Source organism: Noviherbaspirillum sp. FW303-A3 (assembly GCF_058788695.1).
This window is the reverse complement of the sequence record NZ_JBYTAZ010000001.1, coordinates 3,221,399-3,336,741: the sequence shown is the minus strand read 5'-3', so window position 1 is coordinate 3,336,741 and position 115,343 is coordinate 3,221,399. Positions and strand designations below refer to the sequence as shown.

Genomic DNA, 115,343 nt, shown 5'->3' with positions numbered 1-115,343 from the left:
GTAATACAGCTCGAACTGGTGGTTCTTCAGCGCGCTGCGCAGCGCCGTTTCGCGGTCGCGCTTCCATGCCTGCTCCATGTACAGGTCGGAGGTGTAGAACTGGTAATTGTGGCGGCCGGAATTCTTGGCGCGATACAGGGCGAGATCGGCGCGCTTGAGCAGTTCGACGGAATTGCGTCCGTCCTTCGGATAGATGCACAGACCGATACTGGTGCCGCTGACAATCTCGGCAGAGTCGATCTGGTAAGGCCTGCCGAGTTCCAGCACAAGCTTGCGTGCAAGCGTTTCGGCGGCTTCCGGCTGGGACACGTCGGTCTGGATGATGACAAACTCGTCGCCGCCCAGGCGCGCCACGAAGTCGGTCGCGCGGATCGACGACACGATGCGCAGCGCCACTTCCTTGAGCAGCAAGTCGCCGGTGTGATGGCCGTAGGTATCGTTGACCTGCTTGAACCGGTCGAGGTCGAGCAGCAACAGCGCCAGCGGCATGTTATTGCGCTGCGACAGCGCAAGCGATTGATGCAACTGGTTGCTGAAGTTGATCCGGTTGGGCAGGCCGGTCAAGCCATCGTGATTGGCGAGAAAACGGGTCTGCTCTTCCGCCAGGCGGTGCGCGGTCTGGTCGCGCATGATTTTTACGAAGCCGCGCAGGCTGCCGTCGGGATTCCATAGCGGCGTGACGACGCCGGTGGCCCAGAATCGCGTCCCGTCCTGGCGCAGGTGCCAGCGATCGTCCTCGGAACGCCCCGCAAGCCGCGCCTCCTCCAGTTCGCGCATCGGTTCGCCGAAGCCGCGATCCTCGGAGGTAAAGATGCTCGACACCGGACGTCCGATGGCCAGCTCCGCGGGCAGCCCCAGGATGCGTTCGGCGCCGCTGTTCCAGCTCAGGATCACGCCCTTGGTATCGAGCATCATGATGGCGTGGTCGGTGGACGCTTCGACGAGCAACCGGAAATCCTCCTGCGACTGCCGCAGGGCGCGTTCGGTCTCGACCTCGTGCGTGATGTCGGTATTGGTTTCCAGGTAGCGGGCCGGCTTTCCATTGTGCAGCTCGAGCGCCCATTTGCTGAACACGATGACTTCCCGTCCGTCGCGCGTGCGCTGGACCAGCTCGCCCTCCCAGTGATGATGCTCGCGCAGGATGGCAACGATCTCCTCGAGCGGCACCGGGAAGCGGGTTTGCAGCAGGGTGTGGCTGTGCTGTCCCGTCGCCTCGCTCCGGGAATAGCCGTACAGCTTCTCGGCGCTGAGATTCCAGTAGGTGATGATGTCTTCCGTTGTGCGCGCGAAGATGGCATCGCGCGCGAGGTCGAGCAGGCTGGCCTGCTCCTGCAACTGGCTGGCCAGGCTTGCCAGCGCCTCTTCCCGCCGCCGCAGTTCGTTGATGTCATGGAACACGGTAACGGCGCCCACCAGCACGCCATGGCTGTTGAGCAGGGGACGGGCATTGACGCTGACCCAGACGCCATCCGGGATACGCTCGTGACGCACCATGGCGACCAGGCCGTCCACATGTTCCCCTTGCAGGGCCCGCACGGTCGGGCGCTCATCCTGCGGATAATGCGTGAAACCGTCCGGCTTCAGGAGTTTGTAGCTCTGGATGAAAGGCCCTTTGTCGGCATCCATTGGACGCAGGTTGAGCAATTGCTGGCCTGCGGGGTTGACCATGATGAGACGTTCCGACAGGTCCGCGACGATAACGGCGCCGGCCATGCTGTTGAGGATGGATGAGGTGATGCTGACCTGGCGATGCAGCGCATCCTCGAGGTGCTTGCGCTGCGAGATGTCGCGGATCGAGGCAAAGAAGATCGTTCTGTCCCCGGTGACGAGCGGCCTGACCGTCAGTTCGACCGGGATCTCCTCGCCGTTCCTGCAGCGCGCCGGCATTTCGACGCGCGAGTTGATGATGGTGCCGGCGCCTGTCTGCAGGTAGCGCCGCATCCCCGCCATGTGCTTCAACCGGTAACGCTCCGGAATGACGGTATCGGTGATCGGCTTGCCGATCACCTCCTCCCGCGCCCAGCCGAACGTCTCCTCGGCCTGTTGGCTCCATTCAAGGATAATGCTGTTGCGGTCGATGGCAATAAAGGCATCGAGCGCATTGTCGATGATCTGTCGATACAGTTGCCCGGCCTGACTTGCCTCTTGGAACAGGGAATTCATCAATGATCCGGCGAAAAATGCGTCTTCGGTCAGACACCGGAACAAGGATCGGGTTTCTGCCGGAAAGGGAGCAGTCCAAAAAACGCAAACCGGTTGCATTGGCGACTCTTTAGAGCCTGCTCGGGCACGTTTGATGCACATCAAACAATATTTCGCCACCCATTCCTACTATGGGAGAAGCGAACAAAGGGAGGATGAGATGGACAGGCCCCGATCGACACTGGAACCGTTATCCCAAATGGCGCATGGCAAGGCCGAACATCTTCCGCCCCCCTCCTGGGCCGTCACCGATGTGGAGCCGCCGGCCACCATCGACCGGTTGCTGCATGCGGCAATGGGCCGCGTCACCGGCAGCATTTCTCCCGCCAGCCTGGCGCTGGCCTATATCGACTGGGCCCTGCACCTGGCGGAATCTCCCGGCAAATGGCAACGGGTCGCGGAGAAAGCCGTACGCAAGAGCGCGCGCTTCAGCATCTACGCCGCGCGCGCATGCACCGACCGCAAAGTCGAGCCCTGCATCACGCCGTTGCCGCAGGACCGCCGTTTCCGCAGCGATGCCTGGCAGCACTGGCCGTTCAACCTGATCCACCAGGCCTTCCTGCTCAACCAGCAGTGGTGGCACAACATCACGACCGGGATCGGCGGCGTGTCGCCGCACCATGAGCAAGTCGTGTCCTTCGTTGCACGCCAATTGCTCGACATGATGTCGCCAGTCAATTACATCGCGACCAATCCGGAAGTCCTCAATGCAACCGTCCGCGAAAACGGCATGAATCTGCTGCGCGGGGCAATGAATCTCGTCGAGGACTGGGAGCGTCATATCGCAGGCAAGCCGCCGCTCGGCACCGATGATTTCCAGGCGGGCGTGCAGGTCGCCATTACTCCGGGTCAGGTCGTCTACCGCAATCGCCTGATCGAACTCATCCAGTACGCGCCCGCGACCGAACAGGTGCATGCCGAACCCATCCTCATCGTACCGGCGTGGATCATGAAGTACTACATCCTCGACCTCTCGCCGCACAACTCGCTGGTGAAATACCTGGTGAGCCGCGGCCACACGGTATTCATGATTTCCTGGCACAACCCGACGGAACAGGACCGTGACCTTGACATGGAAGCCTACCTGCGGCTCGGCGTGCTGGAAGCGCTCAACGCGGTGCATGCCATCGTGCCCGGGCAGAAGATCAACACGGCCGGCTATTGTCTCGGCGGCACGCTGCTGTCCATGGCGGCAGCGTATCTCGCCCAGGTCGAGGACGAGCGCGTCAATTCCATGACGCTGCTGGCGGCGCAAACCGATTTCACCGAAGCCGGCGAACTGACCCTGTTCATCGACGACAGCCAGCTGAACTACCTCGAAGACATCATGTGGAACCAGGGCTTCCTGGACAATCGCCAGATGGCGGGCGCCTTCCAGCTGCTGCGCTCGCACGACCTGGTCTGGTCGCTGATCGTGCAGGAATACCTGTTGGGCGGCCGCCAGGCGTACACCGACCTGATGGCGTGGAACACCGATGCCACACGCATGCCCTACCGCATGCACAGCGAATACCTGCACCGCCTGTTCCTCAAGAACGATCTGTTCGCAGGGCGCTACAAACTGAACGGCAGGCCGATCTCGCTGGGCGATATCCGCACACCGATCTTCGCAGTGGCAACCGAGACCGACCATGTCGCACCATGGAAGTCCGTCTACAAGATCAACCTGACCGCCGACCCCGACGTTACCTTCCTTCTGACCAACGGCGGCCATAATGCCGGCATCGTCAGCGAACCCGGACACAAGGGACGGCACTACCGCGTGGCGCACAGAAAGTCCGGGACGAACTACATGGACCCCGACCACTGGTATGTCTCCAATCCGAGCATGGAAGGATCATGGTGGCCGGAGTGGGAAACCTGGCTGGCAGAGCACGACAGCGGCATGACGGCGCCCCCGCAAATGGGCGCGGCGAAGAAAGGCTATCCCCCGCTCGAGCCGGCGCCGGGCCGGTATGTGCTAGAGCGTTGAGGACAGCGAGTTCTTTCCATGACATAAATGCGACATCGCTCAACATGGCAAGCGATTCGGGATAGAATAGGCCCGACGCTGCATACACAATAATGACAATCGGGGACAATCCTGCTGCGCGCAGTGTGCAGCGCAGCAATGGGTTCGACGTCTTCGCCAAGCACAGAGATTTCAAACACGCCCGCTTTCATGCCGACACCATTTCGCACACATACCCGGTTGCGCCTGGTCTGCATCACTGCAGGGAGCCGACCAGGATTCTGATGATGGAAGCACTGCTCAAGCACCTGGTGGACATTACCTGCCAGCGCGACCACACGCTGCTCGACAGCTCGGTGGTGACGGCGCTGCATGAGCTGGTCGGCGCGCGGCAGGTCCGCGTGCATGAGCTGTTCCGCTACCGCGATGAGCTGTTCGTCCGTCCGCGTGTCTGGATCAAGGATGGCAAAGTGGTATCGGTCGAGGAAAACCTGGCCAGCGAAAGCACCGGCGATGCGCTCGACAAGTATCCCGCCCTGGTCGACAGCATCAAGCAGCGCAAGTCCTGCGTCGAAGAAATCACCGCCTCCGGCGACCGCGTCCTCTGGCTGCCTGTCTGGCTGAACGACAAGGTCAGCAGTTGCCTGGAAGTCACCAATCCCACGCCATACAACAGCAATACGCTGCACATGATGGAGGGGATCCTGAGCGTCTATCGCAACTACCAGAACATCCTCGACTACAGCGAGCGCGACTCGCTCACCGGCCTGCTCAACCGCAAGACCTTCGACGAAAAGTTTTCCCGCCTGCTGTCCACCGCCATCCCGGAAGGGCACCCGCAAGACCAGGTCGAGCGCCGCCATGCGCACGGCAACGTCGGCCATTGGCTGGCCGTCGTGGACATCGATCATTTCAAGAAGGTCAACGACCAGTTTGGCCACCTGTACGGCGACGAAGTGCTGATCCTGGTCGCCAACCTGCTGCGCTCATCCTTCCGCGCGCAAGACCGCGTGTTCCGCTTCGGCGGCGAAGAATTCGTCGTGCTGCTGCGCTCGACCACGCTGGAAGACGCGCGCAAGATCTTCGAACGCTTCCGCGCCAACGTCGAGAAGCATGAATTCCCCCAGGTCGGCCGCGTGACGGTCAGCCTCGGCTTCGCCAGCATCTCCACCGAATCGCCGGTGATGATCCTCGGCCACGCAGACCAGGCGTTGTACTACGCCAAGGCCAACGGCCGCAACCGCGTGTGCTACTACGACGAACTGGTGCAGAGCGGGGAACTGCATTCCGAGGTGTCGAACGACACCGTCGAATTCTTCTGATTTAAATCGCGCGCTTGACCGTCGCCATCATGGCGCCGGCGACCATCAGCAGGCCGCCAGCAGTGCGGTTGCTTGCCTTCACGAAGCCGGCATTGGCCGTGAAACGCTGCGTCTTGCTGCCCAGCCAGGCGTAGATGCTGTAAGCGGCGGCGTCGAGCGCCACGGTGGTCACGCCGAAGACCAGCATCTGCATGCCGACCGGCTTGGCCGGGTCGATGAACTGCGGCAGCAACGCGACAAAGTACAGCAATGCCTTCGGATTGGACAGTTCCACCACGACGGCCTGCCAGAATGCGCGCAATCCGCTGACTGCTTCGCCGGGATCGCTGGTCACTGTCAGGGCGCTCGCCTTGCTGCGGATGGCAGATATGCCAAGGTAGAACAGATAGGCCACCCCCACCCACTTGATGATCGAGAACAGCGTGCCGCTGGCCACAATGAGCGCCGCCACACCGGTTGCAGACAGGGCAAAATAAATCGCATTGGCCACCGCAATGCCCGCAATCGCCCACCACGAGCGGCGGAAACCGTTCGAGATGCCTTGGGCAACGATCAGCAAGGCCGCCGGGCCAGGTGTGAGGCAGATCACCGCGGTGGTGACCAGGAAAATGAAATAGGTGTCGAGGCTCATGAGGTTCTCCGCTTGTTCTTGCCCGGTTATCGGTCAAAACAGTGTATGCGGCACGAAAGGCGTTTTGAATGGATAATCCAAGGCAAAACCATCCTTGCACTTTCACTTTCATCAAAATTCAAGGGATTTGCCATGAAAATCGAATTCGACACGATGGACGCCAGAATCCTGGAGATTCTGCAGGCGGATGCGCGCACGACGCTGGCCGAAATCGGGCGTCGTATCCACATGAGCCAGCCTGCGGTGGCCGAGCGCGTGCGCCGCATGGAAGCAGCAGGCGTGATCACCGGCTACCACGCGAAGGTGAATCCGGCGGCGCTCGGCTACGGCATCACCGCCTTCATCCGCGTGTCCAAGCGCAGCCATGAAACCCCGGTGGAAGTGGTCGCCGCGCAGGTGCCCCAGATCGTCGAATGCCATTCGATCACGGGGGACGACTGCAGCATCGTGAAAGTCGTCGCCTCCTCGGTGACCGAGCTGGAGAAGGTCATTGTCGAGCTCACACGCTGCGGCGTGACATCCACTTCGCTGATCCTCTCGTCTTATATACAGCACAAGGCCATCAAGCCGGTCGGCTAGAATCCTTCTCATGGAACTGCGCCAACTCCGCTACTTCGTCGCCATCGTCGACCACGGCTCGCTCTCGCGTGCGGCGCGCGTGCTGCACATCGCGCAGCCGGCGCTGACGCAGCAGATCCGGCAGCTGGAAGAGGAACTGGGCGCGCAGTTGCTGCACCGCTCGGCGCAGGGCGTGATGTCGACCGACGCCGGCAAGACCTTTTACGAACACGCACAGGCCATCCTCAAACAGGTCGAGGATGCCAAATGGGCCGTCGCGCAATCCACCGACAAGCCTTCGGGTACGGTGGCCCTCGGCGTGCCGCAAAGCGTCTCCAGCGCGCTGGCCCTGCCGCTGCTGACCGCGGTGCGTGCGCACTATCCGGAGATTTCGCTGCAGTTGACGGAAGAACTGTCCGGAAACCTGATCGAGCAGCTGAAATCCGGCCGCATCAATCTCGCCGTGCTGTTCGACGACGGCCAGCTCGGCGCGTTTTCCGTGACGCCGCTGGTGGAAGAAGAGCTGATGTTCATCACCCGCGCCGAATCGCGCTTTGCGGTCGGGCGCAAGAGCATTCCGCTGGCCAAGGCCGTCCACGCGCCATTGATCCTGCCCGGGCTGCAGCATGGCGTCCGGCCGCGCATCGAGCGCGTGGTGCAGGCAGCCGGCCTGTCGATCGGCCAGGTCATCGACATCAATTCGGTGGCTATCCTGAAATCCGCGCTGCAGGCTGACATCGGCGCGACCATCCTGCCGGTGGCGCCGGTGCTGTCCGAAATCGAACGCGGCGAATTCGTCGCGTATCCAATCACCGGCCACAGCATTTCCCGGACCGTGGTGCTGTGCTCTTCCCGCAACATTCCCCTGACCAACGCCGCTGCCGCAGTGGCGCGGCTGGTGCTGGACGTCACGAGCGAACTCTGCCTCAGCGGGCGTTGGCTGGGTGCAAGTGTCCTGCATCACTGATGCAATAAGTTTTTCTTATACCCCTATCCGCATTCCGTATTTGCGCCGGACAGCCTGCCGCCCTAAACTTCTCTTCGTAGCGCATTTGCATGCAAAATCGCTCATGACCGGCACCCCGGTCTTGCAATCTGGCATTACCTCGCCTTACCCGGCGACTCCTGCCAGCTGCTATCTGAAATAACCTTTTGGAGAAGACAAACCATGCCCGACACAGCAGTGGCCACTGCTGGGCAGGCCAACGCCGCGCAAGCCGGCAAACCTGCCCTCGCGTCCGTCAAACTGGACGACAAATACACTTCCACCACCGGCAAGATCTTTATCTCTGGCATCCAGGCGCTCGTGCGCTTGCCGATGATGCAGCGCCAGCGCGATTTGGCTGCCGGCGTGCATACCGCCGGCTTCATTTCCGGCTATCGCGGCTCGCCGCTCGGCGGCCTCGACGAAAACCTGTGGAAGGCCCAGAAACTCCTCGAAGAAAACCACATCAAGTTCGTTCCCGGCGTGAATGAAGACCTGGCGGCGACTGCCGTCTGGGGCACGCAGACCGTGGACCTGATCGGACCGGTCAAATACGACGGCGTGTTCGCGATGTGGTACGGCAAGGGTCCCGGCGTGGACCGCTGCGGCGACGTCTTCAAGCACATGAACCATGCCGGCACGTCGAAATACGGCGGCGTGCTGCTGGTCGCCGGCGACGACCACGGCGCGTATTCCTCCACGTTGCCGCACCAGTCCGACCATATCTTCGCCGCCTGCATGATCCCGGTGCTGTATCCCTGCAACGTGCAGGAATACCTCGACCTCGGCCTGCACGCCTGGGCGATGTCGCGCTATTCCGGCTGCGCGGTGGGATTCAAGGCACTGGCGGATACCGTCGAATCCACCGCTTCGGTCGACGCCGATCCCTTCCGCCTGAAGATCGAATACCCGACCGACTTCATCATGCCGGAAGGCGGCCTCAATACCCGGCTGTCCACCGACACCCTCGGCATCCAGGCGCGCAAGCAGGAAGCGCTGATGCAGGATTACAAGATCTACGCCGCCCTCGCCTACGCGCGCGCCAACAAGCTCAACCACACGACCATCGACAGCCCGAAGGCGAAGCTGGGCATCATCGCCTCCGGCAAGTCCTACCTCGATGTGCTGGAAGCGATGGAGGAGCTCGGCATCGACGAGAAGATGGCGGCCGACATCGGCATCCGTGTGTACAAGGTGTCCATGCCCTGGCCGCTGGAGCCGGACGGCGTGCGCGAATTCGCGCAGGGCCTGGATGAAATCCTCGTGGTCGAGGAGAAGCGCCAGATCGTCGAATACCAGCTCAAGGAGCAGCTCTACAACTGGCGCGACGACGTGCGCCCGCGCGTGATCGGCAAGTTCGACGAAAAAGGCGAATGGGTGCATCCGCGCGGCGAATGGCTGCTGTCGTCGAAGGCCGACTTCTCGATTGCACAGATCGCGCGCGTGATCTCGCAGCGCATCGCGCGCTTCCACACCAGCGACCTGATCAAGGCACGCCTGGCATTCCTGGAAGCGAAGGACAAGGTGTTGTGCAAGGCGGTGAACACGCCGCCGCGCCCCGCTTATTACTGCTCCGGTTGTCCGCACAACACTTCCACCAAGGTACCGGACGGCAGCCTTGCCTTGGCAGGTATCGGCTGCCATGTGATGGCGACCGCGATCTATCCGGAACACAACAAGCTGACCACGCACATGGGTGGCGAAGGCGCGCCGTGGATCGGCCAGGCGGCCTTCTCCAAACTGCCGCACGTGTTCCAGAACCTCGGCGACGGCACCTATTTCCACTCCGGCTATCTCGCGATCCGCGCGGCGGTCGCGGCCAACGTCAACATCACCTACAAGATCCTCTACAACGATGCGGTCGCCATGACCGGCGGCCAGCCGGTGGACGGCATCACTTCGGTGCCGATGATCGCGCAGCAGATGGTGGCAGAAGGCGTGAAGCGCATCGCGCTGGTGACCGAAGACCTGGGCCGCTATGAAGACCGTTCTTCCCTGCCTGCCATCGTCACCCTGCACGACCGCAAGGACATGGACGCCGTGCAGCGCGAACTGCGCGAGGTCCCCGGCGTCACCGTCCTGATCTACGACCAGACCTGCGCCGCCGAAAAACGCCGCCGCCGCAAGAAGAACGAATACCCGGACCCGAACAAGCGCCTGTTCATCAACGATGCCGTCTGCGAAGGCTGCGGCGACTGCGGCGTGCAATCGAACTGCACCTCGATCATGCCGCTGGAAACCGAATTCGGCCGCAAGCGCACCATCGACCAGTCGTCCTGCAACAAGGATTATTCCTGCGTGAAGGGATTCTGCCCGAGCTTCGTCACGGTCGAGGGCGGCACGCTGAAGAAGTCGAAGACCGGTGTGGCGAAGGAAGACGACTTCGGTCCGTTACCGGAACCTGTCATCCCCGGTTGCGACGCCCCGTACAACATCCTGTTGAACGGCATCGGCGGCACCGGTGTGATCACCATCGGCGCGCTGATCGGCATGGCCGCCCACCTTGAGGGCAAGGGCGTGTCGGTGCTCGACATGACCGGCATGTCGCAGAAGAACGGCTCGGTCACCTCGCACATCCGCATCTCGCAAGTGCCCGGCATGATCCGTGCGCAGCGCATCGCGACGGGCGAGGCCGACCTCGTGCTGGGCTGCGACATGCTGACCGCCGGTGCGCAGGACGCGATCTCCAAGATGCGCCCCGGCCGCACCCGCGCCGTCCTCAACACCCACCAGCAACCGACCGGCCACTTCACCAAGAACCCGGACTGGCAATTCCCGCTGCAGGAAGTGCAGGCGCTCATCAATGAATCCGTCGCCGACCGCGCAGACTACATCGACGCCACCCGCCTTGCCACCGCGCTGATGGGCGACTCCATTGCGACCAACCTGTTCATGCTCGGCTTTGCTTACCAGAAAGGCGCCCTGCCGGTTTCCGAAGCCGCCCTGCTGCGCGCCATCGAGCTCAACGGCGTGGCCATCGAGTCCAACAAGAAGAGCTTCCTCTGGGGCCGCCGCGCCGCCGTGGATCTCGCCCGCGTCGAACGCATCGCCATCCCCGGCCAGCCGGTCCTGCTGCAGATGCCGCAGACCCTGAACGGCCTCGTCAAGCGCCGTGTCGCCTTCCTGACCGAATACCAGGATACGGCCTATGCCGGCCGTTACGAAGCGCTGATCAACACCGTCCGCGCTGCCGAAAGCAAACTTGGCGAAGGTGACAAGATCTCCCGTGCAGTAGCGACTGCTTACTTCAAGCTCATGGCCTACAAGGACGAGTACGAAGTCGCGCGCCTGTATACCAACGGCCAGTTCGTCGACAAGCTCAAGCAGCAATTCGAAGGCGACTTCAGCATCAGGTTCAACCTCGCCCCGCCGCTGCTGGCAAAGAAGGACGCCAAGGGCCATCTGGTCAAGGCGGAATACGGCTCCTGGATGTGGAAAGCCTTCGGCGTGCTGGCGAAGCTGAAGAAGCTGCGCGGAACCAGGCTCGATATCTTCGGCTACTCCGCCGAGCGCCGGATGGAGCGTGCGCTGATCGACGAGTACCGCAGCACGATCCTTTCCCTGCTCGACAAGCTCGACAAGGACAACCTGGCACTGGCGGTGCAGATTGCCGCACTGCCGGAGAAGATCCGCGGTTTCGGGCACGTGAAGGAGAAGGCGGTGCAGCAGTATCGGGAAGAGCGGAAGGTTCTTCTGGAGAAATTCGAGGCATCGCTGCATGGAATGCCGCATGCCGCGTAAGCCTTCGTCTTTTCACCTATAAAGGAAGTAGGGTGCGCCGCGCACCGCCGGCGCCCGCGTCTTAACGGCGCGCAAGGCGCACCCTACCCGTCCGATACCTGGCAGAAACACTGTCATCCCAACGACGGCAAGCCGATTGACGTTGTGCTAGATTTGACGTTAACGTAAACGTCATTCCCAGCATAGGCCGCCCGCAAAGCCGCCTCAATATTTATAAAGAGACAAGCCAATGACCGACCTCTCCGTAGCCAAGAAGATCACCGAATACAAACCGGCCAACAAGGTCCGTTTCGTGACCGCGGCCTCGCTGTTCGACGGGCACGACGCCTCGATCAACATCATGCGCCGCATCCTGATGTCCAACGGCGCGGAAGTCATCCACCTCGGCCACAACCGCTCGGTCGACGAGATCGTCACCGCGGCGCTGCAGGAAGACGCGCAGGGCATCGCCGTTTCCAGCTACCAGGGCGGGCATGTCGAATACTTCAAGTACATGATCGACCTGCTCAAGCAGCGCGGCGGCGCACACATCAAGGTGTTCGGCGGCGGCGGCGGCGTGATCGTGCCGTCCGAGATCGAAGACCTGCATGCCTACGGCGTGACCCGCATCTTCAGCCCGGAAGATGGCCAGCGGCTCGGCCTCGCCGGCATGATCGTGTCGATGATCGAACAGTGCGACGTCGACCTGTCCTCCTACGCACCGACTTCGCTTGACGCGCTGACCAAGGGGGAGATGGTCGAGCGCCAGCGCCCGCTCGCACAACTGATTACCGCGCTCGAAAACGACAAGGCCGACGGCAAGCTCAAGACCGAACTGCACAAGGCCGCCGACACCATCAAGACCCCGGTCCTCGGCATCACCGGCACCGGCGGCGCAGGCAAGTCCTCGCTGACCGACGAACTGATCCGCCGCATCCGGCTCGACCAGGACGATGCGCTCAACATCGCCGTCGTCTCCATCGACCCGTCGCGCCGCAAGTCGGGCGGCGCGCTGCTCGGCGACCGCATCCGCATGAATGCGATCAATCCGTGGAACGGCCAATCGCGTGTCTTCATGCGCTCGCTCGCCACGCGCGAAGCCGGCTCGGAAATCTCGCAGGCGCTGCCCGATGTCATCGCCGCGTGCAAGGTCGCAGGCTTTGATCTTGTGATCGTCGAGACCTCCGGTATCGGCCAGGGCGACGCCGCCATCGTCCCGCATGTGGATGTATCGATGTACGTGATGACGCCGGAATTCGGCGCCGCCTCGCAGCTCGAAAAGATCGACATGCTCGACTTCGCCGATTTTGTTGCGATCAACAAGTTCGATCGCAAGGGGGCGCAGGATGCGCTGCGCGACGTCGCCAAGCAGTACCAGCGCAACCGAGAACTGTTCATGAAGAAGCCGGACGAGATGCCGGTCTACGGCACGCAAGCCTCCCGCTTCAACGACGACGGCGTCACCGCGCTCTACCAGGGCCTGCTGCCGAAGCTGACCGAACTCGGGCTGAAGGCCCAGGCGGGCAAGCTCGCGCCGGTCAACGTCCGCTTCTCCTCCGGCAAGAACGCGATCGTGCCGCCCGCGCGCACCCGCTACCTTGCCGAAATTTCCGATACCGTGCGCGGCTATCACAGGAACACCGCGAAGCAGGTCAAGCTGGCCCGCGAACGCCAGCAACTGCAGGAAGCCAAACGCATGGCGGCCGCCTGCAGCAAGACGGCCGACCTCGACGACCTGATCGTCGAGCGCGACAACGCGATGGACCCGAGCGCGAAGAAACTGCTCGCCATGTGGCCGGACATGAAGGCCGCCTATTCCGGCGAAGACTACGTGGTCAAGATCCGCGACAAGGAAATCCGCACCCGCCTCGTGCAGAAGACCCTGTCCGGCACCACCATCCGCAAGGTGCAACTGCCGAAGTTCGAAGACCACGGCGAAATCCTGCGCTTCCTGATGGCCGAGAATGTGCCCGGCTCCTTCCCGTACACCGCCGGCGTATTCGCCTTCAAGCGCGAGAACGAAGACCCGACCCGCATGTTCGCCGGCGAAGGCGACGCCTTCCGCACCAACCGCCGCTTCAAGCTGGTGTCCGAAGGCATGGACGCCAAGCGCCTGTCCACCGCCTTCGACTCGGTCACGCTGTATGGCGCCGACCCGGCCCCGCGTCCCGACATCTACGGCAAGATCGGCAACTCCGGCGTATCGATCGCGACACTGGACGACATGAAAGTGCTGTACGACGGCTTCGACCTGTGCAACCCGGCGACTTCCGTGTCGATGACGATCAACGGTCCGGCGCCGTCCATCCTTGCGATGTTCATGAACACCGCGATCGACCAGCAGATGACCAAATTCCGCGCCGACAACAAGCGCGAACCGACGGACGACGAAGCCGCCAAGATCAAGGAATGGGTGCTGGAGAACGTGCGCGGCACCGTGCAGGCCGACATCCTGAAGGAAGACCAGGGCCAGAACACCTGCATCTTTTCGACCGAGTTCTCGCTCAAGGTGATGGGCGACATCCAGGAGTACTTCGTGCACAACCGCGTGCGCAACTTCTACTCGGTGTCGATTTCCGGTTACCACATTGCCGAAGCCGGTGCGAACCCGATCTCGCAGCTTGCCTTCACGCTGTCGAACGGCTTCACCTTCGTCGAAGCTTATCTCGCACGCGGTATGCACATCGATGACTTCGCGCCCAACCTGTCGTTCTTCTTCTCCAACGGCATGGACCCGGAATACACCGTGCTCGGCCGTGTCGCCCGCCGCATCTGGGCAGTGGCGATGCGCGACAAGTACGGCGCCAACGAGCGCAGCCAGAAGCTGAAGTACCACATCCAGACCTCCGGCCGCTCGCTGCACGCGCAGGAGATCGATTTCAACGATATCCGCACCACGCTGCAGGCGCTGATCGCGATCTACGACAACTGCAACTCGCTGCACACCAATGCCTACGACGAAGCGATCACCACGCCGACCGACGAATCGGTGCGCCGCGCACTCGCGATCCAGCTCATCATCAACCGCGAGTGGGGCCTGGCGAAGAACGAAAACCCGAACCAGGGCAGCTTCATCATCGACGAGCTGACCGACCTGGTGGAAGAAGCTGTGCTGCAGGAATTCGAGCGCATCGCCGAACGCGGCGGCGTGCTGGGCGCGATGGAAACCGGCTACCAGCGCGGCAAGATCCAGGAAGAGTCGATGTACTACGAGCAGCTCAAGCACGACGGCACGCTGCCCATCATCGGCGTCAACACCTTCCGCAATCCGAAGGGCGAAGCGATCCCGCAATCGCTCGAACTGGCGCGCTCCACGGAGGACGAGAAGCAGTCGCAGTTGAAGCGCCTCGCCGACTTCCAGACGCGCAATGCGGCCCAGGCGCCGGTCTTGCTGCAGCGCCTGCAGCGGGCGGTGATCAACAACGAGAACGTGTTCGCGGTACTGATGGATGCGGTGCGCGTGTGCTCGCTGGGCCAGATCAGCAATGCGTTGTTCGAAGTCGGCGGCCAGTATCGCCGCAACATGTAAGAAGCCGTAACGCGTTTAATCCTCATCAACCATTCGCACTGCGATGCACGTCATCGCAGTGCGCAATGCGTCGCCCGCGCCGATTCAATCAACTACTTCCTGCTCACCGCGAACGCAGCGACCGCCTCGTCGTCGGCCGAGTCATGATTGCAGGCATCAGTTCTTCCACTGCAAGAAATTCCTTGCGTTCGACGCCGGCAACGGATGCCGGCAATCGCATCGATCCTTTCTATTCACGCCCAGCGACTCGACAACACGCATAGGTCCATGCGTATCCGTGATGAACCGACCGCTGTCCCGCAGCAACGGACGCTCCATTCTCTGACTAACAGCAAGTACTCTCGGCCGCTGCGAGGAAATCGTAGTGCATGTGCACTATTAACATCGCAGCGTCCAAAACGTAATCTGTGATCACTGCGCCGCTAAACGAAAAAGCCTTGAACCAGCAGGGAGAGGCGGAAGCAAGCAGGCCAGTATATGCAGTTCTCTTCACTAACCGACATAGGAGTAGCCCATGAATGCAGTGATGAAGTTTTTGAAGGATGAGGAAGGGGTAACGGCAATTGAATATGCCTTGCTTGCAGCATTGATTGCGCTTTCTATGGCAGCGGGCGCAGTAATTCTGGGGGATGGGCTGGAAACACTGTTCACCAATATCGGCAATGAATTGAGCACCGCTACTGTTCCTGCAATTCCTTAATCAAGTCAAAAATGGAGCGGAGTAATCCGCTCCACTCCAACAATAAAAAGTTGACATCGCAAGTCAAGCCAATTCGACAGTTCCTGGCGCGAAGCGAGAGGTAGAAAAATGTATCCGGAAATTATCCTCGTATTGATGGTATGCGCCGCAGCAGCATCCGATTTTTCTTCCCGTCGGATTCCCAATGCGCTCATCGCAGCCGGACTTGCTGCAGCCCTGATGCTCCATGTATTTAGCCCTGACGGCGCTGGATGGAAAGCATGGTTGACCGGGATGTTGACCGGACTTGTACTGTTCTTGCCGTTTTACGTGCTGCGCGGGATGGCCGCCGGTGACGTGAAGCTGATGGCCGCTGTCGGGTCCTTTGTCGGTGCGTCGATGGCATTCAAGGTGGCGTTGGCGACCTTCCTGATCGGCGGGGCATGGGCGCTGGCAGCCATTGTCTTGAAGGGCAAGATCAAACAGGCATCGCTAAACATTTCGGAAATTGTGCTGTCGCGCGGGGCTCGTTCATCTGTCATGGCGCAAGAGGAAAACGACATGCCCGCCCGGAGCGTGGGGAGGCTTCCGTACGGTGTTGCCATAGCATTGGGCACCGTGACCATGCTGCTTGTAGAGCATGGATTTTTGTTTGGTGAGGCGTCATGACGACTACTTTTCATGCGCCACCGGCTGAAAGCACACCGGGTCACCAGGACACAAACTCTTCAACGGGGTTTCTGCTGCCAGCAATTCCTCGCAGCCTTGAGGAGACCGGGCTGTCGGAATCGCTGCTGATCGAACTGATCGCCAAGACGATTGGCGCCTCCGGAAAAATCCAGCTTCCTGTGCTGTCGCACAAACTCAAGCTGTCAATTAACGTCCTCAACAAGGTGCTTCACTTCATGGTGACCGAGCACCTTGCCGAAGTCACACGCCGCGGCGAAACGGATGTGGACGTCCAGTACCAGCTTACCGGCGCCGGAAAGGAGCGGACGGCAGAGTTTTTGTCCCGCTGCCGCTACGTCGGTCCGGCCCCGGTGTCGCTGGATGCCTACCGCGCCATGTTCAGCCGCCAGTCCGTGCAGCAGAACCGCGTGACACAGGAGGAGATGGCGCAAGCCTTTGCCGACATCACACTGAATCCCGTCGTGCGCGAGCAGGTCGGCGCGGCGATGAACTCTGGGCGGCCAATCTTCCTTTACGGGCCTGCAGGCAGCGGCAAGACCTACCTCGCCGAGCGCCTCAGCCGTGTGATGCATGGGCTGGTGGCGATTCCTTATGCGATCACTGTTGAAAATGAAATCATCCAGGTGTTCGATCCGCTTGTGCACGAACCGGTGGAGGAGGCTGCGGATCCCACCTCGTTCGAACGTCGCAACATCGACGAGCGCTGGCTGTCCTGCAAGAAGCCCATCGTGCTGACCGGGGGAGAACTGACCCTTGAAATGCTGGAGCTCCGCTATGACAGGAACAATGGGTTTTATCAGGCGCCGCCGCATTTCAAGGCCAATGGAGGGATTTTCATTGTCGATGATCTCGGCCGCCAGCGGGTCGCGCCGAAGGATCTGATGAACCGCTGGATCGTGCCGCTCGACCGAGGCCGCGACCATCTCACCCTGCATACCGGTTACAAGTTCGACGCGCCGTTTGATGTGTCCGTCGTGTTTTCGACCAACATGCTACCGGATACCCTGGCCGACGAATCGTTCCTGCGGCGCCTCGGCTACAAGATTCATGTAGGCCCACTAAGCGAGGACGAATATCGCGCGGTCTTTCGCCATCATGCCGACGTACTCGACATTCCCTACGAAGAGAGTGCCTTTCGCTATCTGATCGATGAACTCCATGCGGCAAGCGGGCGGCCATTGCTTGCCTGCTATCCGCGAGATCTCCTGGGCCAGGTGGTCGACTATGCACGCTTCAGGAGCGAGACACCCGTCATGACCGTTCTTGCCTTGTCACGGGCGTGGCGCACTTACTTTGCCAAGCACTATGACGGAGCGGTATCGACAACGAAATGAAGCAGACGGTACAGGGGAATAAGCAGGATGAGGGTGCATGTTCTTGAATGGGGAATGAAATGAGGAATACACGTGCCGTATTAATGATCCTGGTTGCATTGGTCGCCGGTTTAGGTGCAGTGTTCTTCGCGTCCAGGTGGCTGGTGGAGAAATCGGCTTCGGGCGTGGGAAAAATCGCTGTCGTGGCGACAGATGTCAACCTGGGCCAACGCCTGGCACCTGAAATGATCAGGCTGGTGGACTGGCCCGCAGGCAGCATGCCGCCGGGATCCTTTACCGATCCGAAAAAGCTCGACGGCCGCGTTCTGAAAACGACCCTGATGCGCGGCGAGCCGGTAATGGAGAGCAAGCTCGCGCCCGTAGGAACAAAGGGCGGACTGTCGGCAGTGATCGCCGAGGGCAAGCGTGCAATTACGGTACGCGTGAACGATGTCATCGGCGTAGCCGGCTTTGCCTTGCCGGGAAATTATGTGGACATCATTGTCAGCACGCAGAAGGAGGGCATGCGCAACGACAAGGACCACACCATTTCGAAAATCGTGCTTGAGCGCATCCTGGTGCTGGCAGTCGCACAGGAAGTGAGCCGCGATGACACCAAACCCCGCGTCGTCAATGCCGTCACGCTCGAGGTGGCGCCGGACGAGGCCGAGAAACTCGACCTTGCGCGCAGTGTGGGCACGCTGTCGCTCGTGCTGCGCAATCAGATCGACCCCAAACCGGGCGCCACCGACGGTGCGACGAAAGCCGCGCTGCTGAATGACAAGGAGCCGGTGACCGCTCCGCAGAAAAAGCCATTCGTGAAAAAAGTCGTCATGCGCACGTCCACGCCTGCGCCGCAGACGTGCGTCGGCGTCGTCAACGGACTGCGCGGCTCACAGGAGTGCTACTGAGAATAAAAAAGTGGCATCCCAAAAACACAAGGGAGTAATTCGATGAATCATCAAAAAGGCATGCGAAACTGCGGCGTCCCTGCATTCCTTGTGGCGTCACGGAGCAGGATCGGCGCCGCCGTCCTGGCCCTCGCTGCAGGGAGCGCGCAAGCGCAGCCGGCAGTGGAAGCCGGCGTTCTGACAGCGCAAACCGGCGAAAACGCCAAACCGGTCAAGGTAGCGCAGTCCGGCGGAACGGCGCGCAGCCAGACGAAGACAAATGCCGCGGGAAGCGCAACCCAAGGACAGGCGATGGCGGGGCCAAAGTGCACCGGCGACGTGCCGTCTCCCGGAAGACTCTCGGTTCCGCTCGGCAAATCCACGCTGCTGCGGCTGCCGGAACCCGTAGTCAACCGCACCATCGGCAACCCTGAAGTCGTGCAGGCCATGATGGTGTCGCCGCAGACGCTTTACGTGCTGGGCGTCGATCTCGGCACGACCAACATGATTATCCAGGGACGAAGCGGCACATGCACAACCATCGATGTGGTAGTGGGCATGGACCCCGCGGGACTGCAGTCAGCCTTATCCGAGTTCCTGCCCGACGAAAAGAACATCCGAGTCTCCTCGGCCGCGGATACCCTAGTGATGAGCGGCACAGTCGCCGATGCGACGGCAGTCAGCCGCGCGGTCGAGCTTGCCAACGCATTCGTACGCCGGCCTGCCGCCGAAGTGCAGAGCGGCGTCCAGTCCGCCGGCAAGGACGGCGGTGGCGCGGGCATGCAAGGTGCCGGACAGCGCGGCCAGCAAAGCCGCATCGTTAACTTGCTGAACGTCGCGGCACCGCAGCAGGTCATGCTGGAAGTGAAAGTCGCCGAAGTATCGAAATCACTGCTCGACAAACTGGGCGTCGGCAGCGCGCTGCAGACAAGCAGCGGAAGCTGGACTTATACGCTGCTTTCCAACTTCCTGACGGGCACGGCGAACGGCCTTCTAGATGCAACGAAGACCAACGGCAATTCAGTAACGCTGGAAGCGGAAAGGCGTGACGGCCTGGTCAAGATCCTTGCGGAGCCGACAGTCATGGCGATCAGCGGGCAGGAGGGAAATTTCCTTGCCGGCGGCAAGATCCTGATTCCGGTCGCGCAGGATAGTGTGACCGGCGGAACGCGAATCACCCTGGAGGAAAAGGAATTCGGCGTGGGCCTGCGCTTTACACCCACGGTGCTGGCAGGTGGGCGAATCAACCTGAAGGTCGCGCCGGAAGTATCGGAACTGTCGCGCGAAGGCGTGGGTATTACGGCAATTGGTGTGACCGGTCGGGCAATCCTGCCGCTCATCACGACACGGCGTGCGTCTACCACGGTGCAGCTATTCGACGGCCAGAGCTTTGCGATCGGCGGACTTATCAAGAATAACGTTGTCTCCAACATCAAGGCGCTTCCCATACTTGGAGAAGTGCCTGTCCTCGGCGCGCTGTTCCGCAGCACCGACTTCCAGCAGGACAAGTCCGAATTGCTGTTCGTCGTCACGCCGCGCCTGGTCAAGCCGCTGCCGCCGAACTATGCGCTGCCGACTGACAAGGCTCCCGACCCGACGCGGCCCGAGCTTTTCCTTGAAGGCCGCCTGGAGGGAAAAGCGGCAGAGCCGAAAGCTTCTCCGCAAACCGGTACCCCGCCCGCCGGCGAACCGGTGCAGCAGGGAAGTCTCAGCGGATTCGAATTGAAATAGGAGAAAGCCATGAGCATTCATGAGACACGGTGTCGGCGAAAAGGCTTGCTGAAAGACGTATTACCGGCCGCCTTTTCCTTACTGCTTGCCGGCTGTGCACCGACGACGCCGGGCTGGGATGCTGCGTTCGGCGAGTCGGTAAGGATAGCGACGGCGCGACAAATCATCGATCCGGATGCATCGCGCAACGCCGATCCGGTCAGCGGTATCGACGGACGTGCGGCGAAAGAGGCCATGACGCGCTATCAGAAATCCTTTGCCGAAAAGGAACCGCAGCAGAATGTCTTCACGATTAATGTCGGCGGCAACCGATAGAGTTCATACATGATCGATATTGGATGAGCAGCATGACAATGCCCCGATCTTTCAATGCATCTTTGTATATGCCCCCCGTCCGGCAGCAGCGCGGAGCCGTTGCAGTCATCGTTGCAGTATCGATCGTAGTGCTCGTCAGCTTCGTCGGCCTGGCACTCGATCTCGGAAGGCTTTACGTTGCAAAGTCGGAATTGCAAAACGGCGCCGACGCCTGCGCCCTAGCGGCGGCGCAGGCGTTGACCGGCGTAAGCGCAAATCAGCTTGCCATCGCCGAGTCGGCAGGGATGACGACCGGAGGGCGTGGCAGGGTAATGTTTCAAGACGAGAACATTGCGCTGGCAGTGGATGACAGTGTCGAATTCAGTCGCACTCTCGACGGCGACTACGCGACAAAAGCGGCAATCAGCGCCGCCGATGCGCTCGACATGCGATTCGTCCGTTGCACCGTCGGCAGGGAAAGCATCGAGACTTGGTTCATGCAAGTGTTGAACATGCTCCCCGGCGTCGATATCGGTGCACAAGCCGTACGTGCGAGAGCTGTGGCGACGCGTGTCGCCGCGCAGACAAATTGTGCGTTGCCGGTCGCGATCTGTCATACCGCGGTGCCGGAAGATACCGCAGCAGGGACGTGGGTACAAGGGGCGATCGGTCCTTCCGGTGATCAGAATGCCGGTGGAGGAGGCTTGACCGGCAATTTCAAATGGATCGACTTTACTCCGCCGGGTGGCGGCGCGAGTGAATTGGGAGCAGTTCTTAAAGGGCCAGGTACGTGCAATCTTCCTTCGATTGGATCAGAGGTAGGACAGCCGGGAAATATCTCCTCCGCAGCCGACGAGTGGAACAGCCGGTTCGGCATATATTTCGGCGGGACACCGTTGGGCAGTGCAGTCCCCGACTTTACCGGCTATGCGTATACGGAGGTGAACTGGCCTTCGCGAGCCAATGCGTATTCCGACTTCCGGGTAAAACGCTCGACCAACGAGGCCTACCAGGGAAATGACAGCACGGGCCTGAATGCCAAGGGCACTCCGCAAGGTAGCGGGTACCTGGCCGCAAACGCGGCCGATCGCCGGCTTGCCATCGCCCCTATCGTCGACTGTGCTGGCTTCACCAGCGGCTCCACTACGCCGGTTCTGGAGTGGGCGTGCGTATTAATGCTACATCCCATCAACAACAGTGCAGGCGGAACCGGGACCGGAGCAGACAGGATGTATCTGGAATATCGCGGAAGATCGACCGATCTGAACAGCCCATGCGCTTCGCTTGGCATGCCCGGCCAAGGCGGCGTCAGTCAAGGTCCGCTCGTACCTACCCTGGTTCAGTGAGCAAATATGCGGACGAAGATGAACAAACTGCAGAAAGGATTTCCCGGAAAGCGGGCGGCAATGCGAGGTGTTGCCGCAGTAGAGTACGCGATACTGTTGTTACCGATGATGCTCCTTGCTTTCGGCGTCGTCGAATACGGCCGCGCACTCTACCAGTACAACACGCTCGTCAAGAATGTGCGTGACGGCGTCAGAATCCTGAGCCAGAACAATCCGACCGACGAGGCCTACGCGGACATACAAACGGACGCGAGATGCCTGGTTGTGCATGGAAACACAGCGTGCAGCGGCTCGCCGTTGGTGCCCGGGCTCACGACCGTCCATGTGCAGATTTGTGACCGTATACATTTCGCCAACTGCACGGACGCGGCCCAGGGGGATTACCTGAATGTCGAGACCGGTCTGGGCGTCGTCAATCTTGTCGAGGTGCGTATCACCGGATATCAGTTTGAATTTCTCGGGCTGCCGTTCGTCACAAATTCGGCCTCCCTGGATTTCAACGATATCCGGGCCGTCATGAGGCAAATCGTATGAAGCCATCTCGACCTGCATTCAAATCCAGACAACGCGGCGTGGCGGCATTGGAGTTTGCGCTCGTGGCCAGCATTGGCGGTTTTCTCCTTCTTCTAATCGGGATCATGGAGTTGAGTCGCGTGCTTTTTTATATGAATACGGCCAGCGAGGCGACGCGCCTGGGCGCGCGCGTGGCGGTTGTCTGCGATATCAACTCCCCGGCAATCCGAAACCGGATGCGAGGAATGCTGAACATTCTTGAGCCGGACGATATTTCCGTCGTCTACTCGCCTGCCGGCTGCGGGCCCGGAAACTGCCAGACGGTCACCGTCAGCATTGCGTCCAACACAGTCGTCGAAACCTTCATTCCGTTCATGGAATTTTCTGTCAATTTGCCGGCATTTTCCACGACGCTGCCGCGCGAGAGTCTCAACAGCACCAGCAATTCCTTATGCAGCTGAATGCAGTCATTGTGCCGTCACCCATTTGCAGCAATGTCAACCGGAATGAAATATCGCTATGAAATCGCTCTGCATTACAAATGACGAATATCTTCAGCAGCAGATCGCAGCTATTTGTGCCGCGCGTACCCCGCTGCTTGCCGTCTCGATGACGAAAGGGCGATTTCAACATGCCGCAAAACTTCTGATGTCCGACTTGCCGCAACTCGTCATGCTGGATGCAACGGATATCGACAGCGCCGACTTCTTATCGCTCGAGAAATTCAACGCGCAGTACCCGCAAGTCGCCGTCATGCTGCTGACGCCTGACCAGTCGCCGGAGTTTTTGATGCGCGCGTTGCGTGCCGGCGTGCGCGAAGTCGTTACGCTCCCGCTCGAACACGCGAGCATTTCGGACGCGCTGGACCGGATCGCCAACAAGGCTCAATTCGTATTCAGGCAAGGCAGGATCCTGTCTTTCATCTCTTGCAAAGGCGGGAGCGGCGCGACCTATCTTGCAACAAATTTCGGCCATGCCCTGGCAACCATGGCCAAGAAGAAGGTCTTGCTGATCGATTTGAACCAGCAGTTCGGCGATGCGTTGTTGTATGTGTCGGACAAGAAGCCGGCAATGACACTTTCCGATGTATGCGTTCAAATCGACCGCCTCGATGCGGCATTCCTCGAGTCTTGCCTGGTCGAGGTAGCTCCCAATTTCGGAATCCTGGCAGCGTCCGACGATCCTGCACGCTCGACGGATATCACACCGGAGCATATCGATACGATCCTGCGACTGGCGCGCAACTGCTACGACTATATTTTGCTCGACGTGGGACGGCAGATCGACGCGGTCACCATCCGGGCGCTCGACAATGCCGACGTTATCCAACCCGTCCTGCAGCTCGCACTACCTTACATTCGCGACGGGCGCCGGTTGCTGGACATCTTCCGCTCGCTTGGCTATTCCCGCGAAAAAATCCGCCTGATCGTCAACCGCTACGACGCCGGAGGCAATCTTCGCCTGGCGGACCTCGAGGCGGTACTCGGCAAGGTGGAGTACACGGTACCGAACAGCTATGCCCCGGTGAGCGATTCGATCAACCAAGGTGTGCCGATCCTGCGACTGGCGCGACATGGCGCCGTGGCGAAAAGCTTGCTTGGCATGGTGGGAAAAACGACAGGCGTGAGGGAAACGGAAGGCAAGGGATTCATTGTCCGTCTGTTCAATCGCGGCTTGCAGCTAGGCGACATGAAGGCATAAGGCGCAATCACAGAACAGGCATCAGGGCCGTTGCGGCAAGGAGAAAGCAAGTGACACTACGTGAGACATTTTCCGTTGTTGATGGCAGGAGCAGGCTGAACGGACACGAAGCCTCCATGGCAGGAGCGGCATACCAGGCCTTGAAGCGGGAAATGCACCAGGCGATCCTCGACCGCATCGACCTGGAACGGTTGCAGAACCTGACCACGGCCCAGTTCAAGCAAGAGCTCGGATTGCTGGTGGAGCGCATCATTGACGAAGACAACATCGTCATCAATCATGCCGAGCGCCGCAGCCTGGTCCTCGACATCCAGCACGAGATGCTGGGTTTCGGACCGCTGGAGCCGCTTCTGCAAGACCCAACCATCTCCGACATCCTGGTCAACACCTTCAATAAGGTGTACGTGGAGCGCGCCGGAAAGCTGGAATTGACGAGTGTGGTGTTCCACGACAATACGCACCTCATGAAGATCATCGAGAAAATCGTCTCGCGCGTCGGACGCCGCGTCGACGAAGCCAGTCCCATGGTCGACGCGCGCCTCCCGGACGGGTCGCGGGTGAACGCCATCATTCCGCCGCTGGCAGTGGACGGACCTATCTTGTCGATCCGCCGGTTTGCCGTCAATCCGCTGACAGTCAGCGATTTGCTGTCGTTCAAGAGCTTGATGCCACCCATGGTGCAATTGCTGGAGTCGTTGGCGAAGGCGAAGATCAACATCCTGATTTCGGGCGGTACGGGCAGCGGCAAGACGACGTTGCTGAACGTAATGTCAGGCTTTATCCCGTCGGGCGAACGAATTGTGACCATCGAGGATGCGGCGGAGCTGCAACTGCGGCAGCCGCATGTCGTCAGGCTGGAAACGAGGCCCCCTAATATCGAAGGGAGGGGCGAGGTGTCGCAGCGGGCGCTGGTGCGCAACGCCCTGCGCATGCGTCCTGACCGCATCATCCTCGGTGAGGTACGCGGCCCGGAAGCGCTCGACATGCTGCAGGCCATGAATACCGGCCATGAAGGGTCGCTTGCAACAATCCACTCCAATAGCCCGCGCGACGCCCTCGCGCGCCTTGAAAACATGGTGGGCATGGCCGGCGTGAACCTGACGCAGCGGGCGACCCGGCAGCAGATATGTTCTGCCATTACGGTAGTGATCCAGGTCACCCGAATGACTGACGGCGGACGCAAGCTGGTGAGCATTCAGGAAGTGACCGGCATGGAAGGCGAGGTCATCACCATGCACGAGATTTTTGCGTTCAAGCATACCGGCACGAGTCCGGACGGAAAAGTGCTCGGGCACTTCGCGGCGACAGGCATCAGGCCCCGCTTTGTCGATCGCCTGCGCACGTTCGGCGTGCCGGTGCCCGACACGCTGTTCGATCCGCAGAGGACATTCGAATAATCCGCATGCGTGAACATGGCATCAAAAAAAGGGGAGTCAGGTGGATACAATTTTTTATATCTTCGCAGCCCTGTTGTTCGCTGCCGTGATCTTTGCCGTGGAGGGCGCCTACATATGGTGGTCCTCCACCCGAGGTCGGGAAGCAAAGCGCATGGAGCAGCGCCTGCGCATGTTGTCCGCGGGCGCGCATGGCGGCAGCGAACAGATGTCAATACTGAAGAATCGGCATCTCAGCGAATCGCAAGCCGTGGAACGCTTGCTGCTGAACGTGCCGCGCGTCCATATGCTGGATCGATACCTGACGCAATCCGGCCTGCAGTGGTCCGTGTCGAAGTTCTTGACCTACTCGGTATTCGCGTTCATCGCAGGCTCGATAGGCGCGATGTTGCTCCGTCTCCCGGTCGCACTGTCATTCCTGGCCGGTGTCACGGCCATGTTCATTCCTCTTGCAGTGATGCAGCGCGCGCGCAGAAAGCGCCTTGCCCAGCTTGAAGTGCAGTTGCCGGAGGCCGCTGATCTTATCAGCCGCGCCCTGCGGGCAGGCCACGCATTTCCCAGCGCATTGCAGATGGTCGGCGACGAAATGCAGGATCCGATCGCCGGCGAGTTTCGCATCGCATTCGACGAAATTAACTATGGCGTTCCGATGAATGAGGCACTCATGAATCTCGCCGTTCGCGTTCCCTTGACAGATTTGCGCTATTTCGTGATTGCCGTGCTGATTCAGCGCGAATCCGGCGGCAATCTTGCCGAAATACTCCGCAACATCAGCCAGATCATCCGGGACCGACTGAAGCTTCTCGGGCGCATCCGGGTGCTCTCGGCGGAAGGCAGGTTGTCAGCCTGGATCCTCGCGCTTCTGCCGTTTTGCGTCGGCGGCTTGCTGACCATCATTAATCCAAAATACATGAAGGTCTTGTTCGTGGATCCCATCGGTCCTGTCCTGATGGGCGGCGCGGCAGTATTCATGACGCTTGGCGTGCTATGGATGCGCAGCGTCATCCGCATTCATATCTGACGCCGTGATCGGGGAGATGGCAATGAACAATCCGCAACTTTTATTTCTTGTCGTGGTTTTTGGCATCGTGTTCGGTCTGGCTTTAGTTGTCATGGTGACGTTGGTGCCGAGCAAAGCCAGGCAGCGCCTCACGAATCTGACAGGGGCAACGGACAGGGTAGCATCCGACGACGGGTGGATCGAGCAGCTGGCGAAGCTGGCGAAGCCAGTTGCGAAGCTGTCGGTGCCTGAAGAGGGATGGGAAAGTTCGCCGTTACGGATGCGCTTCATGAATGCCGGCTGGCGGAATCCTTCCGCACCGACCATCTATTTCGCAGCAAAGACTGTTCTCGCGATCGGAGTGCCGCTGCTTGCTACCTTGCTCGCCGCACCACGGTTTGGCTCCACAAACGGTAACTTGTTTCTATTTTTGCTGCTGCTCTGTGCAGCAATCGGCTATTACCTACCAAACGGAATCCTGGCGCATACCGTCGAAAAACGGCAGCTCGAAATCTTCGAAAGTTTTCCCGATGCGCTTGATTTGCTGACTGTGTGCGTGGAAGCAGGGTTGAGCCTCGACAGTGCGTTGACAAAAGTGGCCGAGGAGATCCACATCAAGAGTGAAGTGCTCAGCAGCGAGCTGCAGCTTGTGCTGATGGAAATGCGCGCCGGATTTTCGAAAGAGAAGGCATTGCGAAACCTGGCATTGCGTACCGGGGTTGAAGATGTGGATACGCTGGTCGCCATGCTGATCCAGGCGGAGCGCTTCGGGACAAGTATGGCGGATTCGCTGCGCGTCCACTCCGACACCCTACGCACCAAACGGAAGTTCCGTGCCGAAGAGGCAGCGGCAAAGATCGCGCTCAAGCTGCTTTTCCCACTGATTTTTTTCATCTTTCCTTCGCTGTTTGTCGTGCTGCTCGGCCCTGCGGTCATTCAGATCTATCGCGTGCTTTTACCGACGTTTGCGGCAGTCCATTGAACGAATGGGAACAATCACTGCGTCTGGCAGTGCAACAGGATGGAAATTGGAGGGTGAATGAAATCTTCGATCAAGCTGATGGGCTCGATGTGCGGTGCCGCCGCCTTGCTTGGCTGTACGGTGAATCAAAAGGTGTCCGACACAACAATTGTGCCGACAATGAATGTCAGGCATTCCTTCGAATCGGCCGATGGCTACTATGCCTTGGGACGTTATCACCACGGCGGCAGCCGGCTCGACGATGCCCGCAAGGCTTATGAGGAAGCGCTGCGGCTGGACGCCGCCCATGTGCCCACGTCCAATGCACTGGCGGTCCTGTATGCAGAGTCCGGGAAGTTTCAGCAGGCATCGGAAATCTTGCAAAAGCTCATTGAGAACAATCCAGGATCGGATCATTTATTCAGCAACCTGGGATATGTCCACATCCTTAACGGCGATTACGGCGCTGCCGTGACTTTCCTGGAAAAGGCAGTTTCGCTTGATCCGAACAATGCCCGCGCATGGCGAAACCTCGGCAGCGCCATGGAAAAGCTGGGCAATGCCGAACGAGCGCAACGGGCGTTCTCCAATGCACGCGCGGCGGCACTGGGCAAGATGGAGCGACCGAAAGAAGGCCCAATACCTGTAACGCCATCCGGTCGGGGTAAGCCCGCTCTATTGCAGCACGTGTTGACTGACAAAGCACCAGGCGCCGAAGACATGGTGGTGCAGACTGCGGAAGGCGAAGGGGCTGTCCGTACAGAAGTCACGAAAATTGGTCCCGCCGTCTATGAAGTGAGACAGGTGGAAAAAAGGGAAACGATCAACCTTGTCACAAGGGAGAGAGCCGATAGGCAGCGCGATAGCGGATCGATCACCGGCAAGCCCGCACACACGAGTGCCGTTACTTACGCGGCTGATGGCAGAACATCTCCGACACGCCTCGAAATCAGCAATGGGAATGGCATTAACGGCATGGCCAGGTTGCTTGGAAAGGCTATTGATGGCGAGGCATTCAAGGTCGTGCGCCTGACCAACCAGAAGCATTTCAGGGTGCAGTCGACACGCATTGAGTACCGACATGGCTACGAACATGCCGCGCGCATTCTCGCGAACGATTTGGGACCGATGGTTGAAATAAGCGCAGGCCGTACTGGGCCCGCAGACGTGCGCCTGGTGTTGGGTCGCGATGTCGCAGGCAGTGAGGCAATGCGGAATCCCGACCGGAATCATTGGCGGACAGCAAGCTATGTCGATTCCCGTTGACGGCGGTGAAGTCGTCCGCCGCAGATGGTGATTCAGGACACTTGCATGAAACTCCCCCTGGCTTCGTCGACTGCTGACGTCGACAGCGTCATCGGTTGAGGTAACGAATAGTGCTTGTTTATTACAACTCAAATTTGGATGCGATCGTGAAAACAAAAGCAATCACACTGCGCAGGGCCTTCGTTGGTTTGGCTGGATTGATTCTCGCCGCATGCGGAGGGGGGGGAGATGGCAGCAGCCAGTTGCAAGTACCGACAGCGTGCCTGACAACGGCATTGAGCGCATGCGGCGCGCTGCCGGCAAATAGTATCGGCTCGGCTACGCCCGTGACAAAGGCAAGCCTGACGCTTGTGCTGCAGGATGCAAACGGCAATCCAGCAAATCTGCTGGGCAGCACCGGACCATTGACGGCAAGAGCTCGACTTGTTGATGCGTCCGGCACTCCCGTTGCAGGGTCTGTGGTGCGATTCACTACGGATGCCGCATTGGCGACTATCGGCAGTGCATCCTCCATGAGCGACGCAAACGGAATCGCGACTACCCAGGTGTATTCAGCCTCACCTTCGGCTGCGGGTGCCGGAACCGTCAGCGCTACGTCGAGCTTTACGCCCGCAGGGGCAAGCACTGCCGTCTCCGTCTCCGGCAGTGCCAACTTCAAAGTGGGCGCAGCCGTGCAAGACACAGCTGCAAGTGTTCTGCTCGTCTCTATCGATCCGGCTGACAAATCGATCCTTATGAAGAACACGATCGGAACTGGGAGGGTGCAAACTGCGCAGGTCAAGTTCAGGGTTGTCGGCCGTAACGGTCAGCCGATCGTGAATCAGAAAGTCAGGTTCAGTTTTCAGCCCGCGAATGCAGATCTCACGTTTGCCAGAAACACCGGTGTGACGGGACAGAATGGCGAAGTGACTGCTGTCGTCAACGCTGGCAATACCGTCACCGTTGCGGCGGTAAGAATTACCGTTGTCGACGAGGCGGACAATCCTTTACTTGATGGCAACCGCCGCCCTATCACAGCAATCTCCGATCAGATCACTGTGACGAACACGTTGCTTAATCCGGAAGGAATCAGCCTTACGACGAGCAAGTTCCTCCTCGAAAGCATCAACGTGGTCGGCGAGCCGGCAGTTCTGACGGTTCGTCTTGCAGACCTGCAGGGCGGCGGCATTACCGATGGCGTTGCAATCGCTTTTACGAGCAATGGCGGTTACATCGTCGGCAGCGATACGAAAGGCCAGGCGACTGATAGTGCGAGATGCACGACGATCAATGGCTCCTGTTCAGTCAGAGTGGTTCCTGCCAACCCGATGCCGCCAGGGGGCATCGCCACGATAAACGCCATGTTGCAGCTCAACGGCCAAGTGATCACGAAAGACATTCAACTCGGGTTCAGTGGAGCAGTCGCTCGTTTCACGGGCGCTTTCGATATTGACGCGACCACCAGTTGCGACACGCGCTCCATCACGTTTAATATCGCCGACGTCAATGGCAATGTGATGCCTGAAGGATCGAAATTGACCATTCTCGGCCCGCTCAACGTGTCTGGGACGATCGTCAACGACACCGTCAAGTATCCGTTCAGCCTCACAGGCGGAACGGTGCACCAGGTGCGGGTGACGCCGACCTCGAATTGCAGTACGACCGGCACGCGGATTGTGGAAGGCAGCCTTGCACTTGTGCTAACGACGCCGTCCGGAATCGAATCGTCGCAGGTCGTCACCATCCGTTACCGGACTGCGTCCTGATCTGTTGCACGCTGGAGGTCGCCGGTTTCCGGCGACCGGCCATATGCGATACACAAGCGTCAGGCTCAGGTTGACCGGCGCATGCGCACATCGTTTTCTGTCAGGCCTTCCGAAAATTTATTTACAGGTGGTAAGTCTCCGCGCGGAGACTTGCCCGGTCGACAGCTGACCCATCCAATTCCGGCGGTTCGATCCGGCCGTGTCGATATCCGACAACACCACTCCTCTTCATTCAATGGTTTGACCTCTTGGTTCTGTGGAAAATCAATGCCTGGAGGGCACCGTAGAAGATACGATTAGTTACAAGTGATTGTTGTTGAACGGTTTGAGTAATTTACCCTTCACTGAATAAGAAAAGCAGGTAAAAACATGCCGTTGGAAGCCTTCTCTAATGCACTCATTGGCCTGTACGAGATAGCCGAACATACAACTCCAGACGATTTTCCTGCCGAAGCGCTCAGAATGATCCAGAAGCTGATCGAATTTGACGGTGCGATGTTCGGAAACGTTGCAATTGCTGCCGATGCCTCTCAGGGACTAGTCATCGAACAGGCTTACATCTACAACCGCGACAAAAATCTACTGCAGGAATACTCCGAAGTGCTGGGAGCCGACCCCATCGCAAGAGCCTTCTTGGACGGTATAGAGCAACCGCTCGCATGCGACTGCGCCGAGGTGTATGCACTGGAGGGACTGGAGCAGCTCGCCGCCCTGGCGCAACGGCACGACATACGCAATCTGCTGTTGAAAGGCCAGAAGCCAACCGCAGAGACCAGTGCGCTCGGTCTTGCGTTGTACCGTTCCACCGGGCCGCAGTTCGACAACGCCGACGTGATGCTGATGCACGTTCTGTGGCCCCATGTGCTGCAGGCCACGCGAGTCAATTTGCAGAGGGCGCTGAGATTGATCGACCCGCATGGACAGACAAGGGCGCTCGCCCTCGTCAATTCACGTGGAATGATCGACGTCATGAATGATGCAATGGCCGAGTTGTTGCGACTCGAATGGCCCAGCTTCAATGGCCGCGGTCTTCCTTCCGATGCCTTGGGAATTCTCGTTGCCCAAGGCGTTTTTCGCGGGAAGAGAATCGAGATATCGGTCACCGCAAAGTATGGATATCTCGCATGCGTCGCGCGGCGCACGCCGCTGGTCGATATGCTGTCCCCGTCCGAACGCGCGGTGGCCGATCATTTTTCGAAAGGATTGCAGCACAAAGAAATCGCTTTACGTCTGAACGTGTCGCCCAACACGGTTCGAAATCAGATTGCCCAGATCTACCAGAAGCTCGGCGTGCATAGCAAGGCGGAGCTGGTGCGCACGCTCTCGAGCCGGGTGGCGCGCTAGCTGACAGCGACGGGCAAGTGGAGGACCAGTACGTGAAGATGCTGGCTGCAAACTTGTCGCCTCTCTCGATTTTCTGATCAATCAACCATGTTCCTGTCGTGAAGCAGTTGAATGAACTGCTCCGCAGCCGGTGACAGGTGCCCCACAACATCGTGACTGCGTTCCACAAGCTTTGCAACGGCATACTAAGTAACTCGGCAGTTCCGCCACTGTCAGGTAGTGCGCAGAGCACTAGTCGAAGCGTGCAAGAACCGCAACATGTAAGAAACCGTAACGCGTTTAATCCTCATCAATCATTGGCACTGCGATGCACACCACAGCATCGCAGTGTGCAATACCTCTCTGCTTCGCTGCCTGAATTTTCCGACACGCTGCAGCAAGTCCGTTTTCCCTCTGAAAGCATGCAGCGGCGCATTACTTTTCGCTATCAACTTTCTACTCATCAATAGGAATAATCCGAGATTTTGTATCGATTGACTTACACGTTTTTTCATCCGCTGTCCGATACTGTCAAAGGTTCCACATATTGATAATTGTTCTCGACAAGATTGATGCACCGATTCACCCGCCGCGATTCGCATAATCAAATCTCAGAGGAGCAAGACAATATGTTAATCACCAACAAAACCTCCCAAGCCGCCTATGGCCAAACGATCTCTGCGGCCCAGCACGGAAGCAGCCTGCCCGGACGCCACGCCAAACTCTGGTCCAGCCTGACCGAAGTCGCCAGGCTGCTCGGCATCCCCGCCTTCGTGAAAGACGGCGACTGCCAGTTCCAGCACGTCCAGTACAAGGCAGGCCAGCGCATCTACACGATCGGCCAGCCCTTCGACACGCTGTATGTCGTGTACTCCGGCTTCCTCAAGTCCGTGCTGATCGATGATGCCGGCCACGAACAGGTCGTTGCCTTTCCGATGAAGGGCGACCTGCTCGGTGTCGACGCCATCCATGGCGGTGTCCACCAGACGGAAGCCGTGGCCTTGTCCCCCTGCGAAGTCATCCTGATTCCGTTCAAGACCCTGACCACGCTCGGCCGCAGCCAGCCCGACCTCGAAGTCGCGTTCTACGGCGTCATGGGCCGTGAACTCGCGCGCGAACAATCCCTGATCAGCGCCCTCGGCTCGCTCGGCGCGGAAGCCCGCGTCGCCCGCTTCCTCGCCTTCATGTCCAGCCGCTTCGAAGAGATGGGCTATTCCGGCAAGCAATTCAACCTGCGCATGACCCGCGAAGAAATCGGCAACTATCTCGGCCTCACGCTGGAAACCATCAGCCGTACCTTGTCCGCCTTCGCGACGGCCGGACTGATCTCGGTCGAACTGCGCAATGTGATCCTGCATGATGTCGCCGCACTGCGCTCACTGCGCCGCCTGCCCGCGCGGACCCGCCGCAAGGTAGCGTCCGTCGCCGCCAACGAGGAAGTCCGCGCAGCCGCCTGACGCGCCTCCTGTCCCTGTCCGCGATCCGCCATCCCGGGCAGGGACACTACTTCGCCGTCCACGAGTCTGAGATAATCCCGTCGCCGCATCGCACGCGGCGCCATTCAATCTCAACTCGGACGGCACCATGAACCAATACGACCAAACCCCGGCCCTCGTCTCCTGGAGCGGCGGCAAGGATTCCTGCCTCGCCATGTGGCGCGCCCGCCAATCCGGCATGCAGATCCGCCGCCTGATCACGGCGATGGATGAGAGCGGCGAGAGTTCGCGCTCGCACGGCGTTCCTCCGGAGCTGATCCAGGCGCAAGCCGATGCGCTTGGCGCGGAGCTGCGCTTTTACAAGACTTCCTGGGGTAATTACGAAGAGCGTTTCATCGCCACATTGCGCGACGCGCTCGCGGCCGGCATCCGTCATGCGGTCTTCGGCGACATCGACCTCATGCCGCACCGTGAATGGGAAGAGAAGGTGTGCGCAAAGGCGGAGATCACGCCCGTCCTTCCCCTATGGGACGAACCGCGGCGCAAGCTGGTGGATGAATTCCTGGCCCTCGGTTTCAAGGCAGTGGTGGTATGCGTGAACGGGAAATACCTGGGACAGGAGTTCGCTGGGCGCGAGTTTGACGAAGCCTTCCTGGCCGACCTCCCTGCCGGCGTGGATGCCTGCGGAGAAAACGGGGAGTTTCATACGTTCGTGTACGACGGCCCCGCCTTTACCCAGCCGGTAAGCTTCCGGAAAACCGACGTCCTGGAATACCGGGCTCCGGAAAAATTCGGCGCCGGCACGTACTACTTCCAGAAGCTGGCGAAGTAGCACACGGACACGGACGGCGGGGAAACCCATCCGCCGTCTGCATTCTTCTATTCGACCACTGCCGTCAGCCTGTCCTTCTTGACCTTTAGCGAAACAGACTGCACGGCCTTGCCTGCCGCCATTCTTGCCAGGACCTCTCCCGATATTTCCGCAAGCACGGCACGTGAAATGATGGCATCCGCATCGCGTGCCCCGCTGTCGACTTCGATGCAGCGGGAAACGATCAGATCCAGCAAGGATTTGTCGTAACGCAGTGTTGCACCATGATTGCGCAGAAGACGCTGTCCCACCTTATTCAGCTTGAGATCGACAATCGAGCGCATCACCTCGTCGGAAATCGGATAGTAAGGCACTACCGACAGCCGACCAAGGAAGGCTGGCTTGAACGTTTCCTGCAGATCCTTCCGCAACAGCTCATGCAAATCCTCGGGGGTGGGCTGCCGCGTCTTTCCATCCACGCGCACGCCATGCTCGACGGCTTTCATGATGAGGTCGGTACCGACGTTGGAGGTCAATATGATGATCGTGTTGCGGAAATCGACCTCCCGGCCCTCGGCGTCTTCGAGCACACCCTTGTCGAATACCTGGAAAAAGAGCTCCAGCACATCCGGATGCGCCTTCTCGACTTCATCCAGCAGCACGACGGAATACGGTTTCCTGCGAACCGCTTCCGTCAGCACGCCACCCTCGCCGTAGCCCACATAACCGGGAGGCGATCCTTTCAGACCCGATACGGAATGCGCTTCCTGGTACTCGGACATATTGATCGTCACCAGGTTCTTCTCGCCGCCATAGAGCGTATCGGCCAGTGCAAGGGCGGTTTCCGTCTTGCCGACACCCGACGGGCCGACCAGCAGGAACACGGCCTTCGGCTTGCCCGGGTCTTCCAGGCTGGCTTTCGCAATCTGCACACGCTGCGCAATCAGCTCCAGCGCATGGCCCTGGCCGACCACGCGCTCTTCCAGCAGCGCCTTCAGATGGCGTACAACATCGATCTCATTCGCGACCATGCGGCCGAGCGGAATTCCGGTCCAGCCGGAGATGATCTCGGCGACGGCGGCGCTGTCGACGCAGTCGTAGATCAAAGGCTGCGCTTGGTGCAGGTCGTGCAGTTTCTGCCGAGCCTCCCGGAGCTGTTGATGCAGCGCATCCGCTGCGGAGACACCGGGATTGCTTTTCTTCCGTCCACCGCTCTTCGATGACGGGATAGGTACGCCAGAATCCCCTGCGCTTGCTTCTTCGACCTGCTTGCGCAAGTCTCCGATGTTTCGTACGAGGTCCAACTGCACATCAAACGCCGCCTGCTGTTTCGCCAGGTCCGCGTCGAGCTCCAGGCGACGCAGACGGATTTCCTCAAGCCGCTTGGCATGCAACGGATCCTGCTCTTTCCTCAGTGCCGCATCCTCGCGCTCGAGGTTTTCGATCATCCTCACGAGATCCGTGATCGCCGACGGTTTGCTGGCACGCGAGAGCGCAACGCGGGCACATGCCGTGTCGAGAACGCTGATGGCTTTGTCGGGAAGCTGGCGGCCGGCCAGATAACGGCTCGACATCCGGACCGCATCGACAACCGCCTCGTCCAGGATGCACACGTTGTGATGCTTTTCCATCGCGGCCGCAATGCCGCGCACCATCTGGATCGCAGCCTCTTCCGGTGGTTCCTCCACCTTCACAACCTGGAAGCGACGGGCAAGCGCCGCATCCTTCTCGAAGTATTTCTTGTATTCCGCCCAGGTGGTGGCAGCGATAGTCCGCAGTTCGCCGCGCGCGAGCGCCGGCTTCAACAGATTCGCAGCGTCATTCTGCCCCGCCTGTCCGCCAGCGCCGATGATCGTATGCGCCTCGTCAATGAAGAGAATGACCGGCGTCAGGCTGGCCTTGACCTCATCAATGACAGAACGCAAGCGGCTTTCGAATTCGCCCTTCACGCTGGCGCCGGCCTGCAGCAGCCCGAGGTCGAGCGTCCGTATCCTGACGTTCTTCAGCACCGGCGGCACATCCTCCTCCACAATCCGCAGTGCAAGCCCCTCGACAACTGCCGTCTTTCCAACGCCCGGCTCGCCTGTCAGGATGGGGTTGTTCTGGCGGCGGCGCAGGAGGATATCGATCATCTGGCGCACTTCCGGATCCCGACCCAGCACGGGATCGATCTTGCCTGCTTTCGCCTGGGCAGTCAGATCGATGGTGTACTTTTCGAGGGCGGGGAAGCCGGAAGCACGCGCAGCCTCCGCAGAGAGGCTTTGTCCGTCACCGGCGGTCCGGACGCTCGCCGCGCCCGCCGTGTCTCCCGCTTCCCTCGACACTCTCAGAATCTGAGGAAGGTTTTCCCGGAGGTCGGCGGGTGGAATGCATAGCAGCGCACGGCATGCGCCGTTAACGATCCGTGCTATCCGCTCATCCGCAACGAGCGCCAGCAACAGGTAGCCGCTCCGGATATGCTGCGCGCCGAAACTGACGCTGGCGCTCATCCACGCCGATTCCAGCCATTGCGGAATGTTTTGCGACAACACGGGATTGCGCGTATTCCCCGTCCTGAACTGCGAAAGACTGGCTTGCAGGTCGGCTTGCAGATTGCCCTTGTCGACCCCGTACGCATGCAGAATCGCCGCCATGTCCGTATCGGATTTGTCGAGCAACTCGAGCAAGACATGTTCGATATCGACTTCGTGGTGCGTACGGGACAAGGCAACGTTTGCCGCCGATTCCATGGCGCGTCGTGCAGCGGGTGTCAGTTTGGCGACGAGCGCCTTCAGATCAGTGTTCATGTTCAGGATGGTCTATTGGGCGGCAGTACTTCTCGGCAGGGTCACCGATATGCCAGCTGTTCCGAATGACATGGGCGCGTTCAGGCGTGAACGCGCCAGAGCCTGCATTCGCCCCGTTCAACGGTAGTCAATGCAGTCCGGATTGGCATCAGGTCGCAGTGACGAGTTCGATTTCCGCCGCATGCTTGTTCGCCACATTGGTGACATGCTTGATCCTGACCGTTCCCGGCTTTACGCCAAGACGCACCAGCTCTTGCTTGACCGCGACCGCGCGGGCGATCGCCGCATCCTTGGAATTGCCGACCTGTTTACGGTCGCAATAGCCGGTGATGATCAGGCGCTTCGCTTTTTGCGCGCGATCCTTGATCTTGACCAGGATCTGCTTGTCGGCATCCCGCAGCTTGATGCTCATCTTGTCGAAGGCGATGGGTACGGGATTCATGCTGGCATAATCGGGAACGATCTCTTCCGTCGCTGCAGCCTGTACTACCCCTGTCTTCTCGACTGTTTTCGCCTTCGCCTTCTCCTCCTTTGCCACCTGAGGTTGTTCGGTGTCGGCAATAGTCTGCTGTTGTGCGCATCCGGAAACCATCACCACCGAGACGACGGCAAATACATTAAGGACTTTCATCAAAGTTTTCGATACTGTCATTTTCATCTTCCTAGTTCATGAGTCTGCCGCCTGGTCCTGGCAGCCACCGTGTGTCAGACATCACGTCCATGTTTGTTGTGCTGTCTCATTGGAATGGGTTGTGTGTCTGAGCCACGCCTGCGGCCACTCATTGCCGCAGGCGTGCGTCAAAGCATAGGTGCGAATCGCGTCAGGCGATTGTCTTGTTCGCCGTCAGATCCCAACCTGCGCTGACATTACCTCCGCCGGAACCGTCTTCACGCTTCTGCTGGGTGTAGGTCCACTTGATCTTGCCGTACGAGAGGGCAATCTTCTCGTTCGGGAAGCCGGAATCGCCGGTCGATGCACCGGATTCCTCGACTTTGGAAACCAGTACCTGCTCCATCTTGATCTCCATGTACTTGACCTTGTCGCCGCCCGCACGGCAGAACTCGACGGTCACTTCCTTGATGTGCTTGCCGGTGCAGCATGCCTCGTACAGCTTCGGGCTGGCCTTGTCGAGCAGGTGGACAAAGTTGAACGCGCCGTGGTTGACGCGCTCCGCCGTCGCTCCACCGACAGAACTTGCCGTGCTGGAGGCAGGCTGCTCGATCTTGTGTTCGAAAGCGATCACTTCGATCCAATCCTTGTGCTTGTCGTCGGTCGACTCGCCCGGGATGCCGTCAATCTTGATAAAGGCGTCAAATGCCATTTCTTCTCCCATGAAAGTTGACTTCCTTCCCGTGGCTTTGCCTCGATTGGAAGTCTGTTGATAAATCTGCTTGTTCTACCGTACCCAATCCCGAAATTGCATTTTTTGCAATATTTTGTGCGAACCTGATCCTCCCTCATATATGCAAGGGAGGATCCATCAATAATCAGCGCGCGTTCTTGGGAAGTTCTGCGACCAGCCGCAATGAAATTGTCAGTTCGTCGAGCTGAAAATGCGGACGGAGGAAAGCCGCCGCACGGTAAACACCAGGTTTGCCAGGCACTTCGACGACGTCGACCCGTGCTTCGCGCAGCGGATATTTCGCCTTGGCTTCCTGCGATGCGGAGTCGTCCAGCAACACGTATTGCGCCAGCCAGGTGTTGAGGAATTGCTGCACGTTCTCGCGCGAGGCAAAGCTGCCGATCTTGTCGCGCATGATCGACTTCATGTAGTGCGCAATACGGGATGCGGCAAAAATGTAGGGCAACTGCGCAGAAAGCCTCGCATTCGCATTGGCGGCATCCGTGTTGTAGGTTTTCGCCTTTTGTACCGACTGACCGCCGAAGAATGCGGCATAGTCGGTATTCTTGCAGTGGACAAGCGACAGGAAGCCGAGGTCGGAGAGCAGCTTTTCGGTGCGATCGGTGATGGCGACCTCCGTCGGGCACTTCAGCGCAATCTCGCCATCGTCCGTCTTGAACGTATGCGTGGGCAAGCCTTCTACAAGGCCTCCACCTTCAACGCCGCGAATTGCGGCGAGCCAGCCGTATTTTGCGAACGCATCGGTAAGCCGCGCGCCGAACGCATATGCGGCGTTGGTCCACAGGTACTTGTCATGGTTGGTGCCGTCGACATCCTCCTCGAAATTGAAATCCTCGAGCGGCACCGTATCCTTTCCATATGGAAGGCGGCCCAGTACATGCGGAAGGACAAGCCCGACATAGCGCGAATCCTCCGACTCGCGGAAGGACTTCCATTTCGCGTACTCCACCGTGTCGAAAATCTTCGACAGGTCGCGCGGTTTTCCGATATCGCTGAAGCTTTCAAGCCCGAACAAGCCAGGGGCCGCGGCGGAGATCAGGGGTGCATGCCCCGATGCAGCCACGTGTGACAATTCGTCCAGCAAGTAGAAATCTTCAGGATGGCGCGAGAATTCATAATCGCCGATCAGGGCAGCGTAAGGCGCTCCACCGAAGGTTCCGTATTCTTCCTCGTAGATCTTCTTGAACAATGCGCTCTGGTCGAATTCCGGAGCGGATTTGAAGTCCTTGACCAAGTCCTTTTTCGACGCGTTCATCATCCTGATCTTGAGCATCGGGCTGGTTTCGGATTGCATGACGAGATACTTCAGGCCGCGCCAGGATGCCTCCAGCTTCTGGAAATCGGGATGATGCATGATGGCATTGACCTGGTCCGAAAGCAGCTGGTCCAGTTCCGCAATACGTGCATCGATGCTTGCCGCAAGGTCGCGAGAGAGCGTGACAGTCCCCGCCAGCACTTCATCGACGAGCTCTGCAATCTGGTCACGGGCGGTCGCCTTTTCGTTCGCGTTTGCGGCAACCCTGCTGTTCTCGACGATAAAATCCAGCAGGCCGGCCGGCGCTTCTGCTACGCCGGCAGTTTCAGTTACTTGTGCGAGTTCGCTCATGATCATTCCTCCTTGGCCTTTTGACGGGTCGAGCTGATTTCCTTGAGCTTTTCGGTATCTCGGACAATCTCGTCGAGCAATTCTTCCAGACGGTCGTTGCCGGTGATCTTGTTTCTCAGGTCGGACAGCCGCGTGCGTACTTCCAGCATCTTCCTCAACGGTTCCACCTGGCTGACGACACGTTGCGGCTCGAAGTCCTCCATCTTCTCGAACTTGAGTTCGACGCCCATCTGGGTATCGTCCTTCTTGAGCCGGTTGTCCACACGCAGCTGAAGCCGCGGCTCAATCCCTTTGAGCACATCGTCGAAGTTGTCGCGGTCGACATCCACGAACTTGCGTTCCTTCAGCTTCGGCAAGGCCTCCTTCGGATGCCCGCTGTAATCCCCGAGGACACCGAGAACAAAAGGCAGCTCCTTCGTCTCGATGGCGTCGCCGACTTCAACGTCGTAGGTAATCTGGACGCGCGGCGGCCGCACGCGGGACAACTTTTTCTGTGTACTTTCCTTTGCCATGGTTCACATTCCTCTCAGTTTGATTAATCGATCTCGCTTACCGCACACCCTGCCCTCATGTTCCCTCTTCAAGCTTTCGTCCTATATCGGCAAGGAAGTCGCATAGCGCCCGCAGGGAAATCCCCGGCTCCCCAAGGATTCGCCCAAGTGCGTAGGACACTTCGGCGTAAAGGCGATGGTTTGTCCATGCCTCCTGCTCTCGCGAAAGCTCAAGGCGGCAGGATGCATCATGGGCACCGCCGAGCATGATCGCGGCGAACCGCTCCTGCACCTTTCCGAATGCTGCCGCGAGCGCGTAATGGCCGGGCGCAGATTCGAGTACAACGAAATTGCCCCGCCACGGATCGCTGCCGCGAGATCCACGCCACAACGCATCCAGTATCGACAGCCATGCGCTCGCAACCAGCGCCCGCTCTCCCTTGCCTGCTGGCAATGGAAGCTGGATGATTTGATTGGTCGCGGGAGTGTCGAAGCGGCGCAGGAAGGCTCGATAGAAGGCCATGTTCAAGAGCGCCTGTTCCATCGCGGCAGGCCATGTGTGCACCGCGAGCAAGTCACTCAATGCTTTAACCGGCGTACGCTGCATGAATCTCGCCACCACGCCTTGGGCCAGTTCGAGGTCGGCGGCAGCCGTGTCGTTTGCCCGTAATTGCGACTCGAGAAACTGGCGGCAGGAGAGTGCTTCTACAGAGTTTTCGACCGCACTCGCGACCTGCTCGCGCAGCCCGTCAAAAAATACCTCGTAGGCGATGGGTGCGACATGTGCATATCCGGTGATGGATTCGCTCGGGAGGATGGCACCCGCCACAAGCGGGTAACGTCGTCCCGCCTGGTCCCGGCTGGGCGAAAGCACGCCGAGGAAAGTGTGCCTCTGGTCACGTGAGACGTACTGAAATTCGACCGGGGAAGACGCATCGTAGTACTGCGTCCATTGCTCCTGGCACGCAAGACGCTCAAAGGTGCGCTGGATGAGCTCATCGAACTCCGCGGCTGCCGCGTGATTCGCGTTCACACGCACAAAGTCAGCCCTGTTGGGCAATTTCCCGTAGAGCGCATAGGTGGCGGCCAGTCCCGTGTCGGCGCGCCTGAAAGGTAAAACCATCATCGTGCCGCTCCTCAGTTCGTGATCTTTTCCGGGAGGGTCGCGCGCCGCAACCCTGACAATGCCAATGGATTGGTTCCGTTCACCATGCGGAAATTAAAGCGCACGAGATCGGTATCGGCGTCCGGCCTTGCGCTGGCCAGCTCTTGTTCGGCCGCAAGACGATCTTTCCTGAAACGCCACTCCAGCACGACAGTCGGACTGGCGGGATTGTCGATTCTGGCCTGCGCCAGCAAGCGCATCAGACTCAGGCGCCCGTTAAAACTCGCCACCGACGTGGCGACGCCGGCAAACGACACCGCCTGGATTCGCGCTGCCTGTGCGCCCGAATTACCGGGATTGGGCCAGGTAAACGCTGTCCATGGTTGCGGCCCATTCCGGTACGTGAGCAGTTGCCCGTCGATTTCGAGGTTAATCTCCCTCAATCCCGGGGTAGGAACCGGCTGCATCTCGAACTTTGCGCTGTCGCCCTCTTGCAGGACACTGCTCCCGATTGCCGACAGTCGTGTTACTCCTGTAAGGAATGACGGGTTGAATCCGACGCCGATATTGGCCCATGTCCTCGAAGTCCAGGCATCACCCCGCTTGACTGCCAGTCCTGCCAGGTGCTTGTCCATGAATTTTGGCAGCGTGCCCTCACCCGGCTTGAGGAATTTGGCAATATCGCCCACAGCCGCTTCGTTGGTAGAGTCGGCAAATGGATACTTGTTAGCCAGGCCGCGCCACTGTGGCAGAACCTCGGTCTGCCATGCACGGTTGATGTCCCGTTCCACGGCCGGAATCAATACGGAGAAGGCCTGAACCAACGGACGCACAAGCAGGGGACGCACTATTTCCCTGGTCTCTTCGCTCTGGTTGGCCAGCAGCGTGCCATCCACCAGCGCAAGGATGTCGACCAGCTCGGATGAACTGCCGGCCAGCGTTGCCTGTACCAGCTGGCGTGCGGAAGAATCCGGCTCCCCGCTCGCGGCAATCTGCGACATTCTGGATTTCAGCTTGGCCAGTGCATCGAGATACGCAGAGAGCGGCGTGCGTCCCGCATCCTGTTGCGCAACAAGGATTGCCACCCCGGCATAACGCCCTCCAAGCTCCCCGAATTTTGGGGTTCCAGTCGTTATAGGAGATGTTGCCGTGCCGCCGAGGATAAGTTTCTCTGTTCTTTCAACGACAGAACTCTTTGCGGACTGAATGGACGAGCTCAACTGGGAGGGATTGTCCCAGGCTGTTTCGCTCGCTGCGCGCGCAAGGATCAGCTTGATTGCAGAGGTTTGCGTGTCTGCCAGTTGCCCGAGCGCCTGAGCCGCAATGTCGAGGCTGCCAAAGTCCTGGATTGCGACGCCCTGCAGGAATTTCTTCCATTCCCGTGCAAATTCAGCCTTATACATGGCTTCTAGTTCGCTGCGTGTCCGTTCCACGTTGCCGTCCTTGCCAAGATCGTCGACCGTGCTGGCGGCAAGCACCCAGTCATCGCCTTTTACCTCGCCTTTGCTTGCCTCTGCAATGGATGTGCGGAAGTACTTGTCCCAAGCCTCCCTGGTAAAGGCGCCCGGAACGGCGTAACTCCCAGCGACCGCGGGTGTGGCGGGATTATTGAGTATCCGTCCGACTGTCACTGGGGCAAACTGGGTATTGGCCCGCGCCTTGAGCTCGTTGTAGACACGCTCCTTGGCCGGAAGACGGTGCATGGCACTGCGCAGGACATCCCTGCTGGCTGCGACCAGATCGACACGGTTGTCGATCAGCGGCAGATCCGGTTCGGCGGCCTGCGACACATAGAAAGCGACTACCCGCTCAGCCAATCGGCTGATCTCCTCCAGGTTGCCCTTTCCCCGATTCGCCTCCAGCCAGGCTCGCCAATATTTCGGTATCTGGTCTGAGAGATGTGCCGCATCCATGCGCTCCTTGTTCTCGAGCATCAGGTAGGTCTTGAGCGCGTTGTAACCTTCCTCCAGCGTCGCAGGTGCCGCCGGGCGCGCTGCACTCGCCCCAAGGGTAGCTAGTCCGCGTACTGCCGCAGACACACCTGTTCCTTGACTCGTAACACGAAGTGCCTTGACAGGCCGGTAGGCTGTCCCACGGAGGTAATTGGCCGCCTGAAACCTATCGGAATAACCCTCCGCAGTGGCGCGAAATACGGCCGATGCTGGTGGCGCATCAATCTGCCGCTGAACCGAATGCGCTATCGGAATGACGGGCAACGATGTTTCCGGTTCTCGCTTTTTTTTCCCTTTGACTGAACCAGGCTGGCTGCCACCTTGCTTTGTCTGCGTGTCGTCCGCGATCACTTTCGGCGGCAGCGAACGGAGCGCGGAGTCGGCACCCAAGCCAGACAAGGTATTCTCAAGGTTGGCCGCAACAGGACTGAGCATGATGGCGTGCACACCATCGAAGTATTCGGCGCGTAATGCGCGCTCGATTTTCTGCCCTTGGTACAAGCTCATCCCAAGACTGAACGGGTGTCCATCCTTGCGGTAAGCGTACAGCCGTTCCAGGCGTAGCTGCAGGATCTGCAAGCCCTTGAGCTTGTCGATCAGTTCACCCGTCACCGCGAGCTCGCGTGCTGCGACGAGTTCCTCCTCCGCACTTGCAATCAGTTTCTGATTTCCGATGTACGACCATGTCAAACCGGATGTGAGCAATGCAAGAACTGTGAGCCCCGCCGCAATGCCTGCAATGCGCATCCGGGTGTTGCCGCCTTTAAGCTGACTGGAAATGAGGTGCTGGTCCGGAAACAGCACTTCTCGAAACAGGCTTCTCAGGAAGAAGCTGTTTGACGACGGTAAATGTGCCGCATCGAAACCGGGTTTCGACAAGTCGAATTGTTGGGAGACTCGTGTTCCTGCAGATATCCGGGGCGCCCCCACCTGCAGCGCGCTCGTGAAGTAAAAACCGCGAAGAAGCGGCTTGCTGTGATAGGGATCATCCTGGAAAAGCAGTTCCACGAACTTCCCGATTGCGTCCCGCATCGCGTTGAATTCGATCGGGAAAGCGAACAATGCCGGGCGCGGCCCGTTGTCGCGGCTGAACGCCAGTTTTTCGTTACCTATCTGGACGAGCCCGCGGTAAAGTTCGTCAAATTGCTGGCATACAGCGCGCCTGGCATCGAACTCACTCCCCTGATCGTGTGACAGCGTCGCTCCCCACACCTGATGGCGCTGCTCTTCGGTAAGGTCTTCGAAGAACTGCGCGAAGCCCCCGAGCAGATCGATCTTCGTGAATACCAGGTAGATCGGCACCTTGATGCCGAAGGCGTTGTCGATTTCATTGATGCGTTCGCGCACCTGCCGGGCATATAGGGCAAATTGCTCCGATCGGAATTGCACCAGTTCGGGAAAGCTGATGGCGACCAGAATCCCATTGACCGGAGCCTTGCGGCGATACTTTTTCAGCAGCTTGAGGAACATGAGCCATTCGCCACGGTCTTCGCGCTGTGTGGCATAACGGCCGGCCGTATCGAGCAGCACCCCGTCAGTGGAGAAAAACCAGTCGCAGTCCCGTGTCCCGCCTACGCCCTGTACGGCCCGCTTGTCACCGAAGGGGAAATTCAACCCCGAGTGAAGAATCGCACTGCTTTTCCCTGCCGCCGGGTGACCGATGATCATGTACCAGGGCAACTCGTACAATGCCGCTTTTCCCCGTGCCTTGCCCAATTTCGAGGTCTTCAGCGTGTCAATCGCCGCAAGCATGCGCTGACGAAGGCGTGTCACCTCCGCCCGGCTGTCCGGACTTGCCCCCATCACGGCGTCATCCGCCTGTCCTCGCAGCACCTTTTCCAGCACGCCCCCCGCACGCTCGGCCAGCAGTCGTCCTGCCATGAGGGTGATGATCCACAGCATCATGACGCCGAAAATCCATGCGAATCTCGCGTCGCGCGATGCCAGACCGACATAGGGGCCGACCAGCCAGATCAATGCAATCAGGATCAGGAATCCAAGCGCCGATGCGAGCTTCCCGTTCCGAAACCACTTCCACATAGTTCTTCCTCAGTTTGAATCCTGCCGGCACCCCGTCCCGGTCATTTAGTTGCGCCTTGCATATCCGCTGACCAGACCGGATATCTCGATGTGGCCATAGTCCTTGAGCCTCCACCGTCCTCCCCAGAGGAGACCGGCCCTCTCCGCCTCTTCACCAAGTGCCATGTAGGCATCCATAGCCCAGGGGTCCTTTTCCGAGATTACGAGCCGGCCACTGCGGAGAGGCGCGGCATCCAGAGCCAACCCATATTGGTGCTTGCTCTGGAAAGCGCGCGCGTTGGTCACATGTGCACCCGTATCTGCCAGAGCGTCCTGCCGCTCGGGACTGCGATAGCCTTCGAGGAGGGTGAACGGGTAACCGCGCGCTTCCAGTCGCGCAAATACCTGCAGCACGATTGATGCGAAATTCGGATCAAGACGGCCCCAGTCCCGGTTTGCCGTTTCCAGCCCCGGCCGATCGGTGCCGATGAACGTAGAGGGAGGCAGCGGTGGTGGCGGTACAAGTTCCTCGGGGCGCAGCGCGACCTGGATGTGCTGTTGCCGCTCAAGGGCGGGTGCGCTCAACGGGTCGAGTGAAATATTCCCGGAGAATGCGAGAACACCTGCCGCACTGAGTACGACGAGAGAAAACGCAAGCAGCAAGAGGCGGTGTGCGTTGGTAGCCAGAACCCGCGAGCGAAAAGGATTCGCCCCCGTCTTCCGTCCTGCATTGCTTGTCGATGATTCGATATCAAGCGATGCCGCTCCCCCCTGAGCAACCGCGATCCGGCCTGCCATCGGTGCGACGAAGTAGCGCCAGCCGATCCAGCCCAACACGGCAAAAGCTGCACAAAAGAATGCAATGACAGTGACCACCATCGTTTCGGCTCTTCAGTTCGTTCGCTACTGCCGTTCCACGGACACCCCTGGCAAAGAACCCGGGGTGTGCGCGCTTCTTTGATACCGCCCCAAAAATTGCAACCGGCATTATTGGCTTTTTTACAATGTTGTATAATATACAATCAATGATGCAATAATTGCAACTCTTGGTGGTCGATTTTTCTTCGGAGAACAAACGACATGCATTCGACGAACAGGTGTTTCGCGTTGACACGGGCGCGCAGTGCAGTCCTTGCGAGCCTTCTTGTGCTGGGGGGGTGCGCGTCCGGGCCCAAGAACTTTGAAATGAAGGCTGTCGCCGATCCTGTCGTCAACCGGGACGCGGCAGGAAGACCTCTTTCCGTTGTTGTGCACATTTACCAGCTAAAGGATTCCGGCGAATTTTCGAAGCTGACGTTCGATACGCTGGCAAGCGGCCGCCCCCTGTCCGAATTGCTCGGCAAGGATCTGCTGGAAGTCAATGAAGTCATGCTGGTTCCCGGAAGTACGGAAACCCGTACCGATAAAATCCACCAGGACGCCAAGCACGTTGGTATCGTCGCCTTCTTCCGGCAGCCGGACCAGCACTACTGGCGCGTGCTGGCCGACGCAGAACAGGTGCGCAGCAGCGGCATTCATTTCAGGGTCCAGGACTGCTTCCTTTCCCTTGCGTCTCCCAAACCCAGCCTCATCCCGGGGCAACCTCCCGCGCCACCTTTGTCCTGCCCCGGCAGCGATATCCGTCCGGCGTCAGTCGCTGCCGGGACGACAGGAGCGGCACGCCCCGGAGCCTCCGCACCTCAGGCAAAGCGCAGCACTGGTCTCGATTCGGCGAAACAGGCCGCCGAATCATTTCTGACCAGGAAACCGTGACGTCATGCTCGTCGTCCTTTCGTCTACTCTGTATATCTGATCACCTATGTGGCGCGTCAATCGAATCCTGTGGGGAGAAGGCATGTTCCTTCGACCGCAGCACTTCCAGCAGCAGGAACTCTTCTTCGAACAAAGAATCGCGGATACATTGCGTGCGGTCCACGCCAATCCATGGGGAATCAGATCGGCAGTGCTGGATAACGACGCCCTTCGCTCGGGACTGTTGCGCGTGGACAGACTGGAAGCGGTCTATCAGGATGGAACCCAAGTGCGGGCACCGGAATACATGCCGTTGCCGCAGGTGCGAAATCTTGCAGATATCCCCCAGCTCGGCACTGACACGATCGTGTTTGCCTGTCTGCCGATGCTGAATGCCTTCGGTGGGAATATCTCGGATGGAAACACCGCAACGCGCCCGGCGCGTTTTACAAGTGCGCTGGTGACAGTGCCAGATCTTTTCACCCAGGCACTGGAAACGGAAATCACCGCCTTGCATGCCGATGTGCGCATTCTCCTCGAGCAGGAAAACCGGGATGGCTACCACTGCGTCCCGATTGCCCGTATCCGCAAGAATGCAACCGGAACATGGACCGTCGACGAGTCCTATATTCCACCGCTGCTCACGCTGGACGGCTCTCCGGCGCTACGTGTCATGATCCGGCGCCTGCTCGATATCCTCCTCGTCAAGAGCCAGGCGCTGTCCAGCACGCATCGCGAGAGGGTGAAAAGCATTGTCGAATACGGGACGTCGGACATTTCATCGTTCTGGCTGCTGCACACGGTCAACCGCGCATTTCCCCTGCTCAACCATCTCTCGCTCACCGGCGCGCATCCGGAATCCCTGTATGCGGCCCTGGCGCAACTGTGCGGCGAGTTGATGACCTTCTCCGCAACGCTATCGCTCAAGGATATTCCGCAGTATGAGCACCAGGACCTGCCCTGCGTCTTCGAAAAACTTGATGCGATGCTGCGGGAGTTGCTCGAAACCGTCGTCTCTGACCGGTATGCCGTCATTCCGCTCGTCAATACCAAATCCTCGTTCTTTGTAGGGCGGCTGGACAGCGAACGCCTTGTCGAGAATGTCGATTTTTACCTGTCTGTCTCGACCGAGATGGCAGCAGCGCAGATCCTGGACGTCGTCCCGACGAAGCTGAAAATGGGCTCGCCCGACGATGTGGAAAAAATTCTCAACTCTGCCCTGCCGGGCGCGCGTCTCATGCATGTGCTGCAGACCCCTGCAGCCATGCCTGTCCGCGTCGGCAATCATTACTTCGCGGTGGAACCGCAAGGCCAGATTTTTGAGCGCATGCTCAAGGCGCGGAGTATTTGTATCTATGTCCCCCAGGCACTACTTGAACTCAAACTCGAACTCATCGCCGTCTTCCGTTAGCGGGATGACTTAACGAGGCCTTCAACATGACATCTCTTGCTCTCGCCCCCTCGACCACGACGTCCCATGCGGCGACGCCGGGCTTCACACTCCACTTGAAAGACTTGCTGGAAGACGGAATCTATCTGCTGTTTCTGCTCAAGAACGGGAACGCGCCGAACTCGTCCAGCGAATTCAACAAGCGTATCGACCAATTCCTGTCGCAATTCGAAAAGAACGCCCGCAACCTCGGCAAACCTGCGCAGGCCGTTTCCGATGCAAAGTACGCGTTCTGTGCGCTGATGGACGAAATCATCCTGTCTTCCGAATTCACTCTCCGCGAGGAATGGGAGCGCGCACCGTTGCAACTGCGCATGTTCGGGGAACACCTTGCCGGAGATCGTTTTTTCGACAAGCTGGAAATCCTGCGGACCGATCCTGCTGCTCATATCGAGACACTGGAAGTCTTCCATACCTGCCTGCTCCTTGGATTCCAGGGCAAGTACCTCCTCGAAGGCCCGGAGAAGCTGAAGTACCTGATCAACCGTGTCAACCAGGAAATCACCCAGGTACGTGGAGGAAAAGCCGAGTTTGCACCGAACTGGAGGCTCCCGCAGCGTTTTCAGCAGTATGTCCGACACGAGCTTCCGCTATGGCTGTTCTTTTCCCTGCTGGCTGCGGTTGGAGTCGCTGTTTTCCTGGTGTACTTTACCTTGCTTGGAAATGCGGCGAGCGACTTCAAGGAGCGCCAGGCAAGGCCGGCGTCGAAGACTGCGGTTCAGGCTGCACCCGTGACAGCAGGGAAAAAGCCCGCCATGATGTAGCGGCAAGGAGCCTGACCTGATCAGGCTTCGCGCGGAATATCGAGCAGCTCGCGCAATTGCGCGAGCGTCGAGTCATCCTTGATTACCGATGCGAGCCAGCGTTCCAAGGGCATTTCCGCCCACTTTGCCGCGCGCTCGGCAAGCAATGCGACCGGGCTGTGTGGCTCATTCTGCTTGAAGTACTGTGCCACCTGGCGCAACGCATCGACCGCATCGGTGCGCGACCGGATAGGGCCAGCAGCCACTGCGAGTGTGGTGTACGTACCGGGCTGTTCCTCGCTGTGTGACGGCAGCACTGCAGGTGATGCTTCCTTTTCAGCGGGACGCGCCGTGCCTCCCAAGCGGCCGATGATTCTCGTGACGACATCTTCGCAATCGGAAACGGCCTTGCGCAAATCCTTCAGTCCTGGCGAATCGTCACCGAAGCGTTCGTCAACATGACGCTCGACAGTGGCGAGGCGTGTCGACACATCGCGAATACAGGAATGCAGTGTTTCGTAGAACGGCAGTCCGGACTGTGTTGCCGCCTTGTCGAACGCTTCTCCAGTCAGTTTTCCTTCCGTCACGGCCGCGTCGCGCGCCGCCGGGTCCTTCAAGCCAAGGTTGTCGACGCTGCGCGATTGATCCCAAAGCAGCCATGAATAGCCGCCCGTGTTCTTCGCCGTCAAGGGAATGGAGCGGATTGCGGACGGCAACTGTTTGTTCAACCATTCGATTTTTCCGGCGCGCTCATCGAGTCCGTCGTCCATCAGATCGGGATACAGGAACTCCCAAAAGTCGGTGAGGAAGACTTCAATCACCTGGACGCCAAACGCGAGCCCTTCGAATCCCGAGAGATGGCAGAGCGCTTCCGTATACCAACACGCGACCTGCAAGTCCTTGGCCTTCCGCGACAGCAAATCCTCACACAACTGCCGTACCTTCGGCCATTCCGCGGACTTGAGTGCGGTTTCCCACTCTCCCTGGGCAAGGCTGGGATCGTCCTGGCGGCGTGCTTCCCGGATGAGATCGAAATGCGGCGAAAACGTCATGTCTTCGCCTCCAGGGTGATCGCCGGGAATCGGGGCAACCAGTTGGTTGAACAAGGTCTGGTCCATTTTGTACTCCGTTTCAGTATTTCGTCAGTGTTGGCTGTTCCCGGATATGCCCCCCGCCGGCATGACAAAGGAGGCTGCGATGCTGTCGTCGGGCATGAATTCCGCGCACAAGGCAGGTGCCGCTTTCTGTGCCGCGTACACGAGCGCAAGCGCCAGTTGTCCGATGCCGGAAGCGCGGCCTGTGTCGCCGATGCGGTTCACAACATTGAGGACGGCGTCGCCATCGACCGGACTGAGGTCGATTTCAAAGTAATAGAGGGCGCTTCCCAAGGCAGCAAGCCGTCTTCCTGCCACCTCGACACTGCCTGCGTTGTGCACAATGGCCGCGCATGTTTCAGGGGGCTTCACGTTTCCCTCGTCGGTTTCAGGAGGCGTGTCGTTGAAGACGAAGGGCCGGGCAATGAGGCCCGCATTGATCTGCGCCTGCTCGAGTGCGTCCTGAAAGATGCGCGTCAGCTCGAGGACGCCGGTACGCTCTGCACTGGGCTGGCGAATCGCGGCGCGGTGTACGCGGCCGAGCACGGGAAGATCGACAAGTTCTGCCCGAATCTCGTGCGGCATCCGCGACAGGGATTCGAGTGCACCGCCCGCATGGATTGCTTTTTCCCAGAATGGCGTCATGCTGTCCGCCACATCAGCATCAGGGACAGGTGCAATTGCGGCCAGCATGGACGGCAATTCCGCGTTTGTCATCAGCAAGGCCACGACAGCTTCGCTTGGCCTGCCAGAAAGCCGCTGCCGTGCGATGCTTGCCGCATCGGGTTCATCATCGAAAGCATCCTCGCCGGCTGGCGTGCGCAAATAGGGAGAGTCGAATGCAAGGATGAGCGCGCCGGGCATGTCGGGAGCGGACTCGAAGAGGGAGAGGACGCTGCCCGGAACGCTGTCAGCTGCCGGAAGGAACAGGATGGGAGGTTGGACTAGCCGGGCGTTCAACTCTGGCGCGAACTCACCGGCGATTGCCGATTGCACGGTGCGCAAATGCACCAGCACTTCCTCACCCAAGAGGTCGGATGGAGGCAGAACGTAGATAGGAAAAGCAATGCTTGCACGGCATGTCGAATAGATGGAATACAGCGCATCGCTGATGGCGGATCCGAGGCAATCCAGAAGCGAACCATTTCCCCGACCCGCGCCCTCATCGAGTTCCACGGGCCGGATGTCGACATTCGGCTGTCCTGGGTCAGGCAAGGGCACTGGCGTCGAAAGCCCGATGCGCGAAAACGCCACCATCCGGCAGTCGCAGCCGAAACAGCGTTGGCGCATGTCGTCTTCGTATGCCTTTTTCGCTGCGTCGTGGGCGGCGGTCCGCTCCGCGTGGGCGCGTTCCTCGCGTGCCTGCGCCTCGTTCGCACGCTTGCTCTGAATGCGCCGGCGCAGAAATACCCAGAACAGCGTCACGGTCACAGGCGGCGCGATATGTACGGCAGCGACGGCCAGATCCGGCCACCCGGTCATGCCTGACAAGAGGGCAAGCCATAGTGCGGCGACCCATGCGATGGCGGTAATGGCGAGTACGAGCAAGTTCAGAATCATCCGGTCCCTAGTTCAAAATGGAGAAGCAGGCGTTCTCCTGGTGGTCCGGCGGCGCCTGCCGGTGCAGCCAGGTGTTGTAGCCAAGGCGCAGTTGATCGCCTCCGGCGGCGATGAGGACGGCGGGCGGTACACATTCCTTATGCAGGATCAGGGCGACGTCGCATGCCAGTGTCTGCCCGGTGCAGAATTCGACCAGCCTGCGAAGTGCAACCGCGCCCGGACAGCCCGGCAGAAAATCGGCAAAACGGCGATTGTCCAGCGGGCCGATCCTCACCGTCATCTTGTTCTGCCGGTCCCACACGCGCTCGCCGGCCATGCTGCTTTCGCCCAGCGCGCAATTGCCAAGGCCGAGACGGGACTGCTCGGCGGCCGGCAAGGCGATCCATTGGCCGACGAACTGCTCGACCGAGACGGCAACCCGAAAGTATCCGCGCAGCAGGGCTGCGAGGCTTGTCGCGGACATCGGCCTTTGCGACAGGAGGCCGGCAAAATGGCTGAGCAGCATCGGCGGAATGCCGTCGTCCTGATCCTCGTCCGGTTGCATGGACTTCAGTCCGGCGCCGACAAGGTCCAGCATGTTGCGCGTGAATCCGTCGCGGTCGCCGGCTTCGTATGCGATATGGAACCGATACTTCCGCCATGCCTGGTAAAACAGGCTGACGGAACGGTGCGTAAATATATCGAGGAATCCGTGAGCGGCCGTATCGCGGTGGAAGTTGCGGCGCTCGATCAAGGTTTCCGTATAGGCGACAGGCAGTGCGGCCGAGGGGCCGGTCATGCCCATGAAGCCAACCGACAGGTGCATGGCGGCATGATCTTCTCCGGCATCCGCCTCGGTGCCTGATACTTCCTGCCTGTATTGCACAGAAGTGATTTCACTCGCCGGGAAGGCAAGCGAGAGCGGCGAGCCGAAGCGCAAGGCAGGCGGCATTGATCGATCCTTGTTCGCCAGCGCAATGAGACGCACGGCCTGGAAGAATCGGAAACGCGGCGCCTCTGCGCCGATTTCAGCGATCAGATCACGAGGGCTTCGCCGGTCCGTGCTGGCCATCGGGCTATCTCCTGTTCTTGCTGTTTGCCGCGCAGCGTGAGTCGGGTGAAACTGTTCGGTCCGCAATACAGCGCAAGGAAGCGCTCCATGACACTGCCGAAGAGCACCGCGCCGGCACCGACGAACGCCTGTTCATCCACGGTGAGCGTGATGTCCGTGCCGCGCACGAAGCCGGTGAAGTGTTTCCCTGCGACGCGCGTGACCGCGGGCTGGCTGTGGATTCCCGCTATACCCTGTATCTGCCTGGACGCGCTTTGCGAAGCGGTGTGGTTGTACAGCGCCAGCATTTCCTGGAGTGCCTCCTTGCCCTGCGAAACGATCGAAAGATGGTTGAGCGACAGGTGCGAAATCAAGCGCCACTGCAACCCGCGCTTGCCGGGCGGACGCAAGGTCGCCGTCGGCTTGCGCAGGGGACGCGCACGCTTGACGACCGAAATCTGGGGAAGCGTGAAATCGGTGTGCGTGCCGCTTGTGCTGCCGCCGAAGGGCAGTTGCGCCGGGAGGTCGCGGTTGCAGCAGGTGAGATTGATCGACAGGACTTCCGCATCCGGACGTTGCGGCGTGAAGTTGAGGTCGACGAATGCAATCTCGACATCCGTTCCCTTGTCGAACTCGCGCACCGATGCTTCACGCGTTGCGTACCAGAACGCGCGCTGCTGCTCATCCCGTGCGTGGTGGAGGATGGAGTAGAACGGAGGGATGTCATGGAAACTGGCCTGGCTGCCGTTCTTTTCGACGCTCGTCACCGAATCGATGGACACCACTTCGTAGGCGAGCGGACGCCGGCCGTCGGCCATCACCGGATAGCTTGCCAGGTGGTGCGACAGGCGGACAGGTTCGGCGGCGTGCTGGAACAGGTTGATCGCCGGCGTGCAGCCCATCTTGAAATTGTGCGGAGCGAGGGTTTGCAGCAAACGGTTGTGGCGTTCGCTGTCGGCATAGGCGGACAGCAGTATCTGCACGCGCAGCCTTGTGCCTCCATGCCGCAGGGCCGGAGCGTCCAACCCGGCCAGGTCGACAAACAGGAATTTGTCGGGAAAGGCGAAATATTCGGAGAGCAGGCGGAAGCCTGCGAAGGTGCGCTCATCGGTATCGATCAGACTTTCGTCCGGTGAAAATCCGACTGCGGACAATGCGCTGGCAGGAAGGATGACCGTCTTGCCCGGATCGTCGGTGCCGTCATCGACACGCACACGCAAGGTCCGCGTCAGCAGCAGTTCGTAGAGCAGGTGCATCAGGGCCGGCTCGCCATCGAGGAAGAAACGCAGTTTGTCCAGCTTGATCTGGCCGAGGGGAAGCGCACCCTGCGTTTCGAATTCCAGGGTAATGGCTGCCGCCGCATCCGGTGCGATGCGGCGCAGGTAATCCGAGGCCGGCGCCAGGCGGATGGATGCCGATTTCAGGGTCAGCGGATAGAGGTCGACGTCATAACAGGTCCGGAACCGGCAAAGCATGCCGCCGACCGATGGCGAAACCGCTGGATGGTGCCGCGGGACGGTATAGCAAAAGCCGATTTCGGGATTGTCCGGATCGGTCTCGAACTGGAGAATGGTGCACGACGGAAAGGGGCGGGTGTAATGCGGGTACAGGACCTGCATGAACGCCTCGGTGATTTCCGGGAATTCGTCATCGAGCTTGCGGTGGATGCGCGCGGTCAGGAAGGCGAATGCCTCGATGATGCGCTCCACATGCGGGTCCTCGCACTGGTCGCCTTCCAGCGAAAGACGGCGCGCGATCTTGGGATAGCGGCGCGCGAACTCGCCGGACAGTTCCCGCAGGTGGCCGAGTTCGCGCTCGTAGTAGGGCAGCAGGTCTTCCAGCATTTATTTCCCTTCCACCTGGTACGCGTTCGAGGAAAGCTGCAGCATGGCGTCGAAAGTGACGGGCGGCTTGTTGGGATGGACTTTCAGGACGGCGTCGACGCGAAAGCGGAGCATGCGCTGCATGCTGTCCGGCACGTCCAGGGTTACGCGGACGCGGGACAGGCGCGGCTCGTGGCGTTCGATGGTCAGGCGGATCTTGTCGCGCAACAGGGCGCGGTCGTCCGGGTTGAGGAGGCTGAGGCTGGACAGGTCGATGATGCCAAAGTTGATCATCGATTGGCGCGCGCAGGGATAACGCTCGATTTCCTCGCCGGGATCGACGCATCGGGAGTTCAGCAGTGCGTCGAGGTCGCGCGCAACCGCTTGCTTGAAGCGGCGAAGATCCAGGCTGGCGACGTTGTCATCATCCGATGCTTCGCGCGGGTTGTCATCCTGCAAGCGGTTCCAGACCGATGAGGTGACGACCGCCTGGCGGTTCACAGCACGCATGAATGACTCCCGGAAAATATGGAAATTTAGACAACATCGTTATAATATCAAATTAACAACTGTTTTTGCGATGTTTCTTGTTTCCCGGGAGGGGGAATCGCCCTTCCAATCACAACTCCGGAGCCCTGCCATGTCCCAACCCATCATTCGCCTCGGCGACCGCACCAGTCATGGCGGCGTCGTCGTTTCCGCCGCGCCGTCCAGCACCGTGGAAGGCATTCCGCCCGCCCGTGTCGGGGACATGACGTCCTGCCCGATCAAGGGGCATGGCGCGAATCCGATCGTGTCGGGCGACAGCACGTGCGTGGTCGACGGCAGCCCGGTGGCGAGGCAGGGGGACATGACGGCGTGCGGCGCCACGCTGATTGCAAGCCAGGGCACCAGCAACGCCGGGTAATCGCGTCAACCGCGGGGCGGTTGCACCACCGTCTCGTAGTGCGCCGAACGCTCATCGAAGCGTGCGAGGACGGCCCGCGCCTTCGGTGGCACGACGGCGGTTTCGTAGTCCTCGCCGGCGAATGCCTTCACGGCGGCGATCGAATCGAACCACATGATGGTCATGAACTCCACTTCATTGCCCAGGTCGCGCCGGCAAAGGGAAATGCCCTGGTAGCCCGCAACATTGCGCGCCGCGATGCCGGGGAAGATTTCCGTGAGCAGGAGTTGTTCGTACACGGGGGCGTTTTCGTGTGTGGTCCAGCCGCGCCAGATTCTTGTGATCATGCGTTGTCTCCTGGATGGTCAGAGGCGGGATAGCGTGAGCGGGTCGGGCTGGCCGCCGAAATGGATGCGCAGGCATTCGTCGAACACCTCGCCTTGGGATGCCTGCGCGAACAAGGTCATGGACGAGCGGAATTTCATGTCGTCCGGATAGCCGAAGATTTCTTCCACCGTCCGATCCCCGATGCCGGCGACGATCCGGCTGCATTCCCGCAGGCGTGCGCCGAGGACGGGATGCGCGAGGTAGGCCTCGGCCTCGTCGAGGGAGGTGATCTCGTAGCGTTGCGCCATCGCGCTGTGGCCGAGGCCGTGGATCTGCGGGAAAATGAACCACATCCAGTGGCTGCGCTTGCGTCCGGCGCGCAGCTCTTCCAGCACGGTGCCGTAGGCCGGCTGTTGCGCGTCGAGGAATCGCTGGAGGTTGTAGGGATCGTCCATGGTCAGCTCGACAGTTTTCCTTTGCCAAGTACGCGCATCAAGGCATCTTTTCCATGCAGTTTCAGCTGGCGCTCGAGCTGCTCGAGCGCCGTGTGTTCGGTCCCGGCCGGTCCGCTGGTGATGCGCTTGCCGGAAGAGCGTTCAGTGACGGCCCAGCCGCCGCGCTTGTCGTACAGCCAGGCGTGCAGGATGAACTGCAGCTCTTCGAAGCCGGGCACGACCAGTTCTTCGCCCAGCAATTCCTGGGGCTGGCCGAACTCGTTCTGGATGAGAAATTTTTCCATGGCGGCCCTCGTGTGTGCTTGAACGATCATACGTGGACTTTGCCCGCCGGGGAACCGGTTCCCGCATCGCTCTGCTACATTGTGACCATGGATAACGCACAACAGGCACAAGGCAATACGGACGCACGCTGGGAATTCTGGATCGATCGCGGCGGCACCTTCACGGACATTGTGGCGCGCAGGCCGGACGGCCGTCTCGCCGCGCACAAGCTGCTGTCGGAGAACCCGGAGCAGTACAAGGATGCAGCGGTGGCCGGCATCCGGCAGCTGCTCGGGATCGCGCCCGGCGATCCCATCCCTGCCGCACAGGCGGCGGCAGTCAAGATGGGGACCACGGTAGCGACCAATGCGCTGCTGGAGCGCAAGGGCGATCCGACCGCCTTGCTGGTCACGAAGGGATTCCGCGATGCGCTGCGCATTGCCTACCAGAACCGCCCTCGCCTGTTCGACCGGCATATCGTGCTGCCGGAACTGCTGTACCGGGAAGTGGTGGAAGTCGATGAGCGCATCGGCGCGCATGGCGACGTCGTCCGGCCGCTGGATGAGGGAAAGGTGCGGCGCGACCTGCAGGCACTGTACGACAAGGGATTGCGAGCGGTGGCGGTCGTACTGATGCATGGCTACCGCTATCCGCAGCATGAAGAGACGGTCGGACGCATCGCGCACGAACTCGGGTTCACGCAGGTTTCCATTTCCAGCAAGGTCAGTCCCCTGATGAAGCTGGTCTCGCGTGGCGACACGACAGTAGTGGACGCCTACCTGTCGCCCATCCTGCGGCGTTACGTGGATCAGGTCGCAAGCGAGATGTCAGGCGTGCGCCTGCTGTTCATGCAATCGAATGGCGGGCTGACCGATGCGCACCGTTTCCAGGGCAAGGACTCGATCCTGTCCGGGCCGGCCGGCGGCATTGTCGGGATGGCGCGCACTGCGAATGCGGCCGGATTCGACAGGGTCATCGGGTTCGACATGGGCGGCACGTCGACGGACGTCTCGCACTACGCGGGCGAGTTCGAGCGGGAATTCGAGACGCAGGTCGCGGGCGTGCGCATGCGCGCGCCGATGATGAGCATCCATACGGTGGCCGCAGGGGGCGGTTCCATCCTGCACTTCGACGGTACGCGCTACCGCGTCGGGCCGGACAGCGCGGGCGCGAATCCCGGGCCGGCGAGCTACCGGCGCGGCGGACCGCTTGCGGTGACCGATTGCAATGTCATGCTGGGCAAGATCCAGCCGAAGTACTTTCCCGCCGTGTTCGGTCCGCATGCCGACCAGACGCTGGACCGCGACGTCGTCGTGCAGAAATTCTGCGCACTTGCGGATGCCATCCATCGCGCCAGCGGTGACCGGCGTACGCCGGAGGAAGTCGCGGAAGGCTTCATCGAGATTGCGGTTGGCAACATGGCCAACGCGATCAAGTTCATTTCGGTGCAGCGCGGCCACGATGTCACCGGTTACACGCTGTCGACCTTCGGCGGCGCAGGCGGACAGCATGCCTGCCTGGTGGCCGATGCGCTCGGCATGACGCGCGTGTTTGCCCATTCGCTTGCCGGCGTGCTCTCGGCCTACGGGATGGGACTGGCGGACCAGACGGCGATGCGGGAAAAGGCGCTGGAGACCGTCCTTGCCCCTGCGGCCATGAAGACGATTGAAGGCGAACTGCGGCAGCTTGGCAGCGAAGCATGCGCGGACCTGCGGTCGCAAGGCGTCGATGCCGCAGACATCCGCCTGGTCGAGCGGGTACACCTACGTTATGAGGGAACGGATTCGGCCATCGTCGTGCCTTTCGCCGATCTCGACCGGATGAAAGCCTCCTTCGAAACCGCTTACCGGCAACGCTATGCCTTCCTCATGCATGGCAAGAATCTGGTGGCGGAGGCGGTGTCCGTCGAAGCGATCGGCGCTGCGCAACAGGGGGTGGAACAGTTCGAACCGTTGCCGCCGCGTCCGGGGCCGTTGCGCGCGACGGAAACCGTGCGCCTGTTTTCGGGCGGCCGGTGGCACGACGCGCCGCTCTTCCTCCGCGACGACATGCGCCCGGGCGACCTGGTTGCCGGCCCGGCGATCATCGCCGAAAAGAACGCCACCAATGTCGTGGAATCCGGATGGCAGGCCGAAGTCACCGCGCAGGGCCATCTTGTGATGCAACGGGCAGAGGCACGCCCGCAGCGCAAGGCGGCCGGCACCACGGCCGATCCGGTCATGCTGGAGGTCTTCAACAATCTCTTCATGTCGATCGCGGAGCAGATGGGGCTGCGGCTGCAGAACACCGCCGTCTCGGTGAACATCAAGGAACGCCTCGATTTCTCCTGCGCGCTGTTCGATACCGCCGGCAGCCTGATCGCGAACGCGCCGCACATCCCGGTGCACCTGGGATCGATGGGCGAAAGCATCAAGACCGTCATCCGCGAGAACGCCGCCAGCATGCAGCCCGGTGACGTGTATATGCTGAATGATCCGTACCACGGCGGCACCCACCTGCCGGATGTCACCGTGATCACGCCTGTCTTCGATACGAATGGCGGGAAGGTGCTCTTCTACGTCGCTTCCCGCGGGCATCACGCGGATATCGGCGGCATGACGCCCGGTTCGATGCCGGCGGACAGCAGCGTGGTCGAGGAAGAGGGTGTCCTGGTCAACAACTTCCAGCTCGTGAAGGGCGGCCGGTTCCTGGAACAGGAGACCATCGCCCTGCTCTCCTCCGGCAAATACCCGGCACGCAATATCCGCCAGAACCTTGCCGACCTGCAGGCGCAGATCGCGGCCAACCAGAAGGGTGCCGAGGAATTGCTGAGGATGGTCGGCCATTTCGGGCTCGACGTCGTGCAGGCGTACATGCGGCATGTGCAGGACAACGCCGAAGAGGCGGTGCGGCGCGTCATCACTTCTCTGAAGGATGGCAGTTACGAATACCGGCTCGACAATGGCGCAGTCATCAAGGTCGCGATTCGCGTCAATCGCAATGACCGCAGCGCGGAGATCGATTTCAGCGGCACATCGCCGCAACTGCCGAACAATTTCAACGCGCCCTCCTCGGTGTGCATGGCGGCGGTGCTGTATGTGTTCCGCACGCTGGTCGACGACGACATTCCGCTGAACGCGGGCTGCCTCAAGCCGCTGCGCGTGATCATCCCGGAAGGCTCGATGCTGAATCCGCGCTATCCGGCCGCCGTCGTTTCCGGCAACGTGGAGACGTCGAGCTGCGTGACGAATGCGCTCTATGGCGCCCTCGGCGTCATGGCCGGCGCACCCGGCACGATGAACAACTTCACCTTCGGCAATGACCGTTACCAGTACTACGAAACCATCTCTGGCGGATCGGGCGCGGGGCCGGGATTCGACGGGACCGCAGTCGTGCAGACGCACATGACCAACTCGCGCCTCACCGATCCGGAAGTGCTGGAGTGGAGATTCCCGGTACGGCTGGAGAGTTACGAGATCCGGCACGGTTCAGGGGGGACGGGAAAGTGGAAAGGCGGCGATGGCGGCGTGCGCAAGGTGCGCTTCCTGGAGAGGATGACGGCATCCATCCTGTCGAACAACCGGGTCGTTCCGCCTTTCGGCGCTGCGGGCGGCGGCGATGGGAAGTGCGGCAGGAACTACGTGGTTCGTGCCGATGGCCGTGTGGAAGAACTGGGTTTTGTGGCGAGGACCGAGATGGAACCCGGCGATGTATTCGTCATCGAAACGCCGGGCGGTGGTGGCTACGGTTAAGACTGGAATTTGCGAAGACCGTCGAGGTCGAGAATGGTAACGCCGCCGTATTCGGCCTTGACCAGACCCGCCTCATCCAGCGCCTTCAGTGAACCGTTCACCCTTTGGCGCGAAGCGTTGCACAGGTAGCCCAGTTCTTCCTGCGAGATCTTCAGCTGCGGACTGATGCCGGGATTGAGGTGCGGATTGAACAGCGCGGCGAGGCAGCGTGCGAGGCGCGCCGTGGTGTCGAGCATGCGGTCGTATTCGACCAGCGAGATGAACATGCCGAGGCGCTCGTTCAACAGCGTCATCACGAAGCGGTTGAAGCCGATGCTGTTGTCGAGCAGCCAGTGGAAGGTGGCGCGCGGCATCAGCGCAAGCCGCGTGTCGCGCAGGGCGATGACGTCGTACTGGCGCGGCGCATCCTTCAGCAGCGAACCTTCACCGAACCATGCGCCGCCGAGCACGCCGGTGAAGGTGATGATCTTGCCCTCGGGGGAGACGCTGCTCATCTTGAGCAGGCCATCGATGGCGCCGACCCAGTGTTCGGCCGGCTCGCCCTTGCGGCATGCGTAGCCACCGGCGGGCACGAAGCGCTCCGTCACGTCGGCTTCGACGCGCGCCATCTGTTCGGCGCTGAGCGACTTGGCCCAGGCGGTGTTGCGGATCGTTTGAGCGAGGGTTGGCGGTGTCGGGATCATTGCTGTCGGGATGCCTGCTGAGGTCGGCACTGATCATATACGTTTGCGCTTCCGGCTGCCACCACACGCGATGAAGGGATTGCTGGGATAATAAGCCGGCCGCAGCCGCTACCCGGGCCACGGTGCTTCCTTGCATCCTATCGGGTGCGCATCTCTCAATCCGAACGATATGAATCCTGGAATCCTGTACGCCGCTTCGGCTTACGCGCTGTGGGGCGTGTTCCCGCTGTATTTCAAGTCGCTGCAGGAAATCCCGCCGATGGAGATCCTGCTGCACCGCATGGTGTGGTCGCTCGTGTTCGTGGCGGCGGTGCTTGCGGTGCGCAAGCAATGGGCGTGGCTGGGCGACGTGGTGCGCCGGCCGAAGGTGCTGGCCGGTTTCGCGGCGAGCGCCGTGCTCCTGTCTTCCAACTGGTTCATCTATATCTGGGCGGTCAACAACGGCCATGTGGTCGAGTCGAGCCTGGGTTACTTCATCAATCCGCTGTTCAATGTGCTGCTGGGGATGCTGATCCTGCGCGAGCGGCTGCGCCCGATTCAATGGATCGCCGTCGGCATCGCCGCCTTCGGCGTCGCATGGCTCACCTGGCACGGCGGCACGCTGCCGTGGATTGCGCTGCTGCTGGCGACGACGTTTGCGCTGTACGGACTGTTGCGCAAGACGGCCGCACTAGGCGCGCTGGAAGGACTGGCGCTGGAAACCCTGCTGCTGTTTCCGCTGGCGTGCGGCTATCTCGTGTTGCTGTCGGTGCAGGGGCAAAACCATTTCACGACGGCGTCGACCAGCGCACAGTTGCTGCTCGCCGCGGCCGGCCCGATCACCGCGATCCCGCTGCTGCTGTTCGCCTCGGGGGCGCGCCGCATTCCCTTGTCCCTGCTCGGCCTGCTGCAGTACATCGGGCCGACGCTGCAATTGCTGCTGGGCGTGTGGCTCTATCACGAACCGTTCGGTGGCGCGCGGCTGGCCGGGTTTGCGCTGATCTGGAGCGCGCTGGCGGTCTACACCGCCGAAGGATTGTGGCAGAACTGGAAGGCGAGACAAGGCGCATAAAAAAAAGCCGGCCTTGCGACCGGCTTTGCCCTGTTATTGCAGTACTGCCGAATCAGAAGCGATAGCCAACGCCAACGCCGATCAGCAGCGGGTCAACCTTGACCGCGCTGACCTTCGCGCCGCCAACCATCACGTCGCTGCGGATCTGCACTTTCTTCACATCCAGGTTGATCGACCAGTTCTTGTCGATCTTGAAATCCACGCCGGCTTGCAGTGCCAGGCCGAAGCTGTGGCTCTCGAGGTCGCCTGCGCCGCTCAGGAGCTTGACGCTGCTGAGACGGGTGTAGTTGACGCCTGCACCGACGTACGGGCTGACTTGTGCGCCCGGCGTGAAGTGGTATTGCAGGGTCAGGGTCGGCGGCAGGTGCTTGAAGGTGCCGATATTGGTGCCGGACAGTGCCACGTCATGCTTCTGCGGATAGGTCAGGATCAGTTCAGCAGCCAGGTTGGGCGACAGGAAGTAGGTGATGTCCACTTCCGGGATCGTCTTGTTGCTGACGGTGATCTGGTCAGCCGGGCCGACGCCGCCGACCGGGTCGGACTTGTCTGCCGGGTTGAGGTTCACGGCGCGGGCGCGGATCTGCCACGGGCTCTGCTGAGCCATTGCCTGGGAGGCAACACCGACACCGAGGGCTGCGAGGGCAAGAATTGCTACGGACTTTTTCATCGTTTTTCCCCTTTAGGTTGGCTTGTGTAAGTACCGCGGGGGACTGTATTCCTGCACTGCATCAAAAACGTTGACCTAGATCAATAAATAACCACAACATTGGTAGGGGTTATTTTGGGTCATTTGGATTGGCGTCCTTTTGTGATAGCGACGTGCCGCACGGCTTCCGGACAACCTGCGGGGAGCCTGATCGGGTATCCTTGCACTCTCTCTTTTCATCAGTACCCATTCACTCGGATTTTCCATGGCTCAATACGTCTACACCATGAACCGCGTGGGCAAGATCGTTCCGCCCAAGCGCCAGATTCTCAAAGACATTTCGCTGTCCTTCTTCCCCGGCGCCAAGATCGGCGTGCTCGGCCTGAACGGCTCGGGCAAGTCGACCCTGCTCAAGATCATGGCCGGCATCGACAAGGACATCGAAGGCGAAGCCGTGCCGATGCCGGGCCTGAACATCGGCTACTTGCCGCAGGAGCCGCAGCTGGATCCGGAAATGACGGTGCGCCAGGCGGTGGAATCCGGCCTCGGCGAAGTGGCCGAAGCGCAGTCCAAGCTGGACGCCGTGTACGCCGCCTATGCCGAACCGGATGCCGACTTCGACGCGCTGGCCGCCGAACAGGCACGCCTGGAAGCGATCATTGCCACCTCCGGCGGCGGCAACCTCGACCAGCAGCTGGAAATTGCGGCCGACGCGCTGCGCCTGCCGCCTTGGGACGCCAAGGTCGGCGTGCTGTCCGGCGGCGAGAAGCGCCGTGTCGCGCTGTGCAAGCTGCTGCTGTCCAAGCCCGACATGCTGCTGCTCGACGAACCGACCAACCACCTCGACGCCGAATCCGTCGAATGGCTTGAGCAATTCCTGCAGCGCTTCCCCGGCACCGTGGTCGGCATCACCCACGACCGCTACTTCCTCGACAACGCTGCCGAATGGATTCTCGAACTGGACCGCGGTTACGGCATTCCCTGGAAGGGCAATTACAGCTCCTGGCTGGAACAGAAGGAAGCACGCCTGAAGCAGGAAGAAGCGACCGAATCCGCACGCCAGAAGACCATCCAGAAGGAACTGGAGTGGGTGCGCCAGAATCCGAAGGGCCGCCAGGCCAAGAGCAAGGCGCGCCTTGCCCGCTTCAACGAGCTATCCGAACACGAATACCAGAAGCGCAACGAGACGCAGGAAATCTTCATCCCGGTCGCCGAACGCCTGGGCAATGAAGTGATCGAGTTCAAGAACGTCTCCAAGTCCTTCGGCGACCGCCTGCTGATCGACGATCTCAGCTTCAAGATTCCGGCCGGCGCGATCGTCGGCATCATCGGCCCGAACGGTGCGGGTAAATCGACGCTGTTCAAGATGATCGCAGGGAAAGAGCAGCCGGACAGCGGTGAAGTGGTGGTCGGCCCGACGGTGAAGCTGTCGCTGGTCGACCAGTCGCGCGAAGACCTCGGCAACAAGAAGACCGTGTTTGAAGACGTCTCCAACGGCGCCGACATCCTGACTGTCGGCCGCTTCGAAATGCCGTCGCGCGCCTACCTCGGCCGCTTCAACTTCAAGGGCGGCGACCAGCAGAAGATCGTCGGCAACCTGTCCGGCGGCGAACGTGGCCGCCTGCACCTGGCCAAGACCCTGCTCATGGGCGGCAACGTGCTGCTGCTGGACGAACCGTCGAACGACCTCGACGTGGAAACCCTGCGCGCGCTGGAAGATGCGCTGCTGGAATTCGCGGGCAGCGTGATGGTGATCTCGCACGACCGCTGGTTCCTCGATCGTATCGCCACGCACATCCTGGCCTTCGAAGGCGACTCCAAGGTCGTATTCTTCGACGGCAACTACCAGGAATACGAGGCCGACAAGGTCAAGCGACTGGGCGAGGAAGGCGCGAAGCCGAAGCGTATCCGATACAAGCCGGTGACGCGATAAGCAGGCAGCAAGGGCGCATTTCGATGCGCCCTTTTTTGTGGGCACAGCGATGGCTGTCCTTGTCTGCACAATTTGCAGCCTGGATGGAGCAAAGCGGAATCCAGGCTACTTCTTCCGAGGCAAGCGCGCAACGCCGCTTGCCGCTGCACCGTCCTTCCAGTAAAGTCGTTCCAACACCCCTTAGTCACCGGATGCCATGCAAGCTGCCCCGATTCCTGCGAATGACGAAGAACGGCTTGCGGCGCTGCACGCGCTGCTGATCCTCGACACCCCTCCGGAGCAGCGTTTCGACCGCATCGTCGACTTCGCCGCGCGCGAGTTCGACGTCCCGATCGCCCTGCTGACGCTGGTCGACCGCGATCGTCAGTGGTTCAAGGCGCGCTACGGCTTGCCGGCGTGCGAGACCGGCCGCGACATCTCTTTCTGCGGGCACGCGATCCTGCATCCGGAAGTCCTTGTGGTGGAGGATGCGCGCACCGACGAACGCTTCGTCGACAATCCGCTGGTGACCGACGATCCCTATATCCGCTTCTACGCCGGCGCGCCCCTGCAACTGCCGAACGGCCATATCGTCGGGACACTATGCGTGATCGACCGCCGCAGCCGGCGTTTCGATCCTGTCGAACATTCGATCCTGCTGACCCTGCGCGACCTCGTCGTCAGGGAGCTGGTGGCGGCAGGAAGCTCGCTCGACGAGCAGGACTAGGAGGACGCGATGCCAAACAGCGTGCCGCAGGCCAAGGGCCGGTTGCCTATGTTATTGCTGGAGACAGATCCCCTGCTTCGCCGCACAGTGGCACTGACAGCGCGGGCGATGGGACTGGCGGACGTCCATGAAGCCGGCAGCCCGCAGGTTGCGCGGCGCATGATCCGCGAGCACGCCTTTCGCGGCGCGGTCATTGCGCTTGATTTCGGGGAACGGCAATACAACCAGTACGACCTGTCGCTGATCGATGAGATCCGCGATGGCGAAAACACACGCGCCATTCCCATCGCCGTGCTCGTCTCCAGCTGCGATGCACCGCTGCTCCAGGAACTGCGCCTGCGCGAAGTCACCCGCGTCATTCTCAAACCGTTTCGCGCCCGCACACTGCTCGACACCTTCGCAGCCTTTCAGGAAAGTTGACGCGAGCGGTTCAAAGCGCCAGCGCCATCTCGTGCCACGCCATGCCGACGTGCGCCGTCGGCGACGGCCGGAGAATGCGGGCGCAGTAGTCCGGAGGCAATGGTGATGGAGCGTAGCATCTTTAGCTGGCCGGCATTGTCCAAAGCGATATGCCGCTGACACTGCTTTTCCCGCCCGGCCCGCTGTACGCGCGCTATCGCGCCGTGGAGGATGCGCTCGATTTCGCACGCCGCATGCATGAGCGCCAACTGGCCCTGCGCACCGCCCATCCCGGCAGCTACGAGCCCGACGTGCATGCGATCGTGCTCGCCTTCAACCTGCGTGTCATCGGAAGGAAGATGGATGCGCTCGTCGCCGCCTTTCGCTCGGAGATTCGCGTCGGGCAGCAAGGCGGCGTATCGGAGGAAACCGTCGAACTGCAAGCCGCCCTGCAGCACTACAACGCGGCTGTGGCGGCGCGCGATGCCTGGGACAATCCCGTCGACGCGTCGGTCAATGTGCTCGACCTCGCGTTCGACTGCCTGTCGTCGGTCGAGCGCGACATACAGGCTTTCGAGGAACAAAACTGATCATTGAATGGCGCCCTGGTCGCGCAGCCATTCGACCAGCTTCTGCAAGCCTTCCTGGTTGATCGAGATGGTGCTCGATACGAGCATGCCGTCGCCTGGCGTTTCTTCCTTGATCTGCACGTCGATCATCGAATCGTTGCCGGGATGCAGGTTGACGACGAGCTTTTCGATGCCCGCCGCTGTCGTGTTCTGGATGATCGCCTGCCCGGAAGGGGAAGCATTGAATGTGGTCTGCATGATGTGCTCCGAAAAGCCTGCCGGAATGCCGCGCACAACCGTCCCTGCATCCCCGCGGCGCTCCTTTCAGGCTAGGCGGCAAGCGGGGAAATTGCGATGGCGCGGCAGAAACTTCAGGCTTTTCTTTTCCGGATCATCAGGAAGAAATGCGCCTTGAAACCAAGCACGCGCTTGTGGCCGACATCATGCTCCGGCTTGCCCGGCAGCAGGCTGGCGAAGCGGTATAACGCCGGGGCATCGACCGGGTTGAGCATGCCGACGGACGCCCACTTCCCCTTGCCGAACCATTTCAGCAGGCGACGCCATGCCGGGTCGGGAAGCAGATGGAGGAAGGGCAGGCGCGATTTGAATTCGATGGGATGGCGGCGGTTGGCGGTAGCGAGGAAGACGCCTTTCCGCGCGACGCGATACAGTTCCGCCACCAGCGCGTACTGGCGCTCGGTGCCGCCGCTGTGCTCGATGACCTCATTGCAGAACACCCAGTCGAAGGCGCCGTCGGCATAAGGCAGGCGCGTATCGGGTGCCTTGCGCGAGACGGCCGGCGGTTCCATTTCGCAGGGGGTGATGCGCATCCTGTCCGGAAGGTCGCTCCATGCGGAGAGGTAATCGCTGTTGTCGAACAGCGTGGTGGGTTTCATGTACAGGTTGAGCACGGTTCCCTCCGGCGCGTCCTGCCTGAATGCCGTAAAGGCATCAAACAGTTTTCGGCGCTGCGACGACAGTATCCGTTCGATCCCACCGCGCGCCGGAACGCTGCTGTATTCCGCATTGGCTGCGTGCTTCAACATTCTCCCTCCATGACATGGCCGCTCCGGCAATCTCCGCCGCCGGAATATCGGGATCATTATTCAATGCGCATGCATGCCCATGGTTGTGGAAACACAAGGAAGATGCCGGGCTGATGTTGAACATTTACCCAGAGGAACATTGTCACGAGGAAGTTGTCTATCCTCACGACAATGTTCTGGAGATATCACATGCTCAATATCCGCGTAGGCGACACGGTGGCGTTCAAGCGCAGCGTCGCGCAGAAGTGCAGTTCCGAAGAGGTCGCGGAATTTCGCGGCGTGGTGACCGGCATCGCCGGCGACTGGCTGTTCCTGGAAGAAGCATCGGGACGCACGCGCGTCATGCCGATCGACAGCATGTGCCGCGTTGCCGCCAATGGCGCGATCCTCGAACTGGTGTGACTTTCCGCGCCGCCTTTGAGACGCCTCAATCATTAGTGCACCGCACCATTCGCCGCTGGTGAATTGCCGGGCAGCGCTCTATAGTGAACCAAGCGCGCAATCCAGGGAGGAGTCACACGGCACTTTTCATTGGAGGCAAGTCATGAAGAAGATTCTTGTTGTCCTGATCGTCATGCTCACGGCAGGTTGCGCCGGCATGCACAGTTCAGGTTATTCGAGCGGTACTGGCGGCAGCGGCGCCGGCACGGATAACACGTATCGTCCCAACTTCAATCCGGCCTTTGAGCGCATGGACAGTTCATTCCAACCGTACTTCGGGGGTTAAACAAGGCGGAAAATCAACAAGCCGCGCAGCATGCCAGGGGAATCATGCCGTGTGCAGCCCGGGCGGGAAGCATTGCGCTTCCCGCCTTTCCATGAGGGTCAGGAATGCTTGACCCTATGGTTTTCTTCTTCATGACGCATGAAGAGGCGTTCCAGTGCCCAGAATGAGAATCCGGATACGAGGAAACCCGAGATGAAGGCGTTCGCGGTTGCCACCGTATTGTCGGCGTAACCCCACGCCCAGGGCGATATCATCAGCCCCGCTCCGAATACGGCATTGCCCCATTCTTCCAGCTGGTTCGGCAGGAAGATATCCTCGACCGAAAGCAGGATCACCGCCACCCCGACCGCTACCGCACACCATGCGGCCACCTGCGGAAGCGACAAGGCCCACGGCGCGATGCACAACCAGACGCCGACCGCCATTTCCAGCCTGTCTTGCCAACGATTGATGCTGTCCATGATTGCCTCCTTTCAGGAGTACTGTGTGTTTTTTCAGTATAGGGCAGCGCAATGCGCTTGCAAGAATGTAAATACATGCGCATCTCCTGCCCTATCGCCGGCGGGAAGGAAGTTCGAAGGTGAGGTTGCCCCAGAAACTGTCCCAGTCCGCATCGGCAGTGCCGGCAGCGGGGATCATGTGCACCGTGCTGACCATCCACGGTCCGGGATACGGCAAGGTGAGGCGCACGCGCCCATCGGCGTTGCTACGCGCGCGGACCACCGTCGTTTGCCCGTCCCTTCTGTGCCAGGCCTTGACCAGCATCCCGTGCAGCGGCTTGTCGTCGAACAGCAGGCGAAAACCGAGCGTGTCGCCGGGCGACGCAGAGAGCGGATCGGCCAGAGGCATGATCTCCAGTCTCTGACCGGTCCGCCCGGCAAACGCGCTATCGGCCCGGCCGACCTTTACCAGCGCCTTGGCGTTGCGGCGATAGCGTTCACGGCCGGGCGTCTCCGCCGTGCCATCCTGTTCACGCTGGCGGATGATCGCGTCGAGTCCTTCCTCGTGCAGGTAGGCGTGGAACTTGTCGGCGGACAGCGTCAGCATGCTGGGTGCGCTGTCGAATGCAATGACATGGGTGCCTGCGCGCGTGAACGTCATGTTCAGTGAGGGCGGTGCAATATGCGCCTTCACCGGTCCGCCGCGCTCGCCTGCGGCATGGACGCGCATGCTCGCGGCATGCGATGGACTGACGCCGATGCGCTCGCCTTCGAAGTATTCGCCGACGAACATGCCCACTGCAGCCGTGCCGCCCACGGGAAGAGAGAAAGGCGCCGGCCACAGCCAGAATTCGTGTGCGCCGGCAAATGGGGAAAGAAAAACAGTCCAGGCCGTCAGGGCCGTGCGTGCCAGTCGTTTCATTGCGAAGTCGTGGAAAGGTCGATGACCTATTCTACGAGGCGGCGGCGCATTCGGATTCAGACCATCAGGTCGATCTGCTGCACGGTGCCCGCGCCACCGTTCTCCGCAAGGTAGACACCCGAACTGCGCACCGCGCCGAGTTCCTGGTTGGCACTGTCCTTGAGTTCGAATGGCGTCTCAGCCCTGCCGAGGTAGACGGCCCCTACGCCATAGGACTTCGCGGAGTTCAGCGTGCCGCCGCCCTTGTCGTCCTGCATCCACACGCGCAGCTGCGCGAAGACCGGGTCGTTGTCATCGATCCAGCCGTTGCCGTCGCTGTCGAATTCCGCAAGTTCGGCGAAGCCGTCCCCGCTGGTCGGGCCGAACAATTCCTTGCCCGAGTCGATCTTGCCGTTGCCGTTGTGGTCGAGCGCGAGGTAGCCGCGATTTCCCGTGAGCAGCGGCACCTGTTCCGCCTTGCCGTCACCGTCCAGGTCGAAGCTGAAGCGGCGGTTCTGCAATTGCGCCGCCGTACCGTCGAAGTTGATGACGAGCGGGTCCTTGCGTACCGCATCGCCGGCACGCAGGGAGACCGAGGATTCTTCGCGATAGCTGCGGAACATGTCGAGGTCGAGGGTCAGGCTGATCTCCTTGCCGTCGGCGGTGCGGATGAGTGCTTCCGCATGGAAGGTGGTGTGTTCCGTTTCTTCGCGTACTTCATGCCGGTCGTAGGCGATGCCGAAGCCGGCGCGCGGCGGCGGCTCGGGATGCTCCGCGGCTGGTGTCGGCGCCTCTGGGGCCATGTCGTCCGCCGAGACCGTCTTTACCTTCACGCCGGTCATCATCTCGACGACCAGCTTGATGAAGTAATAGACAGGGTCGTTCTCCGCATTTTCGATCGCGTCTTCGACCGCCTGTGCCTCCGATGCGGCAGGCGGCGGTGCCGCAGCTGCAGCCGCCATGCGTGCAGCGGCCGAGATCGCGACCACGGACGGCGCATTTTCGCCGGACTCGGCGGCAGGCGGCTCGTCGCCGACCCAGGCGCGCAGGGTTTCCCGCACTTCGGCGCGCTGGTTGGCGCGATGCGATGCATTGAACTGGATGTTGGACGCGTCGATTTTCATGGCAAGCCCCGGCAATACGACATATGTCTTGTAACGTCCGGTTGCCCGAGAACTTGATAACCATCAAGTGAAAGTCTTTCTATCCTTCGCCGCTGCTTGATAGCCCCATGGATATGGGATGGTGTCGTGACGGATAGGAGCGTGTAATGGTCTTTGACTGCAAGTTACTGCACAACAATATTTTCCATGTTCGCCATGCACACCCGCACCCGCCCGAATTTCGAAGACATGAAATTGCAAGTCGGGACCCGGCTGCAACTCATCCTTGCCCGTCCCGGCAAGCCGACCTACTTCTCGTCCCTGATCGGTTACGCCACCGGCGAATACCTGCTGGTGAAGATACCCGTCGAACACGGACTGACCGTTCCGATGCTGGAAGGCGAGCGCGTCACGGTGCGCGTGTTCTCCGGCGTGTCGGTGTACACCTTTTCCTGCGACATTGAATCGATCCTGCTGGCGCCGCGCTATTACATGCACCTGAGCTTCCCGCAGGAAATCGGAGCGACGCCCCTGCGCAATGCTGCGCGGGTGAAGGTGAGCCTGCCGGTCGAAGTGCGCAGCCCGCCATCGGAACACGGTTCCCCGATCGAGGCCATGCTGTCGGACCTGAGCATCACCGGCGCCTTCATCGCCGCCGGCAAGGTGCTTGGCGGCCCTGGCGACCGGATATCCGTCTCGTTCACGTTCCGCGTGCAGCCGACCAACCAGCAAGTGCAGATCCGCACCGATGCCACGATTTGCAGCAGCCGCCCGCTCGACACGAACGGCAAGCGCGCCGAGCTCCTGCATGGCGTCGGCATCCATTTCGACCGCATCAGCGAAAACGAGCAGTTCATGTTGCAGCATTATCTTTACGATGCGGAAAATGCCGTGATTCCTTGACAAGCTTTTGTTGCCGCGCTGCGACTCGCCACATCAAATTTCCCCGGAGAACGTTTTCCCTGCGCAATTGGCACATACAATCGTGCGCATCATGGAACAGTTGTTGAGCGTGCTGTACGGCGTATCGGGAATCGCGGCGTCGGCACTATATATCCCGCAGATCATCCGCTACCACCGCGATCCGGCAGCGCGCGAATCGATTTCGCTGCTGTCGTGGGGCGGATGGATCGTCATCGCCGCCATCACGATCGCCTACGCCTTGTGGGTGGTGAAAAGCACGCTGATCGCCTCCGTCGCCAGCCTCAACGTGCTGGCGCAGGTTACCGTCCTCGCCTACGGCATCCGCTCCCGTTTTCGCACCGGCAGGTTGCAATCACCCGCGCTGGCCAGGCAGTAACCCGGCCTTTTCGCACCGTCGCAGTGCACGCCCACACAACGAAACAACAAGTCAATAGTTGCGCCGCCAAGGACGCGGCAACAGCCCTATAATCGGGTCAGTCATACTTTCCGCTGCGCAACCCATCAAGCAAACATGCACTGGTCAGAAGGATTCTCATCGTCCCGCAACACGCGCGCGCAAACACGCCGCCGGCTGTTCCTCGCCGCCGCGTTCGCCTGGGTAATCGCACCCGCCGCTGAAGCCATGCCCGAGGTGCGCATCGGCGTCGGCCTGACCAAGCCGCCCTACATCATGGAGAACGGCGATGGCGGCATCGAGTACGAGATCGCCGAGAAGGCCCTGGATGCGAGCGGCTACCGCATGGTGGCGCAGCACCTGCCCCCGGCACGCGCGCTGGCACTGCTGCGCGCCGGCCTGCTCGACGGCATGCTGACCGTCGATGAAGGCATCGGCGGCAACGGATTTTTTTCCGACACCTACATGTACTACCAGAACGTCGCTACGACATTGGCGAGCCGCGGCATACGTCTGCGCGGCATCGGCGACCTGGAGCAGTATTCGATCGCCGCCTTCCAGAATGCCAGCCTCATCCTCGGGCCCGAGTTCAAGGTGCAGGCGGAACGCCACCATGATTACAAGGAACATCCGCAGCAGATCACGCAGAACCGGCTGCTGTACACGGGGCGCGTGGACGTGGTCGTCGGCGACCGCCTCATCTTCCGCTACCTGAACCGTCAGGTGGAGGCCTCCATCAATACCAGCCAGCCGCTGGTGCATCACATGATTTTCAAGCCGAGCGCACGCAAGGCCGTGTTCCGCGATGCCGAGCTGCGCGAGGCGTTCAATGCAGGACTGAAGAAAATCCGGAAGAATGGCACCTACGCCGCCATCTACAAGAAATACAACGAAGTAGCCGAACCCTGAACTCCGTTTCCACAGGAACCTTCTTTGAACAAGCGTGAATTCCTTGCAGGCGCGGCACTCGGCGCCGCTGCCCTTGCCGGCCCTGCCAACGCAGCCTGTCGCCCGCAGTCCTCCCCCGCCCTCCTGACCATTACCGGCGCCATCGGCCGCGGCAACCGCGGACCGCTCGACCCGGCGCTGGACCAGATGATGAAAAAGCAAGGCATCCGGTTCGACAAGGGCCATGCCTTCGACTTTGCATCCCTGGCGGCACTGCCTGCCGTGACGATCCGGCCCACGCTCGAATACGACGGCAAGCCCCACGCGCTGCGCGGGCCGCTGCTCACGGACGTGCTTGCTGCGGCGGGCGTGCGTCGCGGGCAGGCAGAACTCGTGATGCGCGCGATAGACGGCTATGCGCCCACCGCTACGCTGGCGGATATCGGCAAGTACCGGTTCATTGTTGCAACGCACCTGGATGGCAAGCCTATGCCGGTAGGCGGTCTCGGCCCTCTGTGGGCGCTGTATGACGCCGACCGTTTCCCTGACATGGTGGGCAAGCCGCTCAACGAGCGTTTCAGCAACTGTCCATGGGGGCTGTACCATATCGAGGTGCATTGACGGAAGCAGCGGCCGGGGCCGTGTTGAAAGCGGCAAGGGAACTGTTATAGTTGGCCCCTGTCCCCCTTCCTTGACCGTCCTTCTCGCATGAACCAGCCGACCGTACGAGCCGACAAGCGCCGCGCGCCCACTCCGGCCGGCATTGTGCTTCTGTACGCGCTGTTTGCGGCCATGTGGATCGCGGCATCGGACCGGGTGCTGGGCTTCCTGTTCAGCGATCCCGTGCAATTCGAGCGCATCAGCACGCTCAAGGGCATGTTCTTCATTGCCGTCACGAGCCTGCTCCTGTACCTGCTGATCCAACGCTGGCAGGGATCGCTCCGGCAGGCGCTGTCCACCTCCACCCACTACCGCGAACGCCTCGAACGCGTGCTGCACGGTTCCAGCGACGGCTGGTGGGACTGGGATCTGGAATCCGGGCAGGTGTTCTATTCCGCACGGTGCTGGGAAATGCTCGGCTACCAGCCTGAAGAAATGCCGTCGGATACCAACCTGTGGCGCCATCTCGTGCATCCGGAAGACATCGCCGTCGCAACCGGCAGCTTCGATGCAGCGATCGCGCACGCCACGCAGGGCTTTTCCATAGAGATCCGGCTGCGCCACAAGAAGGGGCACTATGTGCCGGTCCTGTCGCGCTACATGGTCCAGCGCAACGCCGACGGCGCCGCGGTCATTGTTTCCGGAACCAATACCGATCTTACCGACCGCAAACGTGCCGAAGAACGCCTGCGGCAGGCAGCCGTGGTCTTCGAAACGACGCATGAAGGAGTGATCGTCACCGATGGCAGCAAGCGCATCCTCATGGTCAACAATGCCTTTACCTCCATCACCGGCTATACCGAAGAAGAAATCCGGGGAAAACGTCCCGATCTCTTGCGTTCCGGCCGGCATTCCAGGGACTTCTACCGCGAGATGTGGGCCAGCATGGCATCGGCCGGGCACTGGCAGGGCGAGATCTGGGACCGGCGCAAGAACGGCGAGGTATACCCGCAGCTGCTGAGCATCAGCGAAGTGCGGAACGATGCCGGCGCCGTCCAGAATTACGTCGGCGTCTTTGCCGACATTTCCCGGCTCAAGGCATCGGAGACGCAACTCGACTTCCTTGCCCACCACGATGCGCTGACCCACCTGCCGAACCGCATGCTCCTGCTGTCCCACCTGGAGCACGCCATGCGCGCGGCGCAGCGCGACGGCGTGCGTGTCGCTCTCCTCATGCTCGACCTCGACCGTTTCAAGGACATCAACGACAGCCTCGGCCACAGTGCCGGCGATGCGCTGCTCAAGCTGGTGGCCGAGCGGCTGAGCGCCCGCCTGCGTGGCATGGATACCGTAGCAAGGCTGGGCGGCGATGAATTTGCCGTCATGCTGCCCCACATCATCGAGCCGGATGACGCCGCCCTGGTTGCCAACGAAATCATCGCCGCACTGGGACAGCCGTGGCTCCTGCCCAACGGGGTCGAGGTGCGCAGCAGCGCCAGTATCGGCATCAGCATTTTTCCGGATCATGGCGTGGCCACGCAGGACCTGCTGCAGCATGCGGATGCTGCCCTGTACCGCGCGAAGCAGGAAGGCCGCGGCTGCTTCCGCTATTTCACCCAGAACCTCACCTACGCCGCGCGCGAACGCATCGACCTGGAAGCGAAATTGCACCGGGCGGTCGAGCAGGATGAACTGCGCGTCTTCTTCCAGCCGCAGGTCGATATCGCCAGCGGGCGGATTGTCGGCGCCGAGGCCCTGGTGCGCTGGCTCGATCCGCTGGAAGGCCTGATCCCGCCATCACGCTTCATCCCCGTCGCCGAAAGCACCGGCCTGATCGCGGACATCGGGGAGTGGGTGCTGCGCCATACCTGCATGCAAGGGAAGAAATGGATCGACGCAGGCCTGCCGCCGCTGACGCTCGCCGTCAATATCTCGCCGCGGCAGTTCCTGCGCGGCGACATCGGCAACACCGTGGCGCGCATCCTGAAGGAAACAGGCTTCCCGCCAACCCGCCTCGAACTGGAACTGACGGAGAGTGCGCTGATGGAGCGTGAAGCGGATGCGGTCGAGCTGCTGAACCATTTGCGCGCAATCGGCGTGCGGCTGGCCATTGACGACTTCGGGACCGGTTACTCTTCCCTCACCTACCTGAAGCGCTTCCCGCTCGACGTGCTGAAGATCGACAAGGCCTTCATCGACGGCGTTCCGCACCGCCAGGACGACAGCGCCATTGCGGCCGCCATCGTGGCAATGGGCCATACGCTGGGATTCAAGGTGGTGGCCGAAGGGGTGGAGAATGACGGCCAGCTCGCGTTCCTGCACACCGCCGGCTGCGACATGTACCAAGGCTACCTGCGAAGCCGCGCATTGCCGGCCGACGCATTCGAAAAGCTGCTGGCGGCCGCAATCGCCAACGCCTAGAAGCTTCACTTGCTCCGCATGCTCGGCTGGTACAGCTGGAAATTGCCGCGCCCCATTCCCTTCGCGTAGTACATCGCGGAATCGGCCGCGGTCAGCAGCGATTCGGCATCGTTGCCGTCCGCGGGGTACATGCTGATGCCGATGCTCGGCGTGATCTGCAGTTCATGGCCGCCGACGCTGTACGGCCGCGCCAGCGCAAGCAGCAGGCGCCCTGCGGTTTCGCAGGCAGCGGTCGCCGACTGCATCTCGGGCAGCACGACGACGAATTCGTCCCCGCCCACGCGCGATACGGTGTCGACCGCGCGCAGCAGCGAGCGCAAGCGCAGCGCGACGGCCTGCAGCAGCAGGTCGCCGATACGATGGCCGAGGCGGTCGTTGACGGGCTTGAAGCGGTCGAGATCGATGAACTGGATCGCCACCTGATGCACATTGCGCCGCGCCATTTCCAGCGCCTGTTCCAGCCGGTCTTCCAGCAGCCGCCGGTTCGGCAGGCCGGTCAGCGCGTCATGGTTGGCGAGGTAGCGGATCTGCTGCTCGGCCATCTTGCGCTCCTGGATCTCGGCCTGCAGGCGGGCGTTGGCCATTTCCAGCGCCGCAGTGCGCTCCTGGACGCGCAATTCGAGCTGGTCGCGCGCGTGCAGCAGCGCCTCCTGCGCATTCTTGCGCTCGGTGATGTCTTCCGTGATGTAGATCGTGCCCTTGCTGTAGTCGTGCGGATCGATCGCCTTGGCAAGCACGCGGCACCAGAACGTGCTGCCGTCGCGCCGCTTCATGACGACTTCCAGGTCCAGCCGCTGCCCGCTGCCGAGAACCGGGCGCGCCAGGCGCGTCAGCTCCTCGTAGGCCTCCTTCGACGGATAGACGATCTCGGTCGAAAGCTGGTGCAGCTCTTCGCTCGACCAGCCGAACATTTCCGAAAAACGCCGGTTGCAATGCAGGAAACGCCGCTTGCGCGTAAAAGTGATGCCCAGCGAGGCGTTGTCGAGGATCGCCTGGTATTCCAGCAGCGTCTGGCGAAGCTGGCTATCGCTCCCCGCCTCGGGAAATGGCTGATTGCTGGCGGAAAGAATAAGGCCTCCTGATGCGCGACGGTGCGGCGGTGACAAGTCCCGCCACCTATGGGACAGACGGATTCGGTAGTAGTACGTAGGAATACCCGTATCCTACTCTTTCTTGGCTGAAATAGCATTGTCAATTCGGCCAGTCGGGGCGCAGGCGGCGCCCTGGTTCGCCGGGAATGCTTGACGCATGTCATTGGGAGGCCGCAAGGGCGCCACCTACACTAGCGCGGTATCCCGCCTTCCCCTATTCCCATGACCTCCCCCGACACCAGCGGCGGCATGTCCGCCCTCCGGCCGCGCATGCTGCTCAACAAGCTGCTCCCCTGGATGGTGCTCACGCTGTCGCTCGCGGTGACGGCGGACCTCTGGCACAACGACCAGAGGTCCGCGGAACGTGTCTTGCAGCAGGACTTCGACTTTCACGTACATGAAGCCCTCGGCCTGATCGAGGAGCGTATCGGCGCTTACCAGAATGTCCTCCGCGGCGCCGCCGGCATGTTCGCCGCGTCCTCGGACGTGGAAAGCGACGAATTCGAGACCTATGTACGCAACCTGGACCTGGCGCGCAGCCACCCCGGCATCCAGGAGATCGTCTTTGTCAGCGCCGTGCCGCACGATCAGGAATCGCACTTCATCTCTCGCATGCGCGGCAAGGGACGACCCGGCTTCGTCATCACGCCGGAGACAAACCTGCCGCTGCATGCGCCCGTGACCTACCGGATTGCAATGGAGGATGACGCAGAAGACACCCGCGGCCTCGACCTGTTCGCGCTCCCGTTGCACAGGACGGCGCTGGAACACGCCTTCGAGCATGGGAGCGCCGCCGTCACGGGCCCGTTCAGCCTCCTGCGCAGCGCGAAGCACCCGTTGGGGCAGGCCGTGGCGATGTACCTCCCGGTACACCGCTACGATCCTGCATTGAGGCGAAACATCCACCTGGGCTGGATCGGTGCGCCCATCCGCATGGACAGCCTGGTGACGGCAATGACGACGGAAATCGGGTTTGAGCTCGATGTCGAAATCTACGACGGCGAGCAGATCACAGGCCCGGCGCTGATGCTGGACAGTGACGAGGTCCCCATGCACCCCGGGAAGGGATGGGGACGTTATCGCACCGATACCCGGATGCAGGTCGCGAACCGCGTCTGGACGATTGCCGTGCAATCCCTGCCCGCCTTCGAGGCCCGCCTCGACAAGAGCGGAACGGTCAAGGCCTGGTTCGGCGCCGGCGTCAGCATCCTGCTGGCGATCATCACCTGGCAACTCGCCGGCAGCCGCGCGCGTGCGCTCGAAGCTGCGCGCGAGATGAACCAGGAACTGATCGAGCGGGAACACCGCTACCGGCAGATGTTCGAGGACAGCGCATCGATTTCCTTCCTGCTCGATCCATCCAATGGCCGCATTGTCGACGCCAATATCGCGGCCGCGGCATTCTGGGGGCATCCCGTTTCCGCCTTGCGCACGATGCGGATCGACGAGATCGATACCTCGCCGCAGGACGGAATCCACACACTGATGCAGCAGGTGACCAGCGGCACCGTCTCGCGCTTCGAATGCCGCCACCGGCTGGCAAACGGCGACGTACGCGACGTCGAACTGTACGCCGGCACGCTCGACTACAAACGGCGCGTGCTGATCTATGCAGTCCTGCACGACATCACCGCGCGCAAGCAGGCAGAGCTTGCATTGCGCAGCAGCGAAGAACGCTACCGCCTGATCGCAGACAATACCGGCGACGTGATCTGGATGATGGACGCCGACACGCTCAACTTCACCTATATCAGCCCGTCGATCCAAAGGCAACGCGGCTACACGCCGGAGGAAATCATGGCCCTGCACCGCCATGCCGGCAGCCGTCCGGAGCCCCCAGGCGCAGGCGCCATGCCGAAGATGGGCCATCGCCTGCACGAGCGCATTCGCCGTTTCGCGAACGGCGACGAATCGCAGCGGCGCGAAATCAAGGAAATCGACCAGCAGCACAAGGATGGCCGGATGATCCCGGTGGAAGTGGAGTCGACGCTGTTGTGCGACGCGGACAATATCCCGCGCACCCTGATCGGCGTGTCGCGCGACATCTCCGCCAGGCGCCAGGCGCAGGAAGAACAGAAGCGCTTCGTGGCCATGGTCTCGCACGAATTCCGCACGCCGCTGGCGACGATCGACGGCGCAGTGCAGCGCCTGCTGTCCACGGCCGCAGCCCATACCGACGACGCTACACGCAAGCGCCTGGTCAAGATCGAAAAATCAGTGGACCGCCTGACCGGCCTGCTGGACGACTATCTGACGCAGGAACGCTTCGACACCGCCGGCCAGGGATTGCACCTGAGTCAGGCCTCGCCATTGTCGATGATGCTGGATTGCGCCGAATCGGCACGCGCCCTGACGGCAGATCACACAATCATCGTCGATGCGACGGAGCTGCCGGAAACCATCACCTGCGACGCCGACCGCCTGCGCCTGGCCTTGCGCATCCTCACCGACAACGCGGTCAAGTACACCCCGACCGGCACCCGCATCATGCTCATGGGACGCAATGCGCCGCAGGGCGGCATCGAACTGCGAGTCTCCGACAACGGGGCCGGGATCGACGGCGGAGAACTGCCGTACATCTTCGACAAGTTCTTCCGCGGCCGTTCCGCCGCCCGCGAGGCCGGTTCCGGACTGGGCCTGCATCTCGCGCGCGCAGTGGCGGAAATGCACGGCGGCACCCTTGGTGCGCACAACCGGCCGGAAGGCGGTGCGCAATTCACGATGTGGCTGCCGGCGCATGTCGAACGCGCCCGTACCGGCCTGGTGAGAATTGGATAGTTTTTCACCCCCTCCGGTTTTCTACAATCGAAGGCATGAACAAATCGTCTGAATGACGCCCAAAGATTTCACACACCATGGCTTCCATCGTCATCGTTGAAGACAACCTGTCGTACGCAGAAGATGTCGCCGACTACCTCACCGAGAACGGTCACGACGTCAGGATCAGCGGTTCCGCCGAATCGATGTGGACCACCCTGAGCCAGGGCGACGCCGACGTGATCCTGCTCGACCTGGGACTGCCCGACGACTCCGGGTTCAACATCATCCCGCGCCTGCGCGAGCTGTATCCGTATTCCGGCGTGCTGGTCCTGACCGCGCGCGTGATGCTCGACAGCCGCATCCTCGGACTGCACCTGGGGGCCGACAATTACCTGACGAAACCGATCAAGTTTCCGGAACTGGCCGCCCATATCGAAGCGCTGTCGCGCCGCGTCCGTACCCGTGCACGAGATGCGGCGCCGCCCGCCTGGTCGCTGAACAAGAGCGAGCGCCAGCTGCTGATGGCAGGCGCCAGCGCCATCGACCTGACAGAGAAGGAATTCAAGCTGCTGCACATGCTTGCGCTCTCCACGCAGCCGATTCCACGCGACTCGCTGATGATCGGGCTCGGCGGCGACCAGTACGAAGACACCAAGAAAATGGACATGCTGGTCTACCGCCTGCGCAAGAAGGTCAAGTCGGCCATCGGCGCCGAGCTGCCGTTGCGCAGCGCCTATGGCGAAGGCTACAGCCTGTCCGTTGCCATCAACCTCCTGTAAAGCAGCCAGCATGTCCACCGCATTATCCGCAGCAAAGAGCCTCGACCGGCAGTACGCGCATCTGCTGTATCCGTCCGCCATCGGCATCGCGGGCAGCGCCGGCATCCTTGCTGCCGGCGGCCTGAGCTGGACGGGTTGCATCCTCGCCGCATCGCTGGCCGCCGCCGGCGCCGCCGCCGCGTTTCGGATCAACGAGCGCCATCATGCACTACGCGATTCCGTCGCCGACTACCTCCATTCGCAGCGCAATTTCAGCGAGAAAGTGGCCCCTGTCTGGGCCGGCCATATCGAGACCTCGCGCGAGCAGATGGAAACGGCGATTTCCGAGCTGACACACGACTTCAGCCGCATTGTCGACCAGCTCGACGAAGCGGTTCATTCCGCCGGCACGGCAACCGGTTCCATCGAAGACCGCGAGAACGGCCTGGTGGCCGTCTTCGACCACAGCAAGCAACAGCTCGGGGAAGTGGTGGCATCGCAGCGCATGGCGATGGACAGCATGACGACGATGCTTGAAAAGGTGCAGGGACTGGACAAGTTCATCGTCGAGCTGCAGGACATGGCGACGGAAGTGGCGAAGATCGCCGCGCAGTCCAACCTGCTTGCGCTCAATGCCGCCATCGAGGCCGCACGCGCCGGCGAAATGGGACGCGGATTCGCGGTGGTGGCCAAGGAGTTCCGCATGCTGTCCAACCAGTCGGGCGAGACCGGCAGGCACATTGCCGACAAAGTCGGCATCATCAGCGAAGCCATCCTGTCCACCTGCAAGGCGGCCGAGGAATCCGTGCGCCAGGAAGACGGCGCGATGCTGGAATCCGAGCACACGATCAACGCCGTTCTGGACGAGTTCCGCAAGATCACCGATGCCTTGCAGGAATCGAGCCGCCTGCTCAAGGACGAGAGCGTCGGCATCAAGGATGAAATCGGCCAGGCGCTGGTGCAGTTGCAATTCCAGGACCGCGTCAACCAGATCCTGACCCAGGTAAAGACCAACATCGAGCACCTGCCGTCCTACCTCACGCATAGCGGCGACCAGTTCTGCGCCGGCGGCGACCTGGAACCGCTCGACCCTGCCCCGTTGCTCCTCGAAATGAAGAAGAGCTACGTCATGTCGGACCAGCGCGCGGTGCACCGGGGCGACAAGGTCGTTGCCGGCGGCGGGAGCGACATCACTTTTTTTTGAGGATGTTATGACAAAGACCATCATGATCGTGGACGACTCCGCTTCGATGCGGCAGGTCATCGGCATTGCGCTGAAAGGCGAAGGCTACACCGTGATCGAGGGACGCGACGGCAAGGACGCCCTGTCCAAGCTGACCGGACAGAAGGTCCACCTCATCATCAGCGACGTCAACATGCCGGTCATGGACGGCATCACCTTCTTGAAAGAAGTGAAGCAACTGCCGAATTACAAGTTCACCCCGATCCTCATGCTCACGACGGAATCGGAGGAGTCGAAGAAACGGGAAGGCCAGGCCGCCGGCGCGCGCGCCTGGATGGTCAAGCCGTTCAAATCGGACCAACTGCTGAACGCCGTTCAGAAGCTCTGCCTGCCCTGACGGCCGAAATAACCGGAGATTGCCATGGATTCTGCCGAGCAGCAGAAGAGCGCCTTGCTGCGCGTTGAAGGTGAAATGAACATCTACAAGGCGTCTGAACTCAAGCAGGCGCTGCTTTCCGCCATCCCCGCCGGCGGCACGCTGGAAGCCGACCTGTCCGGCGTGACCGAAATGGATTCCGCCGGCCTGCAATTGCTGATACTGGCAAAAAAGACTGCCCAGTCGCGCGGCGGCGACCTGAAGCTGGTCAACCACAGTCCGGCCGTGGTCGATATCTTCGAACTGCTGAATCTCGGCACCTTCTTCGGCGATCCGCTCGTCATCCCGCCCCGCACCGCCAATCCCCATCCTTCCGCGAGATAACGCAATGAATCTTGACCAGGCACTGCAAACCTTCATCGCCGAAAGCAAGGAATTGCTGGAGGACATGGAGAACGCGCTGCTCGCCATCGAGCAGACGGAAGACCGCACGGAAAACGTGAATGCGATCTTCCGCGCCGCGCATACCATCAAGGGGTCGTCCGGCCTGTTCGGGCTGGACCATGTCGTGTCGTTCACGCATGTCGTCGAGAATGTCCTCGACCAGGTGCGCGGAGGCAAGCTGGAGATCAGCGACCCGCTGGTATCGCTGCTGCTCTCCTGCTGCGACCATATCGGCTCCCTGGTCAATACCGTGGCAGGCGGCCAGATGGAAGCCGACGACAAGAACACCGAACGCGGACTGCCGCTGGTCGAAAAGCTGCGCACCTATCTCACCGGCGCGCCGGCGGCCTCATCCGTCCCTGCCGCTGCGCTCGTTCCGCAGGAGCCGGCGCAGGTCGAGCGGATCGACAGCGACACCGTCGAGTCGGACCACTGGCACATCTCGTTGCGCTTCGGGCGCGACGTGCTGAAAAACGGCATGGACCCGCTTTCCTTCATCCGTTACCTCGGCACACTGGGCACCATCGTCGGCATCGCCACCCTGCCCGATGCGATTCCCGAGGCTGCGGAAATGGACCCGGAAAGTTGCTACCTCGGCTATGAGATCGCGTTCCACAGCGACGCCGACAAGGCAACCATCGAGAACGTGTTCGATTTCGTGCGCGATGACTGCCGGCTGCGCATCCTGCCGCCAAAGAGCCGGATATCCGATTACGTGCGCATGCTGCGCGAGATTCCGGAAGAGTCAGTGCGCATTGGCGAACTGCTCATCCGCTGCGGCACCATCACGTCCCAGGAACTGGAGGCAGCACTGAACATGCAGATCGGCGCAGAGCCGGCGCAACCGCTCGGCCAGATCCTGATCGAACAGCGTACCGTGCAGCCTGAAGTGGTGGAAGCGGCGCTGACCAAGCAGAAGCAGCTGCGCGAAACGCATGCGCAGGAGAGCAAGTCGATCCGCGTCGATGCCGACAAGCTCGACCAGCTGATCAACCTGGTGGGAGAGCTGATCATCGCGGGAGCCAGCGCCAACCTGATCGCCCGGCGCGCCCACGCCGCCGAATTGACGGAAAGCATGTCCAAGGTGGCCAGCCTGGTCGAAAGCGTGCGCGACAGCGCGCTGCAGCTGCGCATGGTCAAGATCGGCGCTACCTTCAACCGTTTCCAGCGCGTGGTTCACGACGTGGCACGCGAGCTCGGGAAGGATATCGCGCTCGTGGTGGACGGCGAAGACACCGAACTCGACAAGACCGTGGTCGAGAAGATCGGCGATCCGCTGACCCACCTCGTGCGCAATGCGATGGATCACGGCATCGAACCGGCCGACGTGCGCGCCGCGCGCGGCAAACCTGCGCGCGGCACGGTCAGGCTGGATGCCTGCCACGACTCGGGCAGCATCGTGATTTCCGTCAGCGACGACGGCGGCGGTCTCAAGCGCGACAAGATCCTGGCCAAGGCCATCGAGCGCGGCCTGGTCGAGTCTGGCCACCATCTTGCAGACGAGGATGTCTACAAGCTCATTTTCGAACCCGGCTTTTCCACCGCCGACCAGATCAGCAACCTCTCCGGACGCGGCGTCGGCCTCGATGTGGTCAAGCGCAACATCACCGCGCTGCGCGGCACCGTCGGCGTGCAGACCGCGGAAGGCGCCGGCACAACCGTCACCATCCGCCTGCCGCTCACGCTCGCCATCATCGATGGATTCCTGGTTGAAGTGGGCAAGTCGGTCTTCGCCATTCCGCTCGACATGATCGAGGAATGCGTGGCCTATTCAGCGGAGCCGGGGCACGACTACACGAACCTGCGCGGACAGGTGCTGCCGTTCATCCGGCTGCGCGAGCTGTTCGACGTCGAAGGCGCGCCATCGAAGCGGGAGAACATTGTCGTCCTCAAGCATGCGGGCCGCAAGGCCGGCCTGGTGGTCGATACCCTGCTCGGCGAATTCCAGACCGTGATCAAGCCGCTCGGCAAGATGTTCGGCGGCATCAAGTGCATCAGCGGATCGACCATCCTTGGCAGTGGCGAGGTAGCACTGATCCTGGATGTGCCCGCGCTGGTGCAGCAGGCGGGACAGGCCGCGCAGGCGCTGTCTTTCGACACGGGGCCCCTTGCCGCGTGAACGAATTCATACGAAGCACATACTGAGAAAGACGCAATCATGTTTGCAAACATAAAAATCTGGGCCCGCATGACGGTGACCTTTGCTGCAGTTCTGATCCTGATGGCCGCAATCGCCTATACGGGGATCAAGGGAATTGATGCAATGGAAGCGCGGATGGAAAACATCGTCAAGGTCGACAATTACAAGACCAGGCTGCTCAACGACATGTCGGAGTCGATCCGCATCGTGACCGAAGCAATGCGCAATATGATGCTGCTGAAGGATCAATCCGCGATCTCGGCTGAACGCAAGAAGTTCGAGCAGGGCAGGCAACGCTACAACGAGGCATTTGAAGCCCTGCTGGCAACGCCGGCGACGGAAAAAGGCAAGGCATTGCGGCAGAGATTGAAGGACGCCGCCCTTGAGACGCGCCCCCTCAACAACAAGGTGCTGGAACTGGCCTCCGCCGGAAGGACAGATGAAGCAGTAAAGACGCTGCTCGGCGAAGCGGTCCCTTCCGTGGAAAAGTGGCAGGGCGTCCTCGATGAGGCGATCGCCCTACAGGACGAGAACAGCAGGATCGCGTACGAGGCGGCGATGTCCGAGCATGAAAGCGCCGTGCGACTCGCGCTCATTCTTTCCGTCGCGTCGATCGTGTTCAGCGCATTGGCCGCGCTGGTTCTCGTTCGTGGAATAACCCGCCCCCTGTCAAAGGCGGTCGAAGCGGCCAACCGTCTTGCTTCCGGCGACCTGTCGGTAAAAATCAACTCGACCGCCACCGATGAAACAGGCCAGATGCTGCAGGCGATACAGCACATGATCGCCAAACTGTCGCAGGTCGTTTCGGAGGTGAATGGCGGCACCCAGGCACTGGCAAGCGCAGCTGCCCAGGTAAGCGCGACGTCGCAGTCCCTCTCGCAGTCGTCCAGCGAACAGGCGGCAAGCGTTGAAGAAACAAGCGCGTCGCTGGAACAGATGACGTCCTCGATCGCACAGAACACGGAAAACGCCAAGGTCACCGACAACATGGCAAGCAAGGCAGCCCAGGAAGCAGCCGAGGGCGGAGATTCGGTAGCCGCCACGGTCGCAGCGATGCAGCAGATTGCCAGGAAGATCAGCATCATCGACGACATCGCCTACCAGACCAACCTGCTCGCCCTGAACGCTGCCATCGAAGCCGCCCGCGCCGGCGAGCACGGCAAGGGTTTCGCGGTCGTCGCGGCAGAGGTGCGCAAGCTGGCCGAGCGCAGCCAGGTCGCAGCCCAGGAAATCAGCGAGGTAGCCGGCAGCAGCGTCGAACTCGCAGAGAAAGCCGGCAAGCTGCTCAACGAGATCGTTCCGAGCATCCGCAAGACGTCGGACCTGGTACAGGAAATCGCTGCAGCTTCGTCCGAGCAGTCCTCGGGCGTGGGCCAGATCAACGCCGCCGTCCTGCAGCTGAGCCAGGCCACGCAGCAAAACGCGTCCAGCTCGGAAGAGCTTGCGGCGACCGCAGAAGAGATGAGCAGCCAGGCCGACACACTGCGCCGGACGATGGCGTTTTTCAAGCTGGAAGGCACATCGGCCGTCAATGTGAGCCGAATGGAGCCACGCCGGGTTGAAATGCCGTCCAAGCCCGGAGCCAGGCAAGAGGCATACCGGGTTGCAGGCAACCTCGCGCTCAAGCCCGAAGCCGATATCGACGAATCGCAATTCACCCGCTTCTGAAAGGGCGCTCCATGAACGCATTGGTCCAGTCCGCCAGCGCATCTTCCGCGACATCTGTCGTGCCAGGCGTGGAGCAGACGCAATACCTGACATTCATGCTGACGGGCGAGATGTTCGCCATCGGCATCCTGCATGTGAAGGAAATCATCGGCTACGGCGGCCTGACTGAAGTGCCGATGATGCCGGAATGCATACGCGGCGTGATCAACCTGCGCGGCGCGGTCGTGCCGGTGATGGACCTGTCTGCCCGCTTCGGCAAGACACCCTCTTCCATCACCAAGCGCACCTGCATCGTGATCGTCGAAGTCGAGTCCAACGGCGAGCGCCAGGACATGGGCGTCGTGGTGGACGCGGTGAATGCGGTGCTGGAAATACCGGCATCCGACATCGAGCCGCCGCCCGCCTTCGGCGCGCGTATCCGGACCGATTTCATCGAAGGCATGGGCAAGGTGAACGGCAAGTTCGTGATCCTGCTCGACGTCAACCAGGTTCTTTCGGTCGACGAGATCGGGGCGATTGTGCAGGCACGGGATGCAGCGGCTGCACTGCCGTTGAACTGATTCATCTCCCTTGCGGGAGTCTGTGGGCGGTGCACTGCGCCGGACGTTTCAATTTGAACTATCTATATCGAAAGAATAACAATCATGATGGCAGATATGAAAATCGGAACACGAATGGCGCTTGCATTCTCGGTGACCCTGGTGCTGATGGCGGGACTGACAGTCGAGGGCATCTTCTCGATGCGTGCCGTGGACGAGCACGTCGAGGCCATCATCAGCGAGAATGTGCACAAGACAAAGCAGATCAACGAAATCGCTGATTCCCTGAACATTATCGGCCGCTCCATGCTGCGCATGGCTCTGCTCAAGGATCCGCAAGCGCTGGCCGGCGAGCAGAAGGCCATCGAGGCAGCCCGCAAGCGTTACGGCGAAGCGATCGCGCTTCTGGAGAAGGCGGAGACGAAAGGCGCGGGGGCAGCGGCCTTTTCCAGATTCAACCAGGCGTTGCAGGAAGCCCGCTCCGCGAACAACAAGGTGCTCGCGCTTGAAGCAGCAGGAAAGAAAGACGAGGCAGCCAGGATGCTGGTTTCCGATGCCGGCGCCGCCATGCAGAAATTGCAGGACGCGACCACGGAAATGCTGGCCTACGAAGAACAGCAGACACGCCAAGCCTACCTCAGCACGCAGCACGAGTACGAATCCGCCCTTCGCAACATGCTCATCCTTTCCTCGATTGCACTGGCCGTCAGCGTACTGATCGCCTGGTTCCTCACGCGCAGCATCGTCCGTCCGCTGAAGGAAGCAGTACATGTCGCCGATGGCATCGCCCGCGGGGACTTGTCCGTGAAGGTGACGAGCACATCGCGTGACGAAACCGGCCAGATGCTCCAGTCGATGCAGAACATGACCGACAGGTTCAGGCAGGTGATCGAGGGGCAGAAAGCCGTGGTGCTGGCGGCAAACGCCGGCAACTTCGAGGAGCGCGTGGACCTCAAGGGCCTTGCCGGGTTCCAGCACGAGATCGGCGAAGGGATCAACAAGCTGGTTGCCACCACGGGTTCCAGCATTTCTGATGTAGTGCGCGTCATGGAATCGGTGTCGGCAGGCGACCTTTCCCGGCACATCGAAAAGAACTACGAGGGCGCCTACGCGCAGCTCAAGGAATATACCAACGACACGGTGGACAAGCTCAGCCAGGTCGTGCGGGAAGTCAATGCCAGCGTCTATGCCATCACCAGCGCCGCGCAGGAAATCAGCGCGACCTCGCAATCGATGTCCCAGGCGGCCAGCGAGCAGGCCGCGAGCGTGGAGGAAACCAGCGCCTCGCTCGAACAGATGACCTCGTCCATTGCGCAGAACACCGAAAACGCGAGAATCACCGACAGCATGGCGAGCAAGGCGGCACAGGAAGCATCGGACGGCGGCGAGTCGGTCAATGCCACCGTCGCGGCGATGAAGCAGATTGCACAAAAGATCCATATCATCGACGACATCGCCTACCAGACCAACCTGCTGGCGCTCAACGCGGCCATTGAGGCAGCGCGCGCCGGCGAACACGGAAAAGGATTCGCCGTGGTGGCGGCCGAGGTGCGCAAGCTGGCCGAACGCAGCCAGGTCGCCGCGCAGGAAATCGGCGAAACAGCAAGCGGCAGCGTGGACTTGGCCGAACAGGCCGGCAAGCTGCTCGGCGAAATGGTGCCGAGCATCAGCAAGACATCCGAGCTGGTGCAGGAAATCGCGGCGGCATCCACCGAACAATCCTCCGGTGTGGCACAGATCAATTCCGCAGTCGTCCAGCTGAGCCAGACGACCCAGCAGAATGCCTCCAGCGCGGAAGAGCTGGCGGCGACTGCCGAGGAAATGAGCAGCCAGGCGGAGCAGCTGCAGCAACTGATGGCGTTCTTCAAACTGGATGGCCAGTCGGTGGTCAAGCCGCTTCATCCGCGCAAGGAAGCGCGGACGGTAAAGCCGGCCATACCGGCCGACAGCGGATTCAAGACCGTAGGCAACCTCGCCTGCGCAACCGATGTGGACGAGTCCCAGTTCACCAAGTTTTAAGGCATGATCGACATCACGGACCTGGAGTTCAGGCATTTCCAGCACTTCATTTACGATGCGGCGGGGATTACCCTGCCGCCGTCGAAGAAAACGCTGGTCAGCGGACGCCTGGCCAAGCGCCTGCAGCAGTGCCATGTCGACAGCTACAGCGACTATTTCTCGCTGCTCTCCAGCGGCAAGGCGCCGGAGGAAGTGCAGGTCGCGATCGACCTGCTGACCACCAACGAAACCTACTTTTTCCGCGAGCCGCAGCATTTCGAACTGCTGCGCGAGCTTGCCCTTGCCGCCCGCGGGCGGAGCGAGGCGTTCCGGGTCTGGAGCGCCGCCAGTTCCACCGGCGAGGAAGCCTACAGCATCGCCATGGTGCTGTCGGACTGCCTCGGCATGGCTGCGTGGGAGGTGGTGGGCACGGACATCAGTTCCCGGGTCCTGCATGCGGCGATCTCGGCGCACTATCCGATGGAGCGTGCGCGCCATATCGCGCCGGCCTTCCTGCGCCGCTTCTGCCTGCGCGGCACTGGCCCCCAGGAAGGTACGCTGCTGATCGAAAAGTCCTTGCGCAGCCGCGTGCAGTTCCGGCATGCCAACCTCAATGAGCCGCTGCCGGAACTGGGGCGTTTCGACGTCGTGTTCCTGCGCAACGTGATGATCTACTTCAATGACGAAACCAAGCGCCAGGTGGTCGGACGCGTCCTCGGCCAGCTTCGGCATGGCGGGCATTTTTTCATCGGCCATTCGGAAAGTCTGAACGGCATCAATGACGAGGCCATCCTGCTGTCGCCGTCCGTCTACCGCAAGCCGTAATGGAACGTCCTGCAAAGCGCGTCGAAGTATTCCTGCAGCCTGGCGATATCGGCGCTGGCGGCGCGGGGCATGTCTTCAAGACGCTGCTCGGATCATGCGTCTCCATCACGCTGTGGCATCCCTCGCGGCGCATCGGCGCCATGTCGCACTTCCTGCTGCCGACCCGCAGTTCGGAGCTCGGCGCCGCGCTGGACGGACGCTACGCCGACGAGGCGGTGACCTTGATGTGGCGCGAAATGGCGCGGCTGGGCGTCGATCCGGCGGAATGCCAGGCCAAGGTCTTCGGCGGTGCGCGCATGTTTTCCGGCGAGTCGCAGTCCGGGGCATTCGGCATCGGGAGGCGCAACGGCGATGTGGCGCGTGAACTGTTGCGCGTGCGCGGCATCCGGGTGGTAGCGGAAGACCTTTTCGGCTACGGACACCGCAAGCTGGTTTTCGATATCAGCAATGGGGACGTCTGGTCGCGCCAGGTCCAGCCTGGCGATCCCGACTGGCAAGGAACGCGATGAAACGCATCAAGGTCATGGTTGTCGACGATTCCGCAGTCGTGCGGCAGGTGCTCACCGGCCTGCTGGAGGCAGACCCGGCCGTCGAAGTCCTGTGCGCGGTTGCCGACCCGCTGCTGGCCATGACGCGCATGAAGGCACAGTGGCCCGATGTCATCGTGCTGGACATCGAGATGCCGCGCATGGACGGACTGACTTTCCTGCGCAAGATCATGAGCGAGCGCCCGACGCCGGTGATCATCTGCTCGACACTCGCGGAAAACGGCACGAAGACATCGATGGAGGCGCTTGCCGCAGGCGCGGTAGCCGTCATCACCAAGCCCAAGCTCGGCATCAAGCAGTTCCTCAACGACAGTTGCGACGACCTGCTGTCCACAGTCAAGACAGCTGCGCACGCCAACGTAAAGCATCTCATGGTGCGCGAGAAGAATACCGCCGACGCGATCCTGTCGCCGGCGGAGAACCGGACGGCGATGACCCAGACCACCGAACGCGTGGTAGCGATCGGCACATCCACCGGAGGCACGCAGGCGCTGGAAGCGGTGCTGACTGCGCTGCCCCGGGTGTGCCCGGGGATCGTGATCGTGCAGCACATGCCGGAAAAGTTCACCGCCGAATTCGCCGCCCGCCTCGACAGCATCTGCAAGATCAGCGTAAAGGAAGCGCAGAACAACGACCGCGTGGTGCCCGGCCTTGCATTGATTGCGCCGGGAGGAAAGCACCTGCTGCTGCGCCGTCGCGGAGCGCAGTACTTCGCGGAGGTCGTGGATGGCCCGCTGGTGAACCGTCACCGGCCGTCGGTTGACGTGCTGTTCCGTTCCGTCGCCAAATCCGCGGGAGCGAATGCGCTGGGCGTCATCATGACCGGCATGGGGGACGACGGCGCAGCCGGCCTGCTGGAAATGCGCAACGCCGGCGCGCGCACCATTGCGCAGGATGAGGAAAGCTGCGTCGTCTACGGCATGCCGAAGGAGGCGGTACAGCGCGGCGCGGTGGAGAAAAGCGTGCCGCTGAATGCCATCGCGCGGGAAATCCAGCAGCAGCTGGCAGTCAACTCTTGAGACGAAAAAAAGCCGGCATCGAAATGCCGGCTGCGAGGTTGCGGCCTGAGGAGTGGGACGAACCGCAATGGATGTTTATTCGAACTTGCCCTTGGCCAGGAAATTCATGAGCTTGTCGACCTCGCCGCGCTCCGGCTGGTGCTGGTGGCTGTAGATGAATTTCTGGTAGGCGTTCGGATCGGTCTTGCTCAGTTCCGCGAATTCCACGGCCGTCATCGGTTTTTGCGCGGACTTGACTGTCATCGAGCTGACGGAAATGGCGGGATCCTGCGCCGATCCCGCGATGCCGACAGCCTGCATGATCTCCGGGCTGCGCAGACCGAGAGCGCAGATGCCGATGAGAAGCATGACCAGTAGCGATTTCATGATGTTTCTCCTGCCTGCAGGAATGTGTGTCGTCGTTGCGAAGAAGGTAGCACATGGTCAAACGGCAATACATACCATGAACATGTGAACATTCGGGACAGGCTACACTTGCGTGCAATGCGGACTGGATGGAGGAAGATGCATGAAGATTGCAGTAGTTGGATTCGGCGCGATCGGCGGATTGCTCGGTGCGCGGCTTGCCGCGGCGGGATGCGATGTCAGCGCCGTGGCGCGCGGCGCCACCCTTGCCGCACTCGATGCGCATGGCGCGCGGCTGGTGGCCGGGGGCAAGGAAAGCAGCGTTCCCATCCGCGCTTCGGCAGACCCGGCTTCGCTCGGCGTGCAGGACGCGGTCATCGTCGCCGTCAAGGCCACCGGCCTCTCCGAGATGGCGCGCAGCATCGCGCCCTTGATCGGTCCGCACACCATCGTGCTGACCGCAATGAACGGCGTGCCGTGGTGGTTTTTCTCCAGCCCCGGCCTTCCCTATGCAGGCACGAGATTGCCCTGTCTCGATCCCGACGGCACGCTCGAACGCGCGATCCCGACCGCGCAGGTGATCGGCTGCGTGGTGCACCTGTCCGCCTCCTGCCCGGAACCGGGCGTGGTGCGCCTCGGCTTCGGCAACCGGCTGATCATCGGCGAGCCCGGCGGCGGCGTGTCGGAGCGCGTGGCGCTGCTTGCATCCGTGCTGGGAAAGGCCGGTTTCGAGGTGGAAGCGAGCAGGGATATCCGCAGCGATATCTGGTACAAGCTGTGGGGAAACATGACGATGAACCCGGTGTCGGCGCTGACCGGCGCCACCTGCGACCGCATCCTCGACGATCCGCTGGTGCGCCGCTTCTGCCTGTCGGCGATGGCGGAGGCGGCTGCCATCGGCGCGAAGATCGGATGCCCGATCGCACAGAGCGGCGAAGACCGGATGGAAGTCACGCGCAAGCTGGGTGCGTTCAAGACCTCCATGCTGCAGGATGCGGAAGCGGGCAAGGCGCTGGAGATCGACGCACTGGTGACGTCAGTGCATGAGATCGGGAAGCTGGTTGGCGTGCCGACGCCGAATGTGGATACGCTGCTCGGCCTGGTGCGGCTCTACGGCCAAACTAGAAGCACTGCATGAAAGCGCCATTGCTCTGGCAAAGGCGGCCGCCCTTGTCGAGGTAGGTGCCGCCTGCGCCACCGTTGTAGCGGGTTCCACCGCTCCAGCAGCCGCCGGGATCGCAGCCGGTCACAGGCGCCGGACCGGAAGGAACGGCCGTCTGCGGGACCGCTGGCATCGGCACGCTCGGCGCAGGCGGGGGTGACGCAATCGGGCGGTCCGCCAGCGCAGGCACCGCGCGCCGCGGCATCTGCTTCGGCTCCTGCTCTTTTTTCCCGGCAACATCGTTGCTGGCGCATGCCGCAAGCGGAAGCGCGGCCAGCAATAGCGATACGAGACGAATGGCAGCCATGGTGTCCTCCTTGGACAACGGCAACGGCGACTCTATCCCCGTCCGGCGAATTCCTTGCGCAGGAAATCCGGCACCTTCGCGGCGCTCAGGGCGTTGACGCGCGCGAGCAGCGACGGGTCGATGCTGTCCGCGCCATAGGTGCGGCCGAGGTATCCTGCTGCATGGATCAGGACTTCGGCGCTCACTGCCGCATCCGCTTCCGCCCGGTGGGCGCTTCCGTTGAAGCGGATGCCGAGGGAAGACGACAGCGGGGAAAGCTTGTAGCTGGGCAAGCCGGGAAACAGGCGGCGCGACAATTTCAGCGAGCACACCGTCTGCGCGTGCTCCGGTGACAGGCCAAGGCTGTCCGCTTCCGCCTTCAGGAACTTTTCGTCGAAGCTGGCGTTGTGCGCGGACAGGGTGTCGCGGCCGATGAAACGCAGCAGTTCCGGCACCACCTTCGACACGCAGGGCGCGCTGTCGACCATCTGCTGCGTGATGCCGGTCAGGCTGGTGATGAAGGCCGGGATCTCCACGCCGCAATTCACCAGCGACACGAACCGGTCCACGATGCGCGCACCCTGGATGCGCAAGGCAGCGACTTCCGTGATGCGCGCGCCCATCCCCGGACTGAGTCCGGTGGTTTCGAAGTCGAGCATGACGATGGGACGCTGGTACATGGTGCGTGGTGGAAGGTGTGGGAAGGGGCTGATTCTACGGCAAGCGGGCTGTATTTGCGTGGTCTAATGAACAACGCCGGCGGCCATGGTCAACTCCGATCCCTGCTCATGCAGCACGACGCAGTTGCGCCCCTTTTCCTTTGCCGCATACAAGGCGGCATCCGCGGCCGCGATCAGTTCCGCTGCCTGCTGGTTGCCGACGGGATGCATGGCCGCGACACCGAAGCTGGCTGTAACGCCGGGTGCAACGCGCGAGGTGGCATGGGGTATCTGCAGATCGACGATGGCGCTGCGCATGCGTTCTGCCAGGCTGGCCGCATCTTCATCCGAAGTGGCGGGCAGCAGCACGACGAACTCCTCGCCGCCGAAGCGTGCCACCAGGTCGGCGGGCCGCTGCGGAATCCCGCGCAGGCTGCGGGCGATCTGCTGCAGGCAGGCGTCCCCGGCCTGGTGGCCGTTATGGTCGTTGTAATTCTTGAAGCAGTCGACGTCGACCATGATCAGCGACAGCGGCGTGCCGTCGCGGCGCGCCCTGCCCCATTCGATGTCGAGACGGCGGTCGAACTCGCGGCGGTTGGCGATCTGCGTCAGCGCGTCCTCGGCAGACAGCTTGGCGAGCAGTTCCACCGCATGGCTGAGATCCTGGTTGCGTTGGTGCTCGCGCAGGCGGGCGAACCAGGCGCGGCGCTGGTCCTGGTCCATGCGGAAGTTCGCGATCAGGCTGATGGTCACGGCGGCAAAGCAGAACAGCCAGTTGTTGAACCGCACCTCCGGCGGAATGCTGTCGATACTGCCCAGCGCAAGTCCATAGATGACCGTCATCGCAACGGAAGTCACGAGCGCGCTGCGAAAACGCAGGCTGACCACGATGTTCCCGAACAGGACGATGAGCGTGACGCCGGTCTGGTAATGCGCGGCGTTGGGATGCGTGCTGAGCCCGGCGATCCACGGCAGGCTGATGCCGCAGACGATGAGCGTGGCCGAGAGGAGTACCTCGCGCCATGCCGCGTGCCGGATGCGATAGACGAAGAAGGTGCAGAACAGCAGGAGCGGCACGACGACCAGGAAACGGATCGCCCACGCCTTCGTGTAGGCGTCCGGGATCATCACGCGGTCGCTGATGGCAAAGGCGCTGTAGAGCAGCACCGCGGCGAGGCCGGTCTTGCGCATGCGGCGTTCGCGCATGCGGTCCATTTCGACCTGGAATTCGGCTTCGACCTTCTCGGGAAATTTTCGGCGACGGCCCCAGAAGGTATTCTCGAGTTCCGTCTGGGGCGCAGAAAGTGTCTCGTTTGCGTTGTTTTCCATGGAGTAGGGGCGCCTCGGGGTTACCGACGTGCCAGCTTAACGCGCTGTCCATGCATCGTCCAGCGCACAAATCAATTCAGAAGGACTTCACGTAACGCGCGGCGATCAGCGTTTCCACCGACGCGTCGGCCAGGTTGTTGGGATTGCGGCGCACCATCAGCGTCATGCCGAAAGTCGCGCCGACGCCGGCGGGCATCTGGTAATTCAGTTGGGCGCGCATTTCGCGGCCGACCGGCACCATTGAAAACACGAGGCGTTCGCGCGAGGCGCCGCTGCCGCCCGAGCGCGACAGGACGTCCATCACGATCCTGCCCGAATAGGTGCGCATCGGCTGCGACAGCGACACGCTGAGACGGTCCCCGCGCTTGACGCGGTCGGCGGCGACCAGCGCAAAGGAGAAGGCATTGGTGCGGGTCCTGGAGATCTCGGTCACCAGGCTGTCGCTGCTGCGCGCGCCGGGCGTCACACCGTAGGCAGCCTGGCCGGCGATGGCCAGCTTGGGCGCGATCATGTAGGCGCCGGCCACCTGCAGCGCGCTGGTCGACGCATGCGATCCGAGCGAGAGCGCGGATGTGGACCAGGAGCCGAGATAGGCGTTCGATTCCCGCGTCTGCGACATCGAAACCGACAGCGCCGCATTGCCGAAGGAGCGCGAGAGTTCGACCAGGCCGGCGTTCGCTTCCGGCAATCCGGTGGCAGGCGGATAGGCGTCCTGCGATGCCAGCGCCTGGTTCAGGCCGGAGCTGAGTACGCCGAACCGCAACTTCAGTTTGCCGACGCGGCGCGCGATGGCTGCATGCGACGGCACGGGCACCAGCGAAAAATACGGATGGGCGAGCGACGTATCCTGCGCCAGCGACAGGCCCTGGCCGAGCTCGAGGGCAGCCGCGCCGAAATGCTGCGGCGCGGAACCGCCGATGCCGAACGCCAGTTCATCGCCGTCCTCGTCCCGCGCAAGCAGCGAGAACGAGGAAAGGCGGCGCTGCGGGTCCTGTCCGTCTGCCCGGCGGCTTTCCACGACCGACGAGATGCTGAGCCCGTCGCCGAGGACCTTCTCCGCGACCTCCACGCGGCTGTCCGCATTGCCCATCGCCTGTTCGATCGACATCGGCGCGGGACGCACGACTGTCGCGCCGAGGTCGACGCCGAAGTCGCGCTGGAAGTCGTCCAGTCCTGCCACGCGCAACTGTCCGCTGGCGGCAAGCTGCCACAGCATGCTGGTAGCGGCCGAAGGCTGGACTGCGCCCGCAAGCACATTGATCGTGCGGCCGTTGAGCGTGGTGGTGGTCAGCGTGCCGACCGGCTGCAAGGCCTTTTCGACATTCAGCAGGCCGCGGCCGTAGACGGTATCGATGCCGGGCGCGCCGAGGTCGGTTGCGGTGACGAAGAGGATGGTCGCAACCTGGTCGGCGCGCAGCTCCGGCCACATCTGCCTGAGCAGCGCCGCCGCGCCGCTGACCATGGGCGCCGCCATCGAGGTGCCGCTCTTGGTCACGTAATGGTCGTCCGGATAGGCCGACGCGATGCCGGTTCCCGGCGCAACGAGATACCAGGCCGCCGCGTCGCCTGCCCGGTTGGAGAAGGAAGCGATGCGGTTGAGGCTGTCGACCGCGCCGACTGCAATGATCTGGTTGTTCGCCCACGACTCCTTCGCGAAATTCGCCGGCCAGCCCGGATTGGCGCCCCCGCTGTTGCCCGCCGAGGCGACAAGCAGCATGCCGGCGCGTACCGCATCCTGCGTTGCCCGGGCGTCGTAAGTGGTGCTGCTGCTGACACTCATGCTGGCGATGGATGCCTTGCCAATGACATGGCGCAGGCCGCGGTCGAGCGCGATCGTGGATCCGGAGCCGCTGTCGGGGAAGACCTTGACCGGAAGGAGCGATGCCTCGTAGGCGACGCCGAAGACGCCCTTGCCATCCCTGCCCGCGCCGGCAATGCCAGCCACATGGGTGCCGTGCCCGGAGCGGTCGGTCACGTCCGTGCCGCCGGTGACGGCGTTGTATCCAGGGAGGAGTTTGCCGGCTTTGGCGAACTCGCGATGCCCGGCATCGATGCCCGTGTCGAGCAGGCCGATGGTCACACCCAGTCCCGTCACGCCTTGCGCATGTGCGGCATCGGCGCGGATGCGGCCGAGGATGGACGTGGAATTGATGCGTTCGGAATCGATGGAACCGGAGGTCTGGCTGGACTGGATGACGCCGGATACCGCTGGAAAACCCTCCCCGCGCGCCGGTGCGGCGAACGCCGCAAGCACAGCCAGTGCAAGCGCACCGGACGGGAATGGATTGTCGTACAACATGTGTCGCCTTTCTCCGGCAGATCCGACGGAAAAAGGGCGGCGCTGCGCCCGCGGCGGCCCCGCTGACTTGCTGCGCCCGCAGCGAAGTCCGGAAGCTTTGCGTCACCGCCTCTCGGCGGTTTTGCCCTTACGTCATATTTCCATTGTGCATCGTGATTTCGGAAATGCAAATGAAAACGCAGGGACGGATGCATCGCGAAGTCGTCGCTCGACAACAGCATGCCAAGGCGACAACCTGGCGATTCAGAAAAGTAAAGAAAAAGAAAAGACGGATTGCCAATCCTATTCGCGGATGCGATGCACGCGCCCATCATCCGGCGCGCGTTCTTCCAGCCATTCGCGCCAGACGGCAAGGAGCACGGCAACGATCACCGGACCGACGAACATGCCGACCAGGCCAAATGCCCCCAGGCCGCCGAGCACGCCGAACAGCACCAGCAGGAAGGGTATCTGGGCGGCGCTGCTGATCACCAGCGGACGGATGAGGTTATCCACCCAGCTCACCACCAGCGCGCCCCACAACAGCAACCCGATGCCGGCCAGCGTGTCGCCGGTCATCAGCAGCCACAGGCCGAGCGCCCCCCAGATGACAGGCGCGCCGAAGGGAATCAGCGCCACCAGTGCCGTGAACGCGCCCAGCAGCGCCGGCGCGTGGATGCCGGCGCCCCAGTAGCCGAGGCCGGCAAGCGTGCCCTGCGCCAGCGCCGTCAGCACCAGTCCGTACAGCACCGCCTTGGTAGTTGCGCCGATTGCATCCAGGTAGCCTTGCGCGCGCCCCCCGACAAAGCGGCGCAGCACACGGCGCACCTGGCCCAGCAGGTTCTCCCCGTCGCGGTACACGAACAGCACCGTCAGCACCGCCAGTCCCATCTTGGCAGCATTGCGGCCTACACCGCCGATCAGCTCCGCGACCTGTCCGAACCAGTTCTGCGCCAGTTGCAGCGCTTCCGTCCTTAAGGCAGCGGGATCGCCGGCAATGCGGTCGAAAATCTGCTGCAGCCGCTCCCCTATCCAGGGAATGTCCTTGATGATCGAGGGCAGGCGTTGCGGACCTTCGTTGATATAGCCGGATACCGCCTGGTAGGCGAGCACGAATTCATTCTGCAGCAGCCCGATCAGGCCGAGCAGCGGCAGGACGAATGCGGCGGTCAGGAGCAGCGTCATCAGCAGGGCGCTCGTGGTCGCCGCACCGCGCATGCCACGCCGCAGGCGCGCATAGATCGGCCAGGTTGCATAGGCGAGAATCAGCGCCCACACTACCGGCACGATGAACCAGCGCAAGGTCATGTAGGAAAGGACGAACAGCCCGCCCAGCAGCAGCCAGAGCAGGATCGCGCGTGTTCCGGCGGTCGATTCGCGTGGAGTCATGTTGTTGTCGTGGTCATCGGTCGAGCATCGTCATTGTGCTTCCTGCGCCGGCAGGCCGGCGCGAGGAAGATCAATCGAAGTCGAAGAGTTCGCCGAGGAATCCTTTCTTCTTGCGCTGGTGATAGTCGCTCTTGTAGTGGTCACCCTTGTACCGGTCATCTTTGTAAGAGTCATGCGTCGCATAGGTGCGTTCGTCGCGCTGCGGCCCGGCGGCCTGCCGGCCGAAGCCTTCCGGCGCGGGAGGAGCGACGGCTGTCGCGGAGCGTTCGATGATCTTGTCCAGTTCGCCGCGGTCGAGCCAGACGCCGCGGCATTGCGGACAGTAATCGATCTCGATGCCTTGCCGTTCGGACATCACAAGTTGCGTATTGCTGCAGACGGGGCATTGCATTGTTCACCTCCTGGTCAAAAAATGCGCCGGGCTGCATCCAGCGATGCAGCCCGGCATGGCGTTGCTGGAATCAGTGCGTCATGCGGCGCAGTACGGTCCGTCCCACTCGATCGACGGCGCGGTTGATCGCGACATACATGTCGGCCTCGGTATCCTCCGTCACGATGTCCGGCGCGCCGGCGAGCGTGATGTGGACGCTGCACTTCTTGTCGACGCCGCCGCGCGGTCCGTTCACATCCGCCAGCCGCACCGACACGTGCTGGACGCGGTCCGCCGCGTGCTTGAGGGCGAAGCGCAGGCGGCGCTCGGTGTGCTCGGCAAGTGCTTCAGTCAACGGGAATCCCTGGGCATGGACATCGACTTTCATGACAACCTCCTGAATGTTCTTGGTTTCGGGCCGGTGCTGCGTTGCTGTCGGCCTTGACTTCAATATAGCCCTTGCCTTGACGGTTTAAAATTCGAATATATTCATATTTCAATTCGAAAAAACCGAATAGTCATGAGCGCCATCAATTACAAGCACCTGCACTACTTCTGGGTCGTCGCCAAGTGCGGCGGCATCGGCCGCGCCAGCGAGCAGCTGCACCTGACGCCGCAGACCATCAGCGGGCAGATCACGCTGCTGGAGGAATCGCTCGGCGCATCGCTGTTCGACCGCGTGGGGCGCCGCATCGAGCTGAACGAAACGGGACGGATGGTGTTCAGCTACGCCGACGAAATCTTTTCGCTGGGCGAGGAACTGGAGGACATGCTGCACCACCGTCCCGGCGACCGGCCGCTGCAGTTCAGCGTCGGCGTCGTCGACTCGGTACAGAAATCGATCGCCTACATGCTGCTGGAGCCGGCGCTGAAGCTGCCGGAGACGCTGCGCATGGTATGCCGCGAGGGCAAGCTGTCCACGTTGCTGGCAGGCCTGGCGATCCAGAGTTTCGACATCGTGATCGCCGACGGACCGATGCCGGCCAACAGCAACGTGCGCGGCTACAGCCACCTGCTGGGCGAATGCGGCATCACCTTTTTCGCCGCACAGCCGCTCGCACGGCAGGTCAGGAAGGGTTTTCCCCAAAGCCTCGACGGCGCGCCCTTCCTGCTTCCCGGAGAAGACGCCGCGGTCCGGCCGCGCCTGCTGAAATGGTTCGACCGGGAACGCGTCCGGCCGCGCATCGCCGGCGAGTTCGACGACGGCGCCCTGCTCAAGGAATTCGGCACCGCCGGCACGGGCGTCTTCTGCATGCCGTCCGTCGTCACCGCACAAATCAGGCGCCAGTACGGCGTGGTGGAAATCGGCCGCACCAACGACGTCATGGAGCAGTTCTACGCCATCTCGGTCGAACGGCGCCTTTCGCATCCGGCCGTGGTGGCCATCAGCGCGGCCGCCCGCAAACGCAGCGTCAGTCAATAAGCTGCATTGGCGTTTGCTCGAAAATCGCATCCTTTCAATGGCTGGCGACTGCGGCAAAAATTGACGCAGGATAAGAAATCACACGCCGTCGCTATGCAAGCGCACTCCAGCAAGAGTAACTTTTGCCGTGAACAATCCCGATAAAAATGGAGACACGCCTCATGTGCGGCACAAGCGGATTGAGGATGTGAGACTGAGGTTTGCAGCGTGCTCCAGCTGTCCCTGCGGGGAGCGATTCCCGCGTCATTGCGCCGGCAGTATGCAAATCCTGCCCGGCCGTCATCAACGTTCCTGCTCATTTTCCTGATCGCGCGCCCAAAACCCGCGCGCGGCAAACCGGCTTTGCGCCACGAGCGCATGCCGTTCCGTTCCCGCATCGCCGGACAACGGATGAACACAAACGGCTACAAGCAAAGAAAAAAGGAATAAATAATGAAAGCGTTTGCACAATTCCGGGTATCTACCCGCCTGACGATCGTCCTGGCTGCGATCCTGTTCCTCTCGTTCCTCGCGACCGGCACGGCCATCTGGCGCCTGTCCCAGGTTGCTTCCGACACCCGCGCCATGATGCAGGAGCCGCTTGCCAAGGAGCGCCATATTTCCGACTGGTACCGCGTCATCCATACCGCCGTACGGCGCACCGCGGCGATTGCCAAGAGCAGCGACCCGTCCCTGGGCGCGTTCTTCGCCGAGGATGCCGCGGCGAGCACGCGCTTTGCCTCGGACATGCAGAAAAAGGTGGAGGGCCTGCTTTCATCCGATACGGAGAAGGATCTGTTCAACAGCATCGGGGAGAAGCGCAAGGCCTATATCACCGCACGCGATGCCATCGTCAAGCTCAAGTCCGAAGGCAAGGCCGAGGAAGCCAACCGCCTGCTCGACCGCGATTTCATGCCGGCAGCGAATGCGTATCAGGAACTGGTGCAGAAGCTGCTCGACAACCAGCGCCAGCACATCGATGAAACCGCGGCCCACATCGAAGCCGCCTACCGCTCCGGCCGTTCCATGCTGATCGGGATCGCCGCCTTTTCGCTGCTGGTCGGCATCCTCTGCGCCTGGATCCTGACACGCAGCATCGTCGACCAGCTCGGCGGCGAACCGATGTATGCGGCCGAGATTGCCAACAGTATCGCGGGCGGAGACCTCGGTGTCGAAGTCAAGGTCGTGCCCGGCGACAAGTCTAGCCTCCTGCACGCGATGAAAGACATGCGCGACAAGCTGGCGGATATCGTCGGCCACGTGCGCCACGGAACGGAAGCGATCGCCACGGCATCCTCGCAGATCGCCGCGGGCACCCTGGACCTGTCCTCGCGCACGGAGCAGGAAGCAAGCTCATTGGAAGAAACCGCATCGTCGATGGAGGAACTGACCTCGACGGTCAAGCAGAACGCCAGCCATGCGCATGAGGCGAACGCGCTTGCGGAATCGGCCTCGAAGGTGGCGCAGCGGGGCGGCGACGTGGTGAACCAAGTGGTGCATACGATGGAATCGATCCACAGCTCGGCGCGCAAGATCGTCGATATCATCGGCGTGATCGACGGCATCGCGTTCCAGACCAACATCCTGGCCCTGAATGCCGCCGTCGAAGCGGCGCGCGCGGGCGAACAGGGAAAGGGCTTCGCGGTAGTGGCGTCCGAGGTGCGCAGCCTGGCGCAACGCAGCGCGTCGGCGGCGCGCGAGATCAAGGCGCTGATCGACGATTCGGTTGACAAGGTGGAAGCAGGCAGCGCGCTGGTCGGCCAGGCAGGCGCGACGATGGAAGAGATCGTTGCCAGCGTGGAAAAGGTCACCTGTATCATGACCGAAATCACTACCGCGACGCAGGAACAGAGTTCCGGCATCGAACAGGTGAACCTGGCGATCGCTCAAATGGACAGGGTGACTCAGCAGAACGCCTCGCTGGTAGAAGAAACCGCGTCGGCCTCCGAAGCATTGAGTGACCAGGCTGCCTCGTTGGCCCGGGCCGTCAATGCATTCCGGCTCGAATCCGCGCCCGCGGCTCCACCCGAGGTAGCCAGGGTGATCCCCATGCCGCCCGTCGCGCCGGCGTTGCCGTCAGGACGCCTCCCGCTGAAGAAGCTGGCTTGAGGCTGTCCGCATGGGAAAATTGATCTGGAGCAAGGAAATCATTTCCCGGCTGCATCACTGTGACAGTATCGCGGGTAAGCGCGGATAATTTTTGCATGTCCGGCAATCCTGCCGGACACCGCGCGCTCCTGGCGACGAATGCGGAACGCGACGCAACCCTTCCGATGTCAAACACGCATGCTACCTGCTTATATTTCCCATCCGGACTGCAGCAAGCACGAAATGGGCGCCCTGCACCCGGAATGCCCGGAGCGCATCGCCGCGGTCCGTGACCATCTTCTCATCAAGGGGCTGCTGGAATTCATGCAGCCCCATGACGCGCCGCTGGCCACCGATGAACAGCTCGGACGCGCGCACGCCATCCATCATGTGCGCGAGATGGCAGCAAAGATCCCCGACCCCGATTCGGGATATGCGCAGGTGGATCCGGATACCTGGATGAACGCGCATACCTACCGCGCGGCGCTCCGGTCCGCGGGTGCGGCGGTGCTTGCCACCGACCTCGTGGTGCGCGGAGAAGCGCCGGTTGCCTTCTGCAATGTGCGTCCGCCGGGACACCATGCGGAGCACGACGCGGCAGGGGGATTCTGCTTTTTCAACAATGTGGCGGTCGGTATCCGCCACGCGCTGGACGTGCACGGACTGGAGCGCGTCGCGCTGGTCGATTTCGATGTCCATCACGGCAACGGCAGCGAAGACATCCTGTGCGGCGATTCGCGCGTGCTGATGTGCTCGACCTTCGAGACCAACCTCTATCCCTTCTGCGGCGATGAACCGCGCGGCACGAACATGGTCAACATCGGGTTGTCGCCGCGTTCCGGCAGCGATGCTTTCCGCGAGGCGGTAGACTGGGGATGGATACCGGCGCTGGACGCCTTTCGCCCGCAGATGATTTTTGTCTCCGCGGGCTTCGATGCGCACCGCGAGGACGACATGGGAAATCTCGGCCTGGTGGAGACCGACTATGAATGGGTCACGCGCAGGATCATGGAAGTGGCAAAGCGGCATTGCAACGGCCGCGTCGTGTCCTGCCTCGAGGGCGGCTATGTGCTCTCGCCGCTGGCCCGCAGCGTGGCCGCGCACGTCAAGGTATTGATCGGCGCGGATTGAAGTAACAAAAACGGCAACCGGCATCTGTGCAAAGACACGGAGCCGGCCTGCTGCGACAAATGCAGTTAACAACACAAGACGATTAGCATGGACAGGCACTATCTGAATCCCCTTTTCTCGCCGCGCTCGGTGGTGGTCTTCACCGGCAACGAGAACGACCCCGCATCGCAGGTCTCCTATGGCCGCCAGATCGCGGAACAATTGCGCAACGGCGGCTATGCCGGACCGGTGCGCTTCCTCGACATCGGCATGACCGGCACGCTGGGCGAACTGGCCGAGGCGAAATTCGACCTCGCGATCATCGCGCTGCCGCACGAGCAGCTCACCCCAGCACTGGAAGTCGCGGCACGCATCGAAAGCAAGGCGGCACTGATCCTGTCGAGCGGCGTGGATGCGAAGCTGGCCGCGCAGCTGCATGCCATCGCGCGGCAGCACGGCATCTATCTGCTCGGCCCGAACTGCATGGGCTTCCAGCGCCCGAAGCTGTCGCTCAATGCCAGCGCGCTCGGTCCGCTCGCCCAATCCGGCGGGCTGGCGCTGGTGTCGCAGTCGGGCGCCGTATCCTCGTCCATCCTCGACTGGGCGGTCAAGAACGGCGTCGGCTTTTCCGCGGTGGTCGCGCTCGGCCCCAATACCTCGGTCGATATCGCGCAGGTGCTCGACTTCCTTGCCGACGACCGCAGCACGCAAAGCATCGTGGTTTACCTCGAAGGCATCCGCAACGCGCGGCGCTTCATGAGCTCGCTGCGCGCGGCGGCCAATGCCAAGCCGGTGTTCGTGCTGAAGGCAGGCCGCAAGCCGGCCGGCTCGACGGCGGCACTGACGCACTCCGGCGCCATCGTCGGCAGCGACGACGTGTTCGACGCCGCCCTGCAGCGCGCCGGCGCCGTGCGCGTGCGCACCTTCGTGCAGCTCTTTACCGCAGCGAAGGGCCTGTCCGCCCGCAACCTGCCCGTCGGCAAGCGCCTGGCTGTCATCAGCAACGGCGGCGGCCCCGGTGTGCTGGCGGCCGACTGGGCTGACGAACTGGGACTGGAAATGGTGGCGCTGGAACCGGATGCAGCGACGGCGCTTGCCCCGCAACTGTCGCCGCTGGCCAGCCTGCAATCGGTGATCGACCTCGGCGAAGAAGCCGAACCGGCCCACTACCGCGCCGCCATCAAGGCATGTGCCTCGGCCCACAATATCGACGGCGTCCTCGTGATCCTGTCGCCCAAGCCGGAACTCGACACGGCCGCCGTCGCGCAGGCGCTTGCCGACATCCATCCCGACGTCGGCAAGCCGTTGCTGACCTGCTGGATGGGCGACGAGCGCGCCGCCGCCGCGCGGCAGATCCTGTCGCGCGCGACGATCCCGACCTACCGCACGCCGGAAGCCGCGGTCGATGCCTTCCACAACATCGCCTCCTTTCATCAGAACCAGCAACTGCTGCACCAGACCCCGCCGCCGCTGTCGCAGCTGGCGAAGCCGGATCTCGAAGGCGCGCGCATCCTGGTCGAAAGCGTGCTGACCGAACGGCGCAAGGTGTTGACCGAGATGGAATCGAAGGCCCTGCTGTCGGCCTTCCACATCCCGGTCACCAAGACCATCCTCGCGCGCTCCGCAAGCGAAGCGATTCTCGTCGCCAACCAGCTCGGCTATCCGGTCGCACTGAAAATCGACTCACCCGATATCACGCACAAGTCGGATGTGCATGGTGTGGCGCTGAACCTGCAGAACGCCGCCGCCGTGCGCGACACCTGGCAGGACATGATGGCGACGGTGACGCGCCTGCGTCCGGATGCGCGCATCAACGGCGTGACCATCCAGAACATGTCCGGCAAGCCGCAAGGCCGCGAACTGTATATCGGCGTGACCTCCGACGAGCCCTTCGGTCCGGTGATTTCATTCGGCGCCGGCGGCACGATGATCGAACTGATCGCCGACCGTGCCATCGAACTGCCGCCGCTCAACCAGTTCCTCGCGCAACGCCTCGTCGAACGCGCGCGCAGCGCGGAGACGCTGGGCAACTGGCGCGGCGCACCGCCCGCGCATCGAGAATCGCTGGAGCAGATCCTGCTGCGCGTGTCAGAAATGGTGTGCGCGCTGCCGCAGCTGCGGCAGATGGACATCAATCCGGTCATTGTCGATGCCAACGGCTCGCTGGTGGTGGACGCGCGCATCGTGATCGACCACGCGCCGCACGGCACCGACAACTTCCCGCACCTCGCGATCCTGCCCTACCCGTCCGAGCGCGAGCAGGAATGGCCGATGCGCGGCGGCGGTCACTATGCCGTCCGCCCGATCCGTCCCGACGATGCGCAGATGCTGCAGGATTTCGTGCGCCGCATGTCGCCGGAGAGCCGCTACTTCCGTTTCGTCTCGACCATGCGCGAACTTTCGGTGAAGATGCTGGCCAAGTTCACGCTCATCGACTATGACCGCGAAATGGCGCTGGTGGCGATCTACCGCGAACGCACGCCAACGGAAGACGGCGAATTCACGGAGACCGAACGCATCATCGGCGTGTCGCGTTATGTCACCAATCCCGACCAGAATACCTGCGAGTTCTCGCTCGCAATCGCAGACGAGTTCAATGGCCAGGGGCTGGGTTCGCGCATGATGCTGTCGATCATGGATGTGGCGCGCAGCAAGGGCCTGTCGCAGATCGAAGGCCTGGTGCTGACGAACAATGCGCCGATGCTCAAGCTGATGCGCAGCCTGGAGTTCGAGGTGAGGAAATACGAGGAAGATCCGGATTTCCGGCTGTGCGTGCGGTCGCTCCAATAGAGCGTTACACCTCAGCCTCAACCTCGCTGACTGCCCTGTTGCGCCCCATTGCCTTGGCGGCGTACAGGGCGGCGTCGGCGCGGCGCATCAGGTCTTGCAGGGATTCGAATCCGCGCGCCGACGATACGCCGATGCTGATCGTATACGCCGGGAGCGGAATTTTCGAACGTCCCTTGTCCGTCGCCGACTGGGCAACGACGGCGCGCATGCGTTCCGCCACAACCGCTGCCGCTTCGCGGGAGGTCTCCGGCAACAGCACGGCAAATTCCTCCCCGCCCACCCGCGCGAAATAATCGACCGCCCGCACGACGGTCGCCGCACGCTTGACCAGGTCGATCAGTACCTGGTCGCCGACGGCATGGCCGTGCGTATCGTTGATTTTCTTGAAATGGTCGACATCCAGCAGCAGCAGGGATAGCTGGCGTCCCATCCTGCGCGCCCGCAGCAGCTCGCGCTCCGCGTGCTCGAAGAAGGCCCGGCGCGTCCAGGCGCCGGTCATGAAATCGCGATTGGCCACCAGTTCAGCCCTGGCCAGCATGGTGTCGTGCACCAGCATCACGGCACCGAAAGTCAGGACCGGAAGAATGAACGTCCCTGCGGAAACAAACAGCAGGTTCCAGGGAGACGGTTGCAGCAATGACGTCACCTCTCCGGTATGCGACAGGTAGATCACGCTGCGGATGCCGTGGCCCAGGATGATGACCGCGGCCATGCCGATGGTGAACAGGGACGGATAATGCGAACGCCAGTCGCTGCGTCCAAAGACGATTGTCATCGCGATGGCGAGGCAGATGGTTCCCTGGAAAACCGCGATTACGACAGTGCGCATCGCATAGGAATCGAAGCTGTAGTGGAATAGCGCGATCGCCGCCACAACCAGCACCACGCCGGCGCCGAGCACCGCCGGCATCGCACTCTTGCCGTAGTAGCGCCGAAACCCTGCCAGCATGGCAGCCGATGCCGCCGCGTACACGCCGTTCGTCGCCTCGTAGGCAATGAGCGGCGGCAGTTCGCGTCCGAAGGCATACAACACGAGCGCGATGCAGGCGAGCGCATTGGCAAGGCACCATTCGCGAATGCCGGCGAGGCCGCTGCGCAGGAGCGAGGTCAGGACCAGGAGCATCAGGACGCAGAACAGCGCACCGACGATCAGGATGTTGAAGGTACTGGACATGGATGGCAGCGGTAAGCGTCTCGTGGATGCAAGACGCAACAGTATAAGGCTGGGGATTCGCGCCCGCTTGACGCGAATCGCGGTTGACCGGACGCAAGATGCAATAATGTGGCGAGTCCATCCTCCGCACGCAACGAACGCATGACCTCCCGCACCACTACGCGCCCCGCTCCGGCGGACGGTCCTTTCCGTCTGCGGCTGACCGGCGCGATGACGGTATCGCTGGTGTTGCATGCACTGATCATTTCCCTGCAATTCGGCGCTCCCGGCATCGGCATGCCGGCGCTGGAACTGCCGTGGCGGGAACGCCGCGCGCAGGCGATCGACCTGCAGGTGGCGCTGGCGCCGCCTGCCAGCCCTGCCGAAGCGGCATCTCCCCCCGTGCCGTCCACGGATGCAGCGAGCGCACCGTCCACCGGACTCCGGCTGGTACCACCGCCGCCCGCGCCGGCGCCAAAGGCCAGGACAAAACCCGGCACGGCCAAGCCTGCCGCGCCCCGCACGCGGAGCAAGCGGGAAACGCCTGTCATCGCGCTCAACGATACGCGCGACAGCCGCTTCAACATGCCCGCCCCAACATTGGATGAGGTGCTGCCGCTGCCGGAACCGGAAGCCAGCTCGACCGCGCCACCTGCATCCGTGCCCGAAGAGGATATTGCGGCGCGCGAGCGCGAACAGGCTGCGCTGCGCCAGGCCGAGGAAGAAAAGGCATTGCGCGCCCGCGAAGCGGAAGAGCTGGCTGCACGACAACAACAGGAGCAAGCCGAGGCTGCCCGCAGGCAGGAAGAAGAAGATGCCCGCGCGCGCCTCCTCGCGCAGGAAACCCAGCGCCTGGAGGATGCGAAACGGCGTGAAGAGGCGGAACGTCTTGCGCTGGCCAAGGAAGAGCAACGCAAGACGGAAGAAACAAGCCGCCTGGCCGCCGCGCTGGCCCTGCAGCAGCAACGGGAAGATGCCCTGCGCCGCGAACGCGAGGAAGCGGCTCGCCGTGCAATGGAACTGGAAGAAAAGCAGCGCGCCGAAGCGATGCGCCTGCAGGAAGAACGCCTGCGGCGTGAAGCCATCGAACTGCAAGCCCGGAAGCAGGCTGAAGCGGCTGAAGCTGCCGCGCGTGAACGCGAGCGCCAGGCCGAGGAACTGGCGGCACGGAGGAAGGCAGAGGCGGACGCGGCAAACGCCAGCGCCACCCGGCGCGAACGCGGCCCCGACCTCGCCCTGGGCGACAGCCCGGCACCCGGCGCACGCATCGATGCGCTGCCCCGCGGCCTTGGCGGCGGATTGGCCGGCCGTGCGCTTGAACAGGCAGGAAGAGGCGATGTCCTGCGCAATGACGCTCCCGCCGCGCGCCAGTCCGAGAACGCCGCGGACCAACCGCGCCGGCGCTCTTTCCTCGGCGGCAAGGACGTCGATGTCGGCGTAATGATGTACGTCGAAAGCTGGCGCCTGAAGATCGAACGCAACGGCAGCATCATGTATCCGCGCGCGGCCGTCGACAAGGCACAGGGCGATCCGGTGGTGACCGTTTCCGTGCGCAGCGACGGCAGCGTGGAGAACGTTGTCATCCACCGCTCCAGCGGCCGGCCCGAGCTGGATGAAGCGGTGTACAGGATCGTGCGTATGAATGCACGCTACAGCGCGTTTCCGCCAGAGCTGGCGCGGCGCTTTGACGTGATCGAAATCCGGAAGGTATGGAATTTCGATGACCGCCTGCGCATTCTCGAAGAAGTGCGCTGATCGCGCGAAACGCCAGATCCGCGTGTGGCATTGAACCATTGCGCGTGAACGACCGTTCACTTATTTCCCTATTACTTTTGTAGAATTGACTTGCCCCTTTCCCGGCGGCTATAGTCGATTCACGGCAGCCATCGCGCTGCAACCAGCCATACCTCGCGACAGACGAGGATCGGCAAAAAGTTGGGGAGAAAACGCGCATGGACGCATCGTTCCGCGCCGCGGTCCTGGTGACTGGCGGCATCGTGTTCAAGGGCCGGGGTTTTGCCGCGGCGGAGAACGACCGCAAGAAGCTGCTCGGTTATCTCGAAGATCTCGGCATCCACCGGCAGGCAAGATGCATCGTGGATCCCGGCGGCGAGAACGTGCGGCTGCAGCTGGATGAGGAATCCGGCCGCGCATGGACACCCGGATGCGATACCACGCACCTGTGCGACACCCTCCGCCTCGACACCACCGTTGCCCGCGATCTCGAACGCGAGATTTTCATCGCAATGCTGGCCGGCCCCATTCCCTTCGTGTTTCCCTCCTTCGACGAACTCATGTGCGCGGTGCATATCCGCCGCAACATCGTCGATGCCGCGCGAAAAACGGCGCTGGCCTTCCACACGAGCGAGGCGGAACGGCCCGCGGATTACTGGACGTACGCGGAGGGACGCGGTTTCACGCTGCTGCCCGGGAAGCCGCTGATCGAGGCTGTGCGGAAGGCCACGCAGCCCGACGCATCCGGCACGCTCTATTCCTTTTCCTGCTACCGCGCGACCGAGTACGTCATCCTGCTGGGCCTGGCGCAGGAAATGGCTTCCTGCAACCCCGGCCTGCTGGAGCGCCTGCAGCGCCACTGGGAATCCCGCGCCATCATGTCGGGCGAATTCCACGACGTATTCCTGCGCGAGCACGGCTCGATGGATGCCCCCCTGCCGCTGAAATACTTCGTGCCGGGCGACCGCACCTGGTTCCGCAACCCGGATGACCATTCGTCCGATGCCTCGGGCTACGAAGGCTCATGGGTGATGTACCTGGGCGGCGGCCTGTTCAGCAATTTCTGGAAACGCGCCGAACCCTATACGCTGACGAGCAAGTGCCTGGAGATATTCCACTGGCGCCATGCGGCTTACCGCGACAGCGAAGGCGACCTGCGCATCGACGAGAACATCGTCGAAGAACGCATGCGCGCATCGCTCGCCGATTCCTCGGAAATCGACCGCATCATGGCAAGGATGATGCGGCACCGGGAACCGAGCGGCGTGTATGTGGACGGGGGATGCGTGGATACGACGCGCGAATATGTGCGCTGGGTATGTCCGGAGACATCGGACCTCGTACTGCCGGCGGGCTAAGCCGACTGCACGATCGTCAGCAGGTGCTGGCGCGCGATGTCGAACTCGCGCCGCAAACTGTCGAGCAGCGCCGCCCCGCCTTCCAGCGTGCCTTCCCTGCCCAGCCGCTCCAGCTCCATGCAGTGCTTGCGCATGCGATGGGCGCCAAGGTTTTCAATGCTGGACAGGAAGCGGTGCGCCGCTGACAGCAAGTCCTCGGCGCTGCCGGCGGAGAGCGCGTCGCCGATGTTCTGCAGATGCTTGGGCGAATCGTTGATAAACAGCTGGATGATATCCGACGCCAGTGTCGGGTTGTTTTCATCCTGCAGTTCGAGCAGCTGGTCGATGCGGCGGCGGTCGATGATCGGCGACGAATCCTCGATGTCGATGCGGCCGGAACCCGCCACGTCGACCAGCACGCTGCGCAAGTCATCCAGCTCGACCGGCTTGGACACGTAGGCATCCATGCCGGCGGACAGGCATTTCTCGCGATCGCCGGGCATGGCGTTGGCGGTCATGGCAATCACGCGCGGTCCGGCAGAACCGTAGCGGGCGCGCAGGCGGCGCGTCGCTTCCAGGCCATCCATTTCCGGCATCTGCACATCCATCAGCACGACATCGTAGTTCTGCCGTTCCAGCGCATCGAGCACTTCGACACCGTTGGCCACGACATCGGCACGGTAGCCGAGGTGGGCCAGCAATTGCTGCACCACCTTCTGGTTGACGGTGTTGTCCTCGGCGACGAGGATTTTCAACGGATGCGCTTCGGCCAGCTTGCCGTTGGCGGCGCGCGGCCGCACCGGCTGCGCATGCACCGGTTCGATCCGCATCGCGTGCAGCAGCGAATCGAAGAGCGCGGTGGGCTTGATCGGCTTGTTCAGGTAGGCGGCGAACTTCACCAGCGCCAGCGTGGCGTCGCGCGGACGGTTGGCGACCGAAGTGAGCATGATCAGCGGCAGCGCGTATTCATCGCGGTACTTGCGGATTTCCAGCGCCAGTCCGAGGCCGTCCATTTCCGGCATGCTCATGTCGAGGATGCCGACATCGAATGCATGCCCGTGGCGCACGAGGTCGAGCGCCTCGATGGCGGAGGCGGCCGCCGACGGCACCATGCCCCACAGCAGCGACTGCTTGACCAGGATGCGGCGGTTGGTGCTGTTGTCATCGACGATGAGTACGCGCCGTCCGGCGAGCGACGAGGAGCGCTCCTGCAGGAAGCTGTGCGCCAGCTGCGAGCCGGATGCCTCCACCGTGATAGTGAAATGGAAGGTCGATCCGACGCCGACTTCGCTCTCCAGCCACATGCGGCCGCCCATCACTTCCGCCAGCCGCTTGCTGATGGCGAGGCCCAGGCCGGTGCCGCCGTATTTGCGCGTGGTGGATGCGTCGACCTGCGTAAACACCTGGAACAGCTCCGCCTGCCGGTCTTCCGGTATGCCGATGCCGGTGTCCTTGACCGAGAAGGTGATTTCGTGGAGCTGGTCTTCGCCGGCATGTGCCGACACCGACACCACGACTTCGCCGCGGTGGGTGAACTTGATGGAATTCGACAGCAGGTTGACCAGGATCTGGCGCAGGCGCGTGACATCGCCGACGAGCTGCGCGGGAACGCTGTCGTCGATGAAGTAGGCCAGGTTGATGTTCTTCTCTGCCGCATTGGACGAGAGCAGGTCGAGCGATTCCTCGACGCAGCGGCGCAGGTCGAAGGGCTGGCGCTCGATGTCGAGCTTGCCGACCTCGATCTTCGAGTAATCGAGGATGTCGTTGATGATCGTGAGCAGCACTTCGCTGCTGGCGCGGATCGTCTGTGCGTAATCGCGCTGTTCTTCGTCGATGCGCGTGTTGAGCAGCAGGCTGGTCATGCCGATCACCGCGTTGAGCGGCGTGCGAATCTCGTGGCTCATGTTGGCCAGGAACATGCTCTTGGCCTGCATCGCCGCCTCGGCGCGTTCCTTGGCGTCCTCGAGTTCGCGTTCGTAGGCCTTGCGCGCAGAGATGTCGCGCAGGATGACCGTGTGGATGGTCGTGCCGCCGACCACCAGCTTGGAGATCGATGCTTCAGCCGGGAATTCGGTACCGTCGCGCCGTATGGCAAAAATCGCCCGGCGTTCGCCCATTTTCCGCGCTTCCTTGCCGGAGCGGTCGAAGTCCGCGATGTGCTTGTGGTGCCCTTCGTGATAGCGCGGCGGAAGCAGCTTGTTCAGCTCCTTGCCGATGATTTCTTCCGCCTTCCATCCGAACACGCGCTCGGCCCCCTGGTTGAACAGGATGATCTTCTGCTCGCTATCGACAGAGATGATCGCATCGTCGGCAATGCTGAGAATGCCGTTGAGCTGCGCTGTGGTAAGGCTGGAATTCGTGATCATGGGAGCGGTGCGCCTTTCCGAAAGGCCAAGACGTCATCGTAAACGTTTTTGCGGGAATAAGGGTGGCAAGGCAGTAACGTTCACCTCTTGACATTTCCGTACCGCATGCATTGCAACGGCCTGTTTTTTGCTTCCGTATCGAATGCAACGTGCCGCCGACGGCACCTCTGGAGATCGACACATGCATTCCGCCACTCCTCGCCCGATGCAAAACGTGCGCGAACAGGGAAATACCCCCTCCATAGTTGTGGTCTATTCCTGCAGGACGGATTTATGCAGCCATGAAATTGCCACCCAGGATGCCTTGGCGGAAAGGATCGCCGGCATCCGCGGCGACGACTATGGCGGAGGCTTCGACCCGGCATGCCGATATGATCGGCCTTTGTATTTTGTACCGAACGACACACTGGTCCGTGCCGAACTGGCCGATGAGCTGGAGGTTAACGGCGAGGATGACTTGTTCGGCGGCATGGTTCCCCATGCGTTTGTGGCAACAAAGACGATTACGCACGCACTGCCGCCTTCCGCCGTCCGTATTCCCGAGTGCTGGTCCGACGAATTCTGCCGGCGCGTGCATGACGTGGTCCTGCCGGGCTACTCGGCATTTTCGCGGCGCGATGCGCTGGCAGCCGGCAAGCAGCTGCTCGAACGCGGCCCGCTTCGTGTGAAGAAGCCCAGCGGGATTGGCGGCCTCGGGCAATCGGTTGTCACGGACATGCAGCAGCTCGAAGATGAACTCGAAAGACTGGACACGAAGGAACTGGAGCGCATCGGGCTGGTGCTGGAGCGCAACCTGAGGCAGCCGGAAACACGCAGCGTCGGACAGGTGCGCGTGGGGAATTTCCTCGCCACCTATTGCGGGACGCAGCGGCTTACCTTGGATAACCGGGGCGCGGAAGTTTACGGCGGATCGGAACTGATCGTCGTGCGCGGCGGCTTCGATGAACTGCTGCAACTCCCCCTCGGCCAGCAGGTCCACGTCGCGATTGCGCAGGCGCGCACCTATCATGCGGCGGCCATGGCCTGCTATCCGGGAATGTTTGCATCCAGATGCAACTATGACATCGCGCAAGGTGTCGATGAAGAAGGACGCTGGTATTCCGGTGTGCTGGAGCAGTCCTGGCGCATCGGTGGCGCGAGCGGCGCGGAAGTGAGCGCGCTGGAAGCCTTCCGGGACGCCCCTTCCCTGTCCGTGGTCCGTGCGTCGACGACCGAGATCTACGGCGAGAATCCCTCCCTGCCGCCGGATGCGGCAGTGTATTTCCAGGGTAATGACGACAGGGTCGGTCCGCTCACGAAATATGCAAGACTGGAGGACTATGGCAACACGTGACGACACGATACGCATCGCTGTCGACGGCGGACATATCGCCGGCACCCTCGTCACGCCGGATACGAAACTGCCTGGCGTGCTGTTCGTGCACGGATGGGGCGGCAGCCAGGAACAATACCTTGCCCGCGCGCAGGAAGTGGCGGCGCTCGGATGCGTCTGCCTGACATTCGACCTGCGCGGTCATGCGGGCACGCAGCCGCAGCATGAAACGGTCACGCGCGAGAACAACCTGCACGATGTCCTCGCCGCCTACGACGTTCTTGCCGCGCACCGCGCGGTCGATCCTGCATCGATTGCGATCGTGGGCAGCAGCTACGGCGGCTACCTCGGGGCAATCCTGACATCGATGCGCCGGGTCCGCTGGCTGGCACTGCGCGTGCCGGCGCTGTACATGGACAATGGATGGGGTCTGCCGAAGCGCCAGCTGCACAGGGAACAGGATCTCGCCTCCTACCGGCGCAGCCTGGTGCACCCGGAGGACAACTGCGCCCTGCGCGCCTGCGCCGAATTCAAGGGAGACGTGCTGCTGGTGGAATCGGAACACGATACGACCATCCCGCATGAGGTGATCTGCAGCTACCGGGATGCCTGCGTGCAGTCGCGCTCGCTGACCTATCGCGTAATCGACGGCGCCGACCACGGCCTGTCGGAAGAACGCTGGCAACGGGCATATACGGCGCTGCTGGTCAGCTGGATGACGGAAATGGTGCTCGGTGCACGACAGGGAAACAACGTCACGCAAACCACGACCATGCCGGGCACGATGATTCCGGAGGCGCCGCCGGCACCGGCCTGACGCCGGCGGCAGACGAGGTGATGAAGCTTACGGCGAGGCCGGATCGTCCGGGTCGGGATCGGCCGGACGCATCTTCTGCATGTCTTCCCGGCTGATGCGCTGCGGACGATGCGGGTCTTCCCGAGGTTCGTCTTCCGGCAGGACGTGCTGGTCGCCGGACTGCTTGCGGCGCTGCTCGAAGCGGCCGGCAGCCTGCTGGCTGTTGCGGTTCGGACTGGTGGTTCTCAT

99 protein-coding genes and 1 riboswitch (1 of these 100 cut by a window edge) are annotated in these 115,343 nt (G+C 61.6%); of the genes, 62 read left to right on the top strand and 37 right to left on the bottom strand.

Annotated elements, in window-relative coordinates; translation table 11 throughout:
• A protein-coding gene (locus AC3WOY_RS16050) for a sensor domain-containing protein (protein ID WP_492425534.1) crosses the window boundary here: on the bottom strand, positions 1-2,163 show its 5' portion. 762 nt of this gene lie to the left of the window's left edge; the window shows 2,163 of its 2,925 coding nt (coding positions 1-2,163); its start codon is at positions 2,161-2,163; the stop codon falls past the left edge of the window.
• A gap of 199 nt (positions 2,164-2,362) precedes the next feature.
• Here AC3WOY_RS16050 and AC3WOY_RS16045 point away from each other — a divergent pair, with 199 nt between their 5' ends.
• Both AC3WOY_RS16045 and AC3WOY_RS16040 read left to right on the top strand, forming a co-directional pair.
• Positions 2,363-4,174: a PHA/PHB synthase family protein gene (locus AC3WOY_RS16045; RefSeq protein WP_492425532.1), complete on the top strand. Its 1,812-nt coding sequence runs from the start codon at positions 2,363-2,365 to the stop codon at positions 4,172-4,174.
• A gap of 266 nt (positions 4,175-4,440) precedes the next feature.
• A complete protein-coding gene (locus tag AC3WOY_RS16040; protein WP_492429325.1) occupies positions 4,441-5,475 on the top strand; it encodes a GGDEF domain-containing protein in 1,035 nt (344 codons plus the stop codon).
• Between the two features lies 1 nt (position 5,476).
• Here the strand turns inward: AC3WOY_RS16040 and AC3WOY_RS16035 are convergent, their stop codons facing one another.
• Entirely contained in the window at positions 5,477-6,106 is a 630-nt protein-coding gene (locus AC3WOY_RS16035) for a LysE family translocator (RefSeq protein ID WP_492425530.1), read from the bottom strand.
• Between the two features lie 132 nt (positions 6,107-6,238).
• Here AC3WOY_RS16035 and AC3WOY_RS16030 point away from each other — a divergent pair, with 132 nt between their 5' ends.
• The 22 genes from AC3WOY_RS16030 (at position 6,239) to AC3WOY_RS15925 (ending at position 34,012) form a co-directional block, all read left to right on the top strand.
• Entirely contained in the window at positions 6,239-6,685 is a 447-nt protein-coding gene (locus tag AC3WOY_RS16030) for an Lrp/AsnC family transcriptional regulator (protein ID WP_492425528.1), read from the top strand.
• A gap of 10 nt (positions 6,686-6,695) precedes the next feature.
• Entirely contained in the window at positions 6,696-7,631 is a 936-nt protein-coding gene (locus AC3WOY_RS16025; RefSeq protein ID WP_492425526.1) for a LysR substrate-binding domain-containing protein, read from the top strand.
• 201 nt (positions 7,632-7,832) lie between these two features.
• Positions 7,833-11,390 (top strand): indolepyruvate ferredoxin oxidoreductase family protein, encoded by a 3,558-nt coding sequence (locus AC3WOY_RS16020; RefSeq protein ID WP_492425524.1) that lies wholly within the window; start codon positions 7,833-7,835, stop codon positions 11,388-11,390.
• Positions 11,391-11,619: 229 nt separating this feature from the next.
• A complete protein-coding gene (icmF, locus tag AC3WOY_RS16015; RefSeq protein WP_492425522.1) occupies positions 11,620-14,898 on the top strand; it encodes a fused isobutyryl-CoA mutase/GTPase IcmF in 3,279 nt (1,092 codons plus the stop codon).
• Positions 14,899-15,412: 514 nt separating this feature from the next.
• Positions 15,413-15,598, top strand: coding sequence for a Flp family type IVb pilin (locus AC3WOY_RS16010; protein ID WP_492425520.1), 186 nt, complete (start codon positions 15,413-15,415; stop codon positions 15,596-15,598).
• A 108-nt stretch (positions 15,599-15,706) separates the two neighbouring features.
• Positions 15,707-16,246, top strand: coding sequence for an A24 family peptidase (locus AC3WOY_RS16005; RefSeq protein ID WP_492425518.1), 540 nt, complete (start codon positions 15,707-15,709; stop codon positions 16,244-16,246).
• Positions 16,243-17,601 carry a DUF8689 domain-containing protein gene (locus AC3WOY_RS16000; protein WP_492425516.1) on the top strand — a complete coding sequence of 453 codons (1,359 nt, stop codon included), beginning with the start codon at positions 16,243-16,245 and terminating at the stop codon, positions 17,599-17,601. The genes AC3WOY_RS16005 and AC3WOY_RS16000 overlap by 4 nt, the downstream gene beginning before the upstream one ends.
• Before the next feature lie 59 nt (positions 17,602-17,660).
• Positions 17,661-18,491, top strand: a complete 831-nt coding sequence (cpaB, locus tag AC3WOY_RS15995) for a Flp pilus assembly protein CpaB (RefSeq protein WP_492425514.1) — start codon at positions 17,661-17,663, stop codon at positions 18,489-18,491.
• 42 nt (positions 18,492-18,533) lie between these two features.
• The gene (locus tag AC3WOY_RS15990; RefSeq protein ID WP_492425512.1) at positions 18,534-20,201 is read left to right on the top strand and encodes a type II and III secretion system protein family protein; all 1,668 of its coding nucleotides are present in this window, start codon (positions 18,534-18,536) and stop codon (positions 20,199-20,201) included.
• Between the two features lie 9 nt (positions 20,202-20,210).
• Positions 20,211-20,516: a hypothetical protein gene (locus tag AC3WOY_RS15985; RefSeq protein WP_492425510.1), complete on the top strand. Its 306-nt coding sequence runs from the start codon at positions 20,211-20,213 to the stop codon at positions 20,514-20,516.
• Between the two features lie 23 nt (positions 20,517-20,539).
• Positions 20,540-21,841, top strand: coding sequence for a pilus assembly protein TadG-related protein (locus tag AC3WOY_RS15980; protein WP_492425508.1), 1,302 nt, complete (start codon positions 20,540-20,542; stop codon positions 21,839-21,841).
• 18 nt (positions 21,842-21,859) lie between these two features.
• Entirely contained in the window at positions 21,860-22,375 is a 516-nt protein-coding gene (locus AC3WOY_RS15975) for a TadE/TadG family type IV pilus assembly protein (RefSeq protein ID WP_492425506.1), read from the top strand.
• Positions 22,372-22,815: a TadE family protein gene (locus AC3WOY_RS15970; RefSeq protein ID WP_492425504.1), complete on the top strand. Its 444-nt coding sequence runs from the start codon at positions 22,372-22,374 to the stop codon at positions 22,813-22,815. Before AC3WOY_RS15975 ends, AC3WOY_RS15970 begins: the two co-directional genes overlap by 4 nt.
• Before the next feature lie 58 nt (positions 22,816-22,873).
• Positions 22,874-24,055: a CpaE/TadZ family protein gene (locus AC3WOY_RS15965; RefSeq protein WP_492425502.1), complete on the top strand. Its 1,182-nt coding sequence runs from the start codon at positions 22,874-22,876 to the stop codon at positions 24,053-24,055.
• A gap of 50 nt (positions 24,056-24,105) precedes the next feature.
• A complete protein-coding gene (locus AC3WOY_RS15960; protein WP_492425500.1) occupies positions 24,106-25,452 on the top strand; it encodes a TadA family conjugal transfer-associated ATPase in 1,347 nt (448 codons plus the stop codon).
• Positions 25,453-25,492: 40 nt separating this feature from the next.
• Positions 25,493-26,470, top strand: coding sequence for a type II secretion system F family protein (locus tag AC3WOY_RS15955; protein WP_492425498.1), 978 nt, complete (start codon positions 25,493-25,495; stop codon positions 26,468-26,470).
• A 22-nt stretch (positions 26,471-26,492) separates the two neighbouring features.
• On the top strand, positions 26,493-27,431 hold the full coding sequence (locus tag AC3WOY_RS15950) for a type II secretion system F family protein (RefSeq protein WP_492425496.1): 939 nt from the start codon (positions 26,493-26,495) through the stop codon (positions 27,429-27,431).
• Between the two features lie 57 nt (positions 27,432-27,488).
• On the top strand, positions 27,489-28,676 hold the full coding sequence (locus tag AC3WOY_RS15945) for a LytR C-terminal domain-containing protein (RefSeq protein WP_492425494.1): 1,188 nt from the start codon (positions 27,489-27,491) through the stop codon (positions 28,674-28,676).
• A 110-nt stretch (positions 28,677-28,786) separates the two neighbouring features.
• Entirely contained in the window at positions 28,787-30,421 is a 1,635-nt protein-coding gene (locus AC3WOY_RS15940; RefSeq protein WP_492425492.1) for an Ig-like domain-containing protein, read from the top strand.
• 369 nt (positions 30,422-30,790) lie between these two features.
• Positions 30,791-31,765 carry a helix-turn-helix transcriptional regulator gene (locus AC3WOY_RS15935; RefSeq protein ID WP_492425490.1) on the top strand — a complete coding sequence of 325 codons (975 nt, stop codon included), beginning with the start codon at positions 30,791-30,793 and terminating at the stop codon, positions 31,763-31,765.
• A gap of 608 nt (positions 31,766-32,373) precedes the next feature.
• Positions 32,374-33,201, top strand: coding sequence for a helix-turn-helix domain-containing protein (locus tag AC3WOY_RS15930; protein ID WP_492425488.1), 828 nt, complete (start codon positions 32,374-32,376; stop codon positions 33,199-33,201).
• A 127-nt stretch (positions 33,202-33,328) separates the two neighbouring features.
• Positions 33,329-34,012 carry a Dph6-related ATP pyrophosphatase gene (locus AC3WOY_RS15925; RefSeq protein ID WP_492425486.1) on the top strand — a complete coding sequence of 228 codons (684 nt, stop codon included), beginning with the start codon at positions 33,329-33,331 and terminating at the stop codon, positions 34,010-34,012.
• A 47-nt stretch (positions 34,013-34,059) separates the two neighbouring features.
• Here AC3WOY_RS15925 and tssH read toward each other — a convergent pair whose 3' ends face one another.
• The 8 genes from tssH to AC3WOY_RS15885 all read right to left on the bottom strand — a co-directional run bounded on the left by tssH (position 34,060) and on the right by AC3WOY_RS15885 (position 46,193).
• Complete coding sequence (gene tssH, locus AC3WOY_RS15920) at positions 34,060-36,777, bottom strand: type VI secretion system ATPase TssH (protein WP_492425484.1); 2,718 nt, start codon at positions 36,775-36,777, stop codon at positions 34,060-34,062.
• 148 nt (positions 36,778-36,925) lie between these two features.
• Complete coding sequence (locus AC3WOY_RS15915; protein WP_492425482.1) at positions 36,926-37,408, bottom strand: OmpA family protein; 483 nt, start codon at positions 37,406-37,408, stop codon at positions 36,926-36,928.
• Positions 37,409-37,598: 190 nt separating this feature from the next.
• Positions 37,599-38,099 carry an Hcp family type VI secretion system effector gene (locus tag AC3WOY_RS15910; RefSeq protein WP_492425480.1) on the bottom strand — a complete coding sequence of 167 codons (501 nt, stop codon included), beginning with the start codon at positions 38,097-38,099 and terminating at the stop codon, positions 37,599-37,601.
• A 166-nt stretch (positions 38,100-38,265) separates the two neighbouring features.
• Entirely contained in the window at positions 38,266-39,747 is a 1,482-nt protein-coding gene (gene tssC, locus AC3WOY_RS15905; protein ID WP_492425478.1) for a type VI secretion system contractile sheath large subunit, read from the bottom strand.
• Positions 39,748-39,749: 2 nt separating this feature from the next.
• Complete coding sequence (gene tssB / locus AC3WOY_RS15900) at positions 39,750-40,259, bottom strand: type VI secretion system contractile sheath small subunit (protein WP_492425476.1); 510 nt, start codon at positions 40,257-40,259, stop codon at positions 39,750-39,752.
• A gap of 55 nt (positions 40,260-40,314) precedes the next feature.
• The gene (gene tagF / locus AC3WOY_RS15895) at positions 40,315-41,364 is read right to left on the bottom strand and encodes a type VI secretion system-associated protein TagF (RefSeq protein WP_492425474.1); all 1,050 of its coding nucleotides are present in this window, start codon (positions 41,362-41,364) and stop codon (positions 40,315-40,317) included.
• Positions 41,365-41,375: 11 nt separating this feature from the next.
• Positions 41,376-45,335 (bottom strand): type VI secretion system membrane subunit TssM, encoded by a 3,960-nt coding sequence (gene tssM, locus AC3WOY_RS15890; protein ID WP_492425472.1) that lies wholly within the window; start codon positions 45,333-45,335, stop codon positions 41,376-41,378.
• 45 nt (positions 45,336-45,380) lie between these two features.
• The gene (locus AC3WOY_RS15885; RefSeq protein ID WP_492425470.1) at positions 45,381-46,193 is read right to left on the bottom strand and encodes a M15 family metallopeptidase; all 813 of its coding nucleotides are present in this window, start codon (positions 46,191-46,193) and stop codon (positions 45,381-45,383) included.
• A 201-nt stretch (positions 46,194-46,394) separates the two neighbouring features.
• Between AC3WOY_RS15885 and tssJ the strand changes: the two genes are divergently transcribed.
• From tssJ to icmH, 3 genes are read left to right on the top strand one after another with little or no spacing between them, the layout of a single operon-like run.
• Complete coding sequence (gene tssJ / locus AC3WOY_RS15880; protein WP_492425468.1) at positions 46,395-47,066, top strand: type VI secretion system lipoprotein TssJ; 672 nt, start codon at positions 46,395-46,397, stop codon at positions 47,064-47,066.
• A 46-nt stretch (positions 47,067-47,112) separates the two neighbouring features.
• On the top strand, positions 47,113-48,456 hold the full coding sequence (tssK, locus tag AC3WOY_RS15875) for a type VI secretion system baseplate subunit TssK (RefSeq protein ID WP_492425466.1): 1,344 nt from the start codon (positions 47,113-47,115) through the stop codon (positions 48,454-48,456).
• A 26-nt stretch (positions 48,457-48,482) separates the two neighbouring features.
• Positions 48,483-49,259, top strand: coding sequence for a type IVB secretion system protein IcmH/DotU (gene icmH, locus AC3WOY_RS15870; RefSeq protein ID WP_492425464.1), 777 nt, complete (start codon positions 48,483-48,485; stop codon positions 49,257-49,259).
• A gap of 20 nt (positions 49,260-49,279) precedes the next feature.
• On the opposite strand, the gene tssA is transcribed toward icmH, so the two are convergent.
• From tssA to tssE, 5 genes are read right to left on the bottom strand one after another with little or no spacing between them, the layout of a single operon-like run.
• The gene (gene tssA, locus AC3WOY_RS15865) at positions 49,280-50,356 is read right to left on the bottom strand and encodes a type VI secretion system protein TssA (protein ID WP_492425462.1); all 1,077 of its coding nucleotides are present in this window, start codon (positions 50,354-50,356) and stop codon (positions 49,280-49,282) included.
• A gap of 24 nt (positions 50,357-50,380) precedes the next feature.
• A complete protein-coding gene (locus AC3WOY_RS15860) occupies positions 50,381-51,892 on the bottom strand; it encodes a hypothetical protein (RefSeq protein ID WP_492425460.1) in 1,512 nt (503 codons plus the stop codon).
• Positions 51,893-51,899: 7 nt separating this feature from the next.
• Positions 51,900-52,943, bottom strand: a complete 1,044-nt coding sequence (gene tssG / locus AC3WOY_RS15855) for a type VI secretion system baseplate subunit TssG (RefSeq protein ID WP_492425458.1) — start codon at positions 52,941-52,943, stop codon at positions 51,900-51,902.
• Complete coding sequence (gene tssF / locus AC3WOY_RS15850) at positions 52,907-54,766, bottom strand: type VI secretion system baseplate subunit TssF (protein WP_492425456.1); 1,860 nt, start codon at positions 54,764-54,766, stop codon at positions 52,907-52,909. The genes tssG and tssF overlap by 37 nt, the downstream gene beginning before the upstream one ends.
• Positions 54,767-55,255, bottom strand: coding sequence for a type VI secretion system baseplate subunit TssE (gene tssE / locus AC3WOY_RS15845; protein ID WP_492425454.1), 489 nt, complete (start codon positions 55,253-55,255; stop codon positions 54,767-54,769).
• Between the two features lie 130 nt (positions 55,256-55,385).
• On the opposite strand from tssE, the gene AC3WOY_RS15840 reads away from it, so the two are divergent.
• Positions 55,386-55,652, top strand: a complete 267-nt coding sequence (locus AC3WOY_RS15840; protein WP_492425452.1) for a PAAR domain-containing protein — start codon at positions 55,386-55,388, stop codon at positions 55,650-55,652.
• A gap of 5 nt (positions 55,653-55,657) precedes the next feature.
• Here AC3WOY_RS15840 and AC3WOY_RS15835 read toward each other — a convergent pair whose 3' ends face one another.
• From AC3WOY_RS15835 to AC3WOY_RS15825, 3 genes are read right to left on the bottom strand one after another with little or no spacing between them, the layout of a single operon-like run.
• Positions 55,658-55,978 (bottom strand): hypothetical protein, encoded by a 321-nt coding sequence (locus AC3WOY_RS15835; RefSeq protein WP_492425450.1) that lies wholly within the window; start codon positions 55,976-55,978, stop codon positions 55,658-55,660.
• Positions 55,979-55,996: 18 nt separating this feature from the next.
• Complete coding sequence (locus AC3WOY_RS15830) at positions 55,997-56,413, bottom strand: DUF1810 domain-containing protein (RefSeq protein WP_492425448.1); 417 nt, start codon at positions 56,411-56,413, stop codon at positions 55,997-55,999.
• Between the two features lie 2 nt (positions 56,414-56,415).
• Positions 56,416-56,697: a hypothetical protein gene (locus tag AC3WOY_RS15825; RefSeq protein WP_492425446.1), complete on the bottom strand. Its 282-nt coding sequence runs from the start codon at positions 56,695-56,697 to the stop codon at positions 56,416-56,418.
• Between the two features lie 87 nt (positions 56,698-56,784).
• On the opposite strand from AC3WOY_RS15825, the gene AC3WOY_RS15820 reads away from it, so the two are divergent.
• Complete coding sequence (locus tag AC3WOY_RS15820; RefSeq protein ID WP_492425444.1) at positions 56,785-60,408, top strand: hydantoinase B/oxoprolinase family protein; 3,624 nt, start codon at positions 56,785-56,787, stop codon at positions 60,406-60,408.
• Here AC3WOY_RS15820 and AC3WOY_RS15815 read toward each other — a convergent pair.
• Complete coding sequence (locus AC3WOY_RS15815) at positions 60,405-61,091, bottom strand: Crp/Fnr family transcriptional regulator (RefSeq protein WP_492425442.1); 687 nt, start codon at positions 61,089-61,091, stop codon at positions 60,405-60,407. The genes AC3WOY_RS15820 and AC3WOY_RS15815 overlap by 4 nt on opposite strands.
• Positions 61,092-61,260: 169 nt before the next feature.
• Here AC3WOY_RS15815 and rarD point away from each other — a divergent pair, with 169 nt between their 5' ends.
• The gene (rarD, locus tag AC3WOY_RS15810; RefSeq protein ID WP_492425440.1) at positions 61,261-62,142 is read left to right on the top strand and encodes an EamA family transporter RarD; all 882 of its coding nucleotides are present in this window, start codon (positions 61,261-61,263) and stop codon (positions 62,140-62,142) included.
• Between the two features lie 52 nt (positions 62,143-62,194).
• Here the strand turns inward: rarD and AC3WOY_RS15805 are convergent, their stop codons facing one another.
• Positions 62,195-62,809 (bottom strand): OmpW/AlkL family protein, encoded by a 615-nt coding sequence (locus AC3WOY_RS15805; protein WP_492425438.1) that lies wholly within the window; start codon positions 62,807-62,809, stop codon positions 62,195-62,197.
• Between the two features lie 244 nt (positions 62,810-63,053).
• Here AC3WOY_RS15805 and ettA point away from each other — a divergent pair, with 244 nt between their 5' ends.
• From ettA to AC3WOY_RS15785, 4 genes are all read left to right on the top strand, one after another.
• The gene (gene ettA / locus AC3WOY_RS15800; RefSeq protein WP_492425436.1) at positions 63,054-64,721 is read left to right on the top strand and encodes an energy-dependent translational throttle protein EttA; all 1,668 of its coding nucleotides are present in this window, start codon (positions 63,054-63,056) and stop codon (positions 64,719-64,721) included.
• Positions 64,722-64,917: 196 nt separating this feature from the next.
• Complete coding sequence (locus tag AC3WOY_RS15795) at positions 64,918-65,427, top strand: GAF domain-containing protein (RefSeq protein WP_492425434.1); 510 nt, start codon at positions 64,918-64,920, stop codon at positions 65,425-65,427.
• A gap of 9 nt (positions 65,428-65,436) precedes the next feature.
• A complete protein-coding gene (locus AC3WOY_RS15790; RefSeq protein ID WP_492425432.1) occupies positions 65,437-65,847 on the top strand; it encodes a response regulator in 411 nt (136 codons plus the stop codon).
• 149 nt (positions 65,848-65,996) lie between these two features.
• Complete coding sequence (locus AC3WOY_RS15785) at positions 65,997-66,416, top strand: hypothetical protein (RefSeq protein WP_492425430.1); 420 nt, start codon at positions 65,997-65,999, stop codon at positions 66,414-66,416.
• Here AC3WOY_RS15785 and AC3WOY_RS15780 read toward each other — a convergent pair whose 3' ends face one another.
• Entirely contained in the window at positions 66,417-66,653 is a 237-nt protein-coding gene (locus tag AC3WOY_RS15780; protein ID WP_492425428.1) for a hypothetical protein, read from the bottom strand.
• A 113-nt stretch (positions 66,654-66,766) separates the two neighbouring features.
• The gene (locus AC3WOY_RS15775) at positions 66,767-67,441 is read right to left on the bottom strand and encodes a methyltransferase domain-containing protein (protein ID WP_492425426.1); all 675 of its coding nucleotides are present in this window, start codon (positions 67,439-67,441) and stop codon (positions 66,767-66,769) included.
• 189 nt (positions 67,442-67,630) lie between these two features.
• Here AC3WOY_RS15775 and AC3WOY_RS15770 point away from each other — a divergent pair, with 189 nt between their 5' ends.
• Positions 67,631-67,843, top strand: a complete 213-nt coding sequence (locus tag AC3WOY_RS15770) for a hypothetical protein (protein WP_492425424.1) — start codon at positions 67,631-67,633, stop codon at positions 67,841-67,843.
• 142 nt (positions 67,844-67,985) lie between these two features.
• Positions 67,986-68,168 (top strand): hypothetical protein, encoded by a 183-nt coding sequence (locus tag AC3WOY_RS15765; protein WP_492425422.1) that lies wholly within the window; start codon positions 67,986-67,988, stop codon positions 68,166-68,168.
• Positions 68,169-68,266: 98 nt separating this feature from the next.
• Here AC3WOY_RS15765 and AC3WOY_RS15760 read toward each other — a convergent pair whose 3' ends face one another.
• From AC3WOY_RS15760 to AC3WOY_RS15750, 3 genes are all read right to left on the bottom strand, one after another.
• Positions 68,267-68,629: an SPW repeat domain-containing protein gene (locus tag AC3WOY_RS15760; RefSeq protein ID WP_492425420.1), complete on the bottom strand. Its 363-nt coding sequence runs from the start codon at positions 68,627-68,629 to the stop codon at positions 68,267-68,269.
• A gap of 91 nt (positions 68,630-68,720) precedes the next feature.
• A complete protein-coding gene (locus tag AC3WOY_RS15755) occupies positions 68,721-69,530 on the bottom strand; it encodes a DUF4198 domain-containing protein (RefSeq protein WP_492425418.1) in 810 nt (269 codons plus the stop codon).
• Between the two features lie 56 nt (positions 69,531-69,586).
• Positions 69,587-70,633 carry an SPM autocatalytic domain-containing protein gene (locus AC3WOY_RS15750; protein WP_492425416.1) on the bottom strand — a complete coding sequence of 349 codons (1,047 nt, stop codon included), beginning with the start codon at positions 70,631-70,633 and terminating at the stop codon, positions 69,587-69,589.
• Positions 70,634-70,861: 228 nt separating this feature from the next.
• Here AC3WOY_RS15750 and AC3WOY_RS15745 point away from each other — a divergent pair, with 228 nt between their 5' ends.
• The 5 genes from AC3WOY_RS15745 (at position 70,862) to AC3WOY_RS15725 (ending at position 75,839) form a co-directional block, all read left to right on the top strand.
• On the top strand, positions 70,862-71,515 hold the full coding sequence (locus AC3WOY_RS15745) for a flagellar brake protein (RefSeq protein WP_492425414.1): 654 nt from the start codon (positions 70,862-70,864) through the stop codon (positions 71,513-71,515).
• 91 nt (positions 71,516-71,606) lie between these two features.
• The gene (locus AC3WOY_RS15740) at positions 71,607-71,912 is read left to right on the top strand and encodes a hypothetical protein (RefSeq protein ID WP_492425412.1); all 306 of its coding nucleotides are present in this window, start codon (positions 71,607-71,609) and stop codon (positions 71,910-71,912) included.
• Positions 71,913-72,047: 135 nt separating this feature from the next.
• Complete coding sequence (locus AC3WOY_RS15735) at positions 72,048-72,839, top strand: substrate-binding periplasmic protein (RefSeq protein WP_492425410.1); 792 nt, start codon at positions 72,048-72,050, stop codon at positions 72,837-72,839.
• A 24-nt stretch (positions 72,840-72,863) separates the two neighbouring features.
• A complete protein-coding gene (locus AC3WOY_RS15730) occupies positions 72,864-73,439 on the top strand; it encodes a putative pterin-binding protein (RefSeq protein WP_492425408.1) in 576 nt (191 codons plus the stop codon).
• 87 nt (positions 73,440-73,526) lie between these two features.
• Positions 73,527-75,839 carry a putative bifunctional diguanylate cyclase/phosphodiesterase gene (locus tag AC3WOY_RS15725; RefSeq protein ID WP_492425406.1) on the top strand — a complete coding sequence of 771 codons (2,313 nt, stop codon included), beginning with the start codon at positions 73,527-73,529 and terminating at the stop codon, positions 75,837-75,839.
• A gap of 5 nt (positions 75,840-75,844) precedes the next feature.
• Here the strand turns inward: AC3WOY_RS15725 and AC3WOY_RS15720 are convergent, their stop codons facing one another.
• Positions 75,845-76,945, bottom strand: a complete 1,101-nt coding sequence (locus AC3WOY_RS15720; RefSeq protein WP_492425404.1) for a PAS domain-containing protein — start codon at positions 76,943-76,945, stop codon at positions 75,845-75,847.
• A gap of 207 nt (positions 76,946-77,152) precedes the next feature.
• Here AC3WOY_RS15720 and AC3WOY_RS15715 point away from each other — a divergent pair, with 207 nt between their 5' ends.
• The 12 genes from AC3WOY_RS15715 (at position 77,153) to AC3WOY_RS15660 (ending at position 91,188) form a co-directional block, all read left to right on the top strand.
• Positions 77,153-79,708, top strand: a complete 2,556-nt coding sequence (locus AC3WOY_RS15715; protein ID WP_492425402.1) for a CHASE domain-containing sensor histidine kinase — start codon at positions 77,153-77,155, stop codon at positions 79,706-79,708.
• Between the two features lie 77 nt (positions 79,709-79,785).
• A complete protein-coding gene (locus AC3WOY_RS15710; protein WP_492425400.1) occupies positions 79,786-80,469 on the top strand; it encodes a response regulator transcription factor in 684 nt (227 codons plus the stop codon).
• Positions 80,470-80,479: 10 nt separating this feature from the next.
• Positions 80,480-81,652 (top strand): methyl-accepting chemotaxis protein, encoded by a 1,173-nt coding sequence (locus AC3WOY_RS15705; RefSeq protein ID WP_492425398.1) that lies wholly within the window; start codon positions 80,480-80,482, stop codon positions 81,650-81,652.
• 7 nt (positions 81,653-81,659) lie between these two features.
• Positions 81,660-82,028 carry a response regulator gene (locus tag AC3WOY_RS15700; RefSeq protein ID WP_492425396.1) on the top strand — a complete coding sequence of 123 codons (369 nt, stop codon included), beginning with the start codon at positions 81,660-81,662 and terminating at the stop codon, positions 82,026-82,028.
• 24 nt (positions 82,029-82,052) lie between these two features.
• Positions 82,053-82,391, top strand: coding sequence for an STAS domain-containing protein (locus AC3WOY_RS15695; RefSeq protein WP_492425394.1), 339 nt, complete (start codon positions 82,053-82,055; stop codon positions 82,389-82,391).
• Between the two features lie 4 nt (positions 82,392-82,395).
• Complete coding sequence (locus tag AC3WOY_RS15690) at positions 82,396-84,570, top strand: chemotaxis protein CheA (RefSeq protein ID WP_492425392.1); 2,175 nt, start codon at positions 82,396-82,398, stop codon at positions 84,568-84,570.
• 39 nt (positions 84,571-84,609) lie between these two features.
• A complete protein-coding gene (locus AC3WOY_RS15685; RefSeq protein WP_492425390.1) occupies positions 84,610-86,259 on the top strand; it encodes a methyl-accepting chemotaxis protein in 1,650 nt (549 codons plus the stop codon).
• An 11-nt stretch (positions 86,260-86,270) separates the two neighbouring features.
• The gene (locus AC3WOY_RS15680) at positions 86,271-86,819 is read left to right on the top strand and encodes a chemotaxis protein CheW (protein WP_492425388.1); all 549 of its coding nucleotides are present in this window, start codon (positions 86,271-86,273) and stop codon (positions 86,817-86,819) included.
• Positions 86,820-86,903: 84 nt separating this feature from the next.
• Positions 86,904-88,817, top strand: coding sequence for a methyl-accepting chemotaxis protein (locus AC3WOY_RS15675; protein ID WP_492425386.1), 1,914 nt, complete (start codon positions 86,904-86,906; stop codon positions 88,815-88,817).
• Positions 88,818-88,820: 3 nt separating this feature from the next.
• On the top strand, positions 88,821-89,621 hold the full coding sequence (locus tag AC3WOY_RS15670) for a CheR family methyltransferase (RefSeq protein WP_492425384.1): 801 nt from the start codon (positions 88,821-88,823) through the stop codon (positions 89,619-89,621).
• Complete coding sequence (locus AC3WOY_RS15665; protein ID WP_492425382.1) at positions 89,621-90,130, top strand: chemotaxis protein CheD; 510 nt, start codon at positions 89,621-89,623, stop codon at positions 90,128-90,130. Before AC3WOY_RS15670 ends, AC3WOY_RS15665 begins: the two co-directional genes overlap by 1 nt.
• Positions 90,127-91,188, top strand: a complete 1,062-nt coding sequence (locus AC3WOY_RS15660; RefSeq protein WP_492425380.1) for a protein-glutamate methylesterase/protein-glutamine glutaminase — start codon at positions 90,127-90,129, stop codon at positions 91,186-91,188. The genes AC3WOY_RS15665 and AC3WOY_RS15660 overlap by 4 nt, the downstream gene beginning before the upstream one ends.
• A gap of 75 nt (positions 91,189-91,263) precedes the next feature.
• Here the strand turns inward: AC3WOY_RS15660 and AC3WOY_RS15655 are convergent, their stop codons facing one another.
• Positions 91,264-91,554: a hypothetical protein gene (locus AC3WOY_RS15655; protein WP_492425378.1), complete on the bottom strand. Its 291-nt coding sequence runs from the start codon at positions 91,552-91,554 to the stop codon at positions 91,264-91,266.
• Between the two features lie 142 nt (positions 91,555-91,696).
• Between AC3WOY_RS15655 and AC3WOY_RS15650 the strand changes: the two genes are divergently transcribed.
• Positions 91,697-92,671 carry a 2-dehydropantoate 2-reductase gene (locus tag AC3WOY_RS15650; protein ID WP_492425376.1) on the top strand — a complete coding sequence of 325 codons (975 nt, stop codon included), beginning with the start codon at positions 91,697-91,699 and terminating at the stop codon, positions 92,669-92,671.
• Here AC3WOY_RS15650 and AC3WOY_RS15645 read toward each other — a convergent pair.
• The 7 genes from AC3WOY_RS15645 to AC3WOY_RS15615 form a co-directional block, all read right to left on the bottom strand.
• Positions 92,655-93,002, bottom strand: coding sequence for a hypothetical protein (locus AC3WOY_RS15645; protein ID WP_492425374.1), 348 nt, complete (start codon positions 93,000-93,002; stop codon positions 92,655-92,657). The genes AC3WOY_RS15650 and AC3WOY_RS15645 overlap by 17 nt on opposite strands.
• A gap of 32 nt (positions 93,003-93,034) precedes the next feature.
• On the bottom strand, positions 93,035-93,661 hold the full coding sequence (locus tag AC3WOY_RS15640; RefSeq protein ID WP_492425372.1) for a 3'-5' exonuclease: 627 nt from the start codon (positions 93,659-93,661) through the stop codon (positions 93,035-93,037).
• A 63-nt stretch (positions 93,662-93,724) separates the two neighbouring features.
• Positions 93,725-94,969: a GGDEF domain-containing protein gene (locus AC3WOY_RS15635; RefSeq protein ID WP_492425370.1), complete on the bottom strand. Its 1,245-nt coding sequence runs from the start codon at positions 94,967-94,969 to the stop codon at positions 93,725-93,727.
• Between the two features lie 76 nt (positions 94,970-95,045).
• The gene (locus AC3WOY_RS15630; RefSeq protein WP_492425368.1) at positions 95,046-97,268 is read right to left on the bottom strand and encodes a S8 family peptidase; all 2,223 of its coding nucleotides are present in this window, start codon (positions 97,266-97,268) and stop codon (positions 95,046-95,048) included.
• Between the two features lie 49 nt (positions 97,269-97,317).
• Positions 97,318-97,404: riboswitch (cyclic di-GMP riboswitch) on the bottom strand.
• Positions 97,405-97,550: 146 nt separating this feature from the next.
• Entirely contained in the window at positions 97,551-98,636 is a 1,086-nt protein-coding gene (locus AC3WOY_RS15625; protein WP_492425366.1) for an AI-2E family transporter, read from the bottom strand.
• A gap of 70 nt (positions 98,637-98,706) precedes the next feature.
• On the bottom strand, positions 98,707-99,027 hold the full coding sequence (locus AC3WOY_RS15620; protein ID WP_492425364.1) for a TFIIB-type zinc ribbon-containing protein: 321 nt from the start codon (positions 99,025-99,027) through the stop codon (positions 98,707-98,709).
• A 70-nt stretch (positions 99,028-99,097) separates the two neighbouring features.
• Positions 99,098-99,394 carry an HPF/RaiA family ribosome-associated protein gene (locus AC3WOY_RS15615; protein WP_492425362.1) on the bottom strand — a complete coding sequence of 99 codons (297 nt, stop codon included), beginning with the start codon at positions 99,392-99,394 and terminating at the stop codon, positions 99,098-99,100.
• Positions 99,395-99,526: 132 nt separating this feature from the next.
• Between AC3WOY_RS15615 and nhaR the strand changes: the two genes are divergently transcribed.
• The 4 genes from nhaR to AC3WOY_RS15595 all read left to right on the top strand — a co-directional run bounded on the left by nhaR (position 99,527) and on the right by AC3WOY_RS15595 (position 106,396).
• On the top strand, positions 99,527-100,429 hold the full coding sequence (gene nhaR / locus AC3WOY_RS15610; protein ID WP_492425360.1) for a transcriptional activator NhaR: 903 nt from the start codon (positions 99,527-99,529) through the stop codon (positions 100,427-100,429).
• 432 nt (positions 100,430-100,861) lie between these two features.
• Positions 100,862-102,517 (top strand): methyl-accepting chemotaxis protein, encoded by a 1,656-nt coding sequence (locus tag AC3WOY_RS15605; RefSeq protein WP_492425358.1) that lies wholly within the window; start codon positions 100,862-100,864, stop codon positions 102,515-102,517.
• Between the two features lie 177 nt (positions 102,518-102,694).
• A complete protein-coding gene (locus tag AC3WOY_RS15600) occupies positions 102,695-103,627 on the top strand; it encodes a histone deacetylase family protein (RefSeq protein ID WP_492425356.1) in 933 nt (310 codons plus the stop codon).
• 87 nt (positions 103,628-103,714) lie between these two features.
• Positions 103,715-106,396, top strand: a complete 2,682-nt coding sequence (locus tag AC3WOY_RS15595; RefSeq protein ID WP_492425354.1) for a bifunctional acetate--CoA ligase family protein/GNAT family N-acetyltransferase — start codon at positions 103,715-103,717, stop codon at positions 106,394-106,396.
• Positions 106,397-106,400: 4 nt separating this feature from the next.
• On the opposite strand, the gene AC3WOY_RS15590 is transcribed toward AC3WOY_RS15595, so the two are convergent.
• Positions 106,401-107,570 carry a GGDEF domain-containing protein gene (locus AC3WOY_RS15590; protein ID WP_492425352.1) on the bottom strand — a complete coding sequence of 390 codons (1,170 nt, stop codon included), beginning with the start codon at positions 107,568-107,570 and terminating at the stop codon, positions 106,401-106,403.
• Between the two features lie 141 nt (positions 107,571-107,711).
• Here AC3WOY_RS15590 and AC3WOY_RS15585 point away from each other — a divergent pair, with 141 nt between their 5' ends.
• Together AC3WOY_RS15585 and AC3WOY_RS15580 are read left to right on the top strand one after the other, a co-directional pair.
• On the top strand, positions 107,712-109,304 hold the full coding sequence (locus AC3WOY_RS15585) for a TonB family protein (protein WP_492425350.1): 1,593 nt from the start codon (positions 107,712-107,714) through the stop codon (positions 109,302-109,304).
• A gap of 197 nt (positions 109,305-109,501) precedes the next feature.
• The gene (locus AC3WOY_RS15580) at positions 109,502-110,641 is read left to right on the top strand and encodes a hypothetical protein (RefSeq protein WP_492425348.1); all 1,140 of its coding nucleotides are present in this window, start codon (positions 109,502-109,504) and stop codon (positions 110,639-110,641) included.
• Here AC3WOY_RS15580 and AC3WOY_RS15575 read toward each other — a convergent pair.
• On the bottom strand, positions 110,638-112,986 hold the full coding sequence (locus AC3WOY_RS15575; protein WP_492425346.1) for a response regulator: 2,349 nt from the start codon (positions 112,984-112,986) through the stop codon (positions 110,638-110,640). The two genes, AC3WOY_RS15580 and AC3WOY_RS15575, sit on opposite strands and share 4 nt — an antisense overlap.
• A gap of 181 nt (positions 112,987-113,167) precedes the next feature.
• Between AC3WOY_RS15575 and AC3WOY_RS15570 the strand changes: the two genes are divergently transcribed.
• Both AC3WOY_RS15570 and AC3WOY_RS15565 read left to right on the top strand, forming a co-directional pair.
• Positions 113,168-114,319 carry a DUF3182 family protein gene (locus tag AC3WOY_RS15570; RefSeq protein WP_492425344.1) on the top strand — a complete coding sequence of 384 codons (1,152 nt, stop codon included), beginning with the start codon at positions 113,168-113,170 and terminating at the stop codon, positions 114,317-114,319.
• Positions 114,306-115,115 (top strand): alpha/beta hydrolase family protein, encoded by an 810-nt coding sequence (locus tag AC3WOY_RS15565; RefSeq protein WP_492425342.1) that lies wholly within the window; start codon positions 114,306-114,308, stop codon positions 115,113-115,115. The genes AC3WOY_RS15570 and AC3WOY_RS15565 overlap by 14 nt, the downstream gene beginning before the upstream one ends.
• 27 nt (positions 115,116-115,142) lie before the next feature.
• Here the strand turns inward: AC3WOY_RS15565 and AC3WOY_RS15560 are convergent, their stop codons facing one another.
• Positions 115,143-115,343 carry a hypothetical protein gene (locus AC3WOY_RS15560; protein ID WP_492425340.1) on the bottom strand — a complete coding sequence of 67 codons (201 nt, stop codon included), beginning with the start codon at positions 115,341-115,343 and terminating at the stop codon, positions 115,143-115,145.

What these genes read in the sequence shown, in the direction of transcription:
- AC3WOY_RS16045 (WP_492425532.1), top strand. Translation starts at nt 2,363, where the DNA reads ATGGACAGGCCCCGATCGACACTGGAACCGTTATCCCAAATGGCGCAT.
- AC3WOY_RS16040 (WP_492429325.1), top strand. Translation starts at nt 4,441, where the DNA reads ATGGAAGCACTGCTCAAGCACCTGGTGGACATTACCTGCCAGCGCGAC.
- AC3WOY_RS16035 (WP_492425530.1), bottom strand. Translation starts at nt 6,106, where the DNA reads ATGAGCCTCGACACCTATTTCATTTTCCTGGTCACCACCGCGGTGATC.
- AC3WOY_RS16030 (WP_492425528.1), top strand. Translation starts at nt 6,239, where the DNA reads ATGAAAATCGAATTCGACACGATGGACGCCAGAATCCTGGAGATTCTG.
- AC3WOY_RS16025 (WP_492425526.1), top strand. Translation starts at nt 6,696, where the DNA reads ATGGAACTGCGCCAACTCCGCTACTTCGTCGCCATCGTCGACCACGGC.
- AC3WOY_RS16020 (WP_492425524.1), top strand. Translation starts at nt 7,833, where the DNA reads ATGCCCGACACAGCAGTGGCCACTGCTGGGCAGGCCAACGCCGCGCAA.
- icmF (WP_492425522.1), top strand. Translation starts at nt 11,620, where the DNA reads ATGACCGACCTCTCCGTAGCCAAGAAGATCACCGAATACAAACCGGCC.
- AC3WOY_RS16010 (WP_492425520.1), top strand. Translation starts at nt 15,413, where the DNA reads ATGAATGCAGTGATGAAGTTTTTGAAGGATGAGGAAGGGGTAACGGCA.
- AC3WOY_RS16005 (WP_492425518.1), top strand. Translation starts at nt 15,707, where the DNA reads ATGTATCCGGAAATTATCCTCGTATTGATGGTATGCGCCGCAGCAGCA.
- AC3WOY_RS16000 (WP_492425516.1), top strand. Translation starts at nt 16,243, where the DNA reads ATGACGACTACTTTTCATGCGCCACCGGCTGAAAGCACACCGGGTCAC.
- cpaB (WP_492425514.1), top strand. Translation starts at nt 17,661, where the DNA reads ATGAGGAATACACGTGCCGTATTAATGATCCTGGTTGCATTGGTCGCC.
- AC3WOY_RS15990 (WP_492425512.1), top strand. Translation starts at nt 18,534, where the DNA reads ATGAATCATCAAAAAGGCATGCGAAACTGCGGCGTCCCTGCATTCCTT.
- AC3WOY_RS15985 (WP_492425510.1), top strand. Translation starts at nt 20,211, where the DNA reads ATGAGCATTCATGAGACACGGTGTCGGCGAAAAGGCTTGCTGAAAGAC.
- AC3WOY_RS15980 (WP_492425508.1), top strand. Translation starts at nt 20,540, where the DNA reads ATGAGCAGCATGACAATGCCCCGATCTTTCAATGCATCTTTGTATATG.
- AC3WOY_RS15975 (WP_492425506.1), top strand. Translation starts at nt 21,860, where the DNA reads ATGAACAAACTGCAGAAAGGATTTCCCGGAAAGCGGGCGGCAATGCGA.
- AC3WOY_RS15970 (WP_492425504.1), top strand. Translation starts at nt 22,372, where the DNA reads ATGAAGCCATCTCGACCTGCATTCAAATCCAGACAACGCGGCGTGGCG.
- AC3WOY_RS15965 (WP_492425502.1), top strand. Translation starts at nt 22,874, where the DNA reads ATGAAATCGCTCTGCATTACAAATGACGAATATCTTCAGCAGCAGATC.
- AC3WOY_RS15950 (WP_492425496.1), top strand. Translation starts at nt 26,493, where the DNA reads ATGAACAATCCGCAACTTTTATTTCTTGTCGTGGTTTTTGGCATCGTG.
- AC3WOY_RS15945 (WP_492425494.1), top strand. Translation starts at nt 27,489, where the DNA reads ATGAAATCTTCGATCAAGCTGATGGGCTCGATGTGCGGTGCCGCCGCC.
- AC3WOY_RS15935 (WP_492425490.1), top strand. Translation starts at nt 30,791, where the DNA reads ATGCCGTTGGAAGCCTTCTCTAATGCACTCATTGGCCTGTACGAGATA.
- AC3WOY_RS15930 (WP_492425488.1), top strand. Translation starts at nt 32,374, where the DNA reads ATGTTAATCACCAACAAAACCTCCCAAGCCGCCTATGGCCAAACGATC.
- AC3WOY_RS15925 (WP_492425486.1), top strand. Translation starts at nt 33,329, where the DNA reads ATGAACCAATACGACCAAACCCCGGCCCTCGTCTCCTGGAGCGGCGGC.
- tssH (WP_492425484.1), bottom strand. Translation starts at nt 36,777, where the DNA reads ATGAACACTGATCTGAAGGCGCTCGTCGCCAAACTGACACCCGCTGCA.
- AC3WOY_RS15915 (WP_492425482.1), bottom strand. Translation starts at nt 37,408, where the DNA reads ATGAAAGTCCTTAATGTATTTGCCGTCGTCTCGGTGGTGATGGTTTCC.
- AC3WOY_RS15910 (WP_492425480.1), bottom strand. Translation starts at nt 38,099, where the DNA reads ATGGCATTTGACGCCTTTATCAAGATTGACGGCATCCCGGGCGAGTCG.
- tssC (WP_492425478.1), bottom strand. Translation starts at nt 39,747, where the DNA reads ATGAGCGAACTCGCACAAGTAACTGAAACTGCCGGCGTAGCAGAAGCG.
- tssB (WP_492425476.1), bottom strand. Translation starts at nt 40,259, where the DNA reads ATGGCAAAGGAAAGTACACAGAAAAAGTTGTCCCGCGTGCGGCCGCCG.
- tagF (WP_492425474.1), bottom strand. Translation starts at nt 41,364, where the DNA reads ATGATGGTTTTACCTTTCAGGCGCGCCGACACGGGACTGGCCGCCACC.
- tssM (WP_492425472.1), bottom strand. Translation starts at nt 45,335, where the DNA reads ATGTGGAAGTGGTTTCGGAACGGGAAGCTCGCATCGGCGCTTGGATTC.
- AC3WOY_RS15885 (WP_492425470.1), bottom strand. Translation starts at nt 46,193, where the DNA reads ATGGTGGTCACTGTCATTGCATTCTTTTGTGCAGCTTTTGCCGTGTTG.
- tssJ (WP_492425468.1), top strand. Translation starts at nt 46,395, where the DNA reads ATGCATTCGACGAACAGGTGTTTCGCGTTGACACGGGCGCGCAGTGCA.
- tssK (WP_492425466.1), top strand. Translation starts at nt 47,113, where the DNA reads ATGTGGCGCGTCAATCGAATCCTGTGGGGAGAAGGCATGTTCCTTCGA.
- icmH (WP_492425464.1), top strand. Translation starts at nt 48,483, where the DNA reads ATGACATCTCTTGCTCTCGCCCCCTCGACCACGACGTCCCATGCGGCG.
- tssA (WP_492425462.1), bottom strand. Translation starts at nt 50,356, where the DNA reads ATGGACCAGACCTTGTTCAACCAACTGGTTGCCCCGATTCCCGGCGAT.
- AC3WOY_RS15860 (WP_492425460.1), bottom strand. Translation starts at nt 51,892, where the DNA reads ATGATTCTGAACTTGCTCGTACTCGCCATTACCGCCATCGCATGGGTC.
- tssG (WP_492425458.1), bottom strand. Translation starts at nt 52,943, where the DNA reads ATGGCCAGCACGGACCGGCGAAGCCCTCGTGATCTGATCGCTGAAATC.
- tssF (WP_492425456.1), bottom strand. Translation starts at nt 54,766, where the DNA reads ATGCTGGAAGACCTGCTGCCCTACTACGAGCGCGAACTCGGCCACCTG.
- tssE (WP_492425454.1), bottom strand. Translation starts at nt 55,255, where the DNA reads ATGCGTGCTGTGAACCGCCAGGCGGTCGTCACCTCATCGGTCTGGAAC.
- AC3WOY_RS15840 (WP_492425452.1), top strand. Translation starts at nt 55,386, where the DNA reads ATGTCCCAACCCATCATTCGCCTCGGCGACCGCACCAGTCATGGCGGC.
- AC3WOY_RS15835 (WP_492425450.1), bottom strand. Translation starts at nt 55,978, where the DNA reads ATGATCACAAGAATCTGGCGCGGCTGGACCACACACGAAAACGCCCCC.
- AC3WOY_RS15830 (WP_492425448.1), bottom strand. Translation starts at nt 56,413, where the DNA reads ATGGACGATCCCTACAACCTCCAGCGATTCCTCGACGCGCAACAGCCG.
- AC3WOY_RS15825 (WP_492425446.1), bottom strand. Translation starts at nt 56,697, where the DNA reads ATGGAAAAATTTCTCATCCAGAACGAGTTCGGCCAGCCCCAGGAATTG.
- AC3WOY_RS15820 (WP_492425444.1), top strand. Translation starts at nt 56,785, where the DNA reads ATGGATAACGCACAACAGGCACAAGGCAATACGGACGCACGCTGGGAA.
- AC3WOY_RS15815 (WP_492425442.1), bottom strand. Translation starts at nt 61,091, where the DNA reads ATGATCCCGACACCGCCAACCCTCGCTCAAACGATCCGCAACACCGCC.
- rarD (WP_492425440.1), top strand. Translation starts at nt 61,261, where the DNA reads ATGAATCCTGGAATCCTGTACGCCGCTTCGGCTTACGCGCTGTGGGGC.
- AC3WOY_RS15805 (WP_492425438.1), bottom strand. Translation starts at nt 62,809, where the DNA reads ATGAAAAAGTCCGTAGCAATTCTTGCCCTCGCAGCCCTCGGTGTCGGT.
- ettA (WP_492425436.1), top strand. Translation starts at nt 63,054, where the DNA reads ATGGCTCAATACGTCTACACCATGAACCGCGTGGGCAAGATCGTTCCG.
- AC3WOY_RS15795 (WP_492425434.1), top strand. Translation starts at nt 64,918, where the DNA reads ATGCAAGCTGCCCCGATTCCTGCGAATGACGAAGAACGGCTTGCGGCG.
- AC3WOY_RS15790 (WP_492425432.1), top strand. Translation starts at nt 65,437, where the DNA reads ATGCCAAACAGCGTGCCGCAGGCCAAGGGCCGGTTGCCTATGTTATTG.
- AC3WOY_RS15785 (WP_492425430.1), top strand. Translation starts at nt 65,997, where the DNA reads ATGCCGCTGACACTGCTTTTCCCGCCCGGCCCGCTGTACGCGCGCTAT.
- AC3WOY_RS15780 (WP_492425428.1), bottom strand. Translation starts at nt 66,653, where the DNA reads ATGCAGACCACATTCAATGCTTCCCCTTCCGGGCAGGCGATCATCCAG.
- AC3WOY_RS15775 (WP_492425426.1), bottom strand. Translation starts at nt 67,441, where the DNA reads ATGTTGAAGCACGCAGCCAATGCGGAATACAGCAGCGTTCCGGCGCGC.
- AC3WOY_RS15770 (WP_492425424.1), top strand. Translation starts at nt 67,631, where the DNA reads ATGCTCAATATCCGCGTAGGCGACACGGTGGCGTTCAAGCGCAGCGTC.
- AC3WOY_RS15765 (WP_492425422.1), top strand. Translation starts at nt 67,986, where the DNA reads ATGAAGAAGATTCTTGTTGTCCTGATCGTCATGCTCACGGCAGGTTGC.
- AC3WOY_RS15760 (WP_492425420.1), bottom strand. Translation starts at nt 68,629, where the DNA reads ATGGACAGCATCAATCGTTGGCAAGACAGGCTGGAAATGGCGGTCGGC.
- AC3WOY_RS15755 (WP_492425418.1), bottom strand. Translation starts at nt 69,530, where the DNA reads ATGAAACGACTGGCACGCACGGCCCTGACGGCCTGGACTGTTTTTCTT.
- AC3WOY_RS15750 (WP_492425416.1), bottom strand. Translation starts at nt 70,633, where the DNA reads ATGAAAATCGACGCGTCCAACATCCAGTTCAATGCATCGCATCGCGCC.
- AC3WOY_RS15745 (WP_492425414.1), top strand. Translation starts at nt 70,862, where the DNA reads ATGAAATTGCAAGTCGGGACCCGGCTGCAACTCATCCTTGCCCGTCCC.
- AC3WOY_RS15740 (WP_492425412.1), top strand. Translation starts at nt 71,607, where the DNA reads ATGGAACAGTTGTTGAGCGTGCTGTACGGCGTATCGGGAATCGCGGCG.
- AC3WOY_RS15735 (WP_492425410.1), top strand. Translation starts at nt 72,048, where the DNA reads ATGCACTGGTCAGAAGGATTCTCATCGTCCCGCAACACGCGCGCGCAA.
- AC3WOY_RS15725 (WP_492425406.1), top strand. Translation starts at nt 73,527, where the DNA reads ATGAACCAGCCGACCGTACGAGCCGACAAGCGCCGCGCGCCCACTCCG.
- AC3WOY_RS15715 (WP_492425402.1), top strand. Translation starts at nt 77,153, where the DNA reads ATGACCTCCCCCGACACCAGCGGCGGCATGTCCGCCCTCCGGCCGCGC.
- AC3WOY_RS15710 (WP_492425400.1), top strand. Translation starts at nt 79,786, where the DNA reads ATGGCTTCCATCGTCATCGTTGAAGACAACCTGTCGTACGCAGAAGAT.
- AC3WOY_RS15705 (WP_492425398.1), top strand. Translation starts at nt 80,480, where the DNA reads ATGTCCACCGCATTATCCGCAGCAAAGAGCCTCGACCGGCAGTACGCG.
- AC3WOY_RS15700 (WP_492425396.1), top strand. Translation starts at nt 81,660, where the DNA reads ATGACAAAGACCATCATGATCGTGGACGACTCCGCTTCGATGCGGCAG.
- AC3WOY_RS15695 (WP_492425394.1), top strand. Translation starts at nt 82,053, where the DNA reads ATGGATTCTGCCGAGCAGCAGAAGAGCGCCTTGCTGCGCGTTGAAGGT.
- AC3WOY_RS15690 (WP_492425392.1), top strand. Translation starts at nt 82,396, where the DNA reads ATGAATCTTGACCAGGCACTGCAAACCTTCATCGCCGAAAGCAAGGAA.
- AC3WOY_RS15685 (WP_492425390.1), top strand. Translation starts at nt 84,610, where the DNA reads ATGTTTGCAAACATAAAAATCTGGGCCCGCATGACGGTGACCTTTGCT.
- AC3WOY_RS15680 (WP_492425388.1), top strand. Translation starts at nt 86,271, where the DNA reads ATGAACGCATTGGTCCAGTCCGCCAGCGCATCTTCCGCGACATCTGTC.
- AC3WOY_RS15675 (WP_492425386.1), top strand. Translation starts at nt 86,904, where the DNA reads ATGATGGCAGATATGAAAATCGGAACACGAATGGCGCTTGCATTCTCG.
- AC3WOY_RS15670 (WP_492425384.1), top strand. Translation starts at nt 88,821, where the DNA reads ATGATCGACATCACGGACCTGGAGTTCAGGCATTTCCAGCACTTCATT.
- AC3WOY_RS15665 (WP_492425382.1), top strand. Translation starts at nt 89,621, where the DNA reads ATGGAACGTCCTGCAAAGCGCGTCGAAGTATTCCTGCAGCCTGGCGAT.
- AC3WOY_RS15660 (WP_492425380.1), top strand. Translation starts at nt 90,127, where the DNA reads ATGAAACGCATCAAGGTCATGGTTGTCGACGATTCCGCAGTCGTGCGG.
- AC3WOY_RS15655 (WP_492425378.1), bottom strand. Translation starts at nt 91,554, where the DNA reads ATGAAATCGCTACTGGTCATGCTTCTCATCGGCATCTGCGCTCTCGGT.
- AC3WOY_RS15650 (WP_492425376.1), top strand. Translation starts at nt 91,697, where the DNA reads ATGAAGATTGCAGTAGTTGGATTCGGCGCGATCGGCGGATTGCTCGGT.
- AC3WOY_RS15645 (WP_492425374.1), bottom strand. Translation starts at nt 93,002, where the DNA reads ATGGCTGCCATTCGTCTCGTATCGCTATTGCTGGCCGCGCTTCCGCTT.
- AC3WOY_RS15640 (WP_492425372.1), bottom strand. Translation starts at nt 93,661, where the DNA reads ATGTACCAGCGTCCCATCGTCATGCTCGACTTCGAAACCACCGGACTC.
- AC3WOY_RS15635 (WP_492425370.1), bottom strand. Translation starts at nt 94,969, where the DNA reads ATGGAAAACAACGCAAACGAGACACTTTCTGCGCCCCAGACGGAACTC.
- AC3WOY_RS15630 (WP_492425368.1), bottom strand. Translation starts at nt 97,268, where the DNA reads ATGTTGTACGACAATCCATTCCCGTCCGGTGCGCTTGCACTGGCTGTG.
- AC3WOY_RS15625 (WP_492425366.1), bottom strand. Translation starts at nt 98,636, where the DNA reads ATGACTCCACGCGAATCGACCGCCGGAACACGCGCGATCCTGCTCTGG.
- AC3WOY_RS15620 (WP_492425364.1), bottom strand. Translation starts at nt 99,027, where the DNA reads ATGCAATGCCCCGTCTGCAGCAATACGCAACTTGTGATGTCCGAACGG.
- AC3WOY_RS15615 (WP_492425362.1), bottom strand. Translation starts at nt 99,394, where the DNA reads ATGAAAGTCGATGTCCATGCCCAGGGATTCCCGTTGACTGAAGCACTT.
- nhaR (WP_492425360.1), top strand. Translation starts at nt 99,527, where the DNA reads ATGAGCGCCATCAATTACAAGCACCTGCACTACTTCTGGGTCGTCGCC.
- AC3WOY_RS15605 (WP_492425358.1), top strand. Translation starts at nt 100,862, where the DNA reads ATGAAAGCGTTTGCACAATTCCGGGTATCTACCCGCCTGACGATCGTC.
- AC3WOY_RS15600 (WP_492425356.1), top strand. Translation starts at nt 102,695, where the DNA reads ATGCTACCTGCTTATATTTCCCATCCGGACTGCAGCAAGCACGAAATG.
- AC3WOY_RS15595 (WP_492425354.1), top strand. Translation starts at nt 103,715, where the DNA reads ATGGACAGGCACTATCTGAATCCCCTTTTCTCGCCGCGCTCGGTGGTG.
- AC3WOY_RS15590 (WP_492425352.1), bottom strand. Translation starts at nt 107,570, where the DNA reads ATGTCCAGTACCTTCAACATCCTGATCGTCGGTGCGCTGTTCTGCGTC.
- AC3WOY_RS15585 (WP_492425350.1), top strand. Translation starts at nt 107,712, where the DNA reads ATGACCTCCCGCACCACTACGCGCCCCGCTCCGGCGGACGGTCCTTTC.
- AC3WOY_RS15580 (WP_492425348.1), top strand. Translation starts at nt 109,502, where the DNA reads ATGGACGCATCGTTCCGCGCCGCGGTCCTGGTGACTGGCGGCATCGTG.
- AC3WOY_RS15575 (WP_492425346.1), bottom strand. Translation starts at nt 112,986, where the DNA reads ATGATCACGAATTCCAGCCTTACCACAGCGCAGCTCAACGGCATTCTC.
- AC3WOY_RS15570 (WP_492425344.1), top strand. Translation starts at nt 113,168, where the DNA reads ATGCATTCCGCCACTCCTCGCCCGATGCAAAACGTGCGCGAACAGGGA.
- AC3WOY_RS15565 (WP_492425342.1), top strand. Translation starts at nt 114,306, where the DNA reads ATGGCAACACGTGACGACACGATACGCATCGCTGTCGACGGCGGACAT.
- AC3WOY_RS15560 (WP_492425340.1), bottom strand. Translation starts at nt 115,343, where the DNA reads ATGAGAACCACCAGTCCGAACCGCAACAGCCAGCAGGCTGCCGGCCGC.